The 115343-nt window shown below is 48.9% G+C and carries 76 protein-coding genes, 2 pseudogenes and 1 riboswitch (2 of these 79 only partly in view); of the genes and pseudogenes, 64 read left to right on the forward strand and 14 right to left on the reverse strand.

The features are described from left to right. A protein-coding gene (locus NST07_RS17260; protein ID WP_341093315.1) for a GNAT family N-acetyltransferase crosses the window boundary here: on the forward strand, positions 1–16 show its end. Its footprint begins 503 nt before the window's first position; the window shows 16 of its 519 coding nt (coding positions 504–519); its start codon lies beyond the left edge, outside the window; it ends in the stop codon at positions 14–16. 39 nt (positions 17–55) lie between these two features. Here the strand turns inward: NST07_RS17260 and NST07_RS17265 are convergent, their stop codons facing one another. Beyond that, a complete protein-coding gene (locus NST07_RS17265; RefSeq protein ID WP_341093316.1) occupies positions 56–1231 on the reverse strand; it encodes a serine hydrolase domain-containing protein in 1176 nt (391 codons plus the stop codon). A gap of 323 nt (positions 1232–1554) precedes the next feature. Between NST07_RS17265 and NST07_RS17270 the strand changes: the two genes are divergently transcribed. Beyond that, positions 1555–2091, forward strand: coding sequence for a DUF2262 domain-containing protein (locus tag NST07_RS17270; RefSeq protein ID WP_342479839.1), 537 nt, complete (start codon positions 1555–1557; stop codon positions 2089–2091). Positions 2092–2106: 15 nt separating this feature from the next. Continuing rightward, the gene (locus NST07_RS17275; protein ID WP_341093318.1) at positions 2107–2628 is read left to right on the forward strand and encodes an SMI1/KNR4 family protein; all 522 of its coding nucleotides are present in this window, start codon (positions 2107–2109) and stop codon (positions 2626–2628) included. A gap of 96 nt (positions 2629–2724) precedes the next feature. Here NST07_RS17275 and NST07_RS17280 read toward each other — a convergent pair whose 3' ends face one another. Further along, on the reverse strand, positions 2725–3507 hold the full coding sequence (locus tag NST07_RS17280) for an IS630 family transposase (RefSeq protein ID WP_342481933.1): 783 nt from the start codon (positions 3505–3507) through the stop codon (positions 2725–2727). Further along, entirely contained in the window at positions 3396–3854 is a 459-nt protein-coding gene (locus tag NST07_RS17285; protein ID WP_342479840.1) for a helix-turn-helix domain-containing protein, read from the reverse strand. Before NST07_RS17285 ends, NST07_RS17280 begins: the two co-directional genes overlap by 112 nt. 78 nt (positions 3855–3932) lie before the next feature. On the opposite strand from NST07_RS17285, the gene NST07_RS17290 reads away from it, so the two are divergent. The 5 genes from NST07_RS17290 (at position 3933) to NST07_RS17310 (ending at position 7875) form a co-directional block, all read left to right on the forward strand. Next, a complete protein-coding gene (locus NST07_RS17290; RefSeq protein WP_342479841.1) occupies positions 3933–4289 on the forward strand; it encodes a VOC family protein in 357 nt (118 codons plus the stop codon). Between the two features lie 228 nt (positions 4290–4517). Further along, positions 4518–5105 (forward strand): sugar O-acetyltransferase, encoded by a 588-nt coding sequence (locus NST07_RS17295; RefSeq protein WP_342479842.1) that lies wholly within the window; start codon positions 4518–4520, stop codon positions 5103–5105. Between the two features lie 375 nt (positions 5106–5480). Then, positions 5481–6233 (forward strand): SDR family NAD(P)-dependent oxidoreductase, encoded by a 753-nt coding sequence (locus tag NST07_RS17300; RefSeq protein WP_341093321.1) that lies wholly within the window; start codon positions 5481–5483, stop codon positions 6231–6233. 114 nt (positions 6234–6347) lie between these two features. Next, on the forward strand, positions 6348–7346 hold the full coding sequence (locus NST07_RS17305) for an NADP-dependent oxidoreductase (protein ID WP_342479843.1): 999 nt from the start codon (positions 6348–6350) through the stop codon (positions 7344–7346). 97 nt (positions 7347–7443) lie between these two features. Further along, positions 7444–7875: a GNAT family N-acetyltransferase gene (locus NST07_RS17310; protein ID WP_341093324.1), complete on the forward strand. Its 432-nt coding sequence runs from the start codon at positions 7444–7446 to the stop codon at positions 7873–7875. Positions 7876–7995: 120 nt separating this feature from the next. Here NST07_RS17310 and NST07_RS17315 read toward each other — a convergent pair whose 3' ends face one another. The 3 genes from NST07_RS17315 to NST07_RS17325 form a co-directional block, all read right to left on the reverse strand. Continuing rightward, positions 7996–8493 carry an arsinothricin resistance N-acetyltransferase ArsN1 family A gene (locus tag NST07_RS17315; protein WP_341093325.1) on the reverse strand — a complete coding sequence of 166 codons (498 nt, stop codon included), beginning with the start codon at positions 8491–8493 and terminating at the stop codon, positions 7996–7998. A 20-nt stretch (positions 8494–8513) separates the two neighbouring features. After that, positions 8514–9320, reverse strand: coding sequence for an arsenite methyltransferase (locus tag NST07_RS17320; protein WP_341093326.1), 807 nt, complete (start codon positions 9318–9320; stop codon positions 8514–8516). Between the two features lie 86 nt (positions 9321–9406). Beyond that, positions 9407–9856, reverse strand: a complete 450-nt coding sequence (locus NST07_RS17325) for a MarR family winged helix-turn-helix transcriptional regulator (protein WP_341093327.1) — start codon at positions 9854–9856, stop codon at positions 9407–9409. A gap of 303 nt (positions 9857–10159) precedes the next feature. Between NST07_RS17325 and NST07_RS17330 the strand changes: the two genes are divergently transcribed. From NST07_RS17330 to NST07_RS17340, 3 genes are read left to right on the forward strand one after another with little or no spacing between them, the layout of a single operon-like run. Further along, positions 10160–11449 carry an arsenic transporter gene (locus NST07_RS17330; RefSeq protein ID WP_341093328.1) on the forward strand — a complete coding sequence of 430 codons (1290 nt, stop codon included), beginning with the start codon at positions 10160–10162 and terminating at the stop codon, positions 11447–11449. Between the two features lie 20 nt (positions 11450–11469). Next, a complete protein-coding gene (gene arsC, locus NST07_RS17335; RefSeq protein WP_341093329.1) occupies positions 11470–11889 on the forward strand; it encodes an arsenate reductase (thioredoxin) in 420 nt (139 codons plus the stop codon). Positions 11890–11906: 17 nt separating this feature from the next. Further along, on the forward strand, positions 11907–12338 hold the full coding sequence (locus NST07_RS17340; RefSeq protein WP_342479844.1) for a dual specificity protein phosphatase family protein: 432 nt from the start codon (positions 11907–11909) through the stop codon (positions 12336–12338). Between the two features lie 201 nt (positions 12339–12539). On the opposite strand, the gene NST07_RS17345 is transcribed toward NST07_RS17340, so the two are convergent. Beyond that, positions 12540–13502, reverse strand: a complete 963-nt coding sequence (locus NST07_RS17345; RefSeq protein ID WP_342479845.1) for an HTH domain-containing protein — start codon at positions 13500–13502, stop codon at positions 12540–12542. 109 nt (positions 13503–13611) lie between these two features. Here NST07_RS17345 and NST07_RS17350 point away from each other — a divergent pair, with 109 nt between their 5' ends. The 5 genes from NST07_RS17350 (at position 13612) to ppsA (ending at position 25591) form a co-directional block, all read left to right on the forward strand. After that, the gene (locus tag NST07_RS17350) at positions 13612–14091 is read left to right on the forward strand and encodes a GyrI-like domain-containing protein (protein WP_341097677.1); all 480 of its coding nucleotides are present in this window, start codon (positions 13612–13614) and stop codon (positions 14089–14091) included. 23 nt (positions 14092–14114) lie between these two features. After that, the gene (locus tag NST07_RS17355) at positions 14115–14579 is read left to right on the forward strand and encodes a hypothetical protein (protein WP_038592309.1); all 465 of its coding nucleotides are present in this window, start codon (positions 14115–14117) and stop codon (positions 14577–14579) included. Positions 14580–14779: 200 nt separating this feature from the next. Next, complete coding sequence (locus NST07_RS17360; protein ID WP_342481954.1) at positions 14780–15853, forward strand: phosphotransferase; 1074 nt, start codon at positions 14780–14782, stop codon at positions 15851–15853. Between the two features lie 417 nt (positions 15854–16270). Further along, positions 16271–22666 carry a GDSL-type esterase/lipase family protein gene (locus NST07_RS17365; protein ID WP_342479846.1) on the forward strand — a complete coding sequence of 2132 codons (6396 nt, stop codon included), beginning with the start codon at positions 16271–16273 and terminating at the stop codon, positions 22664–22666. 309 nt (positions 22667–22975) lie between these two features. Further along, positions 22976–25591, forward strand: coding sequence for a phosphoenolpyruvate synthase (gene ppsA / locus NST07_RS17370; protein WP_342479847.1), 2616 nt, complete (start codon positions 22976–22978; stop codon positions 25589–25591). A 38-nt stretch (positions 25592–25629) separates the two neighbouring features. Here ppsA and NST07_RS17375 read toward each other — a convergent pair. Next, positions 25630–25929, reverse strand: a pseudogene (locus NST07_RS17375) (EcsC family protein); the annotation flags it as partial. A gap of 126 nt (positions 25930–26055) precedes the next feature. Between NST07_RS17375 and NST07_RS17380 the strand changes: the two are divergent. The 10 genes from NST07_RS17380 (at position 26056) to NST07_RS17425 (ending at position 39082) form a co-directional block, all read left to right on the forward strand. After that, a complete protein-coding gene (locus NST07_RS17380; RefSeq protein ID WP_341093336.1) occupies positions 26056–26814 on the forward strand; it encodes an AIR synthase related protein in 759 nt (252 codons plus the stop codon). Positions 26815–26954: 140 nt separating this feature from the next. Continuing rightward, entirely contained in the window at positions 26955–27773 is an 819-nt protein-coding gene (locus NST07_RS17385; protein ID WP_342479848.1) for an alpha/beta hydrolase, read from the forward strand. 159 nt (positions 27774–27932) lie between these two features. Continuing rightward, positions 27933–29003, forward strand: coding sequence for a GDSL-type esterase/lipase family protein (locus tag NST07_RS17390; RefSeq protein WP_342479849.1), 1071 nt, complete (start codon positions 27933–27935; stop codon positions 29001–29003). A 454-nt stretch (positions 29004–29457) separates the two neighbouring features. Beyond that, positions 29458–30786, forward strand: a complete 1329-nt coding sequence (locus tag NST07_RS17395) for an extracellular solute-binding protein (protein ID WP_341093339.1) — start codon at positions 29458–29460, stop codon at positions 30784–30786. A gap of 131 nt (positions 30787–30917) precedes the next feature. Next, a complete protein-coding gene (locus NST07_RS17400) occupies positions 30918–32990 on the forward strand; it encodes an alpha-glucuronidase family glycosyl hydrolase (protein WP_341093340.1) in 2073 nt (690 codons plus the stop codon). Positions 32991–33234: 244 nt separating this feature from the next. Next, complete coding sequence (locus NST07_RS17405; protein ID WP_341093341.1) at positions 33235–34197, forward strand: sugar ABC transporter permease; 963 nt, start codon at positions 33235–33237, stop codon at positions 34195–34197. Further along, on the forward strand, positions 34194–35039 hold the full coding sequence (locus NST07_RS17410) for a carbohydrate ABC transporter permease (RefSeq protein ID WP_341093342.1): 846 nt from the start codon (positions 34194–34196) through the stop codon (positions 35037–35039). The genes NST07_RS17405 and NST07_RS17410 overlap by 4 nt, the downstream gene beginning before the upstream one ends. A 200-nt stretch (positions 35040–35239) precedes the next feature. Next, the gene (locus NST07_RS17415; RefSeq protein WP_341378708.1) at positions 35240–36976 is read left to right on the forward strand and encodes a sensor histidine kinase; all 1737 of its coding nucleotides are present in this window, start codon (positions 35240–35242) and stop codon (positions 36974–36976) included. A gap of 118 nt (positions 36977–37094) precedes the next feature. Then, entirely contained in the window at positions 37095–38714 is a 1620-nt protein-coding gene (locus tag NST07_RS17420) for a response regulator transcription factor (protein WP_342479850.1), read from the forward strand. A 197-nt stretch (positions 38715–38911) separates the two neighbouring features. Beyond that, the gene (locus NST07_RS17425) at positions 38912–39082 is read left to right on the forward strand and encodes a hypothetical protein (protein ID WP_341378710.1); all 171 of its coding nucleotides are present in this window, start codon (positions 38912–38914) and stop codon (positions 39080–39082) included. Here the strand turns inward: NST07_RS17425 and NST07_RS17430 are convergent. Further along, entirely contained in the window at positions 39071–39526 is a 456-nt protein-coding gene (locus NST07_RS17430; protein ID WP_341093346.1) for a VOC family protein, read from the reverse strand. The two genes, NST07_RS17425 and NST07_RS17430, sit on opposite strands and share 12 nt — an antisense overlap. A 121-nt stretch (positions 39527–39647) precedes the next feature. On the opposite strand from NST07_RS17430, the gene NST07_RS17435 reads away from it, so the two are divergent. From NST07_RS17435 to NST07_RS17450, 4 genes and pseudogenes are all read left to right on the forward strand, one after another. Continuing rightward, on the forward strand, positions 39648–40559 hold the full coding sequence (locus NST07_RS17435; RefSeq protein WP_341093347.1) for a YafY family protein: 912 nt from the start codon (positions 39648–39650) through the stop codon (positions 40557–40559). A gap of 292 nt (positions 40560–40851) precedes the next feature. Continuing rightward, the gene (locus tag NST07_RS17440; protein WP_342479851.1) at positions 40852–41643 is read left to right on the forward strand and encodes a hypothetical protein; all 792 of its coding nucleotides are present in this window, start codon (positions 40852–40854) and stop codon (positions 41641–41643) included. A gap of 181 nt (positions 41644–41824) precedes the next feature. Beyond that, positions 41825–42046 (forward strand): hypothetical protein, encoded by a 222-nt coding sequence (locus tag NST07_RS17445; protein WP_342479852.1) that lies wholly within the window; start codon positions 41825–41827, stop codon positions 42044–42046. A 111-nt stretch (positions 42047–42157) separates the two neighbouring features. Continuing rightward, positions 42158–42235, forward strand: a pseudogene (locus tag NST07_RS17450) (ABC transporter permease); the annotation flags it as partial. 38 nt (positions 42236–42273) lie between these two features. Here NST07_RS17450 and NST07_RS17455 read toward each other — a convergent pair. The 3 genes from NST07_RS17455 to NST07_RS17465 are packed head-to-tail and all read right to left on the reverse strand — an operon-like array spanning position 42274 to position 45965. Then, complete coding sequence (locus tag NST07_RS17455) at positions 42274–43413, reverse strand: Ger(x)C family spore germination protein (protein ID WP_342479853.1); 1140 nt, start codon at positions 43411–43413, stop codon at positions 42274–42276. After that, the gene (locus tag NST07_RS17460) at positions 43410–44504 is read right to left on the reverse strand and encodes a GerAB/ArcD/ProY family transporter (RefSeq protein WP_342479854.1); all 1095 of its coding nucleotides are present in this window, start codon (positions 44502–44504) and stop codon (positions 43410–43412) included. The genes NST07_RS17455 and NST07_RS17460 overlap by 4 nt, the downstream gene beginning before the upstream one ends. Before the next feature lie 36 nt (positions 44505–44540). After that, positions 44541–45965: a spore germination protein gene (locus NST07_RS17465; RefSeq protein WP_341093352.1), complete on the reverse strand. Its 1425-nt coding sequence runs from the start codon at positions 45963–45965 to the stop codon at positions 44541–44543. A 320-nt stretch (positions 45966–46285) separates the two neighbouring features. After that, a riboswitch (cyclic di-AMP (ydaO/yuaA leader) is annotated at positions 46286–46473 on the forward strand. Positions 46474–46659: 186 nt separating this feature from the next. Between NST07_RS17465 and NST07_RS17470 the strand changes: the two genes are divergently transcribed. The 15 genes from NST07_RS17470 to NST07_RS17540 all read left to right on the forward strand — a co-directional run bounded on the left by NST07_RS17470 (position 46660) and on the right by NST07_RS17540 (position 59958). Continuing rightward, positions 46660–47178 carry a hypothetical protein gene (locus tag NST07_RS17470; protein WP_341093353.1) on the forward strand — a complete coding sequence of 173 codons (519 nt, stop codon included), beginning with the start codon at positions 46660–46662 and terminating at the stop codon, positions 47176–47178. Between the two features lie 22 nt (positions 47179–47200). Next, positions 47201–48622 (forward strand): SPFH domain-containing protein, encoded by a 1422-nt coding sequence (locus NST07_RS17475; RefSeq protein ID WP_342479855.1) that lies wholly within the window; start codon positions 47201–47203, stop codon positions 48620–48622. 111 nt (positions 48623–48733) lie between these two features. After that, entirely contained in the window at positions 48734–48922 is a 189-nt protein-coding gene (locus tag NST07_RS17480) for a hypothetical protein (protein WP_341093355.1), read from the forward strand. A gap of 182 nt (positions 48923–49104) precedes the next feature. Then, positions 49105–49800 carry a response regulator transcription factor gene (locus NST07_RS17485; protein WP_341093356.1) on the forward strand — a complete coding sequence of 232 codons (696 nt, stop codon included), beginning with the start codon at positions 49105–49107 and terminating at the stop codon, positions 49798–49800. Positions 49801–49803: 3 nt separating this feature from the next. Next, entirely contained in the window at positions 49804–51063 is a 1260-nt protein-coding gene (locus tag NST07_RS17490; protein ID WP_342479856.1) for a HAMP domain-containing sensor histidine kinase, read from the forward strand. An 87-nt stretch (positions 51064–51150) separates the two neighbouring features. Beyond that, positions 51151–51837, forward strand: a complete 687-nt coding sequence (locus NST07_RS17495; protein ID WP_342479857.1) for an ABC transporter ATP-binding protein — start codon at positions 51151–51153, stop codon at positions 51835–51837. A 29-nt stretch (positions 51838–51866) separates the two neighbouring features. Continuing rightward, positions 51867–54491, forward strand: a complete 2625-nt coding sequence (locus NST07_RS17500) for an FtsX-like permease family protein (protein WP_341097679.1) — start codon at positions 51867–51869, stop codon at positions 54489–54491. Between the two features lie 216 nt (positions 54492–54707). Next, complete coding sequence (locus tag NST07_RS17505; RefSeq protein WP_342479858.1) at positions 54708–55517, forward strand: AAA family ATPase; 810 nt, start codon at positions 54708–54710, stop codon at positions 55515–55517. A 430-nt stretch (positions 55518–55947) separates the two neighbouring features. Continuing rightward, positions 55948–56250 (forward strand): PadR family transcriptional regulator, encoded by a 303-nt coding sequence (locus NST07_RS17510; protein ID WP_341097680.1) that lies wholly within the window; start codon positions 55948–55950, stop codon positions 56248–56250. A 5-nt stretch (positions 56251–56255) separates the two neighbouring features. Next, positions 56256–56630 (forward strand): DUF1048 domain-containing protein, encoded by a 375-nt coding sequence (locus NST07_RS17515; protein ID WP_341093361.1) that lies wholly within the window; start codon positions 56256–56258, stop codon positions 56628–56630. Between the two features lie 2 nt (positions 56631–56632). After that, positions 56633–56986, forward strand: coding sequence for a DUF1048 domain-containing protein (locus NST07_RS17520; protein ID WP_341093362.1), 354 nt, complete (start codon positions 56633–56635; stop codon positions 56984–56986). Next, positions 56983–57744 (forward strand): ATP-binding cassette domain-containing protein, encoded by a 762-nt coding sequence (locus NST07_RS17525; RefSeq protein ID WP_341093363.1) that lies wholly within the window; start codon positions 56983–56985, stop codon positions 57742–57744. Before NST07_RS17520 ends, NST07_RS17525 begins: the two co-directional genes overlap by 4 nt. Then, complete coding sequence (locus tag NST07_RS17530; RefSeq protein ID WP_341093364.1) at positions 57745–58515, forward strand: ABC transporter permease; 771 nt, start codon at positions 57745–57747, stop codon at positions 58513–58515. It abuts the gene before it with no gap. A 258-nt stretch (positions 58516–58773) separates the two neighbouring features. Continuing rightward, on the forward strand, positions 58774–59208 hold the full coding sequence (locus tag NST07_RS17535; RefSeq protein WP_342479859.1) for a hypothetical protein: 435 nt from the start codon (positions 58774–58776) through the stop codon (positions 59206–59208). Positions 59209–59505: 297 nt separating this feature from the next. Continuing rightward, entirely contained in the window at positions 59506–59958 is a 453-nt protein-coding gene (locus NST07_RS17540; protein ID WP_342479860.1) for a hypothetical protein, read from the forward strand. A 256-nt stretch (positions 59959–60214) separates the two neighbouring features. On the opposite strand, the gene NST07_RS17545 is transcribed toward NST07_RS17540, so the two are convergent. Then, complete coding sequence (locus NST07_RS17545; protein WP_341093366.1) at positions 60215–60898, reverse strand: 4'-phosphopantetheinyl transferase superfamily protein; 684 nt, start codon at positions 60896–60898, stop codon at positions 60215–60217. A gap of 397 nt (positions 60899–61295) precedes the next feature. On the opposite strand from NST07_RS17545, the gene NST07_RS17550 reads away from it, so the two are divergent. From NST07_RS17550 to NST07_RS17640, 19 genes are all read left to right on the forward strand, one after another. After that, a complete protein-coding gene (locus NST07_RS17550) occupies positions 61296–63968 on the forward strand; it encodes a beta-ketoacyl synthase N-terminal-like domain-containing protein (protein WP_342479861.1) in 2673 nt (890 codons plus the stop codon). A gap of 2 nt (positions 63969–63970) precedes the next feature. Next, positions 63971–68443, forward strand: a complete 4473-nt coding sequence (locus tag NST07_RS17555; RefSeq protein ID WP_342479862.1) for an amino acid adenylation domain-containing protein — start codon at positions 63971–63973, stop codon at positions 68441–68443. 13 nt (positions 68444–68456) lie between these two features. Further along, complete coding sequence (locus tag NST07_RS17560) at positions 68457–70022, forward strand: serine hydrolase domain-containing protein (protein WP_342479863.1); 1566 nt, start codon at positions 68457–68459, stop codon at positions 70020–70022. Further along, entirely contained in the window at positions 70019–70726 is a 708-nt protein-coding gene (locus NST07_RS17565) for an alpha/beta fold hydrolase (protein WP_341093371.1), read from the forward strand. The genes NST07_RS17560 and NST07_RS17565 overlap by 4 nt, the downstream gene beginning before the upstream one ends. An 11-nt stretch (positions 70727–70737) precedes the next feature. Then, positions 70738–80655 (forward strand): amino acid adenylation domain-containing protein, encoded by a 9918-nt coding sequence (locus NST07_RS17570; RefSeq protein ID WP_341378722.1) that lies wholly within the window; start codon positions 70738–70740, stop codon positions 80653–80655. A gap of 4 nt (positions 80656–80659) precedes the next feature. Then, the gene (locus NST07_RS17575) at positions 80660–85114 is read left to right on the forward strand and encodes a beta-ketoacyl synthase N-terminal-like domain-containing protein (RefSeq protein ID WP_342479864.1); all 4455 of its coding nucleotides are present in this window, start codon (positions 80660–80662) and stop codon (positions 85112–85114) included. Between the two features lie 26 nt (positions 85115–85140). Further along, a complete protein-coding gene (locus NST07_RS17580; protein WP_341093376.1) occupies positions 85141–85992 on the forward strand; it encodes a 3-hydroxyacyl-CoA dehydrogenase family protein in 852 nt (283 codons plus the stop codon). 19 nt (positions 85993–86011) lie between these two features. Further along, positions 86012–86269 carry an acyl carrier protein gene (locus tag NST07_RS17585; RefSeq protein ID WP_341093377.1) on the forward strand — a complete coding sequence of 86 codons (258 nt, stop codon included), beginning with the start codon at positions 86012–86014 and terminating at the stop codon, positions 86267–86269. After that, positions 86269–87396 carry an acyl-CoA dehydrogenase family protein gene (locus NST07_RS17590; protein ID WP_342479865.1) on the forward strand — a complete coding sequence of 376 codons (1128 nt, stop codon included), beginning with the start codon at positions 86269–86271 and terminating at the stop codon, positions 87394–87396. The genes NST07_RS17585 and NST07_RS17590 overlap by 1 nt, the downstream gene beginning before the upstream one ends. A gap of 37 nt (positions 87397–87433) precedes the next feature. Further along, complete coding sequence (locus NST07_RS17595; RefSeq protein WP_341378724.1) at positions 87434–88756, forward strand: ACP S-malonyltransferase; 1323 nt, start codon at positions 87434–87436, stop codon at positions 88754–88756. Continuing rightward, complete coding sequence (locus NST07_RS17600; RefSeq protein WP_341378725.1) at positions 88753–90384, forward strand: amino acid adenylation domain-containing protein; 1632 nt, start codon at positions 88753–88755, stop codon at positions 90382–90384. Before NST07_RS17595 ends, NST07_RS17600 begins: the two co-directional genes overlap by 4 nt. Positions 90385–90400: 16 nt before the next feature. After that, a complete protein-coding gene (locus tag NST07_RS17605; RefSeq protein ID WP_342479866.1) occupies positions 90401–93736 on the forward strand; it encodes an amino acid adenylation domain-containing protein in 3336 nt (1111 codons plus the stop codon). Positions 93737–93741: 5 nt separating this feature from the next. Then, entirely contained in the window at positions 93742–96897 is a 3156-nt protein-coding gene (locus tag NST07_RS17610; RefSeq protein ID WP_341378728.1) for a type I polyketide synthase, read from the forward strand. Next, positions 96897–103469, forward strand: a complete 6573-nt coding sequence (locus NST07_RS17615; protein ID WP_342479867.1) for an amino acid adenylation domain-containing protein — start codon at positions 96897–96899, stop codon at positions 103467–103469. The genes NST07_RS17610 and NST07_RS17615 overlap by 1 nt, the downstream gene beginning before the upstream one ends. Beyond that, a complete protein-coding gene (locus NST07_RS17620) occupies positions 103444–110115 on the forward strand; it encodes an amino acid adenylation domain-containing protein (RefSeq protein ID WP_342479868.1) in 6672 nt (2223 codons plus the stop codon). The genes NST07_RS17615 and NST07_RS17620 overlap by 26 nt, the downstream gene beginning before the upstream one ends. Positions 110116–110143: 28 nt before the next feature. Continuing rightward, the gene (locus NST07_RS17625) at positions 110144–111028 is read left to right on the forward strand and encodes a stalk domain-containing protein (RefSeq protein WP_341093392.1); all 885 of its coding nucleotides are present in this window, start codon (positions 110144–110146) and stop codon (positions 111026–111028) included. After that, on the forward strand, positions 111025–111783 hold the full coding sequence (locus tag NST07_RS17630) for a VOC family protein (protein WP_341093394.1): 759 nt from the start codon (positions 111025–111027) through the stop codon (positions 111781–111783). Before NST07_RS17625 ends, NST07_RS17630 begins: the two co-directional genes overlap by 4 nt. A gap of 81 nt (positions 111784–111864) precedes the next feature. Continuing rightward, on the forward strand, positions 111865–112620 hold the full coding sequence (locus NST07_RS17635; RefSeq protein ID WP_341093396.1) for a YoaP domain-containing protein: 756 nt from the start codon (positions 111865–111867) through the stop codon (positions 112618–112620). Between the two features lie 23 nt (positions 112621–112643). Next, complete coding sequence (locus NST07_RS17640; protein ID WP_342479869.1) at positions 112644–114116, forward strand: amidase family protein; 1473 nt, start codon at positions 112644–112646, stop codon at positions 114114–114116. A 178-nt stretch (positions 114117–114294) separates the two neighbouring features. Here NST07_RS17640 and NST07_RS17645 read toward each other — a convergent pair whose 3' ends face one another. After that, on the reverse strand, positions 114295–115343 hold the 3' portion of the coding sequence (locus NST07_RS17645) for an MFS transporter (RefSeq protein ID WP_342479870.1). Its footprint extends 232 nt past the window's final position; only the last 1049 of its 1281 coding nucleotides appear in the window; its start codon lies off the right edge, out of view; its stop codon occupies positions 114295–114297.

Here is a 115343-nt window from a genome sequence, read left to right on the forward strand (position 1 = left end):
CAAAACATTCGCCTGAAAGTTATTCCTAACTGTGCGATTCCCTTCATATTGCCCCTTACAAGGTGCTGAACACGATATTGCGCAGCTTGCGCGTAATTGCCATCGTGCCGGCATCTTTTTTTTGAATCATAAATAGTATAGTCAGACCTTCTTGAGGACTGTTGCTGAAGTACGCCCCCAGCCAGCCGTCCCAGCCGTATTCACCTTGGCTGCCGATAAATCCGGCTTTTCCGCAGTCGGTCATGATGCGCATCTGATTGCCGTAGCTATGTCCGCGCAATGTATGCCACGTATCGAAGCCTTTTTGCTGCCAATCGGTTAAAGCTGCAGACGTTAAATATTTAACTGTTCCGGGCTTCAATAGTTGAACACCTTTTAAGCTGCCTTGATTCATTAGCATTGTTGTAAATTTGGCGGAATCGTCAATCGTAGACACAAGTCCCGCTCCGCCCGACTCAAATGCCGGATCAAGGTCCATCTGATGGCCAATGCCCAGGTGGCTTTCCGCATACAGCTTCAAACCGCCTTCACCATCATCCTGATAGGTTTTCACAAGGCGTTCTCTTTTTCCTTCAGGCAGCCAGAAACCGGTATCTTTCATTTCCAGCGGTTCGAAGATTTCCTTTTTCAAAAATTGCCCATACCGCATGCCGCTAACCGCTTCCACAATCGCACCAAGGACGTCTGCCGAGGTTCCGTATTGCCAGTACGATCCCGGCTCGAACGAAAGAGGGCCCTTACCTAGGCAGTTTGCAAATTCCATTGTGCTCATCGCGTTTTCACTGTACAAACGGCTGCCCAGTTCTTGGAACAGAGCATCCGTATACTGTCCGGCTTTGTCCGTTCCGCCATATACCAATCCCGATGTCATGTTCAGCAGATCGTGAATGTTGACTTCCCGGCTGACAGGCACCAGTTCGCCGTTTTTTTCGACCTGTTGATTTTGGAAGCCCGGGATATAACGGCTAACAGGATCGAATAAATCAATATCCCCACGCTCGAGCAGCATCATGACGGAAGTGGCGGTAATCGGCTTCGTCATCGAATATAAACGAAAAATCGAATCCCTTGTAATAGGACGTCCCGACTCAAGATCGGCCAAGCCGTCTTCATGGTAAAAAACTTCTTTGCCGTTTTTGATCAGCATGAAGTTTGCTCCTGCGATTTCCTTGTTGCCGATACTTGTTTTCAGCGTTTTTTTCAATTGGTTGGTTAAGTTTGACTCCAGCATGTCACTTATGTCTCCTTCTCGAATAACTTCACTTTAACTAAAGCGGATGTTAACCATTCGTTATAGAAAATATTAAGCGCTTTCGGACAGATTGTATAGTGCCACGGTGGAACGCAATCCGGTTAACCTGCAAAACGAATACAATATAACTCTTATTCCACCGAATAGTTTTCCATAAGATATGCTGTCTCCTCGGCATTATTTGGGGTATATTGGAAGGAGTAAATCAATCCAAATGTAGTACCGGACAGGCTAGCTCAATGATTTCGCGGATACTCATTGGACGAGCATGAATTCAGCATTGTGATGGAGGAGAAAAATAAATGTCAGATGTAGTGATCCGGATACCCGTTGAATCGTGGTCAATAACGGAATTGACGAAGGAGACATATTGCTGCTGTTTCCAGCCTGTACAGATTTGGGGAGACGATGTTGAGGTTGAAATCTTCCTGCCCACGGCAATCGGAAGTAAGGAAATGGCAAAAAATGCAGCTATAAGTGCCGTTCCTTTATTGGAGAAGGAGCTTGCCTGGCTTCAGATGAACAAGGGAGAACTCGGTAAGGCGATGGAGTGGGCTAAAGAGCGGGCCGAGGAATGGATATGGGATGACCCGGATTTTGTTGAGCTATCAGACAATGAAGGCTATGTGGAGCTGGACGGGCATACTGTTAGAGTCCCTATTTCGGATGAAGCTTTTTTAAACAGCTTGTTTCTATGGAGTGTTGTTTTTGAGCAGGTAGATGGTGCCGGTTCGTTTAAGATGTCAATTGAGCTTGGGAACAAACCGGATTATTTTGCCGGACATCGGATACATATGGACATAGATGAACACAAAAATTTTGTAAACCAAGGTTTATAAGGAGGATGGGGACATATGACAGAGAAGGCGAAGACACTGTGGCAGCGCATTATTGCCAAAGGCAGCCGGAATAATCCGGGGTACGAAGCGAGTTTGAATTTACAGCCTGGCGCTAGCAGAGAAGAACTTGATGGGCTTGCCAGTACGCTGGAGGTTGTACTTCCGCAGGAGTTGAGGGACTTCTACAGCATATATAATGGTCAGGATTGGGAAGCAGGCTCGGAGTGTTTTGTCCGAAATCTATCGCTGTCGCCGCTTGAAAAGATTCTCGAGGATTGGGAATTTCTAAATGAAGAGTTTGATCCGGATGACATGGAACCGGAGATTGCCCCGCAGATCAAGCCGTTCCTGTGGAATCCGCGGTGGATCCCTATTGCCAGCAACGGGGGTGGCGATCATCTCTGTGTAGACACGGACCCAACTGGAGAAGGGACCTTTGGGCAGTTGCTCTATTTTTATCATGACTGGGGAAACCGGTCTGTTGAGGCGGCAGGCTTGTTTGACTTTATTGAACAATGCTTGAATGAAGAGGAGTGAGAAGATAGAGGTAGATTCTGCATAGAACCATAAAAAATGGTATCCTCAAAAAGTGAAGGGGCAGCATAGCCTTATGAAACTAGTACCTTGACCAGATCAAATTTCAGGATATAAATGCTTTAATTTGCCTCGTGCTTGCTCAGTGGTAAATTGCCAATCGACGGATTTCTGGATTCGGTTGCGTTCGGTTTCCCAAGCCGACACCTCGACTTGCAATTCTTCAATGGAGGCAATTCGGCGGTTCAGGCATTGAATCGTCAGAACACTGAGTTCAATTTCTGCGATATTCAACCAGCTGCCATGCTTAGGGGTGTAATGGATCTCGAGCCGTTTTGCCAAGGCTAATGCGTGTTCAGGTGCAAAGGTTTCATACAAGGACGAGATCGTATGAGTATTCAAGTTGTCCATCACTAGCCGAACCCGTTTCGCCTCTGGATAGTAGACCTCCAGTAACTCCTGGATCTGCAGAGCCCAATCGGATTTAGTCCGTCTTTCCGAAGCCTGCACGTGACGCCACCCGGCGAGCGGCTCCGTGAACAGAAACAGGCTGCAGCTTCCTTTGCGAACATATTCGTAATCTTCTCGTAGAACCTGTCCAGGCTTCATGGTTTGTGGAGGCCGTGAATGATTGAGCAGTTGGATCGGCTGTTCATCCATACAAATGAGGGGGATATCAGGGTCATACGCAAGGGCGTAGGTCTCTAGGACGTCTTCCATCCGAGCGACGAACTCACTGCTCGATTTGGCGGGAATGCACCATTGTTTTTTCAGGTGAGGTTTAAGTTTTGTTTTTTTAAAGTCGTCCGAATGGTTTCTCGTCCGACAGATTCCAAAATATTCAGTTCGATGACTCGACGCGTCAACAAACGAATGGTCCAGCGAGCGTACCCCTTTGGAGGCTCGGAACAAGCTAGCGCAATAATTCGGGCTTCCACTTCACCTGTGATCGGTGAAGGACGTGCCGGCTCATCGCGTCGACGGTAACGGAGCGTCTGATCCAACCCGCGGGTGCAATAGTCTTTTACCGTGTAATAGACTGTCACATTACTGACTCCTGAACGACTGGCAATTTCAGTCTGTTTGGGGATGACACCTTGATTTTCGTCCGAAAGCAGCAGCACGAGACAGCGGCGGCGAATGCCGGGCGACGTCGAATCGGCATGGAGAAGTTGTTCGATCCATTCGCGTTCTTTCGGTTCAAGTCGAATCTCGTATTTTTTGTTCATCTACTAGCCCTCCCATATTCTTCTTATAGGTAGAGCATAAAACTAGAATTAAAATCGGTCAAGGTACTAGGACATATAATGATTTTCGTCAATGACATGACAAAGGCGAGATGGTTTTATTCTGAATTACTAGGTTTGCAAACACTGTTAGAGCAAGAAAACAAGCTTGTATTTGCCCTTGACGGCTGTCAGCTTATAGCTTTCAAGTGTGAAAAGACCAAAGAAATTGGAGATTATTCAAACGAGGCTAGAACAGTTTTGGTGTTTGAGGTCGTGTCCGTTGAGCAAACTTATAAGGAAATGAAGGATAAGGGTATTCAATTTTTGCATGATAAACCTACTGAAGGGCGATATGCTGCTTTCGTTGATCCGTTTGGTAACGTGCATGAAATCGCTGAATCGTTCGCAATATCGATGTTTTCTGAGGGCAGCTGATCTTTGATGAATTCAAACAAACGGAGGCTATTTTCCTTGTCGCTGGGGTGGTAGGTGTTTTGGAGGTGTGGATCAGTGAAGGTATGAACAAGCCGCGTCAGTTGATATCCAAGTGTCTTTATTAGGTATTAATGAAGATGGATATTTGACAGTTGGGAAGCATAAAAATAGTGAGACCGGAATACCGGATGCAGAATTCACAAAAAACAACTCGAAAGGGAGTAGGTTATGGACATCGAAAAAATCAAACAGATTATAAATTCTGGGGAGATGTATGATGACGCAGGTGATGATGTAGCAGAAGTTAGGTCACGCGCTTTAACCATGTGCCGGGAATATAATCAAAAAGTAAATACAAATGAAGGCTACGATATGTCTATATTGAAAGAATTGTTTTCAGACGTGGGTGAGAATGTATATATTGAATCTAACTTCCGTTGTGAGTTTGGATTCAATATCTCTATGGGACACGATGTGTATATTAATCACGACATGATTATTCTTGATTGTAACGAAGTGAAAATTGGAAATGATGTCTTTATTGGGCCACGAGTGGGGTTATATGCAGCAAATCATGCGGAGGATCCGTTTGAACGGGTGGATAAAGGAGTCTATTCGAAACCAATTACTTTAGGGGATCGGGTATGGCTGGGGGGAGACGTTAAAGTTACTCAGGGTGTGACTATAGGCGAAAACAGCATTGTTGGTGCTGGAAGCGTAGTGACCAAAGATATTCCTCCTAATGTCATTGCTGCAGGAAATCCGTGCAAGGTTATTAGACCGATTAAATTTTCCGATCGTCCTTGGAGAAGATAAGTATATTGAATGGATTTTCCGGACGATCTTGAAGACAGGGTATTCATCAACTCATTTAAATGGGTTGATTTTTTTTGCCCCAAATAGAGGGAATCGGCTAAAAAGTCTGTTCTTATCCTATTGCCACAAAGCCTGAGGTTATCCTTCTATCCATCCTTATCCCCTTAATTCCGGTTATAAAATCATTCTTTACCGTCCGTTCTAATTATGTTATATTGTTGGCATGGGAGGAATACGCAGATAAAAAGCCACGTTTCATTGAAAATGAATATGGCCGTCTAGACATACTGTTTTTTTGCCTAAATAAGAACGATCGTTCTAAAATGTACTTAAAGCTCATTTACACTAATTTCATGTTATGGAGGAGAGAATATTATGAAGTATACAGTTATTACAGGAGCAAGTTCAGGGATTGGATATGAGGCGGCATTGGCGTTTGCTGCACGTGGCAAAAACTTAATTTTGGTTGCTAGAAGATTGGACAAATTAGAAGAACTCAAATCAGCAATTCAGGATATTGATCCTACTGTTAATGTTATTGTTCGTACAAGTGACCTGTCTGTTACAGATCAGGCCCACACACTGTATAGCAGTCTAAAGGAATACCAAATTGAGACCTGGATTAACAATGCGGGGCTCGGTGAAGCTGCTTTTGTAGTTGAGCAGAATTTAGATAAAGTTGAAACTATGTTACGTGTTAACATCGAATCCTTGACGATCCTTTCTACACTATATGTGCGAGATTATGCTGATGTAGAAGGAACTCAGTTAATTAACGTCTCTTCCGCACTCGGATATGCCATTGCTGTTGGGAATGTTGCTTATTCTGCATCTAAATATTACGTTAGTGCCTTCACAGAAGGGCTTGCAAAAGAACTAGAAATGAAAGGCGCAAAACTAAAAGCAAAAGTTTTAGCACCAGCAATAACGGAAACAGAATTCGTGAAGAAATCATTAGATGCTGAAGAGTTTGATTACAAAGCAAACATGCCTAAGTACCACACTGCCAAACAAATGGCGGGCTTTATGGTGGATCTTTATGATAACAACGAAGGGGTCGGGATTGTAGACCAGAACTATGATTTCAATCTGAGGGGCAGAATCTATCCAATAATTTCAGAATCTTAAGTTCAGAGAACCGGATAAAGGTGAAACATGGCGTACAACTGAAGATTGTGCGCCATGTTTTTAGTCTAAAGATGTTCGATGCTATCCCCAATTTAGCAAAGGAAGAGGATGAATATGAGAGCAGCTCAAATACAGAAATATTCAAAAATAATACAAGTGGAATTAAATGATGTTAACATACCAGAGATCAATAGCCATGAGGTACTTGTCAAAGTAAAAGCTGCAGGTGTAAATCCACTGGACATCCTTAATCTGAATGGCAGTGTTCGGATGATTGCCGACTATAAGTTTCCATTAACTTTAGGGAATGAACTATCAGGAATTATTGAAGCCGTTGGAGATGATGTTTTGAATTTTAAGGTTGGTGACCCTGTTTATACGAGATTGCCGCTTAATAAAATCGGTGCTTTTGCTGAATATGCAGCCGTGAATGAAGATGCTTTATCCATCATGCCTGAAAATCTATCTTTTATTGAAGCAGCTGCAGTACCCCTTACTGCCTTGACTGCTTATCAAGCATTACACGATGTACTCCGTGCCCAGCCGAATAAAAAGCTATTCATTCCTGGAGGAACCGGAGGTTTTGGTGCTATGGCAATCCCCATTGCCAAATCAATGGGATTATATGTTATTACAAGCGGCAGTGAAAGAGGAAAATCACGTACACTGTCGATCGGGGCTGATCAATTCATAAATTACAAGGCAGAGAATTATGCTAACATACTGTCAAATATCGATTATGTGATCGACACCTTGGGTACCCAAGAGATCAAAGCTGAACTGGGCATTTTAAAACCACAAGGGAAACTGGTATCATTGAAAGCAGGACCTAATTATCGCTTTGCGGCTGATAATCATTTTCCGGTGTGGAAAAAAGCATTGTTTGGCCTAGTGGGTGCTCGTTTAGATTCTTTAGCGCGTAAGAAACAAAATGAATATCGTTTTTTATTTGTGCAAGACAACGGAAGTCAATTACAAGAAATCACCAAACTTGTTGAAAAAGAAAATATTAAACCCTCTATAGATTCAACTTATACGTTTGGTGATATTAACAAGGCGTTGCTTAAAGTGTCGACGGGCCATTCCCAGGGCAAAGTTATTCTGACCTTCTAAATAACAAGTAACTTAAGCGACGTTGCTCGCGTGTTCTGAGTAAAAACAAATTATATCCAACGCCCAGAAGCAAAGAATTCGAAAAGGGGAAATAAATATGAGAATAGAGTTACATAAGCAAAGTGATATTGATATTTTAACTGATATTTGGTATAGAGTCTCAATTCAAGCACATGATTTTATCGCTCAAGAATATTGGCTTTCTCAAAAAACGGAGATGAGAGATAAATACATTCCCATGTCGGACACCTATGTAATTTACAATCAAGCAGAAATTGTTGGGTTCGTTTCTATGGTTGATGACTATTTAGCGGCACTTTTTATTGATACGTCATATCAAAAAAATGGTTATGGAAAAGAATTAATTAATTTCATGAAAAGTCAAAAATCAAAAATCACATTAAAAGTATATAAAGAAAATACTTCAGCAACACGCTTCTATGAGAAGAACGGCTTTACTATTAAAGAAACTCTATTAGATGAAAACACTAATCAGGAGGAATATCTAATGGAATGGGAGGAGTCATAAAGGATACAAGTTCTTGTCCTTTGCGCAGGACAAGAACTTGGTCTGATTGGCGAATAGATCAATGTCTAGTACCATGGATTGAATTCATCCAGAATTCGGACTCATTCTTGGCGTATCAAGTCAAACAAGCAGCTTCTCCATAATCATCACGTCAGTCGGCTTTCCATCTAAAATTCCTTGGTTCTCAAATACACCGACTTCACGATATTTCATTTTTCGATACAAACCTTGCCCATTTCCATTGAAAGGGAAGGTAAACAAGACGATTTTATAAAACTCATTTTTTCGGGCTTCTTCTTCTAAAGCTTCCAATAGTATGGATCCGATGCCTTGGCCTCGATACTCCCTATGAATATAGATGGACAAATCAGCCACTCCACGATATGCGCAGCGAAGAGAATAATGATTTAAAGACGACCAGCCAATGATGCCCTGATCATCTTCGGCGACCAGAATCGCAAATCTTCCTTGATGATCATCAAACCAGTTATTTATGAAGGGAAGATCTTTCGTTTCTTCTTCAAGAGTAGCAATTCGATCTTCGATGCCTTGATTATAAATGTGAAGAATATCCTCTACATCTGCATAAGTTGCCTTCCGAACGCTAATGTTCTGCATATCCATAACCTCCAATCAGTTTAAGGTTTTACTGCTTTAATAACGGCTGAAACGATGTATTGGTCAACATTGGCACCGGGAACCCAGTCTTTTATAAATATTCTGGACTCGTCTTTAGGCTCAATCCTGATATCAGTAAAGCCGGTTTCGCGAAGCAACGCTTCAACAACTGTAATGGAAGAGGCACCGGAGATACAACCAGAGTAGAGTTCATCAAGATCATTTTTAATTTCAGGTGGAAGTTCCGCCGTAGTTACGATGTCCGAGATGGCCAGACGACCGCCCGGCTGAAGGACCCGGTAGGCTTCACGGAACACCTGTTGTTTATCTGGCGAAAGGTTAATAACGCAATTGGAGATAATCACATTTACTGAATCGTCGGCGACGGGAAGATGCTCAATCTCGCCCAAACGAAACTCAGTGTTCATAAATTTCCCTTTAATAGAGTTCTCCCTTGCGCGGCTGATCATCTCAGGTGTCATATCCACACCGATTACATGGCCTTGGTCACCTACCTGCCGGGAGGCCAGGAAACAATCGAATCCGCCACCGCTCCCGAGGTCCAGAACATGTTCACCAACCTGCAGTTCAGCAATAGCTTGAGGATTGCCGCATCCAAGGCCTAAATTGGCACCCTCGGGGGCTGCAGCCAGTTCTTCACTGGAGTAGCCCATTTTAGCGGATATGGCATCAAAATCAGAAGGGGAGTCACAGCAGCTGTCGGCTGGGGTGCAGCAGGAAGAGGCAGCTTCAACCTTTTTTACGGCGATTTTTTGGTAGCGGCCCCGTACATTCTGGCGGATCTGGTCATTTGTGATTTGGGTCATGATTGAACACTCCTTTAAAGGTTTGGATTAGATGTTCACATTATTGTTGAAATAACTTGCAAAATGCAAGTATAAGTCAAGAGGAATCACCCTTTTACCGGTGCACAGCAATTGATGGATTTCCCCATAGCTTCGTTGAACAGCTTAATCGAACGCAGTAAAGTTTCTACTTCAAACTCACTCATATTCGAAAATGCTTCATTCAGGTAGGCGTTCATTTGTTGATCAATCGTTGTTGCCACCATTTTCCCTTCGGGAGTAAGCGCCAGAGTATAGACTCTTCGATCTGCCTTGTCAGCTGTTTTTGTAACCAGCTTCATTTTCACCAAAGATTGGACTTGTCTGCTAAAGGTTGTAATATCGGTCCCGAGTGTTTCAGCAACCTGTTGCATGGAGGGACTATGGCTCCGATCAATTTCATACAGCAGATGGCTTTGGCTCGCGGAGAGATTACATCCGCCTACGCTGCAGCAATCTTTATTCAGTAATCCTAAACGACGGGTCATGATTTGGAATAATTCTCGTGGGGTTTCCATTGTTTTCACCTCTTGACTTAAGTTATATCTTAATTACTTGTAAAATGCAAGTGTAATGTGAATTCGCGAATCTTTTTGACATCTTTCAGCCAGCGAATGATCATCATCTACACAAACCAATAAAACAATGGATTAGTAAAAGAACAATATGAACAAGATACCAACTGTTGTTTGCTACAAGTGACATTTAGGTTATTGCTTATATAAGCGCATAATTATATAATGATGTTCGAGGTCCGATCTAATTTTCTTGAAGGGAGAGCTGAGATACGTGCGGTGTAGACATTACTGGGGGGTAATTACTTGGTAGCTCTTGCAAGCCTTATCTTTATAGTCACATTGATTTTTGTCATTTGGCAGCCTAAAAATCTGTCCATTGGATGGTCTGCCTGCGGCGGGGCGATACTAGCTTTGCTTGTCGGGGTAGTCAGCTTTAACGATGTTCTTGATGTGACTCTGATTGTCTGGAATGCTACCTTGGCATTTGTGGCGATCATTCTGATCTCGTTGATTCTCGATAAAATCGGCTTTTTTGAATGGGCTGCCTTACATATGGCAAGAGCTGCCCGCGGGAACGGAACCCGGATGTTCATCTATGTCACCATTCTTGGAGCAGTAGTAGCCGCGTTTTTTGCCAATGATGGTGCGGCTCTCATCTTAACTCCTATTGTGCTCGCAATGGTCCGTGCACTCCATTTCGACGAAAAAAAAGTATTTCCGTTCATCATTGCCAGCGGGTTTATTGCGGATACAACATCATTGCCGCTGGTTGTAAGCAATTTGGTGAATATCGTATCGGCAGACTTTTTTGGACTGACCTTTATGGAATATGCCGGGCGGATGTTATTGCCAACCTTATTTTCCTTAGGTGCAAGCATTATCTTGCTCTATCTCTTCTTCCGTAAAAGTATTCCAAGGAACTTTGATAGCTCACAGCTGAAAAGTCCTCAAGAGGCCATTAAAGACGATCAAATGTTCAAGTTGTCCTGGGTTGTTCTTGCTGTTCTGCTGGTGGGATACTTTGTCAGTGAATTCCTGAACATTCCTGTTTCTGTGGTGGCTGGGATTATCGCCATATTTTTCCTGATCATGGCAAGAAGAAGTCCAGCTGTTCCGACCATGGAAGTGGTGAAGGGCGCACCTTGGTCGATCGTATTCTTTTCCATCGGCATGTATGTCGTCGTGTATGGGCTGCGAAATGCAGGCCTTACGGATGTACTGGCTGATGCCATTCAGACTATATCGGAACAAGGGGTATTTGCTGCTACGATGGGGATGGGCTTTATTGCCGCAATCATCTCCTCAGTAATGAATAACATGCCTACCGTCATGATTGATGCCCTGGCCATTGAGGCTACGCAGACCTCGGGACTAATTAAGGAAGCCCTGATTTATGCGAATGTCATCGGTTCTGACTTAGGACCGAAGATTACACCGATTGGTTCACTGGCAACCTTGCTGTGGCTTCATGTGCTTTCGACCAAAGGTGTGAAGATATCCTGGGGAACGTATTTCAAAACAGGTATAATTCTGACGATTCCCACGCTTTTCATCACACTGTTGGGCTTATATATTACATTGATTCTATTTTAACACTAAAGGAGATATGCATCATGGATAAGAAAACCATTTACTTTTTGTGTACAGGGAATTCCTGCCGGAGCCAGATGGCCGAAGGTTGGGCGAAAAAATACCTGAGTGACGACTGGAATGTATACAGTGCGGGGATTGAAGCTCACGGTTTAAATCCGAAGGCCGTACAAGCCATGAACGATGTGGGGATTGATATTTCAAGTCAAACCTCGGATATTATTGATCCGCAGCTGCTGAATAACTCCGATCTCGTGATTACTTTGTGTGGAGATGCCGCAGATAAATGTCCAATTACCCCTCCTAAAGTGAAACGTGAGCACTGGGGATTTGATGATCCAGCGAAAGCGCAAGGAACAGATGAAGAAAAATGGGCTGTCTTTCAGCGGGTTCGTGACCAAGTGGGTGAGCGCATCAAACAATTTGCTGAAACCGGTGAATAATTGAGGGGAGAATTATAATGACAAATTATCACGAACTAATCGAAGGCAAAGTATATGTCGGCGGGGAGAATGCACTGCTTGAAGCTCTTCAGGAGCAAGAGATTACCGATGTGTTTGATTTAAGAGATACCGGTACTAAAGCAGAAGGCTTTCCTGCCAAAGTAACCCGTCATCATATTCCGATTGTGGAAGATGAGGGCGGCCAGGAAGGTTCAATTCAAGCGGCGATCCAGGCGGTAACAGCAGCAGTGAATAGCGGAAAGACTGTGTATTTTCATTGCGCTGGAGGACGGAATCGTACGGGAACGGTAGCCACAGGTGTATTGCTCGAACTTGGTCATGCTGCAACGGTTGACGAAGCTGAAGCCTTGGCCAAAGAAAAGCGTCCAGACATCAACATTAAGCAGGATATGCGTGATGTGCTAAAGGGCTTTTATCCATCCAAGTAAAGTATAGCCCTTGATAGTTCAAACGATCTTGAGTTAAGAATTACATTAAATCCTTTGAAAGAAAATAGGGTTATTAATCAACTCATTTAAAATGGGTTGTTTTTTTATGTACTGTAACTTAGGGAAAACTATAAGTACATATTCATTTAAAAACCCGCACCTGGCGCGGGTGTGCAGAAATAGGGGATAACTGGATACTAATTATGGGCAGTATAAATATAATCTCTCTTGCAAACCTTGTAAGACTTCTTCCGGCATTTCCCTAACCTTTATATCCTCACCGAGGAAAAGTAGCCAATTTGTTATTTCGGTCATTTCTTCAGGCTTGTTAACATTGATAAAAGTCTTTAGAACGGCTGTGGTCTGGTAAGGATTCGTATAGGAAATTGAAACCTTTAAGGGATGGTATTTTTTGAACTGGGCAATCGCTTTTGGACCAAGCTCAAGGACCAGATTGATTACTTCTTCCTGTTTACTTAGCTTTTCTAATATCTTTTTTTTACTTAATCTTTTTTTCGTCGGGTAGGGTATGACACTAGTGAGATGGTCGACAGGAAAAATCTGCTTCTTTTCTTCTTTCAAGTCAAAACCTTCGATCAGCCAAAGGCTTTTTTCACGATAAAGGTGCAAGAGATAAATTGGATACGACTTTATTACCTTCCCTTCTTTGATAGTAATCAATAAATAGCTGTCTGAAAGAAGGATTTGGATCAGTTTTTCTAACATGGGATGGGGGAGGTCTGAAAGATCAAGCAGGTCGGGATTATTGGGGTTGGTCCCTTCAAAAAGCAAGCTTTGATTTAGAAGAAAAAGCTCTTCTTGCTGGTTTTCTGAGATGAGGCCCAGTAATTTTTCAGATAAAGACTGACGACTTTTTAGATAGGGAAGTTGTTGATTTCTAGTGGCCATAAAGGCAATAAAAAGGGCTTTGACCTCATTATTGGTAAAGCGAACGACGGGAAGTACTGAGTTGCGCATGACAAAATAACCCCCATCCCGTCCAACTTCAGCGACAAGCGGCATCCCTAAAGCCTCAATTTCTCTGATATCTCTAATAGCTGTCGAACGGGAGATGTTAAATTCCCGCATGATTTCAGAAATTGTAAAATGGGCACGGTTGTTGATATACCGCATGATGATATTAATTCGTTCAACTTTTTTCATCGGACTCCTAAACAGTATCATTTTTTGACATGATTTAAGGCTATCATATACTTATCAAGTGAAGAAGACAAATCATTTGATTAATTTAACAAGAAGGCAGGTTTTGAATATGGCAGAATATACCTTAGAAGAAAAAGACAGCTTTACTGTTATAGGTTTAGGTACGGAGCTTACAAGTGATTACACAGACTATGCTGGCATAAACAAGGAAAAGTCTGATTTTTGGCAGGCCGTCAGCCAAGATGGAAGGCTTGATTATTTAAAAGGCATAGCCACAAATGAGTACATTTTTGCCGTGAACGAAGCGGTGAATAGCAAGATGATGCATTATGCTGGCGTCATGACCGAGGCTGCTGCACCAGAAGAAGCCAGAGTTATTCAATTTCCTAAGGGGGAATACCTGGTTGTTAAAGGAGAAGCGAAGACGGCTGATGAACTGAATAATAACCTTGCCGGCCTTGCCTTTGGTCAAGCCTTGCCGGAAGCAAAGAATGTAGCCTATGTTGGCGGGCCAAATGCAACGGCTCTGATGGGGCAGCGAAACGGATTAGTTTTTGGTGAAATGTGGATTCCTGTTATAAGGAAATAAAGAGTATAGAAGGAGGCATAGGCATGTCCTATATCGTTGATTTTAAAAATGTGTCTACGATTGGTTTAGAATCTTCACCTGTAGTAGAAACCCTTGCCGGTTTACGTGCGAATGAAGCCCGTTACTTTATGAATAAGTACAAGCATGAATTTACGGTTGTCCCAGCCAGTGAAAGCCAGGAAACCCTTGCTTATGTGAACCGGATTTTGAAAGAAGAACGTGATATTGAGTTTGCGGCCAAACCTTTAGAAACATCGCGTTTTCAAGTGGAAAATATCCAATTTGCCTACGTCTTTTATGAGGATGGTCTTGCGATCAATGTCATGTATACGGTGGATGACCCTAAGAAGCGGGCCGTTGGTTTTAAGCTTTCTGAGGGGATGGAGGTTCCAAAGGAGTTAGAAGCAAAGTTTAAGTTTGCCAGGCAGAAATCTAAACTAGCTGGAACCATCCGGGGTTCGTTTTTTGTAATTAAAGGAGAATATTAAAGTAATTAAGGACCCGCGCCCCGCGCGGGTTTTGTATTTAAAGTAAGTTGTTTTATGGGGCTACTGCGGAAGAAGGATATTTCAATTATAATTGTTTATCACCTTCCTGTTTATAGGCAGAAACTGGTAAACTGTATATATATTGAAGAGGTTTGGACAAAAGATTATTATAAATACGTTATAGCTAGAGGAGAGATATTATCACTTATAACGAGGTTGTTAAAAGCGTTGATGCGTATTTACTACCATTAATATCAGAGTTATACGGGTTGGAAGGATATGAAACCGCTCTGGTTAAGGCACATGACGGAGGGCGGAATGTCGTATACACCTGTGAGAAAGAGGGCGCTGACGCAAAAATACTCAGAATTGCTTTTTTACCGGACAGGAGCCGGGAAGATTTTCTGGGAGAACTTGAGTATATCAGGTATTTATTCGAGCATGGAGGTAGTGTCTCGGATGTAGTCAGCTCCAGGAAGGGGAATCTGCTGGAAGAGATCACCCACAGTCATCATATCTTTTTTATCAGCCTGTTTAAAAAGGCCAAGGGGAAAATGCTTGTAGAAAATAATTACCAGTACCGGGAAGGCGCTCCAATTACCGAATATTATTATAATTGCGGTAAAGTCCTGGGGAAACTGCACCACATATCGAAAGAGTATACTCCTATCCATCGCCGGTATAGTTTTTTTGACAAATACAATGCCGAATATATTGATAAACTGATACCCAGCTCCCTATCTTTGCTTAAAAAGAAGTTGGTAGGGCTCCTTGATACCTTACAAGGATTGGATAGGAACCAGGAGACTTTTGGGTTGAACCATTTTGATTACAACGATGGGAATTATTCGATAGATTTTGATACCGGGCAAATAACCGTATATGATTTCGATAATTCATGTTACTGTTGGTATATGTTTGACTTGGCCAGTATATGGGGAAACGGAATGGGCTGGATACAATCAGAACCAGACGCCGGTAAACGCAAAAAGTTTATGGAGGATTATTTTGAAACAGTCCTCGCAGGATACAGATCTGAGACCAAGATCGAAAATTCGATGTTGGATACATTGCCCTTGTTTATTCAAGCAAACTTCTTGGAGAATATTATAGATGCGTTCGAGGTAATGCGAAACAACGGCGAAGAGCCGGAGTGTGATGAGGAGCTGTCGTATCGTATAAAATGCATGGAAGACGATATCCCGTATTTCGGATTTTTCCATGAGATTTATTCGCGTGAAGAACCTTTTCAGTATGAGGAGCGAGATATTTAGTCTTTTTATGCATCAGAAGCCGCCATATTGACGGCTTTTTTTGTTTTTATGTAATAAGTTCTTTTCCCAAATACCTTTAGTTCAGAATCAAGATAAATGCAAAAAAGTCGAATGTAGGTCTAAAATGCGTTTTATTGCGAAGAACATCATTCCATTATTTGATACACTTTGTGCATATTTGGATGCGGGGTTTGATCCGCTAAATATGAAAGACATGACCGGAGATGAAGTGTCAGGATGAAGTCAAAGCTGTACAAATCAGATACGGTCAAGAAAGGGGGATCATCACAAGACTGAGCAAAGAGAACATTTTGAAGATATGAAGAAAAATGAAGTTTCGCTGTTATGGCGGTTTCATGTTCAGATTTTCCCCTGATTTCTAAAATGAATTTTAGATAAATAGGAGGAGTTAAGTACATGAGTATAAAAGCTATTTCCATCAAGAAACCTGTGCTTGCATTCTTTATGTCATTTCTAATGGTAATTTCGCTTGCAATTCCCCCATCTCCGGGATATGCAGAGTCAGCGGGCAGTCAGACCGCCCGTCAGGCGGAATATCTTGACCGCGGTCTGGTTGCGATTCTGGCCGACAACGGCGTGTTCTTGAGCTGGCGGTATTTAAATACGGATCCAAATGAAATCGCTTTCAATGTATATAAAAACGGATATAAAGTCAACACGTCGCCCATCAGCGATGCCACGAATTATGTGGACACAACAGGCGCAGACAGCTCACAGTATCAGATTTCCGCCGTCATTGCCGGCAAGGAAGAAATGCAGCCGGAGACGGTATCGGTGTGGCATAGTGATTATTTACCCATTCCGCTGGATAAACCGGCCGACGGCCGAACCAAAGACGGGGGCACGTATTCCTATTATGCCGGTGATGCTTCCGTGGCGGATTTGGATGGTGACGGCGAATTTGAAATCATTTTCCTGTGGAGTCCGAGCAATTCGAAGGACAATTCCCAGGCCGGCTATACCGGCAATGTCTATATTGATGCTGTTAAACTTGATGGCACCAAGCTCTGGCGGATCGACCTGGGTGTCAATATCCGCGCCGGAGCTCATTATACCCAGCTGATGGTATATGATCTGGACGGCAACGGCAAAGCCGAGGTTGTCGTCAAAACAGCGGACGGAACGAAGGACGGTCAGGACACCGTGATCGGAGACGGAACGAAGGATTACCGTAACGACGGCGGGTATATCCTGACGGGCCCGGAATATCTTACGCTGTTCGACGGACAGACCGGAGCAGCCGTGTCCACCGTAGAATATGAGCCTCCAAGAGGCGATGTAAGCGCATGGGGCGACGGATACGGCAACCGTGTAGACCGGTTCCTGGCCGGTATTGCCTACTTGGACGGCGTGAAGCCAAGCGTAGTCATGGCCCGCGGCTACTATACGCGCACCGTGCTCGCGGCTTATGACTATGTTGGCGGCAAATTAGTGCAGCGCTGGACCTTTGATACCAACGAGGCAGGGGCACAATATCAGGGACAAGGCAATCACAATTTAAGTGTGCTGGATGCCGACGCTGACGGCAAAGATGAAATCATGTACGGCGCGCTCGCGATAGACGACGACGGAAGCTTGCTGTATAGCACCGGACTCGGCCATGGCGATGCGATGCATGCCGGCAAGCTCGATCCGAACCGGGACGGCTACCAGATCGTCAGCGTACATGAACACACGAATGCCGAATACGGGCTGGAGATGCGCGATGCCGCTTCAGGAGAAATTATTTGGGGCCAGTATACAGGGAAAGATACCGGCCGCGGAATGTCGGCGGATATTGATCCGAATTATCCTGGTTACGAATCCTGGGCATCCACGATTGTCAACGGACAGATGGACCCTTTATCCCGCGGATATGCAGCGAACGGAGAAGTCATTTATGAACAGAATGAAGTGCCGCGAAGTGCAAACTTTGCGATCTGGTGGGATGGCGATCTCCAGCGGGAGCTGTTCGACCACGAATGGAACAACAGTACAGCGAAAGGTATTCCGCTCATTTACAAGTGGGATTACGGGAATAAGCAGCTGAAGGAAATCTTCCGGGCAGCAGGGAGCTTAACGAATAACCATACCAAAGGAAATCCGGCACTTCAGGCGGATATATTGGGCGATTGGCGTGAGGAGCTTCTGCTGCGCAGTGAAGACAGCACGGAATACAGACTTTATACGACGACAATTCCGACAAGCTACCGGATTCCCGCGTTGATGCAAGATCCGGTATACCGGCTGGGTGTAGCCTGGCAGAATGTAAGTTACAACCAGCCGCCTCACACGGGATTTTATCTCGGGGCGGAAGCGACGGAATTCCCTAAAGCGAATTTGGCTCTTACCGGCGGAAAAGAAGTACCGGAGCAGGTCTATCACTTTGATTTCGGTACAGACCCTGCGGCTGGTACAACCGCCGTGCAGGATACACTCTATGCACAAGCTACGGGTTACGGATTCGAGAAGACAAGCGGAATTACGGTGGATGCAAACCATGTTTCTCTGCCGGAAAACGCCAAATTCGCTGTAGACCTGCCCAATGCCAATTACAAGGTAACGTTCAAACTGGGCGATGATGCACGCGACTCGAACGTAGGCGTCAAATCCGAATTCGTTCAGAAGCTGGCCGTAACCAGCGTGAACGCGGGAGAACCCCGGATCTATTCTTATGACGTTGCGCTGGTAGACGGCCAGCTGGAGTTCATCTTCTCCGGCACGGCCATTGATGTGCAGGAAATCATCATTGAGAAATACCCGGAGAAATCACCGGGAGCCGCGACGACGATCTATTTGGCTGGCGATTCGACGATGCAGTCTTACAGCGCGCTGCAGGCTCCGCAGGAAGGCTGGGGTCAGCAATTCGGGCGCTATTTCTCTAAAGGCGTTGTGGTCCAAAATGATGCGATCGGCGGCAGAAGCAGCAAATCGTTTATGGTTGACGGCCGTCTGGATACGATACTAGAGCGGATCAAGCCGGGAGATTTCTTCTTTATTTCCTTCGGCCATAACGACGCCAGCGCAGGCATTCCGGACCGGTATGCAGCTCCGGCGGATTACAAAACATACTTGGCCCGTTATGTGAAAGGCGCCAGACAGCGCGGTGCAACACCGGTGCTGCTTACTCCGGTAGGGCGCAGAGATTTCAATACAATAACTCAAGAATTTAACGTAAGCTTCCCGGAATATGTGAAGGCTGCCAAAGAAGTGGCGGAAGAGCTGGGCGCGCCGCTGATTGATTTGAGCCAGTTAAGCGTTACGTATTACGATAAGATCGGCCTGAGTGCTACGGAGAAAATCTTCCTGTACGCCAATCCAGGCGAATATCCGAAGTACCCGAACGGTGTGGGCGATAATACGCATTTCAGCAGCTACGGTGCGCAGGTCATTGCCGCATTAGTTGCGGGAGCGGTGAAAGACATGGATTTAAGCCTTTCGCCGTATGTCATTGACCCGGACATTTTGGAACCCGAGCCGGAACCGGAGATCCAGGTCTATGAGGAAAACTTTGAGGGCGATCCTGCCGCCTCCGAATATGCGCTGGTCAATGCCACAGGTATCGGCGGGCAGATGACGGGAACGGTCGCAGAGCAGAACGGGAACAAGGTGCTGTCCCTTAGCGGTTCCGGCTCCGGACACCGGGCGAAAGTGTTCCGCCTGTTCGATGCAGTGAATGGCGACATCGTCAATGTCAATTTTGACTGGCATTCCGGCAATGTGGGCGCATCCCCGTCGGAAGGACATCTGTCACTCCAGGATGCGAACGAGAATATTATTTTTACTCTGTTCACAAAGTCCGGCACCACAAGTCCAGATACGAAAATCCATTATTTTGCAGGCCCATATACAGCAGACTATGGTACCGGCACTTCAGCTGTTCCAGAAGGCGGCACAGCCACGAACATCCTAAAAAACCAGTGGGTCAATGTGGATGTCAATATTAATTTTGCCAAGAAGAAGATAGATTTGACGTTGACTAGCCTGGCGGACCCCAGTGTCACACAGACGATCGGGGATATTCCGATGAATCCCGGTGTCTACGCCAATAACGCAAGGGCACTCCGCTTTCTGGGAACAAGAAAGGGTGGGGGAGGCACATTGAACTGGACCACTCAGATCGATAACGTGAAGATTGAAGGGACGAAGCTGCCGCCGGTTGCCGGCAATCAGAAGGCATTGATAGCGCTTCATGACAAGGTCAAAGCATTGGATCTGTCGTCTTATACAGAAGCATCCAAAGCGGTGCTGAATAAAGCTTTGGCGGCTGTGGAAGCGATCATCGGTACGGAAGCGACGCAGGCCCAGGTCGACCATGCAATGAACATGCTGACGGTCGCGAGGGATTCGTTAACAAGCGAACCGGCAGGTGAGATAAGCGAGTACAAGTTTGATTTTGGCTCTGGGAACGCTGCTGAAGGATACACAAAGGTAGACGCCAAAAGAGCTTACCTGGAAGGAAACGGCTATGGCTTTGCCAATACTGCGCTACTCCAGGACGAGAACCGGGAAACCGGGGATGACCTGAAGGAGGATTTCACCCGCGTGAACGGCACCTCCTTCTTGGTGGAAATGGAGCCGGCCAATTACCGGGTAACAATGACCATTGGCGATTCGCAAGAATCGACCAACGCAGGGGTTGTTGTAGAACAAATGCCCAAATTGCCGGTTACAACTGTACCGAAGGGTGAATTCAAGGAAATTTCATATGACATCGCCCTGATTGACGGCGTCTTTAACTTTGAGTTCTCAGGCAGCACGCCAAAGATCAACGCGCTGAAGATTGAGCGTCTGCCGGGCAACGGTGCGGGCGATCAGCCGGTTATTTATCTGGCAAGTGATTCCACGGTAGCCAATTATGCGGAAAGCCATCGTCCGCAGGCCGGATGGGGCGAAACGCTTAAAGGGTACTTCGATCTGGATCAGATCAGTATCGATAACCGGGCTGTAAGCGGCCTAAGCAGTAAAACCTTCCTCGTAGGCGGATATCTCAACAACATTCTGCTGGGCATTCACGAAGGGGATTATCTATTCATGCAGTGGTCCCATAATGATTCCACACCATCCCGCCCTGAGCGTTACCTTACACCTGAGCAGTTCAAGGTGTATCTGAAAGATTACATTAAAGGCACTGTACAGAGAGGCGGAATTCCGGTTCTGGTTACGCCGGTCAACCGACGCGATTTTACCGGAGAAGTATTGAACAAGAGCTTCCCGGAATATGTGCAGGCAATGAAAGAGACGGCGCAAGAAACCGGAGCATTACTGATCGATCTGAATCAGGCCAGCTGGAAATATTTCCAGGAGCTTGGTCCTGAGGGTACCAAAGCTATTTTCATGTGGGTAGGTACAACTGAGGACAATACCCATCTTCAGATGAACGGTGCGGTCAAGGTATCCGAGATGGTGGCACGGCTTGTGCAAGAGCTGGATATTCCGCTGTCTGACCTTGTCACACTGGAAGAGGAACCATCGGATACGACAGCACCGCATACGACCGCGGCAGTAGAAGGTGAGTCGCGGAACGGGTGGTATGCTTCAGCGGTAAAAGTAACATTTACCGCAACGGATGAAGACCCGGGAGTTGACGCGACCTATTACCAAGTCGATGGCGGCAAAATTGTGAGTGGCACGCATCTAATTCTGAGCGGTGAGGACAATCACACCGTGACCTACTGGAGCGTTGATCTGGACGGCAACAAAGAGACCAAACAGTCGCTTTCGGTGCCGATTGATCTCGCACCTCCGGCCATCGCGATTCAGGGTCAAACGGAATACACTATTGATCAACACGTAGATATCACTTACACGGCCGCCGATACAGCCTCCGGCGTGGCCGAGCCGAATGGCGTAATGGTGAATGCCCCGGCTTATACGCTGGAGCCAGGCTTGAATTCAGTAACTGCAGCGGTCTATGACCGTGCGGGCCGGGAGAGCAGCGTTGACTTCAGCTTCGGAGTTACTGCTACCTTCGTAAGCCTGGCAGAGCTGACACGCACCTTTGCAGCCGAATCGGAAGACCCGGGTGCAGGAGTGGTTGCTGAACAGCTTGCCGGTAAGCTGCAGCAGGCTGAACAATCGGCGAATGCGCGTGATGGTGCGACGGCGCGCCAGCTGCTAGTGGCATACGGCAATGAAGTTGATGCCAGCAGTGATAAGGTGTTTACGGCTGAACAGGCAGACGCGCTGCGTAAGTGGGCCGTATGGCTCAGCCAGGTGACGCCGCTGGCGAGCAGCGCTCCAGGCACTCCAGTGTTGTCCGACAATAACGGGCATGATACGGGTCTTAGAGACGGAGATTACACTATTACGATGAATCTCTGGTGGGGCAATAACGGGACTCTTTTCAAGCTGTACGAGGATGGCAAGCTGATCAAAGAAGTGCCCCTGACTGACCACTCTCCATCCGCCCAGTCCGTGCAGATTGATATTACCGGCAAGCGGAACGGAACGTATGTCTATACCGGTGAACTAATCAATTCACTGGGTATGACGAAAGGTTCGCCGCTGACTGTGACCGTCACCGATGCATCCCCGGGGCAAGCGGTATTATCGAACGACAACTGGGATGGAGACGGCAGCTTTAACGTCAGTATGAATCTGTGGTGGGGGACAAATGCTACCGAATATGAACTCTATGAGAATGGAGTTCTGGTAGACACGCAACCTCTGCAGGCTCATACGCCCGGCGCCCAATCGGCAGTAACAGCAATCTCCGGAAAGGTTCCTGGATCCTATGAATACGAGGTTGTATTACGCAACACGGCGGGTGAAACCAGAACGGCGAAGATGATCGTAACGGTCCAAAAGTAACTGGATGAGGCTCGACAAAACACAAAAAACCGGCTGCTAAATGATCGGCAGCCGGTTTTTTGTGTTGATATAAGTGAAAAAGTGATTACTTAATGATGAGACTAAGGGAAGCGGGAAATTAAAAAAGAACCTGAGTAATTTATCAGGTTCTTCTATATTGCATATAAACAGACTCGATGATATAATCAGTCTGCGTCTTTTTTTAACATGTATAGACATAAATATAACATCTTACATTTTAAATGTACCATGCCGCTGAACTCTTGTCAATTGTTTTTTTCTCAATTTAATGATTAGGAGAGATGTTAAATGAGTTCTTTTGTTCTCGGATTTCAGGAAGTGGACAATACGCAGCTTTTGCTCGTTGGCGGAAAAGGGCTCCATTTAGGGGAATTATCAAAAATAGCAGGAATAAATGTACCCGAAGGATTTTGTGTAACAACAGCGGGATATCAAAAAACCATCGCACAAAACGAAACGTATTCTGCTTTGCTCAATCAGTTAACCTTGCTAAAAGTAGAAGATCGGGATCAAATTAGTGAAATCAGCCGGAAGATTCGACAACTCATTATGGAAGCAGAAATCCCTTCCGATGTTGTGAAAGCAGTAACTCACTATCTCTCCCAGCTTGGTGATGAGCTTGGCTATGCAGTGCGTTCTAGCGCGACTGCCGAAGATTTACCGCATGCCTCTTTTGCGGGTCAACAAGACACCTATTTAAATATCATCGGCAAAAAAGCCATCCTGCAGCATATCAGCAAATGTTGGGCTTCGCTATTTACGGAACGCGCGGTAATCTACCGTATGCGGAATGGATTTGATCACAGTCAAGTTTATTTATCCGTGATCGTTCAAAGGATGATTTCCCCGCAAGCTTCAGGGATATTGTTCACCGCTGATCCAATTAGCAACAACAGGAAGCTGATATCTATCGATGCCAGTTTCGGACTCGGAGAAGCACTGGTTTCTGGTCTGGTATCTCCCGATTGTTATAAAGTACAGGAAGAGGAAATCGCCGTTAAGATAATATCAACCAAACAATTGGCTATCTATGGACTACCAGAAGGCGGCACTGAAACCCGGCAGCTCGATCCCGATCAGCAAAAGGCTCAAACACTTACTGAACATCAAATTTTACAGCTGGCACGGATCGGAAGACAAATCGAAGCTTATTTTGGCTGTCCACAAGATATCGAATGGTGTCTGAACCATGATACCTTTTATATCGTCCAGAGCCGGCCAATCACTACTTTATTCCCGATTCCTGAAGCAAATGATCAAGATAATCACGTTTACGTATCTGTCGGCCATCAACAAATGATGACTGATCCTATGAAACCATTGGGCTTGTCTTTTTACCTGTTAACGACTCCTGCACCTATGCGTATAGCTGGCGGAAGGCTGTTTGTGGATGTCACACCACATTTGGCTTCGCCAGTCAGCGGAAAAATGGTAATAGATGCCTTGGGGAAATCCGATCCGCTCATAAAGGACGCACTGATGACCCTCGTAAAGCGGGGGGATTTTATCAAATCATCAACAGATGGTGAAAAAGCACCGGGGCCAAGTGGGAGCAACAAAGGCATGCCTTCTGCGGGATCTCAACTACAAACTGAAATCGACCCGGCCATTGTTCGTGATTTGATTAAGAGTAGTGAAGCTTCAATAGAAGAGTTACAACAAAACATCCAAACGAAATCAGGATCGGATTTATTTGATTTTATTCTGGAAGATATTCCGCAATTAAAGAAGAATCTTTTCAATCCGCAAAGCTTGGATATCATTATGGCTGCTATGGATGCTTCATCCTGGGTCAATGACAAAATGAACGAGTGGTTAGGTGAAAAAAACGCAGCAGATACGCTTTCCCAATCTGTACAGAACAATATCACTTCGGAAATGGGCCTGGCGCTACTGGGTGTAGCAGATGTGATTCGTCCTTATCCGGAAGTCATTGATTATTTACAACATATAACAGACGATAACTTTTTGGATGAACTGGCTAAGCTTGATGGTGGACAGGAAACCCAAGACGCTATCTATGCATATCTGGCCAAATTCGGAATGCGATGCAGCGGAGAAATTGATCTTACGAAAACCCGTTGGAGTGAAAAACCAGCTACACTTATTCCTATGATTCTCAGTAATATCAAAAACTTTGAGCCAAATGCTAGCAGTCGGAAATTTGTGCAAGGGCAGCAGGAAGCTATGGCTAAAGAACAAAAGTTATTAGAGCGTTTGAAGCAATTACCGGATGGTGAACAAAAAGCCAATGAAACCAAACGAATGATCGACCTGATCCGTAATTTCAGCGGTTACCGGGAATATCCAAAATACGGCATGGTTAACCGCTACTTTGTTTATAAGCAGGCTTTATTGAAAGAAGCGGGACAACTCGTACAAGCGGGCGTCATTCATGGAAAGGAAGATATATTCCACCTCACTTTTGAAGAACTTCGCGAAGTCGTACGCACAAACAAACTAGATTACCAGATCATCAGCAAACGAAAAGACGAATACAAATTGTATGAAAAACTAACTCCACCACGTGTGATCACGTCGGACGGTGAAATCATTTCGGGTGAGTACAAACGAGAAAATCTGCCAGACGAAGCTATTGTAGGTCTAGCTGTTTCCTCCGGAGTTATAGAGGGGCGGGCACGTGTCATCTTAACCATGGAAGATGCTGATCTGGAAGATGGAGATATATTAGTCACCGCATTTACTGACCCTAGCTGGACACCATTGTTTGTATCCATAAAAGGCCTAGTCACCGAAGTAGGTGGACTGATGACCCATGGAGCAGTTATTGCACGAGAATATGGCTTACCTGCAGTTGTCGGAGTGGATAAGGCTACCAAACTGATAAAAGATGGGCAAGTAATTCGCGTGCATGGAACAGAAGGGTATATCGAAATATTGTAATGGCTGAATACGTCATATATGGCCTTAGCTGCAACCTGTCATAGATAGAAGGGCGGGTATCCTGTCGTTCGCAAGTTGAAATCATCGTGCAATCTGCGCAGGCGGTAAGCGTTCATGGCGAATTCACGCAGCTCCTCAAGAATGGTGTAATTCGCCCATGCGCCTGCGACAGCACCGATCCCAGGCACCATCTGCAGCATTTTCCGGAAGTCAATGGCGTCACGATACTCAATCTGAAATGTCTCCCAGTCCATATTCCGGGAGTATTCGGCGTCGGAGACCCACTGTTCCTTTTCAATATGCCAATGCGTGATGGAATAGAGCAACCTGGCACGGCTGTTCAACTCAAAGGCCATTAAAGGTTTCTTTGGCCATAATATCGAACATTTTCATAATCACAAATATAGCAGGGTTGAAAAATTCGCACTTCCATGCTTACAAAGTTGTCAGGGGGATTGCACTAAATGAAACCATCAATACAAAAAATTCGCGATTTAACTTTAGTACGAAGAGCGGGAAGCCCCTTATTGGTCATAGGCTGTGATTCCAGCGCAAGTATCGGGAACAAGCCAATGGATGCTGTGCAGACTCCGCCGGATATAGTCGGCTATTATACAGCCAGAGTTGCGGTTATGGAAGTTCTGTCCGTGGGCGCGGACATACTTACCGTAGTGGATACCCTAGCTGTGGAAAAGTATCCGACAGGGAGCGAAATTATCCGCGGGGTACAAAGGCTGCTGGACGAAGCTGGACTCACGGAGGCTCATTTGAACGGCAGCACGGAAGAAAATTTCAAATCGTGCCAGACCGGCTTAGGGATTACCGTAATCGGGGAAACCGATGAGGAACGGTTGAAGCTGATGCGGTCGGTTGCCGAAGACTGTGTGGTCATGTTGGGGGAACCGCTGATCGGGAGCGCAGTATTGGAACAAGAGGCAAGACTATGCAGTATCCGGCAGCTGCAGTCACTAGTAGCCTCGCCTGAGGTGCATGAGATTCATCCGGTCGGCTCTAAGGGGGCCGGGTATGAAGCTAGACTTCTGGCTGAGCTGAACGGCTGCGTTTTTCAGGCAGTTCCAGGGATCACAGAAAAGCTGAATGCCTCAGGAGGCCCGTCGACGGCGGTGATTTTTTCAGCAGCAGAGGAAAAGCTTGAACACCTCCAATCCGAAATTGGCGGCGAGATGGAGATTATTGGTCGTTTGCTTCCCCTTAGGCGATAGAGAATGCAACAATGATGTGAGGGAATCCCATAAGGGTATTTAAGATAATAGATGAGGATATCTGGTTTGCTCGATAATGCAATGTAGATTCTTCTTTAGTGTAAGAATATTATAAATAACTCAATTTTGGAGGAGTCTGTATGCCATATTGTAAAGTCAAGAATGCCCATATCTATTACGAGGAAATTGGTAAAGGCAAACCGATTATAATGATCCATGGTTTTACACCAGACCATCGTTTAATGAGTGGGTGCATGGAACCGATATTTCAAGATAATTCCGATTGGCGTCGTATCTATCTTGACCTGCCTGGAATGGGACAAACAAAGGATTACGATCAAATATGTAATTCAGATGATATGCTGGAAGCAGTTATAAATTTTATCGAAACTCTGATCCCAAATCAAGATTATCTCATAGCAGGCGAATCATACGGTGGATATATTACAAGAGGAATAATTAATAGACATAAAGATCGTATTGGTGGTGCTGCACTGATTTGTCCATTAATAATTCCTGAACACAAGAGAAGAATACTTCCCGAGCATTTTGTTGTTCATTCTGATCGCGAGTTTATGGACACTTTAAGTGAAGAACAAATAAGTGATTTTAGCGCAAATCAAGTCGTTCTCAATGAATATAATTGGAAAAGGTATTCTGAAGAGGTAGTGGCAGGTTGTAAAATCGCTGACTACGATTTTCTTAGCAAGATTCAAAGAAACTATGGATTTTCCACCAATATCGATGAATTAGTTTTCGATAAACCAACAGTATTTACTCTTGGGCGGCAAGATGCAGTCGTTGGTTACATAGATGCTTTTAGAATTTTAGCTAATTATCCTAGAGCAACCTTTGCCGTTCTAGACCGAGCAGGCCATAATCTTCAGATTGAACAGGCTCTATTATTTGAGTCGCTTATGCGTGAATGGCTTGAAAGAGTAACAGAGTTTGTATTTTAGTTGTGTATTAATCCGTTGAACTAACATTAGCTTGTCAATGGAAGAAATAAATATCCTTTCTCCTGCGATTACTCTCCATCTAAATTAGGGCGACTTATTGAAAATAGAAAGTACCTTTGTTACTGTTATTGATATACAAGCTGAGAAGGAAGGTACGTTATGTCATTAACAACTCAAGTGTTTAAAGCAACAGAGCCTCATGTGAAGATCATCGGGCGGACCCACTACTATAACGAAGTACTGTGGCTGGCTCTCTCAGGCGGCGGGGTGGAATTTTCATTCTATGGCAGAAAAGCGGAGATTACTTTAAAAGGTGATGCTGTCGCCTCAACCGGTAATAACTTGGCTCGAATTGGCATCAGCGTAAACGGGAAACGGGTAATTGACGATCAACTGGACACACCGATTAAAACGTATACTGTATTTGAAAGCGATACTGTGCAGGATATAACGGTAACGGTTATTAAACTATCAGAGGCTGCGATGTCAACAGTTGGAATTCAAGAGATCGCGGTCGATGCTGCGGATGGCATTAAGCCAACCCTGCCAAAATTACATACAATTGAATTCATCGGCGATTCCATTACCTGCGGCTATGGCGTTGATGATGAATATGAGCTGCATTCTTTTTCCACGGCTACTGAAGATGTCACAAAAACCTATGCCTACCTGACTGCTCAGCAGCTTCAGGCTGACTACAGCATGGTTTCATACAGCGGATACGGTATCATCACAGGCTACACGGAAAACGATCAAAAGCTTACCACTCATCTTATTCCGGATTACTATGAAAAAGTGGGCAAGTCTGAGGGGGAATTTGAGGGTACACTGCTGCCCCAAGACGTATACTGGGATTTCAATAAGTTTACACCTGATCTGATTGTCATTAACCTCGGAACGAACGATGATTCCTATACCAAAGAAGAAGCTAGTAAGCAAGCAGAATATGCCCGGAAGTATATTGAATTTCTAAAAATGGTCAGATGCAACAATCCTCATGCTTCAATTCTGTGTACGCTGGGGATTATGGGGGATAGACTGTATCCTTATGTCGAACAAGCGGTTAGCGGGTATAGCCGGGAAACAGGCGACAGCAATATTAGCGCAATGAAGTTTGATGAGCAGCTGGCAGCTGACGGGTACGCCGCCGACTTTCATCCGTCTCAAGCTACTCATAGTAAAGCGGCGAATAAACTGACTGCTCAGATCAAAGAGCTTATGAAGTGGTGAAAAATGAAGAACATTGTAGTCATGTGTTCATTTATTTTTCTGATTCGATAGGTATTTCTGCCTTCCATTACTATTTGACCTAGGCATAACACCGTAAGGCTTCTTCAGAAGGGTATAAAGAATTTCCTTTGTAACTAGTGAGCTAGGTACGGGATGTCCTCCGACATGATAATTCCTCCAATTTTCCAAATAATCCAGCTGCAATCTATTCAGTGAATTCTCAAACGCGCAACCCTTTGTATACTTGTGATTACGGTGATCTAATCTTGTATTATATAAATCGGGACGGAGAAATTCCATCCCGATTTTTGCATTTTATTATAGAGGAACTTAGATGTGGTATTTCCGTGAGATTTTAAAATAAATCGTGCATCACCCTCATATGAACTTCCATTCATAATTGTTACTATAACGGTGTAGCAAGATAATACAGATTAAATTAGGAGGGTTATAGATGTTGAAATGGAAGCGTTCTCTTACAGTCTTGGCCATGACAGCCTTGCTGGGAACGATGGCGGCATGCGGAGGCGGCGGGGCAAAAAACAATGCAGAAACTTCTGCAGAGCCTGCTAGCACAAATACTGCCGAAAAGGGTGCACCCAGCAATGAACCTGTTAAGCTACGAATTATGTGGTGGGGATCCCAGCCGCGACATGAGGCGACCTTGGCTGCGCTGGACTTGTACACAAAGAACAACCCCAATGTTACGTTTGAGCCGGAGTATTCCGGTATGGATGGATATTTGGACAAATTATCGACTCAAGCTGCGGCTAGTAACGCACCAGATATCATTCAGCTTGATCCGGGCTGGATGCCGGACTGGATGTCACGTAACCAATTGGCTGAGCTGGCTCCTGAGGTTGATGTAAGTAAATTTGATGAGAAATTACTGGCCGGAGGCCAACTTGACGGGAAGCAATATGCTGTTCCCCTGGGTTCGGTAGCGTTCGGTATGGTGTATGACAAGGCTGCTATGGATAAGCTTGGGATTGCGAATCCGGCCAATGGTTGGACTTGGGATGATTTCTTCGCCTTGGCCAAGGAATCCAAATCCAAGCTGCCAAGCGGGCAATATTTTACCTTGGACTATGCAGGCAACTACTTCATGTATTCGGCCTACCAATACGCCAAGGGTAAAGGCCAGGTCATCACTGATGATGGTCGCTTTAACGTAGATCAAGCTGCCTACTTGGAATGGACCAAGAAGTTTGAAGAGCTGCGTAAGGAAGGATTGGTTCCTCCGGCAGACGTAAACGCATCCGACAAGGAAAATGATCCGCAAATGGACTTGATGGCAGCTGGCAAAGTTTTGTTCCGGTATAGCTTCTCTAATAATCTGGGCACTTGGGACAGTATTAAACCAGGCGCTTACGCACTTGTAACCATGCCGCGTTCAGAACAAGCAGGCGGATGGTTGAAACCATCCATGTACCTGTCCGTCTCCAAAAACTCCAAGCATGCTGAAGAAGCTAAAAAATTCATCAATTGGTTTGTGAATGATCAGGAGGCAGGTAAGATTCTGCAAACCTTCCGCGGCCTGCCGGCTAACAAGGAAATTTCCACTTCCCTGGAAGCTAGCATGAGTGATTTGGATAAGGTTGGCTTAGAACTCCTCCGTGCTACTGAAACGGATGGACAGACCTGGTCGGCCGGAGCGGGAGGCTGGACGAACTTTATTGACAAAGATTGGGTACTTGTCCGTGATCAGCTCAGTTTTGGAAAAGTTACACCAGAGAAAGCCTTTGAGCAGTTGAAAGAAGCGGCGCAATCTTACGAAAAATAATTCAAGGCCCGGAACAGCCTTGTTCCGGGCCTTGAATTTATTTCTGTGTAGAGGCTGTACCGAATATTCCGGCCATGCTGGCGCAGGGACAAAAAAGATCAAGTGGAGTTTGAGGAATAGGGGGAGTGTACATGGGTAATTCTGTGTTGTATCAACCAGGAGACGGGTATCTGGCCTGGCTGCAGTACCGCCGGATCACAACGGGAGCAAATGTTGATCAATATGCGGCATACAATCATCTTGTTGTGACTGAGCAGGATGATGTTGTTATTCGTTCTGCAGTGGACGAGCTGACTCAAGGCATGGAAAGATTCACAGGGAGAAAAGTATCCATCTCTGGAAAAACAGAGACAACTCCCAGTATCATTATAGGAACCTTCGGAACTGGCTTAGCGATAGATGAATCATTCAGCACTGGTGTAAGCGGTGCTGTTAAGGCAGAGGGTTATGCGCTTCAAACGGACAGCATTACCGGTAATATCGCCATCGGAGCAGCTACTCCCGCAGGTGTATTATATGGAGTGTTCCATCTGCTGCGAATCATGGGTACAGGGGGCTCTGTGCAGAATTTGAATATTTTAGAGAACCCTGTCAATCAGCTGCGTATGATCAACCAGTGGGATAATATGGACGGGAGTGTGGAACGGGGCTATGCCGGGGAATCAATTTTTTATGAAGATAACCGGGTAATAAGCAATCTTCAGCGTATTCAGGATTACGCCCGACTGCTGGCCTCCAGCGGAATCAATGCGATCGCCATCAATAATGTGAATGTCCACCGGGTGGAGAGCAGGCTGCTAACAGAATTCCTGCCGGACGTGGCGAAGCTGGCAGCTATTTTCCGCAGCTATGCCATCAAGCTGTTTCTGAGTATTAATTATGCTAGTACCATAGAGCTCGGCGGTCTCTTAACGGCAGATCCATTGGATTCCAACGTTCGTGAATGGTGGAGCGCGGCAGCGTCGGAAATATATGCAGCAATACCTGATTTTGGAGGATTCCTGGTAAAGGCCGATTCGGAGAACCGGCCGGGACCGTTCACCTATGGAAGAGATCACGCCGACGGGGCCAATATGCTGGCTGAAGCGTTGAAGCCGCATGGCGGAATTGTAATCTGGCGATGTTTTGTATATAACTGCAAGCAGGATTGGCGCGACCGTACCACGGATCGGGCGCGGGCAGCCTATGATCATTTCCAGCCGCTGGATGGACGCTTCATGGACAATGTCATTTTGCAGGTGAAGAATGGACCGATTGACTTTCAGGTGAGAGAGCCAGTCTCGCCGCTGCTAGGTGCTATGCCGAAGACGAATCAGGTAATCGAATTTCAGATTGCCCAGGAGTATACCGGCCAGCAGCGTCATGTGTGCTACCTGATACCCCAGTGGAAGAAGATTATGAACTTTGATACGCAGCTCCAAGGAGAAGGAACTACTGTCCAGCACATTGTGGAAGGAGATGTTCACGGCAATCCTTACAGCGGCTTTGCAGCCGTCTCGAATATTGGAAATGACAGAAATTGGACGGGACATCTGCTGGCACAGGCGAATCTGTTCGGTTACGGCCGTCTGGCCTGGAATCCGGAGCTGTCTGCTGAGAAAATTGCTGTGGAATGGATTACGCTAACCTTTGGCAACAATGAGCTTCTGCTTCAGACCATACTAGACATCCTAATGAACTCCTGGGAGATTTATGAATCGTATACTGCCCCGCTAGGCGTTGGGTTTATGGTCAATCCTGACCATCACTACGGCCCTAATGTGGATGGATATGAATATTCAATGTGGGGCACCTATCACTTCGCAGACAGTTATGGTATAGGTGTGGACCGTACTACTGCAACAGGAACCGGGTATACCTCCCAATATGCCCTTATTAACATGGAACTGTACGAGTCGCTCGAGAGCTGCCCGGATGAACTGCTGCTTTTCTTCCACCATGTCCCATATACCCATGTGCTTCATTCTGGCAAAACTGTGATTCAGCATATTTACGACACACATTTTGAAGGCGCGAAGCGGGCAGCTGGATTGTTAGACGCCTGGAAGCTAGTCAAAGGACATATGGATGAACTTGCGTACCAGCATGTAGCAAACCGTCTTGAGGAGCAGGCTGAGCATGCTAAGGAGTGGCGGGATAGAATCAATACGTACTTCCTCCGGAAGAGCGGCATTGCTGACCAATGGGGAAGAACAATTTATTAATGATTCATGTAAACGGGAAGCGGTGAATGCCGCTTCTTTTTTTAAAGTATAAGAATTTATATGCTTCACGCTATAAATTATCCTTCTATTTCTCGCTGAAACGGATACCGTCCTTTTGAGGACGGCGAAGCCGTTTCCACTTGTCGTTATATTTTGAAAGAATTCGAGCATTCCCCTCCTTTAGCGGATGATATGCGGATTATATACTTAAAGTATAAAAATTAACCACAAGAGGTGACCACAGATGAACCGTTCCATAGCCACTATAGCCCACTCTGCTGCGAAGACGAAAAAAAGCTCATACTTTCGAAGCAGATGGAACGCTCCGCTTGCAGGCTATTTATTTATTTCGCCCTGGCTGATCGGATTTCTAGCGCTTACGGCATATCCGTTATTTTTATCACTGTACTATTCGTTTACCGACTACACTTTAATGCAGCCTATGAAGTGGGTTGGGACCCGCAATTATGAGCGTATTTTTACAGCGGATCCTAAATTCATCCAATCTGCTAAGGTAACCTTCACTTATGTGCTGGCTTCTGTACCTTTGAAGCTTATAGCGGCCCTCTTTGTCGCTATGATACTCAGCAAGGCGGTAAAAGGAATCAGCTTCTACCGTACGGCGATCTATTTTCCATCACTTATCGGAGGAAGTATCGGGGTATCGCTGCTCTGGCGCAACATTTTTGGTGTAGACGGGGTCTTTAACAAACTGATTGGCGTGTTCGGCTTTGAAGGGAAGGGCTGGATTACAAGTCCCGATACGGCACTTGCCACGCTGATTCTGCTGACGGTCTGGCAATTCGGCTCCACCATGGTTATTTTCCTGGCCGGCCTGAAGCAAATTCCTAATGATCTGTACGAGGCTTCTTCTGTGGACGGGGCCAATAAAGTAACTCAATTCTTCAAAATCACATTGCCGATGCTTTCACCGATTCTTTATTTCAACCTAATTATGGCAGTTATTGGAGCCTTCCAAATGTTCACTTCCGCATTTGTGATTACGAACGGCGGGCCGATGAACTCCACTTATGTGTATGCGATGTACTTGTATGAACGGGCATTCAGCCGTTACGAGCTGGGGTATGCTTCAGCACTTGCCTGGATTATGCTGGTCGGAATTATTGCAGCCACTGTACTGATTTCTTACACCTCGAAGTATTGGGTATTCTATGAAACAGACACTGGAGGGAAAAAACGCAAATGACAACACTAAAATTGAAGCCTGCGTTTCGCCATCTGTTCATGATACTCTTCAGTTTCATTATGGTTTACCCGGTTATCTGGTGGATCGGTGCATCACTGAAACACAGTACAGAGCTTGGCTCGCCGTCGATTTTTCCAGCTGTCCCGCAATGGAGCAACTTCACAAAAGGCTGGAGTTCGGTTCCAGGACATACGTTTACAGATTTCTATCTCAATACCTTCGGACTTGAGTTTGCCGTAATCGTCGCAACACTGTTATCCTGCACACTCGTTGCCTTCGGTTTTGCGAGATTGGATTTTCCGTTGAAGAATTTCTGGTTCTCCATCCTGATGCTGACCTTAATGATGCCTGGACAAGTGCTAATCATCCCTCAATACGCATTGTTCTACCAGCTTGGCTGGGTGAATACGTATCTCCCGTTTATTGTCCCCCATTTGCTTGCCGGTGGGGCAGGCGGCAGTTTCTTCGTCTTCCTCCTGATTCAATTTATACGCGGTGTTCCCAGAGAACTTGACGAATCGGCCAAAATTGACGGGTGTTCCTGGTTCGGTATCTTTTGGAGGGTTGTTATGCCTCTCGCCTTTCCTGCGATTGTTACGGTGACAATTTTCTGCTTCCTGTGGAATTGGGACGATTTCCTGGGTCATCTCCTGTACATCAACAGCGTGGACAAGTATACTGTTGGACTCGCGCTGCGTATGATCAATGACTCGCAATCAGCGGCGGAGTGGGGTCAACTGCTTGCCATGTCACTAGTGTCAATTCTTCCAGCAACTATTGTCTTCATGTTCCTTCAGAAGTACTTTGTTGAAGGGATTGCAACAACTGGAATAAAAGGATAAGATGCAAGTGGAAACAGCTTTTCCGTCATCAAAAGGACGGTATCTGTTTCAGCGAGAAATAGAAGGATAATTTATAGCGTGAAACATATAAATTCTTATCTTTTTAAAAAACTTCAGTCCGTTAACGGTAAAGCTTCGAATACCCTTCGCAGCTTTACCGTTTATTGTGTCTGAACCGGAGTTGAAGGAAGGTAGAGCGTTTGATCAATCCCTATAAAAAATATAGAATTGACCGTCTATTTTTTCATAGCTTTGCCATAGTGCTTATAGTAGTAATTGGTGTTACCGCAGGGACAAGCTACAGCAATTCTTCAAAGGCATTGGTACAGACCACCTCGCATTACCAGCAACAGCTGCTTGATGAGTTGAATAATGAAATTACGACCAGGTTGGTCATGATCGAACAAATTTCACTGTCCAGCTCCCGTGACAGCGAGCTGATCAACTTTCTTCTGAACAGGCAGGATGAATTTGAGAGGTATCGCAGGCGTGCGGGTGTAGAAAGCGCACTCGCGAATTTGACCTATGCCATTCCTCTGATTCAAGGAATTGACCTGTATATGGATAATCCTATCCTGAGTGAGCGGCAAAACTACATTCAGTTCCGGAACCTTGCGGATCTTAACAAGCAGGAAGGGGCCGAATGTCTGGCGAAGAGCGATTTCTGCTGGTCCAAGGAGTATAATTACCCCAGTGTGCAAGGCGATATCCCTGTTCTTAGCTTTTTCAGAAAAATAGTCTACGAGAATGACTATCTGGGAGTCCTTAAGGTCCACATTAAAGCCGACGAAATACGCAAACTATTAAAAGGAAATTCCGACGGATCAAACCGGATCATGGCTAGTAGCGAAGGCCAGCAAATTATGAAAATAGGCGATGCGCTGGACCAGAACGACTGGTCCCAGTGGATTGATCTGAAAAGTAACAAATCCGGGTATGTCCATATTCCGGCAAAAGATGGATCGCGTGATACACTGCTCGTCTACTCCAGAATGGATAATTCCATCTGGACACTAATTGAATTTACGTCTTGGAAACAGATCACGGCAAGCAGCCTGAAGCTGGCAGAATGGATCGGTTTAATTGGTATTGCCGCAGTGCTGCTGGTACTGCTCTTGACCCACTTTTTAAGCAAGCAATTTACCAAGCCGATCAAAAAGCTCGTAACTGCGATGCGGCTGTATTCCGTAGGAGGCGACAATGTAGAACTTCCGGTGGATTATGAGAATGAATTCGGTTATTTATTCTCCGGTTACCGGAAGCAGAACGAACGGATTGAAGAACTGTATCTCTCCCTGGAGCGCCGTTATGAACAGCAGCGGAAAGCCGAAATTGAGGCACTTCAGGCTAATATCAATCCACACTTCCTATATAATATGCTGGATCAACTCAACTGGATGGCGATTGATGCCGGACAAGACGAACTAAGCCGTATTTTGGAGCTGATGGGACGTATGTTTCGGATCGGCTTGTCCAACGGCAACAGCTTTATCACAATAGCAGATGAACTGCTGCATATAGAGTGTTATCTGGAAATCCAGCAGCTGCGCTGGGGAGAAGGGCTTGAATACAGGATTGAGGCAGCGTCTGAGCTACAGGAGTTATACATTCCGAAGCTTACACTACAGCCGTTCGTGGAGAATTCTATCGTTCATGGATTCAATAAACAGAAAAGCGGCTATGTATCTATCGTAATGGAGAGAATGGGAGATGCTCTGCATATTGTCATTGAGGATAATGGTGCCGGACTCAAGCAGCCTGAAAACAGTTCCCATAACCGTCATACAGGAGGCTACGGTATACGTAATGTGAGAGAGAGAATTTCCGGTTACTTCGGGGAGAGTTATGGAATTACATTAAGAGAACGTGAAGAAGGTGGAACAAGAGTGGAAATAATGCTCCCGCTGCTGACAGATTCTCTAACCAAAAAGGACTGATCCCTAAGAGATAGATCCATGGTCAATATACAAACGCACATATTACTTTGGTAAGCGCTTCCGTTGGTAAGTGAAGCAGCCGTGCTTTCGTACTTATGGAGTTAAGGAGGTAAGCGTAATGTGGAAAATCGCAATCATAGATGATGAGCGCCAAGTCCTGAAGGGGATGAAACGGGCGATTCCCTGGGATGAGCTGGGAGCTGAGTGGGCTGGAGAAGCTATGAACGGAGAGGACGGACTGGAGGTAATCCGCCGTACCCTACCGGACATTGTGATCACTGATCTTTATATGCCCGTGATGAGCGGTCTGGATATGATGGAGCAGCTTAGAACGGAAGGATTCCAAGGTAAAATCATTATTCTGAGCGGTTATTCAGATTTTGAGCATGCGAGACAGGCTCTAAGGTTTCATGTGACCGACTATGTCTCTAAGCCAATCAGTCTGCCGACGTTAAAATCGATTCTAAGCAATGTCGTACAAGAACTTGAGGAAGAGGAAGAGAAGCGAATCAGGCAGTGGGAGATTGAGTTTAAAATGACGATGTATGAGCCTTTTGTTGAACTGGAGTGGGTTCGCTCCGCAGCTGTCGGTACCCTGGGCCATGCATACAGAGACAGCACTCCTCTCCCCCCGTCATATCTTTTTTGGCAGGAGCGCAAGCATGTCACTGTCGGAATCGAGCTGATCCGTGATGAACGAGCCAGATGTCTATCCGTCTCCGATTGGAACCTTTTCCGGTTTGCGGTCAGCAATATTGCTTGTGAAGTAGCGCGTAAGCTGTTCCCGGATCTGGAATACACAGAGCTGCACAGTACCAGAACATTACTGATTATTCATCCGGATGCAAGACAGCTCGAACAGTTAGAAGACAAGCTGGAAGAACTGGGAATCCGGCTGATTGACAGCATCGGCAGCTATCTCAAGCTGGTTACACGTATAGGAATCGGGGGAGTGAAGGATACATGGACCAAGCTTTCCGACTCGACAGAGGAAGCTTTCCGCGCGATGGATCAAAGAGCATTACGGGTCGCTTCCGCACATGAAGTGTATCTGTACCGGGAGAACAGCAGCAGCGAACCGGGAAGTGTCGCCCTTTTTCCGGTCAAGTTCTCGTATAAGCTAGCTACGGCAATGAAGGCATCTCAGGAAGCGGAAGCCCATCAGCTTGTGCTGGAATATATAATGGAAATGAAAAAGCAAGAGGGGATATCACAGGGATACGTACAAATGCTTGGAAGCGAGCTATGGGGAATTATAACCTATTCGTTGTATGAATCCGGCTTTGTACTGGATGACCTGTTCACCAATGACCAGATTGCCAAGGAGATCAGCAGCCTGATTGTACCGGACCAGCTGGCAAGCTGGCTTATGGACAAAATCACCAGGATCTGCAGCAACAGGCAATGGAAAGGAAGCAGTAAGCATCGGCAGGTTGTCGATTTCATGACCAGTTACATTCATGAGCACTATGCGGAAGAGCTGACACTCGCCGAGCTTTCGGATAAGGTATTCATTTCGCGGAACCACTTGTCTATTATTTTTAAAAATATTACTGGAGAAACCTTCAATAACTATCTGACCCGGGTGCGGATCGAGAAAGCGCGGGAGTTACTCATGGAGCGGAATATGCTGGTGTATGAGGTGGCGGAACGGGTCGGCTATAAGAACATTCCCTACTTCAGCACATTGTTCAAGAAAATAACCGGTATGAACCCTACAGAACTTATAAAAAGCTAACGCCCCAAAGGACAGCATGCTCTATAAACGGAGAGCAACAGCGACGTTTCTCCGGCAAGTACCTGGTTCTGTTTGATGCCTTGGGCCAGCGGAAGTGTTATAGAAGGCTTGGCCGGCGACTACTGGGAAGCAAACGTCAAGTAGCGTTGGTGATTATAAGTGACACGCACAATGAGGATGGGACTGACCCAAAAGCCATGAAAGCATGGTGGGAAGAAAACGAAGTTCAATTGGAAAAGCAACAACAATATGAAACTGAAGTGAAAACCGGACCGGGTAGGGGATTATCCCTATCCGGTCCGGTTATTTTTTTCATCCACTTTGTGCTCTTTCAGCAGATTGCAGGCAAGCGAAGGCTACACGGCTAAACGATCAAGGAACTTATAAGCGTCGCTATTAAACTTCCAAACAACACCAAATTTATCAACCAACATTCCGAAGCAGGAAGACCAAGGCATTTCTGATAACGGCATAATAATATAGCCTCCCACAGACAAATTGGAAAAGTAATTTTCCAGTGCCTGTTTATCATCAATAACGATACTAATCAGTAAATTGTTGCCTTTAACCAACTCGCCTGTTACTTTCTTCATCGAAGGCAGAATATCCGACATCATTATTTGTCCACCAGCGAATTCTAACGATGACTCCATAATCATGTTCAACTCATTTTCTGGCATAGGATAGTTTGGATCTTGTGGAAAATCCTTGAATTTCACTTTTTTTACTTTACTTGAATTCAGAGCTTCTGAATAAAACTCAATGACCTGCTCTGTATTCCCATCAAAGTTCAAATATGCAATAACTGACATGAAAAAACCTCCTTCTTGTAATACATGAAGTATAAGCTATAATAGGTGACAGCTATTTTGTCACCTATTATAGCTTTGGGATAATTTTTTTACCTTAAGAAGATTATCTGGGAGGGACAATATGAATAAAATTGAAAGACTAATATCTATAGTAATGATCTTGCTGCAAAAGAATGTTGTTTCCGCAACCGGATTTGCACAATTATTTAACGTGTCCAAAAGAACGATTCTACGTGATATGGAAACTCTCAGTTTGTCTAACATACCTATTTATTCTATAAATGGAGTTAAGGGGGGATACGGGATTATGGATGAATACAAATTAGACAAACGACTGCTAAGCAGTAAAGACTTACAAAATATCCTAACCGCACTGGGCGGATTGGGACAAATTCTATTTAGTGACGAAGTTGAGCTAACTCTTAAAAAAATTGAATCGATGATAGGCTCAGCAACCTGGAAAGGTTCAATTCACCTGTCATTTTATGAATGGGACGGTCGTTCTGAAATTCTTCAAATACTAAAGACTTGTCAAGAAGCAATAGTGCAAGGAAGATTACTTACATTCGATTATATAGATCGAAGTGGAGGGAAGACGAATAGAATGATCGAGCCATACCAGCTTCATTTTAGTGAAATGAGTTGGTATTTGAAGGGGTTTTGTTTAAATCGAATGGAATATCGGACTTTTAAATTGTCCAGAACGGATAATCTTAATATCGATATCAAAACATTTGTTCCTAGAGATTTTTTGACTGAGCAAAAAGCCGAACAACATTATCAACCGGAATTAATTACAATTAAAGCATTGATCTCGCATAGCATAAAAGATCACTTTATTGAAAGATACGGGCAGAAAAGAATTGAAGCCTATAATTCTGAATTTTTAATAGCCACAATAGATGTGCCGCAAAACCATATCGGATTCCGGTTTTTGGCTAGTTTTGGATCTGAATTAGAAATCATAGAGCCTCAAACATATGTTGAAGATTTTCGAGAGTTTCTAAGTGCCATGATAAAGAAATATGCCTAAAGAATCCCCATTGAGGCATTAATGCGCTTTCCTTGAAGTCTAATAAATAATACATACGGATTGACTCCCGGGGTTAACGCCTTTAAGCCTGTGAGAGTTCGTAAACGCAGGTACGATAGCTGAAATCAACGAAAACACAAAAAAACCATAGATCATATATGACCCATGGATTCGTATGTCATTTTTTCAAGACCTTATTCAACATCATAGCAAATCAGCAATTATAAGTCTATATTTTTTTTGAGAATTAATTTACCATCTTGTTATAAGATGATGAATGGAGATGGTGAAAATGCTCAAAGAAATATTTGTTAAGAATGCAATGACGTATGAATATCCGCCGGATGGAGGGATAGTACCGATTATTGACCCGTATGATGGATGTACAATTGGATGTCCTTATTGTTTCCAATTAGAAGATGAGACTTGGAATACTGACTTGAATGTTAAAGTTAATATTCCAGATGTTTTGCAAAAAGAACTTATTCAATGGAATAAAGAAGATACTGTGTACTTGGGTAGTAAGTGTGATCCCTATATGGAGATAGAACGGAAATACCAATTAACAAGAAAATGTTTACTTGAATTAAGTAAGTTAAACTTGAAATGTATGGTTACAACTAAAGCCGGATCAAAACTCATCTTTAGAGATATTGATGTAATAAAACCCATGGGGAACAAATTCACTTTACTTTTAGGATTAACTAACCTGCAACAGTTGAGTGAAATCGATGATTATACTCTTATGAGTAATATACAGACAGCAAATCAGTTACACCGAATGGGAATTACTGTATGGGTATTTATTACTCCGATTTTACCTGGTATTACTGATATAGATTCAATGATTAACGCAATAGATCAAGACATTCCTATATTTTTGGATAAGGTTAGATTAAAACGAAACACTAGACCAGCACTAAGGTTGGAACGTTTCATCGACAATCATTACCCTCATTTAATTACGACTTACAAAGACATAATCTATAATAATACGGATGTTTACTATGAAGATATCAAAGAAAAGTGGGGTAAAACTGAGAGAGTAAAGTTTGTATTCGAGTCAAGTAATTCAACCGGCTAAGGGTAGTCTTTATGAGAACGATTGGTTATGTACTAATAATACTTTTTATTATTTTCCTTTTATCTGCTTGTAATAGTAGCAATGTTAATTCCAGTGACTTCCATCCTTCTTCCAAATCCGATGTGTAGCAACCCACACCAGTGAGCCGCCTTCAGAAGAAATAAAAGTAGAAGAAAAACCATTGAAGGATATTAATACATTAATACCTTTTGGATGGAGAGTACTAATTCAAGATGATGAACCTGTTACAACAGAAGGTGATTTAAATAAAGATGGAATTACGGATATTGCAATGATAATTGAGCAACTACAACCTAATACAGAAGAGGCACCTGAACGGTCCTTACTAATAGCGTTTGGAACAAATGATTCCTACTATTTCAAGATAATGAATGGTATTTGATCGGGGTGACGATGGGAGAGTACTTTTCTGGAAATGCAAGTCAAGAAGAAGCAAATGAACAAGATTATAACTTATTAACTGGAGATTATATTATCAAGAAAACAAATGAAGGTGGGGCTTGTACAACTGCCCGGGATGATGACCGGGATGATTATTTCTGGAGCCAATCCGGTCATAGCCGTGCGTTTTTAGCAGCTATTCACCTTAGAAGGTTGGTAACATCTCTTTTACTCAAGAATGCCGGTATCTACAATTTTAATCTCTACTTTAGGATGGAATCGTACTTTACGATAATCCTTAGACCAATTTTTCTCCTTCCAGACATTGTGATGATAAGCAATAAGCTTTCTCCCCACACCAAAGATATCACAGTTAGCCTTTTGGACTTCTTCCACAACCGATTCAGCTTCCTTTGTGAGAATTTCCGAAAATGCTTGATTTATTTTTTGAAGATCTTTTTCTTTTAGCAAACGCTCTCCGGGAAACTCTTCTACGACGGCTTGAAGTTTTAATTCCAAATTGACTTCAACACTTTCGTCAGCAGAAACCGATACCTTGAATTTCCGTTTCACTTTTTTCAAACCTACATTAATGGTAATGTACTCCTGTATATTATCCGGATAGCCCAGATCAATTTTCTTTGTAAATCGCGCATTTTTTCCCTTTTGCCCCATCATTAGGACTAGTAAGATTGACTGATCCGGGTTCGTCATCCCACTATAATACTGATCATTAAAGAGGGCCAATCCTTTCGTGATAATCTCATTGCCTTCTATAGCTATATAGGGAAGAGCAAAGTCCTGTCCAGGATCCTTCAGGAACCGGAACACGGTATCTAATGTTTCTTTTGGAAATACACTCATTTCCTCAAGACTTTCAATCTTTTGTGTAATGAAATCGCCAATCTTTAATTCCCCAACCATCTTTTGTTCAAGAATGTCGGAGGCATTTCCTTCGGCTATAATTACCCTAACGTTGGATGTCGGGTTGGTTGGATCCCTAAAGTTCACATCCAAATTAGAGTAAAGGCCTTGCTTTGCCACTGACTTTCCAAGTAATTGAAAACCATTTTTAAGAAATCTTATGTTTCCCCTCACCCGATTACGCATCTCATTGCTGGCACTACGCAGGTTATGTCCATAACTCGTATGAATTTCGTTCGTAGTGGATTTTTGCTCAATATCAGGCGGAATGATTAATTCCACAGTTTCTTTTATCATTCCATTTTCAGTTACATCAAACCCCGCACTGTAGGCTAGATGTAAGTCTTTCAAATATTCCCGGTCCCAGCATCCGGTGAGGCTGAGGGGGGAAAGAATAATCAGCACCGATAGCATAACCTTTCCTAATTTCACGTACCATCTCATGCAAGGCCACTTCCTTTTCTCTTTATCATTAGAGAAATGATTAACATTACCAGCGGGAGCCCACCAATAAAGAAATAGGCAGCATATGTAGAGGCTGTATCCAGTAGATGAATGCCAACAGAAGTTACTGGCGCAAGCGCGATTATAAATGTAGTGATTTTCACAAATGGAGTAAAATTCCGATGGCTTTTTCGTCTCAGTAAAGCACTGAGCCCCATGGACGCTGCATAGCAATAGCTTACGATAGAACATACAAGGGTTATGGCCCAGATCGGCAAAAACAAGATATCTGCACGGTCTACAATGAAAAAGCTTAGAGATTTCATTAAGTAAATGACCGGTTCGGGAATCATTTTGATTTGCTCGGAGTTAAAGAACATCAGACAGGTAGAGACCACAAAGAAATAGAATAGGGTCACAAACAAGTTAGAGAGACTGACTGTTATCAATTTTTGTTTATCTGTACCTTCAGACAGCGGGTAGATGATCAGCATTAATTCGAAACCATACATAGATATGGTTGTTTCCTTTGCTCCTTTTACGATATTCCAGAAGCCTTTTTCCAATAGCGGTAACATATTTTCCAGATGGGCTTGAGTTAATCCATAAATGATAAATAAAAATAGTGGAATAAAAAGCACGGATGCCAGCGTATAAAATCTTGCCAATACTGTCAGCTTTTCTCTTGAGAGGTAGAGAGTCATGATAGAAAAAAGAGCTAGTACAGCCCATCTTGGCGTAGTTTGCAGCATCCATCTCCGGAGCACCTCAACGGCACTAAGCATAATATTAGAGCCAAGCAGAATAAAGTAACCAATATACAGAATAATCAATAGACTGCCAATAATCGGGCCTGCAAGTTTCATGCAAATACCGAATAGGTTAAGTCCGGGGAATTTCTTCAGCAGGACCCACAGAAGAATGATGACAAGTTGGGTAATAACCCCTGCAACTAAAACAGAAAGTCCACCTCCACCTTTGGCAGTTTCGTTAAGTTTGTTAGGAAGAGACAGAATACCAACACCGATTTGGGCTTGAATAATAAAAAGGAAGAGTTGTCCCCTTGTGATCATTTTTTCTTTTTGAGCCACCGTATCAACTCCTGTAAGTACTATGTAGATTAATGATCATTTATCCGTTTTTGGGTTGCTTGAACTCTTTCGGATGGACCAAATTGGAAAGCGTACGAAGGTATCTTTCAGGCCTTGAAATTTCAACGGACTTAATGGTCTCAGGTAGGTTTGCCCAAACGATTCTAGCTTGCACAAATGTATGAAAATGAGTGTTAACCCAAATGATATCCCAATATATCCGAATAATGAGGCAGCAATCATCAATGGAAACCGCATAAACCGGATAGCAGAGCTCATTTCGTTGGAAGGGATAAGAAAAGATGCAATGGCAGTCAACGCAACAACAATAATCATCGAATAAGAAACCAATCCCGCCTTAACAATTGCATCCCCGATAACCAACCCCCCAACAATCCCAATAGTTTGACCTACACGACTGGGCAGACGTAGTCCTGCTTCCCGTAGCAGTTCGAATATAAGTTCAAGCAGCATCGCTTCAATCAGCGGAGGGAAAGGGACCCGGGTCAATAAACCTTGAATCGAAAAGAACAATTGCAAGGGAAGGACATTGGAGTGGAAAGAAACGGTGGCAATGTAGAGCGCTGGCAACTGAAATGCTGTTACAAAGCCGATCAGACGGATAAACCGGACAAAAGAAGCGATCATCCATCTATTGTTATAGTCATCCGGTGTCTGATAAAAGCTGAAAAAGCTCGCCGGCAAAATCAGAGCTGTAGGGTCCCCATCCAGCAGTATAGCCACATATCCATCCAGCAAATAAGCTGAGGTATGGTCCGGACGCTCCGTATTGATTAGTTGTGGAAATATGGAGAAGGAGTTATCCTCCGTTAATTCCTGAATAAAGCCAGTGGAGATTATCCAATCGAGCGAAATTTTCTTTATCCTTGATTCTACAATTTTTATCAATTCTGGGTTGGCCATATTCTCCATATAGACTAAGCCTACCTGCTTGGGGGCGAATTTCCCAAGTGTGAAGTAGCGGACAATAAGGTTTGGGGAGGCGATTTGTTTCCGAATCAGGTATAAGTTAACCTTCATCTGTTCAATAAAACCGTTGTGAGGTCCCCGAATAACCCCTTCATTCTCAGGTTCGCTAATGCTTCGTTCATATTTGGCAGGAGTGAAGAGGACATAAAATTCAGACATTCCTTCTAAAAAATAAAGACAGCTTCCTTCAAGAAGTCCCTGAATGCCTTGGTTTAGTTCTGTTTCCAAACTGAAACTAAGTGTTGTGAAAAGCTCAGAAAGGTCTTTGTCCTGATTACGGCTAAAAGGAACAATCACGTTCCGTTCAATCAATTCCGTGTCAGTGAGGGACTCCAGATAAAAGACCAACCCTTCCCTTCCCTGAAAGGATAAGCTTCTTTTTTTGAGGTCACTTGTATAGAATAGTGCTGCTTCGATATAATCGGAGTTTTGATCTACAGAAGGAGATGAGGTCTGAGTTTGGTTAGTCATTATAAGGCGCTCAACTTTCGATTAGTTTTGCGGTTAACGTTCCCGAATGATTTGCAGAATATTCCTGACGGGAACTTTAATGTGCGATATAGAAGAATATTGGGGATGATGTTGAGCCAGCAGACGTTTCTGTTTTGTTTTCCTAAGGACATGAAGTGGAGCAAAAATGAGCAAATCATCGATCGCTTAAGAGTAATACCATAGAATGCGCATTCATTCGCGAAGTGGTGGCATTTTGGGCTTCATTTGCCATCCGCAACGTTTTACATTAAATGGTCACAGGCGTAAGATTCAAATCAACAACCGAATGTAATATAACTGTTCTCAAATGGCTGAATTCCGATAATGGGAACGGGGGAACCAATGGTGAATGTGGCTTTTGCTCAGATAGCTGCCGCTCACTTGGGGTGAATCCTTGCTGCGTGCTGAAAAGCCGCTTCTTACAAGGTAGGGCAATCTCGCTGCCCGAATCCGTCAGCTAACCCCGTAAGCCTCGAAGAGAGAGGATGAGCGCCATGATCGATTAACCGACCACGGAGAGCCCTGACGCTTCTGTGGTCTTTTTGCTGCGCATGCAGAAAGGGAAAACGATCTATATGAGAGTTTAGAAATCTTATAACAACGAAATTCAGAGTGATTAGGCACTATCTAAAATCCTTTAAAGGGGGGGATTGGTATCGTTACTGTATTTATCGTGTGCTTCTGGGTTGGATTGCTGCTTCTCCTTAGCGGCGGATTTCATGGGCATGGCCTGGCCGGTCATCTGCATGTGGGAGGTGGCGATGCTGGTGGTCCGGGCTTTGTGCCCATACTCCCTCTAATGGTGTTTGTCACGGTCTGGGGCGGCAGTGGTTATGTGCTTACCCGGTTCAGCGGAATGAATATACTTGCAGTGGTGCTGATCTGCACCGGGGTTGCCTTGCTGCTGGGCTGTCTGATATATGCGGTGCTGGCCCGGGTGATGACTCGGTATGACAGTAGCATGAATAAAATGGATTATGAGCAGGCGGGACAACTCGGGTACATCAGCATTTCTGCAGGGGATGGAGCAGTGGGAGAGATGAAATACGTGCTGCATGGAACGATGCGTTCCATTGGAGTACGGGCAGAAACCGGCCAGCAGCTCGCCAAGGGTGACAGGGTGATTATTTTGAAGGTGGATAAAGGATTAGCGGTAGTCACCCTCTTCGAGAGGGAAAACGAACAATTATAACTAACGGGGAGTGTCGAACCAAATGGTTATTCTTTATTTAATCTCGGCAATTGTTGTTGTTATCCTGCTGGCTTTGTTCAGTATCGTGAACGCTTATAAAAAGGTTCCGCCCAATCAGGCGATGATTGTATTCGGCCTCGGCGGAAAAAGAGTGGTTCAGGGCGGCGGGACGTTCGTCATTCCCGGCTTCCAGAACAATAAGACCATCTCTATGATGCTGATGAGCTTCGATGTCATCCCAGCGCAGGCAATGTTCTCCCGGCAGGGCATCAAGCTCAACCTGGAGGCGGTAGCCCAGATTAAGATTAAAAGCGATCCTACCGCTATACTTACTGCCAGTGAGCAGTTTATCGACAGGCCGGAAGAGGACCGTGAGACGATTATCCTGCATTCGGTGGAAGGCCATTTGCGCGGCTTGATCGGACAATTAACGGTAGAATCCATTCTAAAGACACCTGACGAAATCAACAGCAAGATGCGGGAGACCTGCTCGGAAGACCTCGACAAGATGGGGCTTGAGGTAGTCAGCTTCACCATTAAGAAAATTACTGACGACAAAGGGTATATCGACAATATGGGGGTTCCGGAAATTGAGCGCATCCGCCGCGATGCCAGCATCGCCAAGGCGGAAGCAGAACGCGACATTCAGATCAAACAAGCCGAGGCGGAGAAGGAATCCGCCATTGCCAAAGCCAATGCACATCAGGCTACCATTGAAGCTGGAACCGCAGCCCGCGCCAAGGAATCTCTGTTCGAGAAGGATTTGAACATTAAGCAGGCAGACTTTAAGCTGGAAACTGAAGTGAAAAAAGCACAGGCGGATCTTGCGTACGAATTGCAGCAGAACAAAATTAAGCAGTCGCTGGTTACCGAACAGGTCAAGATTACGCAGATGGAAGCGGAGGCCAATAGGACCGTCCGGGAAATCGAAGTTGAGCTGAGACAGAAGGAGCTGGAGGCCACGGTGATCAAGCCTGCTGAGGCGGAGAACCAGGCTACGATCATGAGAGCGGAAGCGGCTAAGCAGCGGAAAATTCTTGAGGCTGAAGCAGAGGCGGCCACAATGACCAAACGGGGGCTGGCAACAGCGGAAGCAGAACTGGCGAAGGGAAAAGCCAACGCGGAAATTGTTCAGCTGGCCGGAGCAGCGGAAGCGGGGGCACTGGAGAAGAAAGCTGAAGCGTACAAACAGTTCACGCAAGCCGCCCTTATAGTGGAATTCTTGAAGGTTCTGCCAGAGCTGGCTGATAAAATCGCTTCCCCGCTGGCCAAGGTCGATAAGATTACAGTGATTTCCCAGGATGGAGCTTCATCCGGCATAAACAAAATTACCGGCGATATCGCCAAAATCATGGCCCAGGTTCCTGAATTGACACAGACGCTTACCGGTATGAACGTGACAGAGGCTCTCAGCGGGCTACTCGGCCGGGATAAAGAGCAATAATTCTAAATTTCCTTGCATAAGCACCTCTCTATTATGGAAAACTTCTGTAGTGCGAATAAACAGCATGATTCCGTTTTTGGAGACTTATTTTGATTTCCTAGGAGGTTAATTATGACAAATCAGGATCCGCAGGAGCTTCTTAAGCGAAAACACGAAATGGATGAGCAAAAAAGGCAGTTCACAAATTTTTCCCGAAGTGTTTGCGGCCACGGTGAGTTAGAAGCAGGGCAGGAGTTCAGTACTGACCGGGTGCCTGACGATCAAAACCGTATGAAATCTGTTGAGAACAAACGTGATTGATAAAGCTATAAAAATAAGCCGATCCTTTTCTGGATCGGCTTTTCGTTGTCTAATGGATGAACCAGAGTTACCTTAAATAAATTTTCCACGAAACAGCTTTGTGATAGATATCTTTCATGATACAGTGAAAAAAGGGTGTAGCTTAACTTTAAAAACTTTCTTGAATTAAACTGAGGTGCTCAATGAATCGAATTTTAATGGTTGAAGATGATGATAATTTGGTGTTCGGTATTGATTATACTTTAACGAGTGAAGGATATACCGTTGTTATTGCCGGTAGCTTGGAAGAAGCAAGGAAGGTATTGAAAACAGACACAGTCGATTTAATCTTGTTGGATATAAATTTACCTGATGGTTCAGGGTATGACCTGTGTAGGGAAATCCGTACATTATCCCAGGTTCCGATCATATTCCTGACAGCTTTGGATGAGGAGACAAATGTTGTTGCTGGACTTGATTTGGGTGCAGATGATTATATGACCAAACCGCTCCGTACCAAAGAACTTCTCTCTAGAATAAAAGCCGTTTTAAGGCGCAATCATAAGCCCACGGATGAAGCGAATAGATGGATATCCAACGATATTGAAGTTCGAGTTCTAGAAGGAACTGTTCTTAAATACAATCAGGAACTTTTATTGACGGGGCTGGAATATCGATTGCTATTAATGTTAATGACTCACCCTAAGCAAATTTGCAGCAGAAGTATCATTCTTAACAGTCTGTGGGATATGTCAGGAGAATTCATTGATAACAACACCCTTTCGGTTCATATTAGAAGGTTAAGAGAGAAGATCGAGGATGTTCCTGCTGTACCGAGATACATCATTACCGTTCGAGGAGTCGGATATAAATGGAATGCAGATGTTGTAGGGAGATAAACCATGAATGAATTCTTCCGTAATCCAGAGTGGAAGTCTATTACTGTTAAAGCGATCGTATTACAAGTTATGTTAGCAGTAATCATGTTCTTTTATATGAGTTATCAAGTCAGTCAGATCAATAAGGCCGTGGTTAATCAGAATGCTGCATTGATTGGTTATGTTTTGAAGCAAGCTCCACAACTAGAAAATGAAATTATCCATTTTATCACTCAGGGTGCACAAGAAGATGAAATCGAAGAGGGAAAACGCAGCCTGGCTCAATATGCATACAAAGATGATATGCCCGTAAACAATCAACCTGTACTCTCGGATACCGCCTTACCCATGAAAACGGCAGCTCACGTTTTGCTTTTTAGTATTCCGTTTCTGCTGTTATTGGGATGGGAATACCGCAAAATATTTGATAAGATCCGAACCATAACCTTTGCAGCGGAGCAAGTTGTTGAACATCAGTTTGATCAACCGCTTCCGGAGAAGGATGAAGGCGACTTTGGTGCACTAGGACGAAACTTTAACGCGATGGCCGAAAGGTTACACAACAGTCTTCGGCAACTCCAACAAGAGAAATCGTTTCTACGAAACCTGCTTTCCGATATTTCGCATCAGCTCAAAACGCCGCTTGCATCCCTCATCGTTTTTAATGAAAATTTGCTGAATGATCCTCATATGAAGGAAGAAATGAGAACGAAATTTCTGGATCGAAGCCGTCAACAACTAGAGCGAATGGAATGGCTGATTATCAGTTTACTGAAGCTGGCACGGGTCGAAGCCGGAGCAATAACGTTCCAGATAGAACGAGTTCGAGTAAGAGCAATGATCGATCATGCTGTACATTCGTTGCGAATGTTATCCGAGCAAAGGAAGCAGAAGATTCACCTTCATGGTGGAGAAGATATGTATGTTTGGGCGGATGAAGAATGGCTAACAGAAGCCTTGATTAATTTGATTAAAAATGCACTGGAACATACGCCACTAGAGGGCGGAATTGATGTTACTTTAGAAAAAAATTCATTATTTCAGACAGTAATCATTCGAGATCAAGGAGAAGGCATTTCCCCAGAAGATTTGCCTCACATTTTTGAACGATTTTATAGAGGGAGAAACACGACAAAGCCGCAAAATCTTGGCATTGGCTTGTCCTTATCCAAGTCCATTATTGAAGAACAAGGCGGGATGATCACCGTTGTAAGTCAGTTAGGGCTAGGAACAGAATTTAGAGTTTCGTTTAATACCTGGGATAGTGGAGGAAGCTTACAATAACGTAAGCTTCCTCTTCACTGTAATGTAAGCTTCGATCTTTATAATAACAAACATACAAAGAGGCACATTAGCTCAGGAGGCAAACAGGTGGAAATACTAAAAACGATTAATTTATGCAAAACCTATGGAAGTGCAGAGGCAAAGGTTGAAGCTTTAAAAAATGTCAATTTCTCCGTTCAGCAGGGAGAATTTGTTGCCATTGTAGGAGCCAGCGGGTCAGGAAAAAGCACCTTAATGCATCTCCTAGGTGGAGTGGACCGCCCGTCTAGTGGACAAGTCATCATCGCTGGTACGGATCTTTATACCAAAAGTGAAGAGGAGCTCGCTATATTCCGAAGACGGAAAATAGGATTTATTTTTCAATCCTACAATCTGATCCCGGTCCTATCTACAGAGGAAAACATCAAATTACCAATGCTATTGGAGAACAAAAGGGTAGATGATAAGTATGTCCAGGAATTAATGGGTATATTAGGTCTGACTGAGCGAAGACATCATCTTCCATCCGAATTGTCAGGCGGACAGCAGCAAAGAACGGCGATTGGGCGTGCGTTAATTAATAAACCGTCGATTATTTTGGCAGATGAACCTACCGGAAATCTAGACAGTAAAAGCAGCAAGGACATTATGGATTTACTTACGTTTTCCGTTAAAAAATATAATCAGACCTTAATCATGATCACGCACGATTTGAATATTGCTAAAATCGCAGATCGAGTCGTAAGAATTGAAGACGGAGTCCTTCTACAGCCAGATGAGGTGAGTGAACGTTGAAAAGCTACACAGCTCTCACCGGAAAGTACTTGAAGGGACAGAAAAAAAGATCGCTGCTTACGATCTTCGGTATAATCTTGTCGGTTACGCTGCTTACATCCATTGGTACAATTGGGATGAGCTATTGGGATAAGTCAGTCAGACAAACCCTGCGGGACTTCGGAGATTATCACGTCTCTCTCAATGGTATTTCGGGAGAAGCGGTCCCAAAAGTCAAAAACAATGCTACCGTAAAAAGTGCAGGCGTCATCAGTAGAGAAGGATATGCTGTTATTAGGGCGTCAAAGGAGAAGGAAAAGAAGGAAGATCCGTTTGCCGCACCCTACCGGTACCTGAATGTCAAGCGATATGATGCGAATGCAATGCAAATGCTTCAGTCACAGCTAGACTCGGGCCGCCACCCGGAAAATTCGGATGAAATTATCCTCTCCACATCGAGTTTGAGTTATTTTTCAAAAAAACCAAAGCTTGGTGAAACGATTACGCTAAACCTTGGAATCCGGAAGGTATCGTCAACGGGTGAAGACAAGAAGATAAGCGGACTTGGCGATTTTGGTTGGGATCTCGACGAAGCCTTCCAAGCACAATCCCAAAAAGAATATACTGTTGTAGGCTTTATGAAGCCCTTAAGCACAGGGAGCTGGTCTTCCAGATACATCTTTCCTGCAATTACTTTCGATGATAACAAAAACATCGATAACAACAAAAATTACTTTATTTACGTCAAAATGAAATCTTTGAATGACATCAAAGAAAAGACGGCAGATTTGATGTCCTCTTTACAGCTGAATGATGTCGAACAAGGTTCTGCTATACAACTGGATAGGGAGAGCTATATTAAAAATGTAAGAATTGAGTACAATAATGAGCTGCTTAGATTGTATGGCAAAAGCATTTATGAAGGTGTGAATAACAGCTTAATCCTATCATTCGCTGCTGTCATTGCGATTATAATGATTTGTACGATTGCAATGATTTATAATATTTTTCATATTTCTGTACTGGAGCGGATTTCACAATTCGGTATGTTACGATGCATTGGAGCTACACCAGCCCAAATTCGCAAAATTGTGATGCAAGAAGCGGCCCTGCTGAGCTTGATCGGCATACCCATTGGGATTCTCACGGGAACTCTTTTTATGAAGATATTGTTTTACAATATCAGCTTGTTAACGTTAGGTTTTTTACATGATATGAGAATGGTCATTTCCGTACCGATTCTAATCTCCTCCGGTTTATTGGGCTTGCTGAGCGTATTCCTTTCCGCTGTTGGACCAGCTAAACAAGCAGCTCGCGTATCACCTCTTGAAGCCCTGAAAAATGTGGGAAGCACGAAGGTTGAAACTATCACTAAGGTCAGAAAGTCTCTGTTCGTTAATAAGCTGTTTGGCATCGTAGGGCAATTCGCCAGCAGAAACTTGCAACGGAACAAGAAACGTTTTCGGATTACAGCCTTTTCCATGATTATTAGTATTATTTTATTTATTGTCTTTAGTGGTTTGGTTGATTTCATGCAGCGAACAACACAGCTCTCAGGAGCGCAGTATTCTTATTCGCTTTCCTATGATGGTCCTTCAAAACGAATAGACAATACTGTGTATCGGGATGTTTCTAAGCTTGATGCTGTTCAACAAGCCTACAAATTTTACAGTAATCAAGTAGATGCAATCATCCCTAAAGATAAGATTAATCCCAAATATTATGGATTTCATAAGGAGCGATACGTCGTTGACGAAGGGGAAGGTTATCGAACAGATAATAATTTCCTTGTGTCCTACGGAGTCAATGGCTTAAATGCTCTGCAATCCAAGCTCACGGCCGGGAAGATTGACAAAGAGAAAATGGATCAAGAGAATGGTGTTATCGTCCAACAAAAAATAAAGATGATGACAGAAGAAGGCAAACAGCTAATTCTCGATCAAACCCAATTTAAGGTTGGAGATCACATCAAAATTCGAACAGTTGAAGGAAGTGATAAAGAATATCAAACTGTGACAGTGACCGGAATCGTCGATCAAGATTTGTTATCAAAGGAATATACTAGTAGCCATATTGTTACATTCATTACGACCCCACAAGTATACACCAATATTATGGGTAGCAATATTTACTCTAGAATTTTTATCCTTGCTAATTCCGATATATCAAATCATCCTATAACGGACTATCTTAAATCATTAACTGAGAAAGACGCTGGTTTTAACTACAATGATCGAGTGGCAGAGGTCGCTCAAGCTAAAAACGACGCAAAGACTTTTAGTATCTTGCTTTACGGTTTTATCGGTGTCATTGTTCTAATTGCTTTCTTGAACATTATCAATACAGTAAGCACGAATTTAATTCTTCGTACGAATGAATTTGCAACCCTCAAGGCCATCGGCATGACGCAGAAGGAAGTGAGGAAAATGATTATTTTAGAAAGCGTATTTTATGGATTGTTTGCCGCTGTAATAGGAACTATCCTAGGGACAGCGCTGGATTACGGAATACATCTTCTCTTCACCGGTGCTTTAGATGCAGAGTGGGTGTTCCCATGGTCCAGTATCGGGATCGCTTTCGCGGGTTCGCTGATCACAACGTTTCTCGCAACAATTAGTCCGATGTACAGGTTGAAGAAAGTAAATATCGTAGATGCTCTCCGGAGCGAGAATTAGGATCGGTTGGTTAAAAATAGTAACACAAAGCCAGCTATAAATAATGAATTTAAAACAGGCACCCTTTATCATACGGGGTGCCTGTATTTTGAAAATACAGCTGTCTTAGGAATCCCTAACTACAAATGTCCTAACGAAAGCGTTAGAAAAAAATACATTGTCTTTTTTCTGGTAAAATAGAATTCATACTATAAGCCAGGTAGAAGGAGTGCGGCAATGATTTATTTGAGAAGCTTTAAGCTTTCTGATTATACGGATCGGAATCCCAACATATACCCTGATTATGTATTTAAGCACTTGGCTGGAGAGGTGCTTTTGTTTGATCGAATTACTGTGTTGTATGGCAATAACGGGAGCGGAAAATCCACTTTACTCAATGTAATTTCCAACAAGCTGGGAATTCCGGGGGCCGAAAGAATGACAAGCTATGGGCATAGTATTTATGCTCAGCGATTCCTTGATTTGAGTAGCTATCAGCTTGGGCATGATGAGCACGAGCATGAGATCAGGCAACTTCCAAAAGGAAGCCGGTATCTGAAATCAGAGGATATTTTATATGAGATCAAGAAGATACAGCAATCTTCCGTGCTGCGTGAGGGAATAATAAATGAGCAGATTAACAAAGGGATGAGCAAGGCTCAGGCGGCACAACGTGAAGCTACGTATGCGTTTAAAAAGAAGCTGGAGGACATTCAATTTTCACAAGAAAAATACTCTAACGGAGAAACGTCCATGCAGTTTTTTGAGGAATATCTGCTACCAGGGCAATTGTATTTATTGGACGAGCCGGAAACGTCACTTTCTCCTGCCAATCAAATACGGATGGCCGAACAAATAAATGAGCTGGCACGATATTTTGATAGTCAATTTATTATTGCCACGCATTCTCCCTTTGTTTTAGGCACATTACATGCAAAAACTTATAATCTGGATGCCAAACATCTTCAAACAGCAGAGTGGTTTGAACTAGAGAATGTACAATTTTTTTATCGGTTTTTCAATAAGCATAAGCAATTGTTTGAATGAGAGTAGGACAGACACAGATTGTAGCTTTTCATCTGAGAAGGGTTTGCTCTAAGACCTTCCTCCGTAAGCTTGATTTCTGAGTGAATCTGATGAATGGATATCATATGATTGATAAAAAACAACTGGGGATTAATACTCGGTTGTTTTTTTACTGTCTGCGTATCAGGGTTGATAGAAGGGGGGAATCGGATAGCTAAAAATTTGATAACAGACAGAAGTTAGAGACGATGATAAAAGTTTCGAAGGAATATTTTGAAGAACTAAGAATCTTGTGGTTATAGAAATGGAAACTATAAATATAGACCGGCATTATCCGAACAACCGCTATTGACAAACCACTACTTTGTGTTACTATATAGTGGTAGTAAGTAATACTGAATACCAGTCATACAGAATAGCAAGGGGGATTGTGTTGGAAAACCTGACGGAAATGCTCAAAGGCGTGCTTGAGGGCTGTGTCCTTGAAATAATAAGCCGCAAAGAAACCTATGGCTACGAAATCACGCGGCGGCTGAACGCCCTCGGCTTTACAGATGTTGTGGAGGGAACGGTGTACACCATCCTGATCCGGCTTGAAAAAAGCAAGCTGGTGGATACCACCAAAAAACCCTCCGACATGGGTCCTCCGCGAAAGTTTTTTGCGCTCAACGATGCGGGGCGTGAGGAGCTGCGGAGGTTTTGGGAAAAGTGGCAATTTGTTGCATCGAAAATCAACCAATTAAAGGAGGAGTAGGAACAATGCTTGATTCGATCATAAAATTGATAATTGGCGATATGGAAGAAAAACGGGCCTATAAACAAATGATGAAGAGGGTTGATGCCTTACCGAAAGATTATCGGTTTGCATTTCGCAAAATTCAACATTATATGTTTAGCGTTGGCCCCCTAGGCGGCGGTGACATGACGATATTTACGGACTTGACGATGTTTAAGGACTTAGTGGATTTATTTGAAGCAAGTGCGGCAGAGGGCAGGCAGGTTCTTGATGTCATAGGCAGTGACGTCGGCAAGTTTTCTGATGAGTTTATGCGTGCGTCGGTTACCAATACCGAAACAATGCGGGAAAAACTAAACAAAGAGATTATGGAAAAATTTAATAAGGAGGGGCAATAACTATGCTGGAGCTTATCAAAAAAATGATCGGGGATAAAAAAGAGTATAAGCAGCAAATGGCAAGGGTAGAAGCGCTTCCTGAAGACTATCGGTTCGTATTTGAAAAAATCCATGGATACATGTGGAGTTTCGCAGTAGGAGACGGCTCTGATATGTTGAAAATTCAGCACGAATTGATCGAGTTGTTTGAAGCGAGTGCGGCGGACGGCAAACACGTTCTCGACGTGACGGGCGAAGATGTTGTCGGGTTTTGCGACGAGCTTCTGCGCGGCACGAAAATGTGGACCGATAACTTTCGCAATAAATTAAACCGCGACATGATGAACAAACTCGGAAGGGGGGACGATTCTAAATGAAAGACATCGCAATTCAAGTAAAGGATTTAAAAAAATCCTACAAGACCACGGAAGTCCTAAAGGGAGTGAATTTCGAGGCGCGGCGCGGCGAAATCTTTGCCCTGCTCGGCTCCAACGGCGCGGGCAAAACGACGATTGTTAAAATTCTCACCACGCTGCTTAAACAGGACGGAGGCACTGCCTTCGTAAACGGCTTTGACATCGCGTCAAAGCCCGACCATGTACGTCAGTCGATTAGCTTGACAGGACAGTTTGCTGCCGTGGACGAGATATTGACCGGGCGGGAAAACCTGATCATGATTGCCAGGCTCCGACACCTGACAAATCCGATTCAGATCGCGGAGGATTTACTGAACCGCTTCGGCCTGAACGAAGCCGCCAAGCGCAAGGTGTCTACTTATTCGGGCGGTATGCGCCGCAGGCTCGACATTGCCATGAGCCTTGTGGGAAAACCGCAGCTTATTTTTCTCGACGAGCCGACCACCGGGCTTGACCCCGAAGGACGCAACGAGGTTTGGAAGACAGTCAAAGAGCTTGCGGATAATGGCACGACGGTATTCCTGACCACACAGTATTTGGAAGAAGCTGAGCAGCTTGCAGATCAAATTGCCATTCTGCATGAGGGCAGGATTATTGCGAGCGGCACCCTCGCGGAGCTGAAAAAGCTGTTTCCGCCCGAAAAAGTGGTGTATGTTGAAAAACAACCCACATTGGAGGAAATATTCCTCGCAATCATCGGCAAAAAGGAGGAAAAGTAAATGGAAACGATTAAGAAACACTTTTTCAGCGATATGAGCGTTATGCTTGGACGTTCCATGCGCCATATTTTCCGCAGCATGGATACCATCATCACGGTCACCATCACTCCGATCGCAATGCTGCTGCTGTTCGTTTATGTGTTCGGCGGCGCGATTCAAACCGGCACGGATAACTATGTGAATTACCTGTTGCCCGGCATCCTGCTGATTGCGATTGCAAGCGGTATTGCCTATACGGCTTACCGTCTGTTTATGGATATGCAAAGCGGCATCTTCGAACGGTTCCACTCCATGCCGATTGCACGTTCGGCCGCGCTGTGGGGGCATGTGCTGACCTCATTGGTGTCCAATGCGATTTCGGTTGCCGTCATCATTCTTGTAGCGCTCATTATGGGTTTCCGCTCGCCGGCGGGAGTATTGTCATGGCTTGCCGTGGCCGGTATACTTGCGCTGTTTACGCTGGCCTTGACATGGATCGCGGCGATTGCCGGACTGTCCGCAAAATCGGTGGACGGCGCAGGCGCCTTTTCCTACCCGCTTATCTTCCTTCCATTTATTAGTTCGGCGTTTGTGCCTACCGAATCGATGCCGTCGGCTGTCCGCGTTTTTGCCGAGAACCAGCCAGTGACTTCAATAGTGGAAGCCATCCGCGCACTCCTGTCGGGGCAACCTGTCGGGAATGACATTTGGGTTGCACTCGCGTGGTGCTTAGGGATATTGATCGTCGCATATCTATTTGCAATGCGCACATACAAACGGAAAGCGGCTTAAACAATGTAAAGGAACTGAATATGTCAGTTATCAAAGAGCCAGACGCTAAGACGCAGAGCCGATAACCGTGAGTGAAATCACAGTTGCCGGCTCTTTATTTATGATAACTCCCTAAGCTACATGATTGACGGCAAAGGAGAATGCGACAGTCCCCTAATTAGATCAACATATCCTTCAGAAAAAATTGCTGTAGCCCTCCCACATTTTAAGTTATTACAAAATTCATTTAAGGGAGTACATTTTCTTGGGATGAGAGAAATGAAAGCGGTTTTAGACAGTCAACGAAATCATGTCGTAATAAAAAAGAGAAATACTTTTTGGTTCAGAATAAAAAGAGATGCCATCCTGTATGCCCTTTTGCTGCTGCCTCTGTCGTACATTGCCATATTTATATATGCTCCCATCTATGGCTTGATTATGGCATTCCAGGATTACAACATTTTCGCAGGAATCGGAGGAAGCGAATGGGTAGGGCTGGATGTGTTCCGGTTTATTTTTCAGCAGGACAGCTTCTATCGCGCACTGAAGAACACGCTTGTTCTGAATGTTCTGGATTTGATCGCGGGATTTCCGGCGTTCCTGACCATTTGCGCAGCGTATCCGTTAACGAAGAAGCGGCTGTGGGGAAGAAACTTTATTCTGTCAGCATTGGTCTTCACTATGGATTTCAGCGGCGGTTTGATTCCCTCCTAAATTTTACACATTCCGAAATACTATCCGTCCGCGGAAGATGTTCTTTTCACCGGGGCCGTCAATTATGGTCCTACCCGGCAGGTGCAGGGGAAAAAGTAACAGCAGACAAAAGCAGAAACCACAACCCGCACAAGCAATTTTGTAGGCTGTGGTTTTTTAGCTTCGGTTCATTGTTATAATAGAAGGCGAAGTGATACCCAACGGACGAAATAGTGGGAGAGTACGATAGAAAATCACCAGAGCGAGCAAATGGCTCTCAATTTCGTCTGATTAAATGAAGAAACAAGGGGGGAGAGTTTGAGAAAATCTCTGTTTTTGATAATTCCGCTCTGGCTGGCAAGTACTTTTTTTGCAATTTGGCCAATTCATGCGGATTGGGCATACAATTTTGTTGTAAACGACGGGAAATCCTATATCATTTCTGACAATCAAGTGGAAAAGGAACAAATCGGTTCAATAATAGGCAAAGTTACATCATTTTCAGACAAGGAAGGCACATACTCAGGTAATTTTTCGAATTACTATCCGAAGGGCACTGAATATTATAATATCAAAGATTTGGACAAAAATGAGGCAATTGCGATTAAGATAAATGATGGGTCATTCATTAAAGCTAATTATGAGGGTGAATATGCCGGTTCCAGATTTGATTGGGGAAAAGTTTTATGGTATTCCGCCGGCTTAATCTTGCTAGTCCTTGTCATTGTCATTGTCATTGTCTTTGTGAAAAATAATTGGAAACGAATCTAATAATAAAATGAAGGATCGTTAAGACGTTAGTTAAATAAAACAGCGACAGTCTAGGATTTTATTTTCTCGTCCTTTATTGTCGCTGTTTCGGCTTCTGGTGTCAGTCTAATTATTCATTGGTGGCATCGTTAGGATTCATTTCAAAAATGGCTCAGCCATCCGGATCATTTCTTCTTTACTAAAATACTGTCCGCTCATCTCGTCCATTTGATAGTGGACAGATTCTCCGGACAGGTGATGGAAATATGAAATCCATTCACCACACATAGAGCTCACTGAGCTTAATAAAAGTGGCAGCTTCCGGCAGGCTGCAGCAGCTTGAACAAGCGGCGGCTTTGTAGTCTGGGGCTATAGTATAAGTCTGTAAGTACATTGATTCCGCTTGCGTGATCAGATTAAAGCTGCCATCTTCACGCTGCTGTACCGTAAATGAATCAAGCGGCCGGGACAGCCCGGTACCAATCGCCTTGATGTAGCTTTCCTTTAAGGTCCACAAGTCATAAAAAAAATCCTGCCGCTCCCCGGCAGACTTGCCTTGCAGCGCCTCTCGCTCCTCCACAGAAAAAAACCGCTCTGCTATTTGAATATCTATAGGCCGTATCTGCTCAATATCTACTCCGAGAGAACCCTCATTCATTCCCCAGATCATCAGCACCCAATCTCCTGAATGAGACACATTATACTCAAAATCAGGCAGCCCAGACACCCCCGGTTTGCCGAATGGATTCTCCTCGAATTGAATTTTGCCATTCCGTTGACCGAGCTGGCTGCAGAGGATGTACCGCACCAGTATCTCGCCAAATAAAGAACGATAGGCATCTTCCTTATGGAAAAACCGGGCGAGACGTGCGCGCCGGACTTCCGATACCTGTGCTGTAAAATAAGCATAGCTCTCCAGACTTAGCTGCTCCGGGAGCTTAAAAGCAAGAATTTTGGACATAAACAACACCTGTCTTAGGAGATTTTAATTTGTTTTCGTTATTGTGAATGTTGCGAAATATGAAGTCCGTTCTCTAAACAGGACAGCTATACGATTCTAGCATATTATTTTGAACGCACTCCATATCTAAATTGGTACTAATAGCTCTTTCCGGAATTTGCACATTATCAAACTACTGGCATATTACGACATAATAGGACGTCGAATGCTGCAGATACATACACAATTCTGTTATTTTACTTTAATTTAAAATAATTATTTTTATTGTTATATAGTCCTAAAGAATGGTATTTATTTAAATATTTTCATAGTATAGTTGGTATTATCAAGACGTCGTCAAAATTAGTTTTAATACTACAATGATATTGAATAAAAGCAATATTACGGGAGTGATAACATGTCATTGGAGAATGAATGTGAAGATAATAAGGCGGATATTGCCATTATTGGCCTCTCCATCCGTCTGCCTGGCATTGATACCGTTTCCCAGTTCTGGGAAGCAATCCTGGGTGGAGAAGAGGTGGTTGCTAACACTTCCTCGCAGGATAAAGCAGAAGTTGCTTCTGCGGAGGGAAGGCAAAACTTTATTCGCACAAACACCAACATTCGGAACATTGAGAACTTTGATGCTGCTTTCTTTAATTTCAACATAAGAGAGGCGTCCTTGATGGACCCACAGCATCGTCTGCTTCTGGAGATGGCTTGGGAAGCGCTGGAGGCGGCGGGATATGATCCAGGAACCTATGAAGGTCTTATAGGGATGTATGCGGGCGTGTACGCGAACTATTATCAAATGTTCAACCTTATGCCGCTTCTAAATGGCAACCGAGCAGCCTCCGAACTCCAAATGCAGATCGCAAGTGAGAAAGACCATGCGGCGACGATGGCCGCTTACAAGCTAGGCCTTACCGGGCCAGTGCTGAATGTTCAGTCTGCCTGTTCCAGCTCGCTGGTTGCTGTACATTTAGCTTGTGAGAGTCTGCTCACTTACTCCAGTGACATGATGGTATGTGGAGGTGCAACACTCGGCATTCCCCAAGCCAACGGCTATTACTATCAGGACAACGGGTTGTTGTCCGCTGATGGGCATCTCCGGGCGTTCGATAAGCAGGCTACCGGCACATTGTACAGCGACGGGGCAGGTTGCGTCGTACTGAAACGATATAGTGATGCCCTTGAGGATGGCGACACCATTCATGCCGTTATTAAAGGTTCAGCCGTCAATAATGACGGAGCCCTCAAAGCCGGATATGCAGCCCCCGCAGTCAAAGGTCAGATTCAGGTTATTGAACGCGCACAGATGAACGCCGGCGTAAGCGCCGCGGACATCTGTTACATAGAAGCACATGGTACCGGCACTCCTCTAGGAGATGCGATTGAGCTTGAGGCACTACATGAAGTATTTGCCAGACATACTGAAAAAAACGCTTTTTGTGCTTTGGGTTCGGTTAAATCTAACGTCGGTCATACGGGGCCATCCGCAGGTATTGTTGGGTTAATCAAGACAGTCATGGCCCTGCGAGAGAGGATACTGCCACCCGCTATTCACGCAGATACACCACATGACAGGTTAATGACGGGCCAGAGCCCGTTTTATCTGAATCCTGTTCCGCTGGAGTGGAGCAGCCCCAATCAGCGGCGTCTGGCTGGGGTCAGCTCCTTTGGGCTTGGAGGTACCAATGCACATGTTATCCTGCAAGAAGCGCCGGTGTTGCCGAAGGAACCTTCCTTGCGGCGCAGCAAATTGTTCGTCCTCTCCGCCAAAAGTTCAGAGGCGCTCAAGAGGCAAAAGCAATCCTTGCAGCAATTTCTAAGCTCTGCTTCAGAAGAACTGTTAGCGGATGCAGCCTATACACTGCAAACCGGACGGAAGCTGTTTGAGCACCGGGCAATTTGGCTATACGGCTGCGGAGGTGAGACGGAATGGATGGAATGGGAGACTGGGAAGAAAGATAACCCCGATCTTGCGGGCATGCCCTTGTTCCACTTCCCGGATCTATCCAATTTCGAGGCTCCTGAGCTTGGGGGTTGGATTGCTGAGGAAATGGTATTCTACAACAACTTCATGCAGGGTAAGAAACTGGCAGAGGAATGGTCCGGCAAGGGAGATTCGGCATTGCAGGAACAAGCCACATACGTATTAACCGTGCAGATCTCCTTATTCAAACTCTGGGAGAGCTGGGGAATCCATCCCTCGGGCTGCCAGGGTACGGGCAGTGGCTTATTTGCCGCCGCTTATGCCTGTGGCCTCCTGACTTATGCGGATGCTTTGTATCTTGGCTGCTCCTTTACGGCCGCACTCGCAACTTCGGGGGAGGCGCAGGGTACTTTTGTCCGAAGCTACCGGCAACGTGTCTCCAGTCTGAAAACGGGGCCGATGAAGGTTCCACTCGCAGCACCGCCGGGGAGGGGCCCGATGACTCATACGGAGTGGAGCAGCAGCGATTTTTGGACAGCGTATCTGACGGATGCCCTGGAAGACGGAGCCTCATTACAGACCAGCAGTAAGAACGAAAAAGATCGGCTAGTGCTTGATATGAATCTCGGTGAACCTTCGGAAAGTCATGGAACCACCGAATGGAAGAGCGTTTACCTTCTTCTCGGCAAAGTCTGGATGGAAGGCTGCCCCGTCAATTGGAAGGCTTATTATCAAGGGGAACGCCGCCGCCGCATTGAATTGCCTGCCTATCCATTTGAAAGAACACGCTGCTGGGTGGATCGGGATGATTCTGCACTTGATACTACCGGACCGCTTCAGCCCATTTCGGAACCCGTCAACTTGCAGCCAGAGCAGTTGGATGGATACATCGCACCAAGAACAGAGGTTGAACGGGACTTGGTTGCAGCTTGGGAGCTGTATCTGGGGGTGTCCCCGATCGGAATCAACGACAATTATTATGAACTGGGAGGCAACTCGCTGCTGGCAGCTTCCTTGCATGCACATATATGTGAACAGTTTTGCGTGACGCTTAGACTTGAAGTTTTTTTGGAGCAGCAGACGATAGCCCGATTAGCCGAATCCATTGAATCCTGGAGATTGAATTCTATATCTGCGAAAGGCGGACACTGATAATGGATCTTGTGAATAAGGCATTGCATCGTTTAAGCCATCCCCAAAAGAGAATTTGGTATACAGAATGCCTTCATCCCCAGACAGCCGTACATCATATTGGTGGCTGTGTCCGTATTCACGGAACGCTCGACTTCCCCCGTTTGGAAACTTCGATCCAGAATGTGATTCAGTCTCATGATGGCCTGCGCCTGCGTTTGCGGGCACAAGACGGTGAACCGCAACAATATGTAGCGGATACTACTTCGCAACAGCCGTTGCCCCGCTACGACTTCAGCTCATATGCCAATCCCCAGACGGCTTATGAGAGGTGGGTGAAGGCAGAGGCGGCAAAACGATTTGAACTTTTCGATTCTCCTTTATACCACATTGCTACCTTCAAGGTGGGGGAGCAGGATAATGGTTTTCTCTTGAAAGCCCATCATATCATCTGCGACGGCTGGTCAATGGACCTGCTGACCAGACAAATTCTCGGACATTATGAATCGCTGGGCAGGGAAGACATTTCTGACTGTGCCGTGTCTGAACCCTCCTATTTGACTTATCTTGATCTCGAAAGTCAATACCTGAGCTCTCAGCGCTGTCAGAGCAACAAACAATTTTGGGAGAACAAATTTGATGTTCTTCCCGAACCGCTGTTTGACAAAACTGCCACTGCTCCAGCCGGCAGGCGCTATACCCGCCTGCTCGACAAGCAGGCCACAGAGCAGATTATCCGTATTCTGCCAGAGCTTAATGTGTCATTGCCCCTATTTTTATCTGCCGCATTCGGGTTGGTACTAGGCAAGTATTACCAGAGAGACGATCTAATCCTGTCCATACCTGTATCCAACCGCTCTGCTCACACCAAGGCAACGGTTGGCATGTTCACTGGCAATCTGCCGCTGTCGCTGCATCTTAAGGACGGCCTGTCTATACGGACATTTTTACAGCGGGTACGCCGTGAATATTCACGTAATCTCGCCAATCACAAGTATCCGTTCGATCTCCTTGCAAAGCATCTTCAGTTGCGAAAAAAAGGGCATGGCAGCTTATACCAGGCCGCTGTGAATTATTATAATACCCATCTGCTGACAACCGTGGACAGCATGAGGATTAGCAATGAGGAGTTCTACTCCGGCGAGCAGGCTTATCCTGTACAGTTGATGATCAAGGACTGGTCCGAGGATGGCACGTTATTGTTCACTTTGGACTACCAGACACAGATCATTGGCAAGGAAGAGGCAGAAACGCTGGTGGAATGTCTCCTGCATGTGTTGAACCAGATGGTGCATACTCCAGACCTCCCATTGAAGGAACTAACACTGTCTACCGAAAGGCAATGGGAACAAACTTTGATTCATTACAACCAGCATTCTATCCATAACTATCCACTTGAAAAGACGGTTATGGATCTATACGCAGATCAGGTTCGGCTCCATCCGAATCGGATTGCCGTGAGCTGTGCTGATGAGAAGCAGACCTTCGCAGAATTGGCGCAGCGGGTCAATTGCCTTGCGGCAGCCCTAACTGCAGAATTTCCGCAAGTGTCAGGCGTTATAGGCGTACGGATGCATCATTCTCCCGAACTGGTCATTACAATCCTGGCGATTCTTCAGTGCGGCGCGGCTTTTCTGCCGCTTGACCCCGGAGTTCCGGCCGCCAGAGCGGAGTATATGCTCCGAGACTCGGGAGCAATCTGCCTGTTGACTGATCTGCCAGAGGAACCGGCTTCCGGCTGGCCTATTCCAACGCGCAATCCCCGGCATCTGCTCCGGCATAGCCCGTTGTCTGCGGGGGAACAGCAGAGGCCGAGTCCTGAAAAAACGGCTTACATCCTATATACCTCGGGATCTACAGGAGCACCCAAAGGGGTGAAAGTTCTTCATTCTAACCTGGCCAACTATATCACTTGGGCAGCGGCAGAATACTTGACTTCTGAACACGAGGTGTTCGCCTTTTATTCCTCAATCGCCTTTGATCTGACGCTGACATCCTTGTTCGTACCACTGGTCAGCGGCACTCAGTTGAGGATATACCCTTCCAGTGGCGAGGACTATACCTTGAGCCGGATTCTGAGCGAGAACAGAGCTACAATAATCAAGCTTACCCCTTCCCATCTTGCGCTTATGGGGGAAGAACGGAGGCCGAATGCTGCCTTGCGGACACTGATTGTGGGCGGGGAGAGTCTCAAGACCGGCCTTGCGGCAGCCGTTCAGCAAGCCTACGGGCCTAATCTGGCTATTTATAACGAATACGGGCCAACGGAAGCAACCGTAGGCTGTATGATTTACCGTTATGATCCCATAAAAGACAAGGGAGCGGCGGTTCCAATAGGAGTACCTGCTGCAAATGCGAAGCTATATATATTGGATAGGGATTTGCGGCCGCTGCCTCCAGGCGCGAGGGGAGAGCTCTACATTTCCGGCCCCGGTGTTGCGGCTGGCTACGTCCATCAACCCGAGCTGACGGCGGAACGATTCTTGCCGGATTCAGTGAACAAGGGCAACCGGATGTATCGTACGGGGGATCTGGTCCGGTGGGGTGAAGGCGGAGTGATGGAATATATCGGCCGCTGCGATACCCAGCTTAAGGTTAGAGGCTACCGAATCGAGACGGAAGAGATTGAACATCACCTGCTGGAGATGGAGGGTATCCGTAATGCAGTTGTCTTGACGGAGGGTGAAGGTCCCGGCATGGAGCTGGTCGCCTGTATTGTCGGAGGCTCGCTTACAGCGTTGGATATCCGCAGCCGTCTGGCAGGCATCCTGCCTGGATACATGGTTCCGGGACGCATCATTTTTAGGACAGAGATTCCGCTTACTGCTAATGGGAAGACCCATCGGAGGCAGCTTGCACAAGATTTAAATGCCGCCCCTGCAGAGGTCCAGGAGTACGAAGGGGGGACTCAAACTGAACGGCTTTTATCCGCACTACGGATCGTTCTGGAGCGTAGGGAAATCAGCCTGGAGGACCGTTTTTTTAATCTGGGCGGGGATTCCATCAAAGCGATTCAGATTTCAAGCCTGCTCAAAAACCAAGGACTTCAACTCAGCGCGGCAGACATTCTGGATCATCCTCTCATAAGCGAAATGTTGCTGCATCTCACGGAAGATAAGGCGGTTCAGCCGCAGGGTCCGCCGGAGGGAATCATCCCGTTGACACCGATCCTGTCGTGGTTTTTCTCCCGGGAGCTTAAGAATAAAGACTACTATCTGCAATCGATGCTGCTGGAGATCAGAGAAGATGTTGCCATGCATACCCTTGAAGAGAGTATAAGGCAGTTGATTCGGATGCATGACTCCTTGCGCTTGCATTATGACTCTGTAAAGCAGCAGCTATCCTATAACAACGACCTTTCTGTGCGTGAGTTCCAGCTAAATGTACTTGATTTGACCGAATTTGATTCTAAACAACGAGAGCAAGAGTTCCTGTCGTATACCACCGTACTGAAGGCAGGCATACGCCTTACTGAGCAGGATCAGTTCCCTTTCCGCGCCTGTCTGATTATGGAGCCGGGACGTGCTAATCGTCTGATGCTGGCGGCTCACCATGTCTGTATAGACGGTGTCTCATGGCGGATTATTATGGAGGACTTGGGACGATTGCTTCGGGGAGAACACCAGTGGCTGCCCAAAACATCATCGTACAAGCGCTGGGCGCTGGCGCTGAGCGAACGCGCTGAACCGCTGGTCCAGCGGGAGCGGGAGTATTGGAACGGAAATTACAACCTCCCAGATGATCATTGGCTTTGTTTAGGGCAACCGGGTAGTGGACGTACGACGCTTCGTACGCTGACGTTCGGCCCTACTGAAACGGGGCTATTGCTTGAACAGTGTCGGCAGATTAACGGGCTACAGCCCCAGGAGCTGCTGCAGACTGCGCTTGCCCTGGCACTTCATGATAACTGGGGCTGGCAGACGCAGGTCATTTGGCTGGAAGGACATGGCCGGGAGCCCTTGTTCCCTGAAATTGATCTCTCGCGTACCACTGGCTGGTTCACCAGTCTGTATCCGGTCAGAATTACGGTTGAGGCAAGTACAAGTGTAATCGAGAGGAGGGATAACATCCTCCAACAGTTCAGGGCGGTGCCCCGCAAAGGTCTGGGATATGGCATTTGGGCTTATGGATTAGGGCAGATTACACCGGCTGTTCCCCGGATTTTGTTCAATTATCTTGGGGAATTTCTGGAGGATTACGGAAATGGGCTGTTGCGTGTTCTGAATGAGTCAACAGGACCGGATATGGCTGAAGACAATGCAACACCATTCGTACTTGAGATCAACGCTTATATTCTGAAGCGCAGACTGTATCTGGAGTTACATTATCCCTCCAGTATGCCGGACAAGGTCATAGAGCAGTGGATGGAGCGGTATGAAGCCTTCTTTGTGGAACTTCTCACTCAACCGCCGGTTCAGAGGGAGCCAAACTGGACACCGGCCGATTTTGATGCGGTAGATATGACGCAGGAGGAATTGGATTCGTTATTCAAGTAACAGGGGGGATGGCATGAACCGCTTGCTAATCAAAATGCTCTGTGCCTGTATTCTGCTTGGCATAGCTGCGCTGCCGCCAGCTTCGGCAAATACTGCTGGCAGCGGGATTTCGGCTGAGTCCGTCGACGAATATGTGCTTAAGCTGATGGATCAGATGGATCTTCCCGGTGTCTCTGTAGCTGTGCTTCGCGGTGACAAGACTTATGTTAAGGGGTATGGCAAAGCTGACACCAGCCGGAATATACCGGTAACCCCGGACACTTTGTTCGAACTTGGCTCCAACAGTAAAGCCTTTACCGGCGTCGGTCTGCTGCTGCTTGTCGAAAGAGGGCTTGTAGACCTGGAAGCGCCAGTAACCCGCTATCTGCCATGGTTAGCACTGCAAGCAAAGGGGGAGTCTGCCGAACCAACGGTTGGGCATTTCCTCCACCAGACCAGTGGGCTGGGCAGTGATTCCGTTGCGCTGATTGATCCGTCCACCGAAGATACTGCACTCAAAGATACGGTGCTCGGACTAAGCGAGAATCCGCTCTGGTATAAACCGGGGACTCAATTTCTGTACTCCACCGGTAATTATGATGTGCTTGGCGCGATTATTGAAGCTGTGAGCGGGTTGTCCTATGAATCCTATATGTCCGCTGAAGTTTTGCAGCCTTTGGGTTTAGAGCAAACATCCGCAGGAAGAGCGATCTTGCAAGGTGGCACGAAAATCTCCCAAGGCTACAAGCCTGGACTTATCGGCAACAGAGAGTATCAAGCCCCCGTCTACCGCGGGAATACACCCGCAGGCTACATTTTGTCAAGCGCTAAGGATATGGCCCGCTGGTTGAATCTACAGATGAACCCGGCAGCAGCACCTTCAGAGCTTAGGGGGGCCATTGCCCGTGCGCAGATTCCCGATGAAACGGTCAAGGCAACAGAAACTCCTCCGTACACGACACCTTTTAGCTATGGAGGTGGCTGGCTTGTGTTTAACAAAGGAGATCATACCCTCTTTTCACATGGGGGCAATAATCCCAATTACTCTTCTTACGTCTTGTTTGATCCAGTACAACAAATCGGAGTTGCTGTCCTGGGGAATCGGAACACGACGGCGACTTACGCCATCTGCGAGGGACTGTATGCCTTGCAGCAAGATCTGAAACCTGCCGCTGCACCAATGGATACTATGGACACGGCGAATCTCGCAGGACGGATCATCATCCTCATTTGTGCGGCTCTTTGTCTCTGGATGATCTACGTATGGGTCAAGGATCTGCGCTTGATCCGCAATGGCAGACGGATGCGCAGGGGACCTTCTTTCGCCCTATACGCCAAGACATCCGGTTTGGTTATCCTAGCCGCTCTTATTATGGGCGTGGCCTGGTATATGCCCAAAATGCTTTTTTGGGGCTATCCTTGGAGATTTATTGTCGTTTGGGCACCGTTTACGATAGTCCCGGCTATGATTTTGATCGCAATTACAGGAACGATGTTCTCGGCCTTAAGACTGTTAAAAATGTGGTTCCCGCTACACCCAGCGGTGCAAACGGACCGCCGGACACACCCGCAAGTGATTCAAGAGGAGGCTTCCTTATGACTATCAAGCTTTTTACAATTCCGTATTCCGGTAGCTCAGCAGCCATTTACCTGAAATGGAGGACTCTGCTGCCGGAAAATATCGAAGTGGTACCCCTTGAATTTCCAGGCAGAGGCAAACGGTTCGGGTCCAAGCTATGCGACAGTATGGAGGAATTGATTGACGATCTTGTACAGCATATTGGCAGCCAGCTTCAGGGGAGTCCATATGCGCTGTACGGACACAGCCTGGGAGGACTGGCGGCTTATGAACTGAGTGTGCGGCTTCTGGAGAGCGGACAGGCACTTCCGGTACATGTCTTCCTCTCTGGCTGTAATCCCCCGCACCTGCGTTATGGAGAGGAGCAACTGCATAAACTGCCCGACGAGCTATTCCTTCAAGAAATTCTCAAGCTGGGCGGTACTGCTCAGGAACTGGTTAATCATTCGGAGCTAGTGAGAGTTTTTTTGCCGATCATCAAAGCGGACTATAGAATCTACGAGTTGTATGCCGGTAACGGCCGGTGCGTGAAGCTTCCGGTGGATTGTACAGTCATGCTCGGCACCGATGATCCCTTGATGCCTGCGGAGAACGGGATAGAGTGGGAGCAGTATATCAGCGGGAGCATGGTGATCAAAAATCTGCCCGGCGGCCACTTTTTTATTCATGACCGGCAGGATGATGTGATCGCCGCCATTCAGGATGCACTTGCCGTTCATAAGTGAGGAGGCCCAAGATGAAGGTTGAGAAAAACAACGTCCAAGATATTTGGCCGCTGCGGCCACTGCAGCAAGGGATGCTGTTTCATTATTTGCAGGGGGAATCCAAAAGTGAATACATGGAGCACCTTGTCCTTAGCCTGCAGGGGCAAGTCGATAACCGGCTGTTCAATGAGGCCTGGCTCGCTGTCTACCGTGCGAATGACGCATTGCGGTCCGTGTTCAAATGGGAGGGTCTCCGGTCACCTGTGCAGGTGGTGCTTCGGAGCCTTGAACCGTTGCCGGAAATCTATGATTTCACGGGCGGAATTATCCCTGATGAATTTATGGCCGTCATTTCCAGTGAAGATCAAGAGGCTCTGAAGCAGAGTAAGAGCATAGAAGAACGGATGCAGCTAACTGCAGAAATCATTGGCAAACGGAACCGTACGATGCGTTTCGACCTGACCCGGGAAACCCTAAGAATCGTATTATGTAAGTTCGACGGGGAATGCAGATTGTTCTTTACGTACCATCACATTGTGCTGGATGGCTGGAGTCTCGGCATTGTGCTGGAAGAATGGCTTCAAACCTACCGGGCACTCGCTGAAGATCAGGAAGTGTCCCTTTCAGCAAAGCCGGGAATGAAGGCTTATCTGGCTGCTGTCAAAAACTCACGCGAACCGGAACGCGAAGCGGTGTATTGGGCCGATTGCCTGCGGGATTATGAAATAAAGCAAACGATACAGCCGTTCTACAAACCCCGGCGTTCGGGATTTAAACGGGTATCCCTGAACATACCGGGAACGGCAGCGGCGGGAATGCGGCTATTTTGCCAAAACAATGGCATTTCGGTAGCCACCTTGATGAATGGTGCGTGGGGCATATTGCTCCAGCGGTTCAAACATGTTGATGATATTGTATTTGGCTCGACGTTATCCGGCAGGGGTGTTAGTCTTACCGGCATCGGGCGTATAGTCGGGCTGTTGATCAATACGGTGCCGCTGCGTCTTTCCAGCCGAAAGAGGGAAAGTGTTCAGGAGTATTTCGCAGGTGTTCATTCAGCAATCGCGGCCAGGCGTCCATATGAAATGGCTGGTCTGTCTGAGATCCGGGAATACGCTGGGATTCAAGGTACGGAGGAGTTATTTGATACCTTACTGGTCATGGAGAACTATCCGCTGGATAAGGTGCTCCTAGAGCAGCCGATGGCAGACTCAGTACCGGAAGATCTAACCGGGCAAGTTCCGTTGTCGATCAGTTCCTTTGAAATGGTGGAGCACACTCATTATCCGCTTACTCTGCTCATTCGGGAGAGCAGCGGTTTCGAAATGGACTTCATCTATGATCAGGAAAGCTATGAGTATTTTGTGGTAAATCAGATGTCACAGTGCTTTGTGCAACTGCTGCATAATCTTGTCGCGCAGCCAGAGGTCCAGGTGTCAGACATTAGGATCGCTGAACCTGACGCATTAAAAATGAACGGACTGTTGTCCGCCGCCGAACCCCTGAAGCAGTTCCGTGAACAATCTATTCCGCAGTGGTTCACCACGATGGCACGGAGCCATCCCCAGAACATTGCCATAATTCATGAGCAAGTCAAGTGGACCTATGCTGAGCTTGACCGGATGTCTGACCGGGTAGCCGCTGCACTGATTCGTCATGGAGCCGGGCCGGAGCAATATATTGGAATCGAGTCTCGGCGGAGCCCGGAGACGATCATGGGACTGCTCGCGATTCTGAAATCCGGGGCGGCTTATGTGCCTCTGCACCCGGATTATCCCGAAGAACGGATCAGGTTCATGATCGAAGATTCAGGAATGCGGCTTATGCTGTCAGACACGGATAGCCGGCTTTCTTCTATGAAATCCATAAATGTTGATACGCTGTGTTACCAAGATATCCTTGAGAAAGAAGATCCAGCACCGTTGGACAGCTTCCCTTCTCCGCATGATGGCGGACACCGTCTAGCCTGCATTGTTTATACTTCCGGATCTACCGGAAAGCCCAAAGGTGTAATGATCGAGCATAGAGGCATCGTGCGGCTGGTCAAGCATACAGAGTTTGTGAATTTCAGCATCAGCGATGTGATTTTGCCGACATGTCCGTTTGAATTCGATGTCTCCAACTTCGAGATCTGGGGGGCACTGCTGAATGGAGCGTCACTGTACCTTATGGCTCAGGACAAGCTGCTGATGCCTCAGGTATTAAAAGAAACGCTGCTCCAGCAGAAAATAAGCTTGATGTGGATGACTACACCGCTGTTCAATCAATTAGCCAGTGTGGATGCTTCGCTGTTCCGTTCCCTGCGTTATCTGATTATTGGTGGTGATACGTTGTCGCCAACACAGATTAACAAGGTGAGACAGGCCTGCCCGGCTTTGGCACTCGTCAATGGCTACGGTCCTTCCGAGAATTCGGTGCTGTCCACCACATTTGCAATTGAACGGGAATATGAGACCAGAATTCCGATCGGCAGACCTGTCTCGAACTCCACTGCATATATTCTGGACCGGGATCAACAGTTTTTGCCTGTGGGAGCAATTGGTGAACTATGCGTCGGGCTGGAAGGCGTGGCAAGAGGGTATCTGAACAATCCTGAGCTAACCGAAATCAAATTTATTCCCGATCCGCTTTATCCAGAGTACAGGATGTACAGAACAGGGGATTTGGCCCGATGGCTCCCCGATGGAAATATTGATTTTCTTGGGAGAGCCGACAATCAGGTGAAGGTTCGGGGATACCGGATTGAGCTGCAAGAAATCGAACATGAATTAAGCCGGCTGCCCGGAATAGAAGACTGTACGGTTATTATGATTCAGTCATCTGACCGGGAGAAGGAGCTGGCTGCATATTTTGTCGCGGGTGACACACTGCAAGCAGGTTCGCTAAGAAAAGCGTTGCTCGAACGGCTGCCATCCTATGCGGTGCCTACGCGTTACATGCAGCTTGCTGCGCTGCCGCTGACGATCAACGGGAAAATTGACAAGAAGGCGCTGCGCAACCTGCGGTTCTCTTCCTCAGTCACCGGAGGTACACCTGCAAAATCATTGGCCTTTATGGAAATCACGGTGCTGGAAGCCTGGAAGGAAGCATTAGGGGTGGAACAGATTGGACTTGATGCCCCCTTTTTTGATATCGGCGGGAATTCGCTCCTGACGATCCGTATCAGCGATAAGCTGCGTACCTCCACCGGTATTGAACTGTCGGTAACCGATTTATTCCGATATCCAACGGTCAGAGAGCTCGCCGCGTACATGGCGGCGAAGCAAACCGAAGGGAGTCCGAAGAACGACACCGATCATGTAGCTGTTACCTCTCAAGTAGAGCAACAGCCGATGGAAGGTGCTTCCGCAACAACCCGTGATATTGCTGTTATCGGACTTGCCGGAAGGTTTCCAGGTGCTGCCGATCCGACGAGTTTTTGGCACAATCTGCGGGATGGGAAGGAGAGCATTTCGTTCTTTTCCGATGAAGAATTGCGCGCTGCCGGAATTGCCGAGACGCTGTTGCGTGACTCCAGGTATGTGAAGGCCAAGGGGATGCTTGAGGATATCGAATACTTCGATGCGGAGTTGTTCCATTACAGTCCGCAAGAGGCCGAACTTATGGACCCGCAGCTTCGCATTCTGCATGAACTCGCCTGGGCGAGCCTGGAGGATGCCGGGTACGATCCCATGCGGTACCGGGATGCCATTGGCTTATTTGTGGGCGCAACGGTCCATTTGAACTGGGTAAACCGCCTGTTCGATTCGCTGGAGGACGATACAGAACGCTGGCGGGCGGCAAATCTTAATGTACATTCCTTGAGCATGCCCATCTCTTATAAGCTCAATCTGAAAGGTCCGTCGTTAACCGTAGAAACCGCCTGTTCTTCGTCTCTAGTAGCGGTACATCTAGCCTGTAATTCCCTGATGCAAGGAGAATCGGATCTGGCGCTGGCAGGAGGGGTGTCGATCTCAGTACCCAAGAAATCGGGCTACACCTACCTGGATGGCATGATTAAATCGCCGGATGGGCACTGCAAAGCCTTCGATGCTGATGCCAAAGGGACAGTCAGCGGCGACGGTGCAGGTCTTGTGGTGTTAAAAAGGCTGGATCAGGCTGTTCGGGATGGCGATCATATCTACGCTGTTATTAAAGGATCTGCGATTAACAACGATGGAACGCGCAAGGCTGGATTCACGGCACCTAGCGTTCAGGGACAATTAGAGGTTGTGACGGCTGCCTTGGAAGCCGCAGCCGTCCCTGCGGAATCCATCAGTTACATTGAGACGCATGGTACGGGCACCCCACTGGGTGATCCCATTGAGATCAAGGCCTTGTCCGGGTTGTTCCCCGCCTCCAATGGAACTGGAACAGCCATCGGGTCAGTCAAGACCAATATCGGACATCTCGATGCTGCTGCGGGAATTGCCGGATTCATTAAGACAGTGCTGGCACTGCATCACAAGCAGTTGCCTCCCAGCTTGCATTATATGCAGGCAAATCCAGCAATCAGCTTCGACAAAAGTTCATTGTATGTCAATGCCAAGCTTCAGGATTGGCTGCCGCCGGAAGGTTCGCCGCGCCGTGCCGGCGTAAGCTCCTTCGGAATCGGCGGAACCAACGCGCATGTCGTCCTGGAGGAGGCACCGCTTTCCGTCACCGCAGATCATGGGAACAGACAGAACCGGAGTGAGGGATCACCCGAATTGTTCCTATTATCCGCTGCGACAGAAGAAGCCTTGCTGCAAAAAACAGAAGACTTGCTCTGTTATCTCAGTTCGGCAGAAGGTCAAGAGCAACAGCTTGCTGATATCGCCTATACGCTGAATACAGGCCGTCAAGAATTGAACTGCCGGGTGGCATGGATTGCCGCGGATGCAGCTGAGCTTGCTGCCGGCCTGCGTGCTTTCCAGAGCGGAACACGCAACATTTCCCGTATCCGGGAGGCTGTGCATGTAGTATTCGCATTCCCGGGCCAAGGAACCCAGCATGCAGGAATGGCACGTTACCTGTATGATACGCAGCCGCTATTCCGGCTTGAAATGGATCGCTGTCTGGAGCTGGCCTCACCGATCTTGGCGACCGATTTGCGGTCCATCTGGCTGCCGCAGCAGGGGCCGGACTCGGGAGGGTCAACACTGCCGGCAACAGCTTTGAAGGCTATCGACCAGACCGAAATTGCCCAGCCGCTGCTGTTCATGGTGGAGTATGCGCTGGCCCGGCTTTTGCAGCATTGGGGCATCTCACAGACGGCTATGATCGGGCATAGCCTCGGTGAATACACGGCGGCCTGCATCGCAGGCGTGTTGACGCTGGAGGAGGCTATCCGGCTGGTGATCCGCCGATCCTCGCTAATGCAGCAGATGGAACACGGCGAGATGATTAGTATTGGCCTGGGGCATGAACGTTTGCTTCCACTGCTGGGCGAAAGGCCCGATCTGTCCGTGGCTGCGACCAACAGCCCGGAACTCACAGTGGTCTCGGGACCGCCCGCATCCATTCGTGCCCTGTCAGCCGAGCTGCGGCAAAACGGCCATGAGCCGTTCCGTCTGCAGGTATCGCATGCCTTTCATTCCGCGATGATGGAGCCGATGCTCGGCCCCTACAGCAAAGCGCTCCAAGAAATCAAATTGGAGGCTCCGGTAATTCCGTACATCTCCAATGTTACGGGTGGGTTCATCACAGCCGAACAAGCGGTGGACCCTGAATACTATGTGAATCATGTCCGGCAAACCGTCAGGTTCTCGGAAGGCGTGGCAACGCTGGCGGAACAGCTTGAGCCTGTATTTCTGGAAGTCGGCCCGGGCCGGACGCTGGGTCAACTGATCCGCCGCAATCCGGGTATCAGCAGTAATAGTAAGATTCTTAGCATAGTACCCAAAGCCTCCGAGGCACAGGCTGCAGGTGTCCATCTGCTTCAGGCCTTGGGCGACCTATGGATGAGCGGGGTGGCTATCAACTGGGAGATAGTATTTGAGAACCGCAAAGGACGGCGGGTTTCCCTGCCGGTATACCCGTTCGAGAAGCAATATTACTGGAAATATCAGCAGGGGAAGGCAGAGAATATCCAACCGGACAGCTCGCTTTCCCGCAAACGTCCGGTTTCAGAATGGGCTTATGCCCCCGACTGGAGTGAGCAAGAGGGCCGCTCGGAAGACAAACATCCAGCCTGCAACGGACAGACGGTGCTGTTGTTCACTGAGCGGAGCCTTCTCTCTGACCAGCTTGCAGCGTTGCTGGAGGAGCAAGGGGACCGCTGGATCAAGATCTACCCCGAAGGGACCTTTCAGAGGGAATCTTCTGCTGAGTACACCCTCGATCCCGGCAATCCGGCCCATTATACTCAATTGTTTGATGTGCTTGCCGAAGCCGGGATACAGCCGCCGGAACGGATCATTCATCTGTGGAGTCTCGGGTTGGGACAAGCCGAAACCTTGGCTCAGGCCCAAGTATCATCCAGTCGAAACGGGGGGAATCTTGCCGACATTGAGGTGCTTAACCGCTGCCTGTACAGTGTACTGGAACTGGTTCGTGCGGCCGCTGTAGCCGTGCAAGGGAAGCCGCTGGAGCTTACGCTGGTCACAAATCAAATGGAACGGGTCTATTCGAACGACATTGTAGATCCGCTAAAAGCTACCCTGCTTGGAGTAGCCAGCGTTATCCCGCTGGAGTACCCGCATATCCGGGTGCATACACTGGATCTCGATAAGGAGTCCGCCGCCGCGAATCCCGGACTTCTGCTGACACTGCCTTTCAAAGGATCGGATAGTAAGGCTTGTCCGCTTCCCACTCGGCAAGCGCTGCGGTCCTCACACCGATATGAACATGGCTTCATCCGGGTGCCCCTTCCCCGGAGAACCCTTCCGTCCGGCGCTTTGCGCAAGGGAGCGGTGTACCTGATCACTGGCGGACTTGGCGGAATCGGCCTTGCGCTTGCCGATTATCTGGCTAGTCAATATCAGGCCAAGCTTGTGCTGGTTAGCCGCAAGCCGCATCCGGTACAGGATCGGCTGGAACAGCTATGTGTGAGCGGAGCACAGGTGCATGTGGAATATGCCGATGTCGCTGACCGAGCTTCGATGGAACGCGTCATTTGCGCAGCGGCGGAGCGCTTCGGCCCGCTGGACGGAGTATTCCATGCCGCAGGAGTGCCGGATGGAAGCATGATCCACATCGCAACAAGAGAACAAATCGCAGCGGTGCTACGGCCCAAAATCGCAGGTACCACAGCCTTATATGAGGTGCTTGCAGATATGCAGCAGCCACCGGCATTTCTCCTGCTGTTCTCTTCGATCAGCGGAACGTTCGGTGCTTTCGGACAAAGTGGGTACGCAGCGGCCAATGCCTTTATGGACGGATTCGCCCATGCACATGCCGGGGAGTCGTCTGGAATGCGCGTAGTCAGCGTGGATTGGGATGCTTGGAAGGAGACGGGGATGGCTATTGAGGCTGTGAACCGATATAACGGCTCCGACAAAGATGATTTGGATACCCCAGCCTACAAAGAAGGGCAATCGGATCTTCCGCTGCGCATCTCCCACCCGCTGCTGACCTCCAAAAGTGAGACGGCAGGGGAGACGCAGACGGTTTATATGTCCAGATTGTCGGCAGAGCATCATTGGGTACTGGACGGCCACCGGATGCTCGGTTCCTCCATTTTACCGGGAACAGGTTATGTAGAGATTCTCAGAGCATCGTTTGAAGAGTTAACCGGAGATACCGGCCTAAACATTGTAGAACTGTTTTTTGTGCAGCCGCTTGTAGTCGAAGAGGTATGTGAGCTAAGAACCGTTTGGTCCAAAAATAGCAGCGGCTGGGAATTCTCCATGTCCTCCATAGGAACGGCAGGAGAATGGGTACAACATGCCAAAGGCTGCGCGGAGCGCCTGGATGAGCAAACTGATCGGACACTCAGCCACGCAGAGCTCAATAAGCTCCATAACTGCCTACTGACAGCAACGGTTCCTGTAGAAGCAGAACGATCCGAGGAGGGCACGAAGGTACGCATGCAATATGGCCCTCACTGGAACAACATGCGCCGGTTCTTCCGAAACGAGAATGAAGCTGTTGCCGAATTGTCACTGCCAGAGGATCTGGCAAGGGACTCGGCTGATTACGGAGTTCATCCCGCTCTGATGGACCGGGCAACGAGCCTGCTCAACGAACAAACGGAGGACAGCCGTGCTTATCTGCCTTTTGCGTATAAGAACCTCCAGATTCTCCGGCCGTTTCCTGCTAATCTCTGCACCATTGTGCAAGAAGGGGAACAAAGTGAGGAAGCTCGGACGTATACCTGCCGCATTACCGATCTGGAAGGCAGTGTACTCATGGAGATTGAAGAATATGTCATGAGAAAAGTCCGTGACCAGTCACTGTCAGACAAGTTGCCGCTGGAACGCGCAGGAACGTTGCCTGCGTTCGGCAATTACCGGCTGGGATTAGCCGTCCCAGGTGAACTGAACAGCCTCCATATCCTGTCTGAATACCGGATACCTCCGGAACCGGATGAGGTAGAGATTAGAGTGGTAGCTAACGGCCTGAACTTCAAGGAAGTGCTGTATGCACTCGGTGTGCTCAAGCTGCCGGATACCTATGGTTTCAGCTTCGGCCTGGAATGTGCAGGAACGGTAACGAGGGTGGGGGCAGGCGTAACCGGTTGGCTGCCTGGAGATGAAGTGATAGCGATAGCCGGAGCAAGCTTGGGCAAATATGCGCGAGTGCCGGCAAGCTCGGTGGTGCGCAAGCCTTCCCGGATATCGTTTGCTGAAGCGGCAACCCTGCCGATTGCCTTTATGACAGCTTACTACGCGCTAATTATCCGCGGACAGCTCTCCTTGGGCGAGAAAGTGCTGATTCATACGGCAACAGGCGGCGTGGGTCTGGCAGCCGTGCAAATCGCCCAGTGGGCTGGAGCGGAGATTTATGCAACGGCTGGCACCAAAGAGAAACGAGACTACCTGCGTTCACTAGGTATCTCGCATGTGTACTCCTCTCGGGATCTTGCTTTTGCCGACCAAATCCGTGAGTCTGCCGGAACGGTAGACGTGGTTCTGAATTCCCTGACGGGAGAGGCTGTCGAAAAAGGGCTTTCCTTGTTGGCCCCGCATGGCAGATTTCTGGAAATGGGCGTAAAGGACATTATGGAGAACAGCAAGCTGGGAATGCGGATTTTCGAGAAAGGAATTTCTGTGTCAGCCATCAGCATGGACAGCGGACTGCCAGGCTACACAAGGCTTTTCCGCGAGATTACCCGGCATGTGGAAGACGGCACTTTTACACCGCTGCCTGTGATTCCCTACCGGTTCGCAGATACGGAAGAGGCTTTCCGGTATATGGCATCGGCCAAGCATATCGGCAAAATCGTCATTACCCAGGAACATGCCGCAGCTCAAAAGCCGGAGACGGTACAGCTCCAGGGTGGAATGACCAATGCTGAAGGAATGGAAGTGCTTGAGCATATTTTATCCAAAGTCATGAGTGCAGAGTTGTCTCCCGTTCAGTGGCTGTTGTCAACGACCGACCTGAACACCCGGTATTCCTTACTTGAGGCCAACACGCCGGAGGGTATAAGACCTGCTAATAGGCCTCTTCCTGCGGGACGCAAGCGGAAACGTATGGCTAGCAGCACCGAATATGCACCACCGCTTACGCAGACGCAGAAGAAGCTGGCAGAACTGTTCATGGACTATCTGGAGCTGGAGGCGATTGGGCTGCATGACAACTTTTTCGAAGCGGGAGCAAGCTCACTTGACCTGATTCAGATTAATGCCCAAATCAATGCTTTGTCTATCAAAGATACGTCGATTGTCAAAATGTACTCCTACCCGACGATTCATCTGCTGGATGCCTATTTGTTCGCGGACAGGGAAGACCAGACGGACAAGAGCGAGGTTCTCAAAGATTCCGAAGACCGCAAAAGAAAGGCAAGCCGCTTGAAAACACTGGAGTCCATCAAGGGAAGAAGGTGACGTGATGAGTGAAGAGACCGCAGAAACCGGACTAGAGATTGCTATCATTGGCATGAGCGGTAAATTTCCGGGCGCGGATAATATCGAGGAGTATTGGAATCTGCTGATACAAGGCACATCCTCGGTAACCCAATTCAGCTTCGAAGAGCTTCGGGAACAAGGGATTTCTCCAGAACGTTTGAACCATCCCGATTACGTCAAAGCGAAGCCTTACCTGGGCAACGTATACGATTTTGATGCTTCTTTATTCGGATATGCCCCCTGGGAAGCCGAGAACATGGACCCCCAGATCCGTCTGTTCCACGAAATTGTCTATCATGCGCTAGAGAATTCGGGCTATCACCCCGACCGCTATGACGGCCAAATAGGCATGTATGCCGGGGCCCCGCTCGACCTGAAATGGACAAGTGATCATTTGTCCCGTCACGGAGACGGAGAAGATGTGCTGGAGTCGGGCATCGTGTCAAGCAAGGATTTCTTAAGCCAACTGATTTCCTACAAGCTCAATCTGACGGGACCCAGCTACACCCTGTACACCGCCTGTTCAACCTCACTCGCAGCAGTCCATCTGGCTTGCCAGGGTCTCCTGCTTGGAGACTGCAATCTGGCCGTTGCCGGGGGGGTGACACTGGAGCAGCCGGGCAAGTCGGGTTATCTCTACCAGGAGGGCACTATTTATTCTAAAAGTGGCGTTTGCCGCCCTTTCGACAGCCGGGCCGATGGCACCATCTTCGGAGAAGGCGCAGGCGCGGTGGTGCTTAAGCGCCTCTCGGAAGCTATAGAGGACGGCGACCATATCTATGCCGTGATTAAAGGCTCGTCGAGCAACAATGACGGGCGTCGAAAAGTAGGCTTTGCTGCCCCCAGCCTGGAGGGCCAGAAGGAGGTCATCCGCTCGGCCTGGAACCTCGCCGATATTGAACCGGATACCATCGGTTACATCGAAACCCACGGTACCGGCACCAAAGTCGGTGACCCGATTGAATTTACCGCCTTACAGCAAGTGTTCGGGCAGGAGAGCCAGCACCGGCCCATCGGCTCGGTCAAGGGCAACATCGGACATCTTCATGCCGCTGCCGGGATTGCCGGCTTGATCAAGACTGCTTTGTCTCTGGAACGGGAGTTGATTCCGCCGACAGCCAATTATGCTGAACCCAATCCGCTGCTGGAGATGGAGAAGTCGTCCTTTTACCTCAGCCGGGAACCTGTGGCGTGGCCTAGAGGGAAGCTGCCGCGCCGCGCAGGCATCAGTTCGTTTGGCGTTGGCGGCACCAATGTCCATCTAGTTCTCGAGGAGCCGCCTATCCGGGCACTCAGTGAGCCGGCGGAGCTTCCGGCGGTTCTGCTTCTCTCAGCCAAAAGCCCTGCTGCCCTGGAGCGGATGCAAGGCGAACTGGCAGATCATTTGGAGAACATCTCAAGCAGCGTACCGCTGGCTGATGTTGCGTTCACGCTGCAAATGGGACGGGGGCAATTCAAATACCGGCTAGCCTGTGCTGCAGCGCAGACGGAAGAGGCTGTCCGCCTTCTAAGAGGTTCTGAAGGTGTTGGAATGATTCGATCTTCTCAGGAGCATATCAACCGTCCGGTGGTGTTCATGTTCACAGGCCAAGGCTCGCAAGTCATGGGGATGGGCGCAGAGCTGTACCAGCGCCATCCGTCCTATCGCCAGGAAGTGGACCGGCTGTCGGAGCTGCTGCGGCCGAAGCTTGACCTAGATATCCGCCGCTATATCGGCGTGGCGGAGGCCAAAGCTCTGACTCTTGCTGGCACTTCCTCCGATTCGGAGCTAGACCAGACCTGGCTCGCTCAGCCCGCATTGTTCGTTTTGGAATATGCGCTTGCCCGTGCCTGGATGAAGCTGGGCGTCCGCCCTTCCCACATGGTGGGACACAGCATCGGGGAATATGTTGCGGCAACACTCGCCGGGGTTTTCACCCTTGAGGATGCTCTCGATATTGTTGTGGCTCGCGGACGACTGATGCAGTCCGCCCCAGGTGGAATGATGTTAGCCGCAGCTATCCCTGCATCTGAAGCTCGCCGTTATGTCAGTGCAGACGTATCGCTCGCAGCTATTAACCAGCCGGGGTTATGCGTATTCTCAGGCGACGAAGAAGAGCTGCGGCTGCGGCAGGAGGAGTGGAGCCAAGCGGGGATATTCACAGCAAGGCTGAACACCTCTCATGCGTTCCACTCTGCACGGATGGATGCCATTCTGGAGCCGTTCGGCGAAGTGCTCCGCTCCAAACACCTGAATACCCCCGAGCTGCCGTTCTATTCCTGTCTGACCGGAGAACCTGTCACTAGCGAGATGGCAGTGAATCCCGAGTATTGGACCGCGCAGCTTCGCGGGACGGTGAACTTCTCGGCGATGATCAGCGGCTGTCTAGCCAATGAGGACAATGTCTTCCTTGAAGTAGGCCCAGGCCAGACATTATGCCGTCTAGCGAAAGCTCAGAGCGGAAGTGACCGGCTGGTGCTGTCCAGCCTGGGGGCCACGGCAGCAACAAGTGAAGCAGTCGTTTTCGTGCAGACCTTGTCCCAGCTATGGCTGGCCGGGGTACCCGTCCAGTGGGAGCAGCTCTATCCGCCGCAGTCCCGCCGGCGGCTGCCCCTGCCTATGTACAGCTTTGACCGGCAGACCTATCTGCCTCGGCCAACGCTTCCAGGGCCGCTCCCGGCGGCAACGGCGGAGCAGGACATTTCCTTGCTCTATCTGCCTGCATGGAAGCAGGAACCGCTCCCGGACGCACCAAATAATACCCGTTCGCATCCTCGAACCTGGCTCATTCTGCGGGGAGAAGGCCGGGCAGTCAAGCGATGTAAAGAACAGCTTGTTGAACAGGGAGACCGCTGTATCGAGGTGCTGGCTGCCGCGCAGTATCGACGGCTAGCACCGGATCTGATCGAGCTGAATCCGGTCCATGCCGGGGATTACCAGCGGCTTGCCGATGACCTGCGAAGGGACGGCATTGTCATCGACCGCATTCTCCATACCTTGATGCTGGAAGAGCAGCCGCAGCCCGGAATTCCGTCCGCTGCAGAGATGACGGGAGCAGCAGCAGCCGAGCGCGGATACCTGTCGCTCATTCATTTAGTCCCCGCCCTGGATAAGGATCTCTGCGGAGCGCAAGTCCAGCTAACAGTGGCGGCCAGCCGGATCTTTACAATCTTCGGAGCAGGAGGAGGTGAGGCGGAACGACGGGCCATCCTTGGGCCGCTCCTGACCTTGGGCCAGGAGCAGCCCGGCTGGCAGGGCCGGCTGGTTGACTTCCAGCCTGAGGAGCCCGAAAGACGTCTGACAGACAAGCTTTGGCTGGAGCTGATATCGCCGCCCCCCGGTACTTCGATAGTAGCCGCTTACCGGGGCGGGACGCGGCTGGTTCAAGCTTTTGAACCATTTACAGCTCCAATTCAATTGGGCGAGCCAGCTATCTCCTCCGAAACAGCGGCAGCAACACCCGGGGAGGTTTATCTGGTCGTCTCTCCCGCTGGTGGCGCGGAGTTGATCCGCAGCTTTTTTGCAGCCCGGCCTGGTGTGGAGGTCATAGCATCCGAAGGTCTCGGAACAGATCAGCTTCGCCAGGCCATTGCCGCAGCGGCTGGAATCTGCGGCCGGATTGACGGGGTGGTATACGAACCGGAGCTGCAAGCCTTGGAATGGCGGACACTTGCGGTGTTGTCTACGGCGGTGAACCCCAAGGTTCCAGCGCCCCGCACCTTCCAGGAACTGAACAAGCTGCTGCAGAGCTGCGGTGCTGAGATCGGTTTTGGCTGGCTATTATCCTCCTTATCTTCCGTAGTTGGCGGACTGGGCCTCACCGAACTGGCAGCGGCGGCAGGCGTGCTTGATGCCGCTGCGGAAGATGCGGGCAGCGGGAATATCCCCTGGCTGTCGCTGAGCCGGGATTTCATCCGCAGCACGGCAGCACCGGGTCCGGGCATTACCCGGGAACAGGAGTATGTCTTATATGAGCAACTGTGGCCGATCCGGGGACAGATCAGCCGGGCTATCATTTCTGCCCAGCCTCCAATATTCCGGTTGAAAAAAGCCTCAGAGGGACAGCCACTTCCGGTGGAAGCCCATCCCTCTGCCCATCCTTACGATGCTGCGGGCAGTCGTGAGCGCCCGGCTTATCTGGGGGCATACAAACCTCCAGTGACGGAACAGGAGGCTATCATCTGTGAGATTATAGCCGAACTGCTTGGAGTACATCCGGTGGGAGTGGACGACCATTTTTACGATTTGGGTGGACATTCGCTGCTGCTGACACGACTCCTGTCACGAATTAAGGATGTGTTTCGCACCGAACTGCCGCTTCGTACCGTGATGGAGAATCCAACAGTGGAAGGGATGATCCACAGCTTGGTGAGCGAGTGGGGAGATGCCGGAACCGTAGCGGACATTGCAGATGCCTACCGGGAATATCAACGGCTGACCTATGAAGGTGTACAGTGAGCAGAATTTAGGACGGAGGAAGAACGATGGAACAGAGGATTGGCGTTGTAGGCTCAGGTGTGATGGGAAGCGGCGTAGCCCAGGTCTTCGCTCAAGGAGGGTACGACACGGTAGTTGTAGATGTATCAGAAGCGCAGATGCGCCGAACCCGGGAGAAGATCCGGGAGAGCCTTCGTTTTCAGAAAATGATGACGGGTGTGGCCCCGCGGGAACGTGCCGAGGTGGTGCTGGACCGCATCCGCTTCACCCAAGAGATCGAAGACCTCACTGCGTGTTCGTTCGTGGTGGAGAATGTGACCGAGAGCTGGGAAATCAAGCAGAGGGTATACGAACAGCTTAACAAGGTCTGCGCGAAGGATTGTATTCTGGGGGTCAACACGTCGGCGATTTCAATCACCCGAGTTGCTGCATTGGTGGAACACCCCGAACGGGTTGTCGGGATTCATTTCATGAATCCGGTGCCGCTCAAACCTATGGTTGAGGTCATCAAAGGATACCATACCACCCCGGAGACGCTGCAGATGACGCAGGAAATGCTGGGAACCCTCGGCAAGCAAAGTGTAATTGTTGACGACTCGGTCGGGTTTGTGACGAACCGGGCGATGATGATTTTTGTCAATGAGGCCATCTTCATGGTGCAGGAGCAGGTGGCTTCTCCGGAGGATATTGATATTTTGTTCAAGCAGTGTTTCGGGCACAAGATGGGCCCTTTACAGACAGCCGACCTCATTGGTCTGGATACCATTCTCAAGTCACTTGATGTGCTGTACGAAGGGTATAACGACAGTAAATACCGCCCTTGTCCCTTGCTCAAAAAAATGGTCGATGCCGGGCTTCACGGTATGAAATCCGGTCAGGGTTTTTATTCTTACAATTGATTACAGGAGGCTGATCCCTATGAATCATGAGGAAATCAAAGCACAGGTGACTACATTTCTTACCCGCTCACTGCGTACCAAGGAACTTAAGGAGGACGATAACATCCTGGAGCTGGGCCTTGTGCATTCCCTGTTCATGATCCAGTTGATTATGTTCATCGAGAAGACCTTTCATCTGGAGCTGGAAGAAGAGGATTTGGACATGGAAAATATCAAGACCGTCCGCGATCTGGTAGTTCTGATTGAACGCCATCAACCTACGGGAGCTGAAATCTAATGACTACGCCGCTAAAATCGACCTCCGTCCCTACCGCCCTTACCGTCCGCCAGTTTGTTGACACGCACATCCTGCCGCAGGCCGCCCAGATGGATCAGGAGCAGGAGATTCCGCGCGTATTGTTCACTGAGATGGCAGCCGAAGGACTTACAGGCCTTGCGATTCCAGAAAAATATGAGGGAACTGCCGTCAACTACGCCACACTTGGAGCCATTCATGAGGAATTGGGCCGCGGGTATGCCTCGGTGCAGAATGCCTGTACTGTGTTCGGCATGGTCTGCAAACCGCTGGCGCGGTTTGGGTCGGAAGCCCAGAAGCAAAAATGGCTGCCCGCCATCGCGGCTGGCGAGGTAATTCCGGCGATTGCAATCACCGAACCGATGGTGGGCAGCGATATTGCCAAGCTGGAGACGGAAGCGGTGCAGGAAGATGGACAAATCATCCTGAATGGCCGCAAAAAGTACATCACGCTCGGGCAAATCGCCGATTTGTTCCTGGTGTTCGCCCGCTTGAACGGGCGCGGGGTCGCTGTACTGGTGGAACGGGGAACTCCCGGTTTGCAGATTGATCCAATGCGGGGGCTGATGGGGCTGAGGGCCAATATGGTTGCCGAGCTGACCTTCGAGCATTGCTGTGTGCCTGTGGAAAATTTGGTTGGCAAAATCGGCTTCGGCTTCACCCATGTGGCGAACTATGCGCTGGATGAAGGCCGTTACACCACCGCCTGCGGCAGCGTCGGGTTGGCACAGGCCTGTCTGGAGCAAAGCATCCAGTATGCCGGTGAGCGGTTCCAGTTCGGTGAACCCCTGCGCAAGCATCAGCTTGTGCAGAAGATGCTCAGCGAAATGATTACGGAGTCCAAAGCCGCCCGCGAGCTCTGTGCCGCCGCCGGGAGACTGCGGGAGCAAGGTGATCCGGCGGCTATCACAGAGACCTTGGTCGCCAAATACCATGCTTCCAAAACGGCTGTCCATGCAGCAGATCATGCCCTGCAAATACACGGCGCTTCAGGCTGTATGAGCGGCAATCCGGTAGAACGGTTCTACCGGGATGCGAAGATTATGGAGATTATTGAGGGGACTTCACAGATGCATGAGCTGCAAATAGCACGCACCTTCCGTTTGTGACACAATGCCGCATCTTTGGCAGAAGGGTGAGGATCGGATGAACCATCAAGCAGACCTGGCTTTATTATTCCCTGGATCAGGGTCCCAATATAAAGGAATGATGCGGAGCCTCTATGAATCCTCAAGCAGGGTGCAGGACACCTTGCATGAGGCAGATGAAATTCTCGGTTTTGAATTATCCCGGCTGATGATGGAGGGCAGCACGGTCAAGCTGAACCGGATCGGGCATATGCTGCCGGCCATCTGTGCGGCGAGTGTTGCCCATTACCGCCTATACCGGGAGCAAGGCGGACCGCTTCCAGCCTACATGGCGGGACACAGTCTGGGCGAATATTCTGCACTAATCTGCAGCGGTGCCTTGTCCTTCAGGGACGGGCTGATGCTGGTCCGCTTCCGTGCCCGACTGGCGGAAGCGGTTATGGAAGCCACGGACGGCGCCATGAGTATTATGAAATCGGTTGATCCTGCACAAGTCGCATTGCTATGCCTGAAACTGCAAGCTGAAGGGCGGGAGGTCAGCATTGCCTGTCAGAACTCCCGCAGCCAAATCGCGGTTTCCGGTCAAGACGCTGCACTGGTCGAGCTGGAGCAGCGGGTAACAGAAGCGTCAGATTATGCACAGATCAGCCACTTGATTGGAAGCGCCCCTTATCATTGTGCTCTAATGCAGCCGAGAGCCGCTGAAATGACGGAGGAACTGCTCAAGTATAACTGGAGCCTTCCGGCATGTCAGCTTCTGTCCAATGTAACCGGACGGCCTTATACATCTATCCAGGAAATGCAGGGGCTGCTGGCGCAGCAGCTATACAAACCGGTGCTGTGGCAGAACTCCATCATGTATCTGCTGGAGAACGGTGTTCAGACATTCATTGAAATGGGTCCGCAAAACATCCTCAAAACACTGATGCCCGAAATTTCTGGGCAGACCCGTGTATATGCCCATGATGAAAAGGTGGACCGGATGACCATTAGAGATCACATAGCTGCGTCTTCAGCCATTCCTGTGCCCAGGCACAAGGCTGAGACAAGTCCACCAGCCGCAGATTTGCGGCTTAAAGCAATAAGCATGTGTCTCACCCATGCCATGACCACCCGCAATAACAACCAGGCTGATGTTCCGGTTATGCCGTCCTTGGAGCTGTATACGGAAGTCAAACAGATGAAGCATGAGCTTGATCAAGGGGAAATAGCACTTGGAGAAGAGCATGTTGCCCTGGCAATATCCATGCTGCAGGCTGTGTTTGAAGATAAGCGTACCCCGGACAGTGAACGGGAGCTTCGATGGCTGCAGATCAAGGAAAAGACCGGTGTGGAGCGGCAAGCAGAGATTACTCCCATTGCAAGGAGGGGACCGGAATGAGTCTGCCTACTGTAGAAAACGAATTGCTGCATACACTGCGCGGCTTCAATGATACCGCTGCGCCTTATTCACAGGACACCACCATTGTCCAGCAGTTTGAAGCACGCGTGGCGGAGCAGCCGCTCGCACCGGCTGTATACGTGAAGGAGGCCATCTACACTTACGGGGAATTGAACCGTGCGGCGAACCGGCTGGCTCATGCGCTGCGGTCCAGCGGTGCCGGAAACGGGTCGATTGTCGCCTTAATGCTTGAGCGTTCTTTTGACATGCTGGTTGCCATATACGGTGTACTCAAAGCCGGAGCTGCATATTTGCCGCTGGATCTGGAGAGTCCGTCTATGAGGCTGCAGACCATGCTGTCTGACAGCGCCCCGGGCTGGGTCATTACGGAGGGTGGCGTTTCCCGTCCGTCTGTGCTGCCTGCAACAGCAGAATGGGTCCCGCTGGATAGTCTGGCAGACCGTGAACTGCCCGAGACGAATCTGCCGGACGGACCAGAGCCAGGTGACTTGGCTTATGTAATCTATACTTCCGGTTCCACCGGCAACCCCAAGGGTGTGCTTGTGGAACATGATGCCTTGACCAACCGGATCGAATGGATGCAAAAAACCTTCCCCATTACCCGCAAAGATATCCTGTTCCAAAAAACAGTATATACCTTTGATGTCTCGGTCTGGGAACTGGTCTGGTGGTCAACCGCAGGCGCTGCGGTCTGTCTTCTGCAGCCGCGCAAGGAAAATGATCCGCGCATGTTCGTGAGACTGATCGAGAAAACAGGGATCACTGTCATTCATTTTGTTCCCTCCGTATTGCGTTTGTTCCTTGAATATATCGGCAGCGATTTTGCACTGGAACGCTTGCGCAGCCTGCGGTATGTCTTTTGCAGCGGAGAAGCGTTGACCGTCCCGCTGGTTAGTCAGTTCTATCATACCTTCCCGCCCGGACAAGGATTGAAGTTGATCAATCTCTATGGTCCTACGGAAGCAGCGATTGATGTAACCTATCATGTCTGCGAGCGGAATGCTCTGGACAAGCCAGTTCCCATCGGACGCCCCATTGACAACATCCGCTTGTATATTCTGAGGGATGATTTGACGCTTGCATCTATTGGAGAGACAGGACAACTGTATATCTCAGGAGTGGGGCTGGCACGCGGATATCTGAACCAGCCACAGCTAACGCTGGAGAGATTCGTGCCCAATCCCTATGAACCCGGACAGCGCATGTACCGTACAGGCGATCTCGCCTCATGGACTATGGATGGGGAGGTCATGTACGCCGGACGGGAGGACGATCAGATCAAACTGCGGGGACTCCGCATTGAGCTGGGTGAAGTGGAGAGCTGTTTGCTCCGTGCAGCCCATGTAAAAACCGCCGTTGCCGGGGTGCGCATAGGTGATGCCGGGGAACAATTCCTAACCGCCTTTGTGGTTGCGGCTGCGGGCGCGGAGCCCATTCCGGAACAGGACAAGCTGCGGGCGCTGCGCGCCGAGCTTGCTTTGTATTTGCCTGCGTATGCGATTCCGTCAGAGATCATCTGGATGGATGAAATTCCACTGAAACCAAACGGCAAGGCAGACCGGAGCCTCCTGCTTGCCATCCACGGGGGTAAGGCCGCACAAAGCTAAGGGGGCGGAATGGAAGATGATAAACAACGAGCTGTATGACAGATTATTGCGCAACAAAGGCATTTCAGTTCCGGGGAACAAGCACACCGCAATTCCCCGTACAGGAGAGTCTGGTTCCTTCGGTTTGTCCCCCGCGCAGCGCGGGATCTGGTTCCTCCAGCAGCTGCATCCGGGCAGCGCCGCCTTCAATAACAGCGCAGTACTGAAGATCGAAGGGAACCTCGACACAGACTGCATGCGGGCAGCACTGCACTCCCTGCTGGAGCGCCACGAACTGCTGAACGTGAATTACAGACTGCACCAGGGCGAACCGTGCGCCTGCCCTCACGCAGGAGACTTAGCTTTTGAAATATTGGGAGCGGAGGGCGGCGGCAAAGCCACTTCTTCCGAATGGCTGCATGCCGAAATCACACGCATTGCAGGCAGTCCGATAGACCTGGAGCATGATCCGCTAATTTCTTTTACACTGCTGCAGGTGGGTGAGCAGGAGCATATCTGGATCATCCGCATGCACCATATTGTAGCGGACGGCTGGTCGAAGGGGATTCTCCTTCGTGACTTCACACGTCTGTATGGAGCAGAGTTGGACCGGACAGCACCAGACTTGCAGCCGCTTACGATCCAGTACCGGGACTATGTACGGTGGCTTGAGAGCCGGAGTGAAGATACGGCGTATGCACGGGACCTGGCATTCTGGCTGGATAAGCTGGAAGGTGCGCCTCCTATGCTGGACATACCCGCCGATTTTAAACGGCCAAGCTCTATGTCGGGCTTGGGAGGGATGGAGTCGTTTCGGATAGAGCCTGACGTGTATGAGCGCATTGGCAGCTTTTGCCGGAAGGAACGCTTATCGGTGTTTCATTTCCTGCTGACCGTCTTCAAGACGCTGCTCTTCCGGTACTGTGCAGAAGAAGATTTACTCGTCGGAACACCGGTAGCCGGACGGACAAGAACCGAGCTGGAGCCGCTGATAGGGATGTTCGTGAATACTGTGGTAGTCCGTACGCAGCCGCGGGACGACCTGTCTTTTATAGACTATGCAAGGAGCGTTCAGGAAGAGGCTTTGCTGGCTTTTGACCATCAGGACCTGCCGTTCGATCTGCTTGTCGAGAGACTGAACCCGGACCGCGAGCGAAGCGTACAGCCTGTCTTCCAGACCATGTTCCAGCTCGATAATCTGGAGATGCCTGTTATGGAAGCGCAAGGTCTCCGCTTGTCAGCCGTCCCGCTGGACATCGGAATTGCCCAGACTGATCTGTCCGTATCCTGCTGGGAGGAGGACGGAGGACTGAGGGGGACTTTTGAATTCAGCTCCGATCTGTTCACAAGAGCAACGATGAGACGAATGATCGGGCATTTTATCCGGCTGGCGGTGGCAGCTCTGGAAGATCCGCAGGAGACGCTTGGACGGATCAACCTGCTGGAGGCTTCAGAAGAGAAGATGATTTTACAGACATGGAACGAAACAGAGCAGCCAGTACCGGAACATGGATTTGTAAGTTGGATCGAGCACAGAGCTGTCCAAACTCCAGAGAAATGCGCGGTGCTTGAGGGAGAACATGTACTTAGTTACCGCGACTTGAATCAGTGGGCGAACCGTCTTGCGGCACAGCTTTTAGACAAGAGCCTGCACGCGGAGACGCCGGTAATCGTCTGCCTTCCCTCCTCGGGACGTTTTGTGGCAGCTGCACTTGCCGTATCCAAAACAGGAGGAGCAGTGGTGCCCGTTGATCCTGCGATGCCCCGGGAGCGTATCCGGCAGATGGTGGAGGAGCTTGGCGACGTGTATGCACTTAGTGATTCCGTCCATTCCGAGTTGCTGCCGCTCCCGCCAGAACGAGTGATCTTGCTGGAGGAACAGATCCCAGTGTTCGGTGAGCAGGACGAGCGGGGACCAGACAATGGATTATCGCCGCAGACGCTCGCTTTTATCATCTTTACTTCCGGTTCGACAGGGGTTCCTAAAGGAGTCCTTCTGGAGCGGCGCAGCATCGACAATCTGGTCCACTCCTTTCTTTCATCGTACCAGGCGACGGACTTGGATCGTCTGCTGCCCATTACATCGGTTGCTTCAGCCAGTTTCATCGGAGAGTCGCTGCCGATTCTGGCTGCCGGAGGGACACTCGTCTTGCCGGATACCGAAACAATGCTGCACCCGGGCAAGCTGCGGGCCTACATGGAGCGGCATCACATTACGATCCTCAGCACCGTACCCTCTATGGTTAGGCGTTTGAATAGCGACGGCGGAACCTCTTCCCTGCTTCGCCTCATTCTGAGTGGTGGAGAGACTTTGCAGTCCAGCCATGTGGATAGGCTAAGCGGAATGGATATTGCCAACGGGTATGGACTATCAGAATCCGGCGTGTGCAGTACGTATAAGTTACTGAAGCCCGGCCAGGATGGGGAGCAAGCCGTTTCCGCCTCACTGGGCAGACCGGTAGCCAATCAGCAAGTCTACGTGCTGGACTCTCATTTACGGCCGGTTCCGATTGGGGTCAAGGGACAAATCTGCATCTCTGGACATGGCTTGGCCCGCGGATATTTGAATCGTCGTGACTTGACCGAAGCGGCATTTGTTCCCCATCCGTTCCGTCAAGGCGAGCGGCTGCTTCTGACCGGAGATACCGGATATTGGCTTCCCGGCGGCGAGCTTGCCTTTATCGGCCGCAGCGACCGGCAGGTCCAAATCCGCGGGTACCGGATTGAGCTAAGTGAAGTAGAGCGGCATTTGTGCACGTTCCCGGAAGTCGAGGAGGCGGCCGTGCATCCTCAGCCCGATTTTGAAGGCAACCTGCGGCTGATCGCATACTATACGGTCCGCAGCCAAGCGAGCATTATCGGCCAGCAATTGGCGCATTGGCTGGAGTCGCGGATTCCTTCATATATGAAGCCAGCTGCTTATATTCAACTGGAGCGTATTCCCTACAATGCCAATGGCAAGCTGGAAGTTTCTGCCCTTCCACACCCTGGCGAGAGCCTTGCCCGTAGCGGGGCCGCCTATGAACAGCCCCAGACCGCCACTGAGAAAAGCATTGCAAAGGTCTGGGAGGAGATTCTACAGCTCCGGCACTTTGGCGTGGAAGACAACTTTTTTGATCTGGGCGGACATTCGCTGCTGCTCGCCAAAGTGCATGACCGGCTCAGCCGGGAATTCCCCGTTCCGCTGACGCTGGTGGATTTGTTCAAATACCCGACGGTCCGTTCACTCGCCGGATATCTCAGCGAAGGCTCGCGCGATGCTCTGGGGACTGACATTTACGAGACGGCCGCGAAGCAAAAAAACGCATTTCTCCGTTACCGGAAAACAGCTTCTTCCGTAGCGGTTCGCAGCACCATAGAGAAGGAGGAATAGATGCTATGAGTCATCCTGAGTATCCTTATAACGGAAATGAAATTGCGGTAATCGGCATGGCGGGAAGGTTCCCTCAGTCCGAAAACCTGGAGGCCTTCTGGCGCAATCTGACCGAGGGAAAAGAGTGTATTTCCCATTACTCCAGCCGGGAACTGGAGGAGGCAGGCATTGACCCCGGAATACTGAGTCAGCCGAATTATGTCCGGGCCAAAGGGGAAATCGGCCAGCTCGATGCATTCGATGCCGCTTTTTTCGGGATCAATCCCAAGGATGCGGAGCTTATGGACCCTCAACACCGGATGATGCTCGAGTGTGCTTGGGAGGCGCTGGAGCATGCTGGCTACCAATCCTCGGAATGCGGAGGCTCCGTGGGTGTTTTTGCCGGAAAAAGCATGAGCTCATATCTGTTCCTGAACCTCTATCCTCATATTCAAAAAATGCTGGCCACCGGCAATTTGCAGGCAGCCATCGGCAATGACAAGGACAGTATGGCTACAACGATCTCCTATCGCCTGAACCTCAAAGGCCCGTCTATGGCGGTGCAGTCCTCGTCGTCCACCTCGCTGGTCTCCGTCTGCATGGCAGCACAGAGCCTGTTGACCTATCAATGTGACATGGCGCTGGCTGGTGGCATCACGGTTGGCCCGCCTGAACGTGCAGGCTACCTGTTTGAGCCTGGAGGAATTATGTCGGCGGATGGGCACTGCCGCGCTTTTGACGAGAACAGCAGCGGATTTGTTCCGGGCAACGGTTACGGTCTTGTCGTGCTGAAACGGCTGGATGAAGCGATCCGCGACAAGGATCATATCTGGTCTGTCATCAAGGGGTTTGCCGTCAACAATGACGGAGCGGATAAAATCAGCTATACCGCTCCAAGCGTAGGCGCACAATCCGAAGTCATCGCTTCGGCCCAGGCGCTGGCAGAGGTTCAGCCGCAGACGATCGGTTACGTTGAAGCGCATGGCACCGGCACCCGAATGGGAGATCCCATTGAAATAGAGGCGTTGACCCAAGCGTTCCGCCTTGGCACGAATCAGCGAGGGTATTGCCCGATCGGTTCGGTCAAAACAAACATAGGGCATCTCGATTCTGCCGCCGGCATTGCCGGATTCATCAAAGCGACGCTCATGCTGCACCACAAGCAAATTCCGCCGACGCTGAATTATGAGCGCCCTAATCCGGCGATTGACTTTGACGGCAGTCCTTTTTACGTAAATACAGGGCTTACGGATTGGCCCGAGCAAGCCTACCCGCGCCGCGCCGGAGTGAACTCGCTCGGTATGGGCGGCACCAATGCCCACGTGGTTCTTGAAGAGGGTCCACGTATGTACAGTGCACCAGCCGTGCCGGGGTGGCATATTCTCCCAGTCTCAGCGAAATCCGAGACCTCCCTGGCTGGTAATCTGTCCCGGCTGCAGCATTATTTGCGCGAAGAGACGCAGACGAAACTAGCGGATGTGGCATATACACTGTCGGTTGGCCGGCAGGCTTTTGGGATCAGGGCGGCTGTGGTCTGCTCCACGCAGGAAGAAGCTGTCCTGGCAATGGAGGCGGCTGACCCGCAAGCGGTATACCAGGGAGAAAGTCCTTCCAGGAACCGTCCTCTGGTGTTTATGTTCACGGGGCAAGGCTCGCAATATATGGGGATGGCGGCAGGCCTATATGCTGCTGAGCCGGTTTTTCGCGAGTATTACGACCGCTGCGCAGTGCAGATCCAAAGCCTGACGGGGATGGATATCAAGCCATTGATGCAATCCGGGAAGAATCACCCGCAAACACTGGACGTGAACGAGACCGCGCTTACCCAGCCGCTGTTATTTGCTGTTGAGTACGCTATGGCCCAGCTCCTGATCAGCCGGGGACTTCGTCCACAGGCCATGATCGGCCATAGTCTGGGAGAATACGCCGCAGCCGCAATCGCAGGTGTGTTCCGTCTCGAAGATGCCGTTCTGCTGGTCTGCCGCAGGGCAGAGTGGATGTCCCGGACCGAAAGAGGAGCGATGCTGGCAGTTGGGCTCAGCCGTGAGGCAGTAAACGGATATCTACAAGAGAGAATTACGCTGGCAGCGGTCAACAGCCCAGGTCTATGTGTGTTGTCGGGAGAAGAAGCCTCCATTGCCGAACTGGAACAGCGGCTGACGGAAGAAGGGGTTTTTAATAAGAAACTATCCACCTCTCACGCCTTCCATTCGCCGCTGATGCAGCCGATGGTCGCCGCTTACCGTGAGTTGTTGATGCAGGTGGAATTAAAGGAACCCTCTGTTCCAATAATGTCCTGTCTTACCGGTACCTGGCTAAAGGCTGAGGAGGCTACCGATCCCGGATACTGGACCCGGCATATTCTCGACCCGGTTGTCTTTATGGATGGACTTGGGGCCCTGCTGCGCGAAGGAAACCGGTTGTTTGTGGAATTAGGACCAGGCTCCACATTATGTGGTCTGGGGCGGCAGAACCCGGCAGCGGCTGAAGACAGTGTGTGGGTGCCCGCCTTGCGTTCTGTCCACGGACAGGACGGGGACACGCGGGTGTTGGCACAGGCTATAGCCAACCTATGGGTATGCGGTGCAGATCTGGACTGGGGGCTTTATTTCGGAAATGAGACGCGCCGGCGGGTTCCGCTGCCAACGTATGCGTTCTCCCGGCAGAGCTACTGGGTATATCCCGAAGCTGCCCCGTCCGGCTCAACCGCCTCGGTTACGGTTACGTCAGGGACACAAACATCCGGGATATCCTTACCGTTCAGTTCCATTCCCGAGCAACGTCAACCCGGATCACGCCATGCCCGCCCCAAGGTAACGGCAGCGTACCGTGCGCCGGAGGGGAGCATCGAGCAGCAGCTTGTGGAGATTTTGGAACGGGAGCTTCATATTCAACCGGTGGGTGCGGATGATAACTTTTTCGAGCTGGGAGGCCATTCGCTGCTGGCCACTCAGGTGCTTGACCGGATTCGGCAAGCTTTGGGCGTACAACTGTCCATCGAGAGCATATTCCTGCGTCCGACTGTAAGCGGAATGGCCCAATTGCTGGAGAATACCTCCGGGGAGACCCGCAAGGAGCAATCCATTGCAAGTTTGTTCCAGGAAGTGGCTGCCATGAGCAGTAGCGAAATCGCCAGCAGCCTTGCAGAGGACAAACTCAAACCGAGCGGAGGGAAGGGGTAATGGCCGAACAAGTAGCCTTATCCTCATTGTCGCCTGAGCAAAAACAATGGTTCCGGCTGCAAATACGTGAACGGGGTATTCCCGTACTGCAAATTCCATTGGAAAAACAAACACGCGATGGCAATGGATTACCGTTGTCCTACAGCCAGGAGCGTTTATGGCTGATGGAACAGCTCGGCGGCGCCGCCTCCAGTTATCATCTGCATCAGGCCATCCGAATTACCGGTGCGCTTAAGAAGGGGCATTTGGAAGCCAGCCTGCGCCTGCTGGCGGCCGGTCACGAGAGCTTCCGGACCTCATTCTCCGCCAAAGAGGGGAAGGCGCAGCAGCACATCGCCGCTGACAGCGCCATTCCGCTGCTGCAGATCAAGGTCACAGGGGCAACAGAAACGGAACGGCTGCGCCAGGTCGAACAAGCGGCTCAGCCGCTGCTAACGCAGCCGTTTGATCTCGGCAAGCCGCCATTGCTGCGCGCCGGATTGTACGAGCTGGCAGAGGATGACCACATGCTTGTGTTCGTCATTCATCATATTGTTGCCGATGGCTGGTCGCTTAGATTGCTTACAGAAGAATGGGTGCAGCTCTATAACGTATTATGCAAGGGGCAGAGCCTACCGCATAATCAGCGTGAATACGACTATGCCGATTATGCCTGCTGGCAGAGAGAATGGATGCAGGCAGAGATGCTGACGGAAGGTCTGCATTATTGGAAGGAGCAACTGCGGGGCGCAGATCCTTACTATACAATTCCTTCCCATCGCCCGCGCCCGCGCTTGCTGACCTCGGGCGGAGATAGCTGTACGCTGCGGATCGAAGCGGAGGAGCTTGAAGCGCTCAGAGTTCTCGCAAGGTCTGCAGGCGCCTCGCTCTTCATGACTGTACTGGCTGCCTTTAACGTGCTGCTGTACAGATATACAGGCAGGGGAGATGTTGTGGTCGGCACTCCGACGGCGGGAAGATGCCGGGAGGAGACCGAAGAGATGCTGGGCTGCTTCGTGAACAATGTGGTGTTAAGAACGGATATCCGCGAAGCAGGCAGCTTCACAGAGGTCCTGCAACTTACCATGCAGACAGTGCTTGGAGCTCTGAAAGCTCAGGAAATCCCGTTCGAGCATGTACTGGATGCATTGAATCCGCCCCGGGACTTGGCTTATTCGCCTTTATTCCAGCTCTTTTTTATCTTCCAGCAAGGCGATATGTCACTGGATCAACTGGACGGTGCTGTCTGCACGCCGCAGAAGTGGACTCAGCACTCTGCCAAATTCGATATCACACTGGAAGTTATCGAGCATCCTCACCATTTGGATGTAATGCTGGAATACAACACCGATCTCTATGACAAAAGAATAGCAGAAGGACTGCTCGCTAACTATGTCTGGATGCTTGGGCATTTGCCGGCGAAGGCGCAGCAGACGCTCCCGCAGCTTCCATTGATTTCTCCGTTTGAAGAAGCGGAGCTGCATAAGGCAGGCATCGGCCCGGGTGTTGTTTACCCGGAGCGATCGACACTGTATTCACTGGTGGAGCGGCAAGCCGCAGCCAATCCGTCGGCCGTGGCAATTGTATGCGGCCCCCGTTCCTATACTTATGCCGAATTGTATGGGGCGGCAGAGCGGTTAGCAGCCTATTTGCAATTGTCAGTCGGCGCAGGGCCGGGTCATCGCGTTGGCATCTGCGCCCGTCCTTCGTTCGAGCTGGCGGCAGGCATCCTGGGTATTCTGATCAGCGGCAGCGCTTATGTTCCGCTCGACCCGGCCTTTCCAGAGCAGCGGCTGCAATACATCGCGGGCCACGCCGGACTGGACTGCATTCTGGTAGATCATCCTGCGGAAGCCGAGCGGTTCGGCAACCACCGCTGCTGCGACATCAGCCCAGGCAGCCTGTGTTGGCAGACTAATCGTGCTCTGTCTGACTCCAAGGCATCTGAAAGACCGCATCACGCTTATATGATTTATACCTCCGGGAGTACAGGCCAGCCCAAAGGGGTAGCCGTGACTCACCGGAATGCGGTTCATTTCCTATATGCCATGCAGGAACTGCTGCATATGACATCCGAGGATTCGCTGTTGTCTGTCACGACATGCTCGTTTGATATTTTCTTGCTCGAACTGTTTTTGCCATTATCCGAAGGGGCAACGCTGATCTTCCCACAGGAGGGAAGCGGCGATCCAGGACTGCTTATGGAGAATATGAATCGTTATAAGCCGACCTTTATGCAGGCAACACCGGTATTGTGGCGGCTGCTGCTGGCAGAGGGCTGGAAGGGTTCAGAGCACATGACGGTACTCTGCGGCGGTGAGGAACTGAAGCCGGAGCTTGCTGCACAATTGTTACACCGGGGTAAAGCGGTATGGAACCTGTACGGCCCCACCGAAACGGCGGTATGGTCTCTGGCCCACAAGCTTACGCCGGATGACCTCCTGTACAAAGTCCCGATTGGCAGACCGATCGGCCGTACAACCTGCCTGGTCCTGGATGAAGCGCTGGCTCTTGTGCCATTCGGAGCCGAAGGCACACTGTACATCGGAGGTGACGGCGTAACGGACGGCTATCACCGTCAGCCGGAGCTGACCGCGCAGAAGTTCATCATGAACCCGCTGGACCAGGCGGGAGGGCGGCTATTCAATACGGGGGACCGGGTCCGGCTGCTGCCTGGAGGAGAAATGGCCTATCTCGGCCGTAAAGACCAGCAGCTCAAGCTGCGGGGCTTCCGTATCGAGCCTGCTGAGATTGAACAGCAGTTGAACCTTCAGCCAGAGATTGCGGCAAGCGCCGTAGTCGCTTGCGACGACGGACAGGGAGAACAACTGTTGGCTGCGTATTGGGTGCCGTCCCCTTTAGCCTCTGGCAAGGAGAGCATTCCTGACGAGACAGACTGGAAGGAAACACTCCGCGGGGTGCTTCCCAGTTATATGATCCCGGCACGTTTTGTTAAGCTTGCTGAGCTGCCTTTGACACCAAACCGCAAGGTAGACCGGCAATTCCTTTCACGTTTGCCACTGGACAAGGCAGTGTTAACCCGCAGGTACACAGCGCCGCGAAGCACAACTGAGATCCGGCTCGCCGAGGTATGGGGTGAGGTGCTGAACCTGACCAGCGTGGGAATACACGATCATTTTTTTGATTTGGGCGGTAATTCTTTGCTCGCTGTCAAGCTGCTGACTGAAATCCGCTCCAGGATGCAGGTGGAGCTGACGCTCCGGGAGCTGCTTATCGCCTCCACCATTGCCAACATGGCAACTGAACTGGATGATGCTGCGGTGGCACCTTTGTCAGAGATGGGAAGCTCAGCCAGAGTGGACTTACCCGAATTTATAGTGACGCCGCAAGAAGCCTTTGTACCTTTTCCTTTGACCGAAGTACAGATGGCCTATTGGGCCGGAAGACGGACAGGCAGCGCCGCAACTCATGTCTATCAAGAGATGGAGTTTGCGGGTCTTGATATTGAACGTTTCGAACAGTGCTTCCAAACGCTCATTAAGCGGCATCCTATGCTGCGGGCAATGGTCATGCCGGACGGCATGCAGCAGATTCTGGAAGAGGTCCCGCCTTACCCGGTGAGAATGGCAGACGCAAGCGCCTGCTCCGAAGCGGAGCGCGTCTCACGGCTGGACGACATTCGTCAAGTGATGTCGCAGACTATTCATACCGGCAGTTGGCCGATGTTCGCCATTGAAGCGACCCGGCTGCCCGAAGGACTGACCCGGCTGCATATCAGCTTTGACCTTATGATCGCCGATGCGCTGAGTTTTCGGATTATTCTGGAGGAACTGGCTGCGCTGTATGCCGGAACAGCCCAATTGCCCCCACTGGAAGCAACTTTCCGTGATTATGTGCTGTCCTTGCTGTCCGTAACCTCTGCAGACCGTTATAGAATGGCGCAGACCTATTGGCAAGGGAGACTTCCCCGCCTCCCGGCCGGTCCGCAGTTACCTGTTGCGGTTTCTCAAGGCCTCAAGCGGCAGGAATTCAAGCGCTGGAAGGCCGTTCTGCCGGCCAGGCTCTGGTCGAAGCTGTCGGCGGCAGCACGCAGACGGGGGTTAACTTCCTCCGCATTGCTGCTCGCCTGTTATGCGGAAGTGCTTGCGCTGTATGCCAAGCAGCCGCATTTCTTGTTGAATCTAACGCTGTTTAACCGTCTCCCGCTGCATCCGCAAATGGAACATCTGGTTGGTGATTTCACAACCATCAGTCTGCTGGAGGTCGATTACCGTAACCCTCTTCCTTTTGGCAGCAGGGCTGAACAGCTCCAGGAGCGTCTGTGGACCGATCTCGATCACCGCCTTTACAGCGGCATCCGTGTGACAGAACAGCTTATGGCACACAGCATTCTGAGTGAACCGGTTCCAGTGGTGTTCACAAGCCTGCTGGACTTGTCTGACAGGGAGAAGACGACAGCCGGATTTGATCAGATCTTCCAGCGGAGGAATGAATCTGAGACGGAAGCACGCAGTCTGTCGGAGACACCTCAGGTATGGCTGGATCACCAGGTAGCTGAACGGGACGGCGAGCTTCACTACAATTGGGACGCGGCCCTGAGCAAGTTCCTGCCGGGAGTGCTGGATGAGATGTTTGCCATCTACGGAAGCTTGCTGCGCCGTTTGGCAGAAGATGAAGAGGCCTGGGAGCAGGCCCTGCCGCTGGCCGATTCGGGTTCAGCCGGATTCGCACACCGCCTGAAACTGGCGGAAATTAACACACGGCACCAACACAAACAGGAGACTAAGGACATTGCCCTGCATCATGGCTTTCAGCGGATGGCACACACTAAGCCCAATGCTCCAGCCCTGCTTGTGGGCGGATATACGTTCTCTTACGGAGAGTTGAACCGCAAAGCCAATGCTATAGCGCATCAGTTGGTGGCGTATGGCATACAGCCGGAGACATTGGTTGCCGTAGTGATGGAAAAAGGCTGGGAGCAGGTGGCGGCGGTCCTAGGGATCTTAAAGGCCGGAGCGGCCTACCTGCCGGTAGATGCAGGTCTGCCTGCCTACCGCATTGGAGAGCTGCTGGAGCTCGGACAGGTTCAAGTGGTACTGGTCCAGTCCTCTGTCCCTGTAGGTGATTGGGCCACTACCGGTATTAAGACCATAGAGGTCAACGAAAATACCCGAAACGAAGAGACGCCGGAATATGGAGGCAATGCAGACGGAATAGGCGAGCAACTGGCCTACGTATTATTCACTTCCGGCAGTACAGGAACGCCTAAAGGGGTGATGATCAGCCATATAGCCGCGGTTAATACGTTGACCGACATTAACCGCAGCCATGGGCTGAACCCGCAGGATGTCGTGCTTGGACTTTCTTCGCTAAGCTTCGATTTATCCGTATTCGACATCTTCGGCTGCTTGGCGGCAGGAGGCACACTTGTGCTGCCAGAGCCGCAGCGGCTACGCGATCCGGCACACTGGCTGGAGCTGATGCAGAAGCACCGGGTCACGGTCTGGAACAGCGTTCCAGCCTTCATGAACATGCTGCTGATGTATGCCGCATCTGAAGTACGGCTGGATTTCCTCAGACTGTGCCTGCTCAGCGGAGACTGGATTCCTTCTACTCTTCCGGGAGCCATCCGCCGCCTGAGTCCTGAGGCGGAGGTGATTGCGCTTGGCGGGGCAACCGAAGCAGCGATCTGGTCGATTCAGTTCCCGGTTCACACTGTCGATCCGGCTTGGACCAACATTCCCTATGGTCTGTCCATGTCCGGCCAGCGTGTATATGTGCTGAATGCACGGATGGAAGAATGTCCAGTATCGGTGCCGGGAGAGTTATATATTGGCGGTCTGGGCGTTGCCAGCGGCTACTGGCGGGATGAGATCCGCTCTGCAGAACGCTTTGTCATGTCGCCTATCACCGGAGAACGCCTCTACCGGACGGGGGATTGGGGCCGTTATGGTTCAGACGGGGTCATTGAATTCCTTGGACGCGACGACCTCCAGGTCAAAATTAGCGGCTACCGCATTGAGTTAAGTGAAATCGAAAGCACCTTGAAGACCTGTCCCGGTGTTCAAGAGGCTACTGTGCTTGCTGAAGGAGAGGAGGACGCGAGGCGTCTGCGCGCTTTTGTGATTGTCGGTTCGGAACGGCAACCCTTGCCGGACCCGGCTGCACTGCGCTCCCATCTGCGCTCCCGGCTTCCAGGCTACATGGTTCCTTACAGTATAAGCATTCTCGAAGAATTCCCTTTGACTCCCAACGGCAAAACTGACCGCAAAGCACTGCTTGCCATTCTGCCTGAGACGATTGAACCGGCAGCGGGACCGACGCAATCCGTACTGGAAGAAGGTATTATCTCCATTTGGAAGGAGCTGCTGAACCGTCCGCATGTCGGCAGGGATGAGCATTTTTTCGACCTTGGCGGCAATTCGCTCAAGCTGGTTCAGATGCAATTGAAGCTGCAGGAGATGCTGAACCGCGAGATTCCTATTATCGAGCTGTTCAGACATACCTCCGTCGCAGCGCTGGTTGAATTTTTCGGAAGTGCTTCAGTGGACAAGTCCCCTACAGGTATGGAGCAAAAAGCGGTGGACCGCGCGGACAGGCGGTTTCATGCAAGACAAACGCGCCGCAGATGATTTTGAACATAAGGGAGGAAACACAGTGAGCAAGGAACAGTCGGAGCAGGATATAAGTAATGATATCGCCATCGTCAGCATGGTGTGCCGGTTCCCCGGGGTGGATTCCGTGGAGCAGTATTGGGAGCTTCTCGCTAGTGGAACGGATGCGCTGCAGCTAAGCCCCGCACCGGCAGGACCAGGCATAGAACCCCTGAGCCGCCTGGGGAGCGAAGGTCTGATCCCGGTGAATACTTCATTGAAGAATACTGAGAAATTTGATGCTGCCTTCTTCAAGCTGACCGGCAGGGAAGCCGAAATCACCGATCCGCAGCATCGGCTTTTTATGGAGAGCGCCTGGGAGGTACTGGAGAAGGCAGGGTATAACCCTCTTAATTATCCCGGACTGATTGGTTTGTTCGCAGGAGTCAGCACTAGTACTTACCTGATTAACCACTTGCTTGCGGACAGAGACCGGAACGAATCCGTCAGTGATTTGCAGCTTATGATCGCCAACGACAAGGACCATATGACCGCCCAAATTGCCTATCGCCTAAATATTTGCGGACCTGTCGTTGCCGTACAGACTTCTTGTTCGACTTCTCTCGTAGCAACGCATCTGGCCTGTGAAAGTCTGCTCAGCGGACAATGCGACCTTGCACTGGCAGGGGGCGTGACGCTCAAATTCCCGCAAGTTCCGGGCTATCTGCACCGCCAAGGGGGGCTGACCGCAGCAGATGGGATGATTCACGCTTTTGACGCAGAGGCTACTGGGACTGTATACAGCAATGGCCTGGGAATCGTCGTCTTGAAAAGGCTTGAAGATGCACTGCGGGACGGAGATACGATCCAGGCCGTAATCAAAGGCTCGGCAATTAACAGCGACGGCGCTAACCGGATCGGCTACGCTGCTCCCGGTGTAGATGGCCAGGCGGCGGTCATTGCTGAAGCCATGAGCATCGCCCAAGTCCAGCCGGATGCAATCAGCTACGTTGAAGCACACGGCAGCGGCACGCCGCTTGGAGATGATATAGAGCTTGAGGCGCTAAGCAGAGCGTTTGCAGCGGCGCGCTCCAACCGTTTTTGTGCAATTGGTTCGGCCAAAACCAACATCGGCCATGTTGAGATGGCTTCTGGGGCAGCCGGTCTGATCAAAACAGCCTTGGCGCTCAAGCACCGGAAAATTCCGGCAAGCCTTCATTTTGAGACACCGAATCCCAAGCTTGAGGAGCATAGCAGCCCCTTCTACGTGAATGATATGCTTGCGGACTGGGATGCCGGTGAACATGGGCGGTATGCCGGAGTCAGCTCCTTTGGACTAGGTGGAATCAATGCCCATTTGGTGCTGACGGAAGCACCGGTTCAGGCGGAAGGGGATGCGGAGAACCGCTGCGAGCTTCTGGTCCTGTCGGCCAAGACAGCAAGTGCGCTGGAGCGGATGTGCGCCAATATGGCGGCTCATATAGAAATACACCCGCAGCTTAATCTAAGCGACGTGGCCTATACCCTTAAGACAGGACGGGCGGTATTTGCCGTTTCAAAAGCTATTGTTTTTCGCGGGCGCACCGATCTGCTGGAGCAGCTAAGGGCTGCGAGTGTAACGGGTACTACACGTCAGGGGTCTGCAGAGGAGGGCAAGCTGGCAGTTTGTCTAAGCTTCTCACAAAACTGTGTGCTCTCTGCAGAGGAGGCCCGCGATTTATACGAATCCAATCCGACATTTCAGCAGTTGATTAGCGAACTGTCCGACCAAATCCGCCGCTCATATCCACTCGACCTGAGACATTATGTTCGGTCCGCCCTTGCACCTGAAGCTTCTTCCGCTACCGGGAGGATGCTGTCGTTTGCGCTGCAATTGGCGCTTGGCCGCCTGTTCCTTGGCTGGGGCATCCAAGCCTCTTCCATCGTTGGTACAGGAATAGGCGACTGGGTCAGACTGGTGTTGAAGGGCGAATGCGCCTTGGAGGATGCTTTACATCAGCTCATCAGCGAAGACAAGGATCATACTTCCGGTCATGCACCTGAACAGGTGGAGCAGGTCTATGTCCTGAACCTGGGCAAGCCCAGCCAATCCGACGGGCAGATTGCAGCGGCAGGCCAAGCACCAGGACTATATTGGCTGCAAAGCGAAATCGCCCGATTATGGCTGGCAGGCGCTGAACTGGATTGGGCGCTGTATTACGAAGGAGAACACAGACGCAAGCTGGAGCTCCCAACCTATCCTTTTGAACGAGGTGTATTCTGGATTGGCCCTTCCAGCGGACGTTCCACAGCAGATGTTGAGAGTGGAAGCCGCCAAGGAAACAGAACGGCAGACAATAACTATTATCAGCAGAAAGTCAAAGAAATCTGGGAGCAGAGCCTTGGGCTCGAGATCGCGGATGGACAGGAGACCTTCTTCGAGCTGGGCGGGCATTCCCTGCTGGCGACCCAAATTTTGTTTGTGATGAACAAGACCTTCTGTACAGAAATTACGCTCCAGCAATTTTTCGATCACCCTACTGTGGACGATCTGGCTGCATTGGCAGCGGAGCAAGCCGGGCAAGGCATCAGTGCGTATACTGATCTTCCTGAGGTGCAGATTGCTTTGGCGGAGCGGTATGAACCCTTTCCACTGACCGATGTGCAAAAGGCCTACTGGATCGGCCGTTCTGAGGGCCTGGAGCTTGGAAATGTATCGACCCATATGTATTTTGAAAATGATGTCGCTGACCTTAATCTAAGCACGTTCCAGCAGGCGTTCCAAGCGCTGATTGACCGGCATGACATGCTTCGCTCGGTGATTCTTCCGGATGGGCAGCAGCAGATTCTGCCTCAAGTTCCCAGCTATATAATCCGTTCCTATGACATCACCGCTTTTGGGGAAGAGGAGCGAAGCGCCCATGTGCGGTCTATTCGTGAAGAGATGTCGCACCAGGTGCTGGATTGCTGCCAGTGGCCGTTGTTTGATGTCCGCGCGACGCGGCTGCCTGAAGGCCGGGTCCGGCTGCATATCAGCGTCGATCTGCTAATCGCTGATGCCTGGAGCCTGGAGCTGCTGCTGCGCGAGCTCTCTGTACTTTATCTGAATCCTGCCCATGCCTTCGAGCCGCTGACCTTGTCCTTCCGCGATTATGTGCTGGCCACTGCAGAGATTGAAAAAAGCGAATTATTCCGCCGCTCCGAGACGTACTGGAAGGGCCGGCTGGACTCCCTGCCAATGGGACCGCAGTTTGAACTTGTGAAGGAACCGTCCCAAGTGCTGAAGCCGGAATTCAGACGGCGGCAGCATGTCATCTCCGCACCACACTGGAAGCAGCTCAAAAAGAGAGCGGAAGGTTATGGCATTACCTCTACGGTGGCTTTACTGTCTGCTTTTTCGGAGGTGCTGACGTTATGGAGCCGCAAGGCGCATTTCGCCCTTAATCTGACCTTATTCAACCGTCTGCCGATCCATCCCGAAGTGGGCGAAGTCATTGGGGACTTCACCTCCCTGACTCTGCTGGAAATTGACAACCGCGAACCGGGTGCCTTCATCAGCCGGGCCCAGCGCCATCAGCGCAGGCTGCTTGAGGATATGGATCACCGCTATTTCAGCGGTGTGCGGGTGACAAGGGAGCTGCTGGCCAAATACAAAGAGCCATCGAAGGCGATTGTACCCGTAATCTTCACGAGCATTCTGAATCAGACAGAACAAGTTGCGACCGAAGGCCAGCCCGCCCAGGCCTTGCAGGAGGATCGCTACAGTGTCTCGCAGACTCCTCAGGTGTGGCTGGATCACCAGGTGCTGGAACGGGATGGGGAATTGCATTTCAATTGGGATTCTGTAGATGAACTGTTCCCGGCCGGCATGCTGGACGAGATGTTCGCTGCATATTGCGAGCTGCTGGACATGCTGGCTAAGGAAGCCCAAGTCTGGGATGAACCACTGCCCCTGAGTATGGAGCTTTCGCGCAGTATGCCGCACCGCGAACGTCTTCATGAGGTTGCAACATTCCATACCCGGCCACTGCTGCCTAATCCGTCACCCGGATCACTGCTGGAACGTTACCACAACAATGTACGGCAACGACCGTCCGCAGTGGCACTTATCACTTCTGGAGGGCAGCTTAGTTATTCCGAATTGAATGACTATGCCGATTACGTTGCCGGTCAGCTTATCCTAAATGGAATCCGTCCGGGCGAACCGGTGGCCGTTGTGATGCACAAGGGCTGGGAGCAGATTGCTGCCGTGCTTGGGATTCTCAAGGCTGGCTGCGCGTATCTACCCGTGGATGCCTCGCTTCCCCAAGCCCGGATAGCTGAGCTTCTGCGGCTTGGACAAGTCGCAAATGCTGTCATTCAGCCCGATTTGGATCACTCAGATTGGCCGCAGCTTATGCACGTTGTTCTTAACGGACAGTGCAAGCCGGACGGCAAATACGGGGCAGAGGACCCAGAGGCGGCAGACCGCCTGGCGTATATTATGTTCACTTCAGGGAGCACGGGCGTTCCCAAAGGTGTCATGGTCAATCACCGCTCTGTTCTCAATACCATTGAAGATATTCTTCACACTTATAAAGTTGGACCGAATGATGTCATGTTCGGCCTGTCTGCGCTGAACTTTGACCTGTCCGTGTTTGATATCTTCGGCATGCTCTCTGCAGGAGGCACACTCGTTCTGCCAGACAAGGATCATCTCCGGGACCCTGAACATTGGCTGGAGCTGATGAACAGGACAGGTGTAACCCTCTGGAATACAGTTCCTGCACTCCTCAGCATGCTTACGGAACTGGTCAAAGATACGAATTCGCCAGTCTGCAGCTCGCTGCGTCTTGCTCTGCTTAGCGGTGACTGGATACCACTGGGCTTGCCTCAAGCAACCAGCCGGTTGAAGCCAGGGCTTGAGGTGGTCTCGTTAGGCGGTGCCACCGAAGCAGCCATCTGGTCGATTGCTTACCCGGTTCAGGAGGTGTTGCCTGGCTGGACCAGCATTCCTTACGGACGTTCACTCGCCAATCAACGGGTATACGTGCTGAACGAACGGATGGAGGAGTGCCCTATTGGCGTATGCGGGGAATTGTATATTGGGGGAGAAGGCCTCGCTATGGGCTACTGGCAGGATGAACTGCGAACCCTGGAACGATTCATCCGTCATCCTCTGACCGGCCAGCGGCTCTACCGCACCGGCGATCTCGGAAGATATGCGGAGGACGGAAATATAGAATTCTTGGGCCGGGAGGATCTGCAGATTAAGGTACGCGGGCATCGCATTGAGCTAGGCGAGATCGAAGCTGCCCTGAAATCCCATCCGTATATCAAGGAGGCTACCGTAATCAGCCAAGGGGAAGGCGAACGCAAACGGTTGTCAGCCTATGTGACTGTAGACCGTGAACAGGCTTACGGTGTCGAGGGGATGGCCGGGCAGGAATTGATTACGGGTGCAGTGGACCGGATGTTGTTCAAGCTGAATGAACCCGCATTGCGAAATAATCTATCCGGTAAAAGCTACAGTCTGGCCGATGCAGTGGAAGGCAACGATCCCTTCTTGCGGCGGCGCAGCTACCGCAGCTTTGTGCAGGAGCCGATTTCCCAGCAGCAATTCGGGGCATTTACGTCCGCTTTGTCACAAAGGACTTTCGATGGTCTTCCTTTTCCCAAATTCCAATATGGTTCTGCAGGCGGGCTGTATCCAGTCCAGGTCTATTTCCATCTGAAGCCTGGAGCGGTAGAGGATCTGCCTGGCGGGCTGTATTATTACAACCGCAAGCAGCATCAGCTTGTACTGCTCGAAGAACATCCAAGGATGGATGCTGCCATTCATGCACCGGGGAACCGTGAAGTTTTTGAAGCTTCGGCCTTCCAGATTTTCCTGATCGGCTGCATGGATGCAATCGTCCCTATGTATGGACAAAAGGATGGGCTGGGCTATTCGATGATGGAAGCCGGGATCATCTCGCAGCTCCTGGAAGATAAAGGCCCTGAACACGGAATTGGCTTAATTCAAATGGGTACCCTGGGCTTCGATCACATCCGCCCAATGTTCCGGCTGCGTAGTAACGATGTATATCTGCATTGCCTGCTTGGAGGCGGGATTACGCCTGAGCAGATGACTCTGTCTGGACAGGTGGAAGAGATGAACCTCTATTCTTCCAATAAAACCACTACTAAGGAGAGCAAACCGGACATCGGCAAAGCCCTAACCGGTTATTTAAAAGAGAAATTGCCTTCATACATGGTGCCGTCGGCTATACAGGAGCTGGAGAATTTCCCGCTGACAGCCAATGGCAAAGTAGACCGCAAAGGGCTTGCGCTTCTGGCACCGCAGCTCCCGGAAACCGATGAAGCGGCTGCTATGACGACCGGCGAACTCCCCTCTGGATCAGCTATGTTGCTGCAGCAGATTGCGGATGCCTGGCGCAAAGTTCTGAACCGTCAGGATATTGGCCTGCACGATAACTTCTTCGATCTTGGTGGTGATTCGATCAGTATGGTTGCGCTCTTCCGCGAATTACAGGAAGATTATGGTAGCAGGCTGACTATGATCGAACTATTCAGGTATCCGACGATTAAAGATCTCTGTGAATTTCTGCTGGAAGATGCAGCAGATTCACCGCCGCAGGATGACTTGCCCCTGGAGCGTGAACGGGCTGATTCCCGGCGCAGTTCCCTGGCCCAGTTAGCCGGCAAACAGCGGCAAGGCCGATAAACAACCTAAATTCAGGAGGGAACAGAACATGAAGAAATTTATGCTGCTATTATTTATTGCGCTGCTGGCCTGTCCGAGTGACACTGCCTTATCGGCAGCCGCTCCAGCGGTCAAGATCTCGTGGAATGGAACACCGATAACCTTTACAGGGGCCTCACCGGTTCAGGAGGGCAAGACCTGGCTTGTACCGATCCGGCCTGTCTCCGAAGAACTGGGTGCAGATTTGCAATGGGCTGCCAAAGAAAAGAAGCTTACCCTGTCAACATTTGCCCGAACGGCAATACTGGTTATCGGCAGCAAGCAAATGAAGGTCAATGAGCAGACCATTACTCTTCATGCAGCCCCTAGACAGCACCAGTCCGCCATCCTCGTTCCACTGGAGGCGCTGGAGGCGATTGGGCTTGTAACAGCCTGGAATCCGGCGAAAACCGCAGTGGATCTGAAGCCGGAATTCACCGTTGTTAAAAAGTACGTTTTCCCAATTCAGGTTGCAAGCATCCGTTACCGCGGCCAATACGAGGAAATTACCAAGGTCTTTACCCTGCTTGACAGCAAAGTGAAGGATGTAATCAATGGTCAAGGCATGAGTTTGTATTATGAGCAGAATTATGAACTAGGACATGACACAGAGATTTGCATTCCGGTCAGCAAAGCTGTGGAGGGCGAGTCTATAGAATACAAGGGCCAGAAGATTCCGATAGTTACCAAAACGCTGGAAGGCGGTTATTTCCTGTCGGTGGTTCACCAGGGAACGCCGGATACGCTGGGTGACGTCTGGGCGCAAATGGACTTATATGCTAAAAATACAGGAGTCCAGCTTACATCACCGTCACGGGAAGTATATGTGCATGAGGATCTGAAGGATTACCGTAAACAGGTTACCGAAATTCAGCTCCGGTTCAAAGACCTATGAAGCATTATAACGAAGGTACGTTTTGCTGGGCCGAGCTGGGCAGTGGTGATCCGGCAGCATCCGCTGCATTTTATACCGCATTATTTCCTTGGAGCACACAAACGACAACTATGGAAGATGGGCGAAGCTACACGGTATTCCAATCGGACGAACAAGATGTGGCTGCCATGTATTCCTTAGGTGATCCCAAGCTGGCCTCTTTCTGGGGCTGCTACATTGCTGTTCAGGACGTGGAGTTCTCGGCTGCACGTGCCCAGTCACTGGGAGCGGAAATGCTCATTGCCCCAAGACGCATAGGGGACAAGGGCACTATGTGTGCATTCCGTGATCCTACCGGAGCGATGGTGGCCTTATGGGAAGCGGCAGAGCATCTGGGATCGGGCGTTCAGCACGAGCCGTACTCTATCGACTGGCATGAGCTGTATACAACTGATCTGAACGCCGCCGCTCATTTTTATACGGAACTACTGGGATGGTCAATGGAAGAAGTACCTACTCCGTCAGGCCGTTATCTCCAGTTCAAAGTTGGAGCAGACTACGTAGCCGGCATGAAGGCAATTCCCCAGGATATGGCGAACATGAGCAGCGGCTGGGGATTATATTTCAAGGTTTCCGGATGCGAGAAGGTCGCTCAGCAAGCGGTAGCCTTAGGAGCTTCTGTGGTGATCTCCCCAATGCCTGTGCCGGGTGGCGGGACATGTTCCACTTTGCAAGACCCGCAGGGAGCTTTCTTTTCGATCCAGCACGGGTTCTAGGCGCAAATTGTTCCGGGATAGTCCTAAACAGCCGTTTGGCTATCCCGGATATTTCAAAAAGAATAGTGAGGTAGTGACACAATGACCTACTTGCAAATTACCAAAGAAAACATCGAACAAGAACATATCTGCTGCGCCCTGGGCGCGAAGCAATATGAGCAGGCAGTCCGGGACAAAAAGCAATGGCTGAGCGAAAGGATGGAGGAAGGGCTGGTTTTTTACCGGCTGAATGACCGGGCGAAGGTTTTTATTGAATATATGCCTGCCGAGAAGGCTTGGATCCCGCTTAATGCCCCTAACTATATGTACATTAACTGCCTGTGGGTATCTGGAAGACACAAGGACAATGGTCATTCCAAACAGCTTCTGGATAAGTGCAAGGCAGATGCCCAAGCCTTGGGCATGGATGGCATTGTGCATATTGTCAGCAAGAAGAAAATGCCTTATTTGAGCGATAAACGTTTTTTTGAGCATATGGGATTTCAAATCACCGATGAAGCAGATCCTTATTTCGAGTTGGCGGTACTCAAATGGAACGATGAGGGGGAGTACCCGTCTTTTGCACATTCCGTGAAGTCTGCGCCAGCCTCGGGCGACGGGATTTGTATTTATTACACAGCACAATGTCCTTTTGCCGTTGGTGTGTTGGAGGATTTGCGGTCAGTGGCGAAGGAGAGGGGTATCCCGTTTACGGCTCATCTCCTGACTACCCGGGAGGAAGCCCAGGCCGCCCCTTCGGTCTGGACAACCTTCAGTCTGTTTCTTAATGGTACGTTTAGCACTCACGAGATTATGAGTCCGGGCAAGTTCGCGAAACTGCTCGACAGCTCCAAATAGTAAGGATACAGGGAGGAAGAAACTTGAATTTAGCTTATCTTACCGCTTCCGATGTGATCCGGCTGCTTGAACAGGGTGAGGTGAATTCCAGGCAACTGCTGGATTACTATTATGGCCGGATGGACCTTGTGAATGAAGGGCTCAATGCCGTAGTGCAGCAGCAGCGGGAAATTGCCTACGCCCAGGCGGATCAGGCCGACCGGGACAGAAAAGAAGGCCGGAGGTACGGGCCACTGCATGGCCTGCCGCTTACGGTCAAGGAGTCATTTAATGTCAACGGGATGCTTACAACCTCTGGTGCCCCGCATTTAAAACATAATATTGCTACAGAACATGCGGCCACGGTGCAACGATTGATTCAGGCCGGAGCGATCGTTATGGGGAAAACCAACGTGCCGGTGATGACTGCAGACTGGCAGACCTATAATGATCTATACGGCACGACCAACAACCCTTGGAACACAAACTTGACACCAGGGGGTTCATCTGGCGGCAGTGCGGCCGCTTTGGCGTCTGATTGCACGCCTGTGGAATTCGGCAGCGATCTGATCGGCTGCCTGCGGATTCCTGCGCATTATACCGGTGTATATGCCCATCGCTGCAGTCTTGGAATGCTGTCGCTTAGAGGACATGTTCCCGGAAATCCTCCCGGTGATCCAAGCGAGCCTGATTTGTCGGCGGCTGGCCCGCTGGCCCGAAGCGCCAAGGATCTGCGGCTGATGATGGATGTGCTGTATGATCCCTGGGTAGATGTGCCTGTCCCTCCTGATTTCCGCACTAACACATTAAAGGAGCAAGCGAAGATTAAAGTCCTGACCTGGTTTGAAACTCCGGAGCATGAAATAGATGAACATATTAAACGCAGATATGCTGATTTTACCGCAGGTTTATCAAGGATGGAGGGGGTGGAGGTTCACCACGGAATGCCTCCTGAGATCCAGATGGACAAGCTGTTCGACCTGGCTATGCAGCTGTCTGGACGGCTTGTCGGCACCTCGTTCAATTCAAGGCAGCGCCTGACTGCAAGTCTGGCCTCCCTTGGCTTGCGGGCATCCCGTTTGGTGACGAAGGCTTTTCCTGAAGGGCTAGAGGACTATTACCGGGCAATGAATCAGAGTGAGGGAGAACAAGCGGAAACGGACCGTCTGCGTCAGGAATATAACCGTGTGATCACTTCCTTACTTCAGGAATATGATGTTCTGCTGCTGCCCATCAGTCCGGTATTGGCAATTCCCCACATGCAGCAGGCGGTAACTAGAAGGATTCTGAAAGTGAATGGACGAGCAACTGGTTATAACGAGCATTTAATCTGGAATATCCTCGCGACTGTCTTTGGACTGCCTGCCACAATTTTGCCGCTGAACCGCTCTAACGATGAATTACCTTGTGGAATCCAGATCATCAGTGGGCATTTCAAGGATCATATCACCATTGACTTTGCCGAAATATGCGAGTCATTGACAGAGGGATTTCAAATTCCTCCTGGCTATTCATAACTCTACTGCTCACCTTACATCTTCAAAATCACGATAAATATTATTTTCATCTTCAATAGTTTACGGATAGAAATGAGTAATAAAAGCACAGGGCCGCGGCTATGTGCTTTTTATTTGGCGGCTGCTTATGCCGGGCAGTGCATGTATAGCCGCTCGCCTGATCTGTTATGTAATCGGCTCAAGCCGTTTCACTATGCGATGCCTCGCGTTCTGCGGCCGATTGTACCTCAAGCTTACGGACAAGGGAGGGAAGTGAAAAAAGGTAGAAGAAGCTGACGGCTACTGTACATAGCCCGAGTATATAGTGCAGCCAAGTCACCGAAATCCAGGCGGGAAAGGCCAGGGCGACAATGCCCAGTGCCATGGAGTGGCCCAGCATTATGACCGGATCAATCAAAGCATTAACCCTGCCCATATTACGGGCAGGAACCAATTCGGGCATCCAGCTGCCAAGAACGATATTGATTGGCGCAATTGCAATACCCGCGAGCAGAATAATGACTAAGTATACCTCGACCTGACCGGCAAAACCCAGCCCCCCAATAAGCAGGCTGGCTACGAATAACCCCGTTATAAGCACCGGAGTCCGGGTGAAGCGGGCAATGAGACGAGGACCGAGAATGCTGCCCAGCAGGAAGCCGATGCCAAGAAAAACGGTAATCATCGAGGAATAGACGACATAATTATCGGGACTCAGCTTATATTTCATTGCAAAAATCGGAAGCACAGCAAACACACCATTTACGATCCCGAAGAACAAAAATCCGCTGATAAGTACGAGCAGCAGCCGATTTCCGGTGATATAACGAAGACCCTGCCAGAAATCTGTAATGAGGTGCGAAAAGCGAAGCTCCCGAATGCGGTTCTTGCCGTTAGGCATCCGGGCATTCTCGGGAAAATCCCCCCAGGCCAGCAGCAGACCCGAGATTAGAAAACTGGCACCGTCGGCGATGATAGCGCCTTCAATTCCAACAAAATGATAAGCAGTCGCTCCCAGGCTCATCCCGAATAACATGAACATTCCCATAACGATCTGGTTTAACCCCGATGCCTGAACATACTGGTCATGACCGATGCTTCCCTGCAGCAGCCCCATCTCAGCCGGACCAAAAAATTTGGATATCGAGCTGCGCAGAAACAGGACCAGAAAGCATAGCACGATTAAATCATAATGCACGAATACCAGCAGCAGCAAGGTCAATCCGGCACGGATCCAATCGCTGTATG

It is taken from the genome of Paenibacillus sp. FSL L8-0340 (genome assembly GCF_038593145.1).
GTDB lineage: Bacteria > Bacillota > Bacilli > Paenibacillales > Paenibacillaceae > Paenibacillus_AQ.

What these genes read in the sequence shown, in the direction of transcription:
- NST07_RS17315 (WP_341093325.1), bottom strand. Translation starts at nt 8,493, where the DNA reads ATGCAGAACATTAGCGTTCGGAAGGCAACTTATGCAGATGTAGAGGAT.
- NST07_RS17440 (WP_342479851.1), top strand. Translation starts at nt 40,852, where the DNA reads ATGCTCAAAGAAATATTTGTTAAGAATGCAATGACGTATGAATATCCG.
- NST07_RS17620 (WP_342479868.1), top strand. Translation starts at nt 103,444, where the DNA reads ATGCAAGACAAACGCGCCGCAGATGATTTTGAACATAAGGGAGGAAAC.
- NST07_RS17475 (WP_342479855.1), top strand. Translation starts at nt 47,201, where the DNA reads ATGGTTATTCTTTATTTAATCTCGGCAATTGTTGTTGTTATCCTGCTG.
- NST07_RS17310 (WP_341093324.1), top strand. Translation starts at nt 7,444, where the DNA reads ATGAGAATAGAGTTACATAAGCAAAGTGATATTGATATTTTAACTGAT.
- NST07_RS17425 (WP_341378710.1), top strand. Translation starts at nt 38,912, where the DNA reads ATGAAAGCATGGTGGGAAGAAAACGAAGTTCAATTGGAAAAGCAACAA.
- NST07_RS17490 (WP_342479856.1), top strand. Translation starts at nt 49,804, where the DNA reads ATGAATGAATTCTTCCGTAATCCAGAGTGGAAGTCTATTACTGTTAAA.
- NST07_RS17610 (WP_341378728.1), top strand. Translation starts at nt 93,742, where the DNA reads ATGAGTCATCCTGAGTATCCTTATAACGGAAATGAAATTGCGGTAATC.
- NST07_RS17355 (WP_038592309.1), top strand. Translation starts at nt 14,115, where the DNA reads ATGTCCTATATCGTTGATTTTAAAAATGTGTCTACGATTGGTTTAGAA.
- NST07_RS17590 (WP_342479865.1), top strand. Translation starts at nt 86,269, where the DNA reads ATGACTACGCCGCTAAAATCGACCTCCGTCCCTACCGCCCTTACCGTC.
- NST07_RS17300 (WP_341093321.1), top strand. Translation starts at nt 5,481, where the DNA reads ATGAAGTATACAGTTATTACAGGAGCAAGTTCAGGGATTGGATATGAG.
- ppsA (WP_342479847.1), top strand. Translation starts at nt 22,976, where the DNA reads ATGAGTTCTTTTGTTCTCGGATTTCAGGAAGTGGACAATACGCAGCTT.
- NST07_RS17550 (WP_342479861.1), top strand. Translation starts at nt 61,296, where the DNA reads ATGTCATTGGAGAATGAATGTGAAGATAATAAGGCGGATATTGCCATT.
- NST07_RS17365 (WP_342479846.1), top strand. Translation starts at nt 16,271, where the DNA reads ATGAGTATAAAAGCTATTTCCATCAAGAAACCTGTGCTTGCATTCTTT.
- NST07_RS17380 (WP_341093336.1), top strand. Translation starts at nt 26,056, where the DNA reads ATGAAACCATCAATACAAAAAATTCGCGATTTAACTTTAGTACGAAGA.
- NST07_RS17295 (WP_342479842.1), top strand. Translation starts at nt 4,518, where the DNA reads ATGGACATCGAAAAAATCAAACAGATTATAAATTCTGGGGAGATGTAT.
- NST07_RS17600 (WP_341378725.1), top strand. Translation starts at nt 88,753, where the DNA reads ATGAGTCTGCCTACTGTAGAAAACGAATTGCTGCATACACTGCGCGGC.
- NST07_RS17345 (WP_342479845.1), bottom strand. Translation starts at nt 13,502, where the DNA reads ATGAAAAAAGTTGAACGAATTAATATCATCATGCGGTATATCAACAAC.
- arsC (WP_341093329.1), top strand. Translation starts at nt 11,470, where the DNA reads ATGGATAAGAAAACCATTTACTTTTTGTGTACAGGGAATTCCTGCCGG.
- NST07_RS17565 (WP_341093371.1), top strand. Translation starts at nt 70,019, where the DNA reads ATGACTATCAAGCTTTTTACAATTCCGTATTCCGGTAGCTCAGCAGCC.
- NST07_RS17560 (WP_342479863.1), top strand. Translation starts at nt 68,457, where the DNA reads ATGAACCGCTTGCTAATCAAAATGCTCTGTGCCTGTATTCTGCTTGGC.
- NST07_RS17585 (WP_341093377.1), top strand. Translation starts at nt 86,012, where the DNA reads ATGAATCATGAGGAAATCAAAGCACAGGTGACTACATTTCTTACCCGC.
- NST07_RS17385 (WP_342479848.1), top strand. Translation starts at nt 26,955, where the DNA reads ATGCCATATTGTAAAGTCAAGAATGCCCATATCTATTACGAGGAAATT.
- NST07_RS17575 (WP_342479864.1), top strand. Translation starts at nt 80,660, where the DNA reads ATGAGTGAAGAGACCGCAGAAACCGGACTAGAGATTGCTATCATTGGC.
- NST07_RS17420 (WP_342479850.1), top strand. Translation starts at nt 37,095, where the DNA reads ATGTGGAAAATCGCAATCATAGATGATGAGCGCCAAGTCCTGAAGGGG.
- NST07_RS17325 (WP_341093327.1), bottom strand. Translation starts at nt 9,856, where the DNA reads ATGGAAACCCCACGAGAATTATTCCAAATCATGACCCGTCGTTTAGGA.
- NST07_RS17455 (WP_342479853.1), bottom strand. Translation starts at nt 43,413, where the DNA reads ATGAGATGGTACGTGAAATTAGGAAAGGTTATGCTATCGGTGCTGATT.
- NST07_RS17520 (WP_341093362.1), top strand. Translation starts at nt 56,633, where the DNA reads ATGCTGGAGCTTATCAAAAAAATGATCGGGGATAAAAAAGAGTATAAG.
- NST07_RS17555 (WP_342479862.1), top strand. Translation starts at nt 63,971, where the DNA reads ATGGATCTTGTGAATAAGGCATTGCATCGTTTAAGCCATCCCCAAAAG.
- NST07_RS17305 (WP_342479843.1), top strand. Translation starts at nt 6,348, where the DNA reads ATGAGAGCAGCTCAAATACAGAAATATTCAAAAATAATACAAGTGGAA.
- NST07_RS17465 (WP_341093352.1), bottom strand. Translation starts at nt 45,965, where the DNA reads ATGACTAACCAAACTCAGACCTCATCTCCTTCTGTAGATCAAAACTCC.
- NST07_RS17570 (WP_341378722.1), top strand. Translation starts at nt 70,738, where the DNA reads ATGAAGGTTGAGAAAAACAACGTCCAAGATATTTGGCCGCTGCGGCCA.
- NST07_RS17395 (WP_341093339.1), top strand. Translation starts at nt 29,458, where the DNA reads ATGTTGAAATGGAAGCGTTCTCTTACAGTCTTGGCCATGACAGCCTTG.
- NST07_RS17580 (WP_341093376.1), top strand. Translation starts at nt 85,141, where the DNA reads ATGGAACAGAGGATTGGCGTTGTAGGCTCAGGTGTGATGGGAAGCGGC.
- NST07_RS17485 (WP_341093356.1), top strand. Translation starts at nt 49,105, where the DNA reads ATGAATCGAATTTTAATGGTTGAAGATGATGATAATTTGGTGTTCGGT.
- NST07_RS17275 (WP_341093318.1), top strand. Translation starts at nt 2,107, where the DNA reads ATGACAGAGAAGGCGAAGACACTGTGGCAGCGCATTATTGCCAAAGGC.
- NST07_RS17530 (WP_341093364.1), top strand. Translation starts at nt 57,745, where the DNA reads ATGGAAACGATTAAGAAACACTTTTTCAGCGATATGAGCGTTATGCTT.
- NST07_RS17410 (WP_341093342.1), top strand. Translation starts at nt 34,194, where the DNA reads ATGACAACACTAAAATTGAAGCCTGCGTTTCGCCATCTGTTCATGATA.
- NST07_RS17595 (WP_341378724.1), top strand. Translation starts at nt 87,434, where the DNA reads ATGAACCATCAAGCAGACCTGGCTTTATTATTCCCTGGATCAGGGTCC.
- NST07_RS17605 (WP_342479866.1), top strand. Translation starts at nt 90,401, where the DNA reads ATGATAAACAACGAGCTGTATGACAGATTATTGCGCAACAAAGGCATT.
- NST07_RS17265 (WP_341093316.1), bottom strand. Translation starts at nt 1,231, where the DNA reads ATGCTGGAGTCAAACTTAACCAACCAATTGAAAAAAACGCTGAAAACA.
- NST07_RS17625 (WP_341093392.1), top strand. Translation starts at nt 110,144, where the DNA reads ATGAAGAAATTTATGCTGCTATTATTTATTGCGCTGCTGGCCTGTCCG.
- NST07_RS17285 (WP_342479840.1), bottom strand. Translation starts at nt 3,854, where the DNA reads ATGAACAAAAAATACGAGATTCGACTTGAACCGAAAGAACGCGAATGG.
- NST07_RS17390 (WP_342479849.1), top strand. Translation starts at nt 27,933, where the DNA reads ATGTCATTAACAACTCAAGTGTTTAAAGCAACAGAGCCTCATGTGAAG.
- NST07_RS17290 (WP_342479841.1), top strand. Translation starts at nt 3,933, where the DNA reads ATGATTTTCGTCAATGACATGACAAAGGCGAGATGGTTTTATTCTGAA.
- NST07_RS17635 (WP_341093396.1), top strand. Translation starts at nt 111,865, where the DNA reads ATGACCTACTTGCAAATTACCAAAGAAAACATCGAACAAGAACATATC.
- NST07_RS17630 (WP_341093394.1), top strand. Translation starts at nt 111,025, where the DNA reads ATGAAGCATTATAACGAAGGTACGTTTTGCTGGGCCGAGCTGGGCAGT.
- NST07_RS17515 (WP_341093361.1), top strand. Translation starts at nt 56,256, where the DNA reads ATGCTTGATTCGATCATAAAATTGATAATTGGCGATATGGAAGAAAAA.
- NST07_RS17505 (WP_342479858.1), top strand. Translation starts at nt 54,708, where the DNA reads ATGATTTATTTGAGAAGCTTTAAGCTTTCTGATTATACGGATCGGAAT.
- NST07_RS17615 (WP_342479867.1), top strand. Translation starts at nt 96,897, where the DNA reads ATGGCCGAACAAGTAGCCTTATCCTCATTGTCGCCTGAGCAAAAACAA.
- NST07_RS17430 (WP_341093346.1), bottom strand. Translation starts at nt 39,526, where the DNA reads ATGTCAGTTATTGCATATTTGAACTTTGATGGGAATACAGAGCAGGTC.
- NST07_RS17545 (WP_341093366.1), bottom strand. Translation starts at nt 60,898, where the DNA reads ATGTCCAAAATTCTTGCTTTTAAGCTCCCGGAGCAGCTAAGTCTGGAG.
- NST07_RS17405 (WP_341093341.1), top strand. Translation starts at nt 33,235, where the DNA reads ATGAACCGTTCCATAGCCACTATAGCCCACTCTGCTGCGAAGACGAAA.
- NST07_RS17270 (WP_342479839.1), top strand. Translation starts at nt 1,555, where the DNA reads ATGTCAGATGTAGTGATCCGGATACCCGTTGAATCGTGGTCAATAACG.
- NST07_RS17535 (WP_342479859.1), top strand. Translation starts at nt 58,774, where the DNA reads ATGAAAGCGGTTTTAGACAGTCAACGAAATCATGTCGTAATAAAAAAG.
- NST07_RS17340 (WP_342479844.1), top strand. Translation starts at nt 11,907, where the DNA reads ATGACAAATTATCACGAACTAATCGAAGGCAAAGTATATGTCGGCGGG.
- NST07_RS17510 (WP_341097680.1), top strand. Translation starts at nt 55,948, where the DNA reads ATGCTCAAAGGCGTGCTTGAGGGCTGTGTCCTTGAAATAATAAGCCGC.
- NST07_RS17525 (WP_341093363.1), top strand. Translation starts at nt 56,983, where the DNA reads ATGAAAGACATCGCAATTCAAGTAAAGGATTTAAAAAAATCCTACAAG.
- NST07_RS17435 (WP_341093347.1), top strand. Translation starts at nt 39,648, where the DNA reads ATGAATAAAATTGAAAGACTAATATCTATAGTAATGATCTTGCTGCAA.
- NST07_RS17350 (WP_341097677.1), top strand. Translation starts at nt 13,612, where the DNA reads ATGGCAGAATATACCTTAGAAGAAAAAGACAGCTTTACTGTTATAGGT.
- NST07_RS17320 (WP_341093326.1), bottom strand. Translation starts at nt 9,320, where the DNA reads ATGACCCAAATCACAAATGACCAGATCCGCCAGAATGTACGGGGCCGC.
- NST07_RS17480 (WP_341093355.1), top strand. Translation starts at nt 48,734, where the DNA reads ATGACAAATCAGGATCCGCAGGAGCTTCTTAAGCGAAAACACGAAATG.
- NST07_RS17400 (WP_341093340.1), top strand. Translation starts at nt 30,918, where the DNA reads ATGGGTAATTCTGTGTTGTATCAACCAGGAGACGGGTATCTGGCCTGG.